Source organism: Actinopolymorpha alba DSM 45243 (genome assembly GCF_000373925.1).
Classification (GTDB): domain Bacteria; phylum Actinomycetota; class Actinomycetes; order Propionibacteriales; family Actinopolymorphaceae; genus Actinopolymorpha; species Actinopolymorpha alba.
In genome coordinates, this window is the sequence record NZ_KB892742.1 from 1 (window position 1) to 115,343 (window position 115,343).

General features: G+C 68.9%; 103 protein-coding genes, 2 tRNA genes, 1 other RNA gene and 2 pseudogenes. 56 read left to right on the plus strand and 52 right to left on the minus strand.

What is annotated here, in order from left to right:
- On the plus strand, positions 1-356 hold a 356-nt coding region (locus B141_RS0108975; protein WP_040420804.1), incomplete at its 5' end, for an HNH endonuclease.
- A 224-nt stretch (positions 357-580) separates the two neighbouring features.
- Here the strand turns inward: B141_RS0108975 and B141_RS0108980 are convergent.
- The gene (locus B141_RS0108980) at positions 581-1,477 is read right to left on the minus strand and encodes an NAD(P)-dependent oxidoreductase (RefSeq protein WP_020574824.1); all 897 of its coding nucleotides are present in this window, start codon (positions 1,475-1,477) and stop codon (positions 581-583) included.
- 94 nt (positions 1,478-1,571) lie between these two features.
- Here B141_RS0108980 and B141_RS0108985 point away from each other — a divergent pair, with 94 nt between their 5' ends.
- From B141_RS0108985 to B141_RS0108995, 3 genes are read left to right on the plus strand one after another with little or no spacing between them, the layout of a single operon-like run.
- Positions 1,572-2,381: an ion transporter gene (locus B141_RS0108985; RefSeq protein ID WP_020574825.1), complete on the plus strand. Its 810-nt coding sequence runs from the start codon at positions 1,572-1,574 to the stop codon at positions 2,379-2,381.
- Between the two features lie 24 nt (positions 2,382-2,405).
- Positions 2,406-2,849: a cupin domain-containing protein gene (locus tag B141_RS0108990; RefSeq protein ID WP_020574826.1), complete on the plus strand. Its 444-nt coding sequence runs from the start codon at positions 2,406-2,408 to the stop codon at positions 2,847-2,849.
- A gap of 39 nt (positions 2,850-2,888) precedes the next feature.
- Positions 2,889-4,772: a DNA polymerase gene (locus B141_RS0108995; protein WP_202805710.1), complete on the plus strand. Its 1,884-nt coding sequence runs from the start codon at positions 2,889-2,891 to the stop codon at positions 4,770-4,772.
- A gap of 312 nt (positions 4,773-5,084) precedes the next feature.
- Here the strand turns inward: B141_RS0108995 and B141_RS0109000 are convergent, their stop codons facing one another.
- The 6 genes from B141_RS0109000 to B141_RS0109025 form a co-directional block, all read right to left on the minus strand.
- Complete coding sequence (locus B141_RS0109000; protein ID WP_020574828.1) at positions 5,085-5,912, minus strand: nitroreductase/quinone reductase family protein; 828 nt, start codon at positions 5,910-5,912, stop codon at positions 5,085-5,087.
- A gap of 213 nt (positions 5,913-6,125) precedes the next feature.
- On the minus strand, positions 6,126-9,194 hold the full coding sequence (locus B141_RS0109005) for a coiled-coil domain-containing protein (RefSeq protein WP_026257039.1): 3,069 nt from the start codon (positions 9,192-9,194) through the stop codon (positions 6,126-6,128).
- Positions 9,195-9,207: 13 nt separating this feature from the next.
- Positions 9,208-9,858: a hypothetical protein gene (locus B141_RS0109010; protein ID WP_020574829.1), complete on the minus strand. Its 651-nt coding sequence runs from the start codon at positions 9,856-9,858 to the stop codon at positions 9,208-9,210.
- Complete coding sequence (locus B141_RS39690) at positions 9,855-10,496, minus strand: hypothetical protein (RefSeq protein WP_020574830.1); 642 nt, start codon at positions 10,494-10,496, stop codon at positions 9,855-9,857. The genes B141_RS0109010 and B141_RS39690 overlap by 4 nt, the downstream gene beginning before the upstream one ends.
- Positions 10,493-11,752, minus strand: coding sequence for a hypothetical protein (locus B141_RS0109020; RefSeq protein ID WP_020574831.1), 1,260 nt, complete (start codon positions 11,750-11,752; stop codon positions 10,493-10,495). The genes B141_RS39690 and B141_RS0109020 overlap by 4 nt, the downstream gene beginning before the upstream one ends.
- 68 nt (positions 11,753-11,820) lie before the next feature.
- Entirely contained in the window at positions 11,821-12,372 is a 552-nt protein-coding gene (locus tag B141_RS0109025) for a hypothetical protein (RefSeq protein WP_157180895.1), read from the minus strand.
- 591 nt (positions 12,373-12,963) lie between these two features.
- On the opposite strand from B141_RS0109025, the gene B141_RS0109030 reads away from it, so the two are divergent.
- Positions 12,964-13,818, plus strand: a complete 855-nt coding sequence (locus B141_RS0109030; RefSeq protein ID WP_020574833.1) for an LLM class flavin-dependent oxidoreductase — start codon at positions 12,964-12,966, stop codon at positions 13,816-13,818.
- A 163-nt stretch (positions 13,819-13,981) separates the two neighbouring features.
- Entirely contained in the window at positions 13,982-15,169 is a 1,188-nt protein-coding gene (hutI, locus tag B141_RS0109035; RefSeq protein ID WP_202805714.1) for an imidazolonepropionase, read from the plus strand.
- On the opposite strand, the gene B141_RS0109040 is transcribed toward hutI, so the two are convergent.
- The 7 genes from B141_RS0109040 to B141_RS0109070 all read right to left on the minus strand — a co-directional run bounded on the left by B141_RS0109040 (position 15,160) and on the right by B141_RS0109070 (position 21,506).
- Positions 15,160-15,627 (minus strand): SRPBCC domain-containing protein, encoded by a 468-nt coding sequence (locus B141_RS0109040; RefSeq protein WP_020574835.1) that lies wholly within the window; start codon positions 15,625-15,627, stop codon positions 15,160-15,162. The two genes, hutI and B141_RS0109040, sit on opposite strands and share 10 nt — an antisense overlap.
- A gap of 39 nt (positions 15,628-15,666) precedes the next feature.
- Positions 15,667-16,710 carry a glycosyltransferase gene (locus B141_RS39695; protein ID WP_084678188.1) on the minus strand — a complete coding sequence of 348 codons (1,044 nt, stop codon included), beginning with the start codon at positions 16,708-16,710 and terminating at the stop codon, positions 15,667-15,669.
- A gap of 5 nt (positions 16,711-16,715) precedes the next feature.
- The gene (locus B141_RS39700) at positions 16,716-17,513 is read right to left on the minus strand and encodes a SigB/SigF/SigG family RNA polymerase sigma factor (RefSeq protein ID WP_157180896.1); all 798 of its coding nucleotides are present in this window, start codon (positions 17,511-17,513) and stop codon (positions 16,716-16,718) included.
- 178 nt (positions 17,514-17,691) lie between these two features.
- On the minus strand, positions 17,692-18,162 hold the full coding sequence (locus tag B141_RS0109055; protein WP_020574838.1) for a Dps family protein: 471 nt from the start codon (positions 18,160-18,162) through the stop codon (positions 17,692-17,694).
- Between the two features lie 85 nt (positions 18,163-18,247).
- A complete protein-coding gene (locus B141_RS0109060; protein WP_020574839.1) occupies positions 18,248-19,156 on the minus strand; it encodes a carbohydrate ABC transporter permease in 909 nt (302 codons plus the stop codon).
- 20 nt (positions 19,157-19,176) lie between these two features.
- Positions 19,177-20,100: a carbohydrate ABC transporter permease gene (locus B141_RS0109065; RefSeq protein WP_020574840.1), complete on the minus strand. Its 924-nt coding sequence runs from the start codon at positions 20,098-20,100 to the stop codon at positions 19,177-19,179.
- Positions 20,101-20,147: 47 nt separating this feature from the next.
- A complete protein-coding gene (locus B141_RS0109070) occupies positions 20,148-21,506 on the minus strand; it encodes an extracellular solute-binding protein (protein WP_020574841.1) in 1,359 nt (452 codons plus the stop codon).
- Positions 21,507-21,933: 427 nt separating this feature from the next.
- On the opposite strand from B141_RS0109070, the gene B141_RS0109075 reads away from it, so the two are divergent.
- From B141_RS0109075 to B141_RS0109100, 6 genes are all read left to right on the plus strand, one after another.
- Positions 21,934-23,169 (plus strand): Mur ligase family protein, encoded by a 1,236-nt coding sequence (locus tag B141_RS0109075; RefSeq protein ID WP_202805715.1) that lies wholly within the window; start codon positions 21,934-21,936, stop codon positions 23,167-23,169.
- Positions 23,159-23,875, plus strand: coding sequence for a type 1 glutamine amidotransferase (locus tag B141_RS0109080; RefSeq protein WP_020574843.1), 717 nt, complete (start codon positions 23,159-23,161; stop codon positions 23,873-23,875). Before B141_RS0109075 ends, B141_RS0109080 begins: the two co-directional genes overlap by 11 nt.
- Before the next feature lie 119 nt (positions 23,876-23,994).
- Positions 23,995-24,168, plus strand: a complete 174-nt coding sequence (locus B141_RS51345; RefSeq protein ID WP_237742657.1) for a hypothetical protein — start codon at positions 23,995-23,997, stop codon at positions 24,166-24,168.
- 4 nt (positions 24,169-24,172) lie between these two features.
- Positions 24,173-25,468 (plus strand): HNH endonuclease signature motif containing protein, encoded by a 1,296-nt coding sequence (locus B141_RS0109090; RefSeq protein WP_084678199.1) that lies wholly within the window; start codon positions 24,173-24,175, stop codon positions 25,466-25,468.
- 75 nt (positions 25,469-25,543) lie between these two features.
- The gene (locus B141_RS39705) at positions 25,544-26,551 is read left to right on the plus strand and encodes a phosphotransferase (RefSeq protein WP_040420807.1); all 1,008 of its coding nucleotides are present in this window, start codon (positions 25,544-25,546) and stop codon (positions 26,549-26,551) included.
- Positions 26,552-26,599: 48 nt separating this feature from the next.
- Complete coding sequence (locus tag B141_RS0109100; RefSeq protein ID WP_020574847.1) at positions 26,600-27,352, plus strand: SDR family NAD(P)-dependent oxidoreductase; 753 nt, start codon at positions 26,600-26,602, stop codon at positions 27,350-27,352.
- Here the strand turns inward: B141_RS0109100 and hpnH are convergent.
- From hpnH to B141_RS39725, 10 genes are all read right to left on the minus strand, one after another.
- Positions 27,349-28,359, minus strand: a complete 1,011-nt coding sequence (gene hpnH / locus B141_RS0109105) for an adenosyl-hopene transferase HpnH (protein WP_020574848.1) — start codon at positions 28,357-28,359, stop codon at positions 27,349-27,351. The genes B141_RS0109100 and hpnH overlap by 4 nt on opposite strands.
- Before the next feature lie 2 nt (positions 28,360-28,361).
- On the minus strand, positions 28,362-29,876 hold the full coding sequence (gene ispH / locus B141_RS0109110) for a 4-hydroxy-3-methylbut-2-enyl diphosphate reductase (protein WP_020574849.1): 1,515 nt from the start codon (positions 29,874-29,876) through the stop codon (positions 28,362-28,364).
- Between the two features lie 2 nt (positions 29,877-29,878).
- Complete coding sequence (gene shc / locus B141_RS0109115; protein ID WP_202805711.1) at positions 29,879-31,765, minus strand: squalene--hopene cyclase; 1,887 nt, start codon at positions 31,763-31,765, stop codon at positions 29,879-29,881.
- A complete protein-coding gene (locus tag B141_RS0109120; protein WP_020574851.1) occupies positions 31,762-32,781 on the minus strand; it encodes a polyprenyl synthetase family protein in 1,020 nt (339 codons plus the stop codon). The genes shc and B141_RS0109120 overlap by 4 nt, the downstream gene beginning before the upstream one ends.
- Positions 32,778-34,184: a hydroxysqualene dehydroxylase HpnE gene (hpnE, locus tag B141_RS0109125; RefSeq protein WP_020574852.1), complete on the minus strand. Its 1,407-nt coding sequence runs from the start codon at positions 34,182-34,184 to the stop codon at positions 32,778-32,780. The genes B141_RS0109120 and hpnE overlap by 4 nt, the downstream gene beginning before the upstream one ends.
- Entirely contained in the window at positions 34,181-35,065 is an 885-nt protein-coding gene (gene hpnD, locus B141_RS0109130; protein WP_040420825.1) for a presqualene diphosphate synthase HpnD, read from the minus strand. The genes hpnE and hpnD overlap by 4 nt, the downstream gene beginning before the upstream one ends.
- A complete protein-coding gene (hpnC, locus tag B141_RS39710) occupies positions 35,062-35,901 on the minus strand; it encodes a squalene synthase HpnC (RefSeq protein WP_020574854.1) in 840 nt (279 codons plus the stop codon). The genes hpnD and hpnC overlap by 4 nt, the downstream gene beginning before the upstream one ends.
- A 74-nt stretch (positions 35,902-35,975) precedes the next feature.
- Positions 35,976-36,449 (minus strand): MarR family winged helix-turn-helix transcriptional regulator, encoded by a 474-nt coding sequence (locus B141_RS39715; protein ID WP_020574855.1) that lies wholly within the window; start codon positions 36,447-36,449, stop codon positions 35,976-35,978.
- Between the two features lie 93 nt (positions 36,450-36,542).
- Entirely contained in the window at positions 36,543-38,159 is a 1,617-nt protein-coding gene (gene murJ, locus B141_RS39720) for a murein biosynthesis integral membrane protein MurJ (protein WP_020574856.1), read from the minus strand.
- Positions 38,131-39,198 (minus strand): sensor histidine kinase, encoded by a 1,068-nt coding sequence (locus tag B141_RS39725; protein WP_020574857.1) that lies wholly within the window; start codon positions 39,196-39,198, stop codon positions 38,131-38,133. The genes murJ and B141_RS39725 overlap by 29 nt, the downstream gene beginning before the upstream one ends.
- 246 nt (positions 39,199-39,444) lie before the next feature.
- On the opposite strand from B141_RS39725, the gene B141_RS0109155 reads away from it, so the two are divergent.
- On the plus strand, positions 39,445-40,122 hold the full coding sequence (locus B141_RS0109155) for a response regulator transcription factor (protein ID WP_020574858.1): 678 nt from the start codon (positions 39,445-39,447) through the stop codon (positions 40,120-40,122).
- A gap of 93 nt (positions 40,123-40,215) precedes the next feature.
- The gene (locus B141_RS39730; protein WP_237742658.1) at positions 40,216-40,896 is read left to right on the plus strand and encodes a hypothetical protein; all 681 of its coding nucleotides are present in this window, start codon (positions 40,216-40,218) and stop codon (positions 40,894-40,896) included.
- 66 nt (positions 40,897-40,962) lie between these two features.
- Here B141_RS39730 and B141_RS39735 read toward each other — a convergent pair whose 3' ends face one another.
- Positions 40,963-41,760, minus strand: coding sequence for a GAF and ANTAR domain-containing protein (locus B141_RS39735; RefSeq protein WP_020574860.1), 798 nt, complete (start codon positions 41,758-41,760; stop codon positions 40,963-40,965).
- A 478-nt stretch (positions 41,761-42,238) separates the two neighbouring features.
- Here B141_RS39735 and B141_RS45410 point away from each other — a divergent pair, with 478 nt between their 5' ends.
- From B141_RS45410 to B141_RS0109195, 6 genes are all read left to right on the plus strand, one after another.
- On the plus strand, positions 42,239-43,336 hold the full coding sequence (locus B141_RS45410; protein ID WP_237742661.1) for a glycoside hydrolase family 25 protein: 1,098 nt from the start codon (positions 42,239-42,241) through the stop codon (positions 43,334-43,336).
- 147 nt (positions 43,337-43,483) lie between these two features.
- Positions 43,484-45,337: an ABC transporter substrate-binding protein gene (locus B141_RS0109175; protein ID WP_020574862.1), complete on the plus strand. Its 1,854-nt coding sequence runs from the start codon at positions 43,484-43,486 to the stop codon at positions 45,335-45,337.
- Positions 45,334-46,404, plus strand: a complete 1,071-nt coding sequence (locus tag B141_RS0109180) for an ABC transporter permease (protein ID WP_020574863.1) — start codon at positions 45,334-45,336, stop codon at positions 46,402-46,404. The genes B141_RS0109175 and B141_RS0109180 overlap by 4 nt, the downstream gene beginning before the upstream one ends.
- Before the next feature lie 13 nt (positions 46,405-46,417).
- Positions 46,418-47,311 carry an ABC transporter permease gene (locus B141_RS0109185; RefSeq protein WP_020574864.1) on the plus strand — a complete coding sequence of 298 codons (894 nt, stop codon included), beginning with the start codon at positions 46,418-46,420 and terminating at the stop codon, positions 47,309-47,311.
- Positions 47,304-48,146 (plus strand): ABC transporter ATP-binding protein, encoded by an 843-nt coding sequence (locus B141_RS0109190; RefSeq protein WP_020574865.1) that lies wholly within the window; start codon positions 47,304-47,306, stop codon positions 48,144-48,146. Before B141_RS0109185 ends, B141_RS0109190 begins: the two co-directional genes overlap by 8 nt.
- Entirely contained in the window at positions 48,143-49,042 is a 900-nt protein-coding gene (locus tag B141_RS0109195) for an ABC transporter ATP-binding protein (protein ID WP_020574866.1), read from the plus strand. The genes B141_RS0109190 and B141_RS0109195 overlap by 4 nt, the downstream gene beginning before the upstream one ends.
- 43 nt (positions 49,043-49,085) lie before the next feature.
- On the opposite strand, the pseudogene tnpA reads toward B141_RS0109195, so the two are convergent.
- Positions 49,086-49,528: pseudogene (gene tnpA / locus B141_RS50575) on the minus strand (IS200/IS605 family transposase); the annotation flags it as partial.
- On the opposite strand from tnpA, the gene B141_RS0109205 reads away from it, so the two are divergent.
- Positions 49,527-50,744, plus strand: a complete 1,218-nt coding sequence (locus tag B141_RS0109205; RefSeq protein WP_040420838.1) for an RNA-guided endonuclease InsQ/TnpB family protein — start codon at positions 49,527-49,529, stop codon at positions 50,742-50,744. The pseudogene tnpA and the gene B141_RS0109205 sit on opposite strands and share 2 nt — an antisense overlap.
- A 13-nt stretch (positions 50,745-50,757) precedes the next feature.
- Here B141_RS0109205 and B141_RS39745 read toward each other — a convergent pair whose 3' ends face one another.
- A complete protein-coding gene (locus B141_RS39745) occupies positions 50,758-51,522 on the minus strand; it encodes a P-loop NTPase (RefSeq protein ID WP_020574869.1) in 765 nt (254 codons plus the stop codon).
- Positions 51,519-54,722: a glycoside hydrolase family 2 TIM barrel-domain containing protein gene (locus tag B141_RS39750; protein ID WP_020574870.1), complete on the minus strand. Its 3,204-nt coding sequence runs from the start codon at positions 54,720-54,722 to the stop codon at positions 51,519-51,521. The genes B141_RS39745 and B141_RS39750 overlap by 4 nt, the downstream gene beginning before the upstream one ends.
- Before the next feature lie 201 nt (positions 54,723-54,923).
- Between B141_RS39750 and B141_RS45415 the strand changes: the two genes are divergently transcribed.
- Complete coding sequence (locus tag B141_RS45415) at positions 54,924-56,180, plus strand: hypothetical protein (RefSeq protein ID WP_020574871.1); 1,257 nt, start codon at positions 54,924-54,926, stop codon at positions 56,178-56,180.
- Between the two features lie 189 nt (positions 56,181-56,369).
- On the opposite strand, the gene B141_RS50580 is transcribed toward B141_RS45415, so the two are convergent.
- The 3 genes from B141_RS50580 to B141_RS0109235 form a co-directional block, all read right to left on the minus strand.
- Positions 56,370-57,107, minus strand: a complete 738-nt coding sequence (locus B141_RS50580) for a PIG-L deacetylase family protein (protein WP_020574872.1) — start codon at positions 57,105-57,107, stop codon at positions 56,370-56,372.
- Between the two features lie 68 nt (positions 57,108-57,175).
- Complete coding sequence (locus tag B141_RS49075) at positions 57,176-57,334, minus strand: hypothetical protein (RefSeq protein ID WP_157180897.1); 159 nt, start codon at positions 57,332-57,334, stop codon at positions 57,176-57,178.
- A gap of 56 nt (positions 57,335-57,390) precedes the next feature.
- Entirely contained in the window at positions 57,391-60,867 is a 3,477-nt protein-coding gene (locus B141_RS0109235) for an efflux RND transporter permease subunit (RefSeq protein ID WP_020574874.1), read from the minus strand.
- Between the two features lie 184 nt (positions 60,868-61,051).
- Between B141_RS0109235 and B141_RS0109240 the strand changes: the two genes are divergently transcribed.
- Positions 61,052-62,260, plus strand: a complete 1,209-nt coding sequence (locus B141_RS0109240) for a sensor histidine kinase (RefSeq protein ID WP_051114018.1) — start codon at positions 61,052-61,054, stop codon at positions 62,258-62,260.
- A pseudogene (locus tag B141_RS39760) lies at positions 62,257-63,017 on the plus strand (response regulator). The gene B141_RS0109240 and the pseudogene B141_RS39760 overlap by 4 nt, the downstream one beginning before the upstream one ends.
- On the opposite strand, the gene B141_RS0109250 reads toward B141_RS39760, so the two are convergent.
- Positions 62,998-63,750, minus strand: a complete 753-nt coding sequence (locus B141_RS0109250; RefSeq protein WP_020574877.1) for a dienelactone hydrolase family protein — start codon at positions 63,748-63,750, stop codon at positions 62,998-63,000. The pseudogene B141_RS39760 and the gene B141_RS0109250 sit on opposite strands and share 20 nt — an antisense overlap.
- Positions 63,751-63,852: 102 nt before the next feature.
- Between B141_RS0109250 and B141_RS0109255 the strand changes: the two genes are divergently transcribed.
- From B141_RS0109255 to B141_RS0109265, 3 genes are read left to right on the plus strand one after another with little or no spacing between them, the layout of a single operon-like run.
- Complete coding sequence (locus B141_RS0109255; RefSeq protein ID WP_026257046.1) at positions 63,853-64,977, plus strand: NAD(P) transhydrogenase subunit alpha; 1,125 nt, start codon at positions 63,853-63,855, stop codon at positions 64,975-64,977.
- A 1-nt stretch (position 64,978) separates the two neighbouring features.
- On the plus strand, positions 64,979-65,293 hold the full coding sequence (locus B141_RS0109260) for an NAD(P) transhydrogenase subunit alpha part 2 (RefSeq protein WP_020574879.1): 315 nt from the start codon (positions 64,979-64,981) through the stop codon (positions 65,291-65,293).
- The gene (locus tag B141_RS0109265) at positions 65,286-66,674 is read left to right on the plus strand and encodes an NAD(P)(+) transhydrogenase (Re/Si-specific) subunit beta (RefSeq protein WP_020574880.1); all 1,389 of its coding nucleotides are present in this window, start codon (positions 65,286-65,288) and stop codon (positions 66,672-66,674) included. The genes B141_RS0109260 and B141_RS0109265 overlap by 8 nt, the downstream gene beginning before the upstream one ends.
- A 52-nt stretch (positions 66,675-66,726) precedes the next feature.
- Here the strand turns inward: B141_RS0109265 and B141_RS39765 are convergent, their stop codons facing one another.
- Both B141_RS39765 and upp read right to left on the minus strand, forming a co-directional pair.
- A complete protein-coding gene (locus tag B141_RS39765; protein WP_169512916.1) occupies positions 66,727-68,280 on the minus strand; it encodes a glycosyltransferase family 2 protein in 1,554 nt (517 codons plus the stop codon).
- Between the two features lie 131 nt (positions 68,281-68,411).
- Entirely contained in the window at positions 68,412-69,053 is a 642-nt protein-coding gene (upp, locus tag B141_RS0109275; protein ID WP_020574882.1) for a uracil phosphoribosyltransferase, read from the minus strand.
- A 287-nt stretch (positions 69,054-69,340) separates the two neighbouring features.
- Here upp and B141_RS0109280 point away from each other — a divergent pair, with 287 nt between their 5' ends.
- The 6 genes from B141_RS0109280 to B141_RS0109305 all read left to right on the plus strand — a co-directional run bounded on the left by B141_RS0109280 (position 69,341) and on the right by B141_RS0109305 (position 73,097).
- On the plus strand, positions 69,341-69,550 hold the full coding sequence (locus B141_RS0109280; RefSeq protein ID WP_202805712.1) for a hypothetical protein: 210 nt from the start codon (positions 69,341-69,343) through the stop codon (positions 69,548-69,550).
- Positions 69,551-69,730: 180 nt separating this feature from the next.
- Entirely contained in the window at positions 69,731-70,222 is a 492-nt protein-coding gene (locus tag B141_RS0109285) for a tRNA adenosine deaminase-associated protein (RefSeq protein ID WP_020574884.1), read from the plus strand.
- Positions 70,223-70,326: 104 nt separating this feature from the next.
- Positions 70,327-70,836: a tRNA adenosine deaminase-associated protein gene (locus B141_RS0109290; protein WP_040420810.1), complete on the plus strand. Its 510-nt coding sequence runs from the start codon at positions 70,327-70,329 to the stop codon at positions 70,834-70,836.
- A 56-nt stretch (positions 70,837-70,892) separates the two neighbouring features.
- Positions 70,893-71,333, plus strand: coding sequence for a tRNA adenosine(34) deaminase TadA (tadA, locus tag B141_RS0109295; protein WP_020574886.1), 441 nt, complete (start codon positions 70,893-70,895; stop codon positions 71,331-71,333).
- Between the two features lie 101 nt (positions 71,334-71,434).
- Positions 71,435-71,519: transfer RNA gene (locus B141_RS0109300), tRNA-Ser, on the plus strand.
- A gap of 84 nt (positions 71,520-71,603) precedes the next feature.
- Complete coding sequence (locus B141_RS0109305) at positions 71,604-73,097, plus strand: potassium/proton antiporter (protein WP_020574887.1); 1,494 nt, start codon at positions 71,604-71,606, stop codon at positions 73,095-73,097.
- 47 nt (positions 73,098-73,144) lie between these two features.
- Here B141_RS0109305 and B141_RS39770 read toward each other — a convergent pair whose 3' ends face one another.
- Both B141_RS39770 and B141_RS0109315 read right to left on the minus strand, forming a co-directional pair.
- On the minus strand, positions 73,145-73,711 hold the full coding sequence (locus B141_RS39770) for a LytR C-terminal domain-containing protein (protein WP_020574888.1): 567 nt from the start codon (positions 73,709-73,711) through the stop codon (positions 73,145-73,147).
- Between the two features lie 28 nt (positions 73,712-73,739).
- On the minus strand, positions 73,740-74,036 hold the full coding sequence (locus tag B141_RS0109315) for a type II toxin-antitoxin system VapB family antitoxin (RefSeq protein WP_020574889.1): 297 nt from the start codon (positions 74,034-74,036) through the stop codon (positions 73,740-73,742).
- 113 nt (positions 74,037-74,149) lie between these two features.
- On the opposite strand from B141_RS0109315, the gene dhaK reads away from it, so the two are divergent.
- The 3 genes from dhaK to ptsP all read left to right on the plus strand — a co-directional run bounded on the left by dhaK (position 74,150) and on the right by ptsP (position 78,418).
- On the plus strand, positions 74,150-75,151 hold the full coding sequence (gene dhaK / locus B141_RS0109320) for a dihydroxyacetone kinase subunit DhaK (RefSeq protein ID WP_020574890.1): 1,002 nt from the start codon (positions 74,150-74,152) through the stop codon (positions 75,149-75,151).
- A 253-nt stretch (positions 75,152-75,404) separates the two neighbouring features.
- The gene (gene dhaL, locus B141_RS0109325) at positions 75,405-76,058 is read left to right on the plus strand and encodes a dihydroxyacetone kinase subunit DhaL (protein WP_020574891.1); all 654 of its coding nucleotides are present in this window, start codon (positions 75,405-75,407) and stop codon (positions 76,056-76,058) included.
- Positions 76,055-78,418, plus strand: coding sequence for a phosphoenolpyruvate--protein phosphotransferase (ptsP, locus tag B141_RS39775; RefSeq protein WP_020574892.1), 2,364 nt, complete (start codon positions 76,055-76,057; stop codon positions 78,416-78,418). Before dhaL ends, ptsP begins: the two co-directional genes overlap by 4 nt.
- Positions 78,419-78,421: 3 nt before the next feature.
- Here ptsP and B141_RS0109335 read toward each other — a convergent pair whose 3' ends face one another.
- The 4 genes from B141_RS0109335 to B141_RS0109350 form a co-directional block, all read right to left on the minus strand.
- Positions 78,422-79,768 (minus strand): PrsW family intramembrane metalloprotease, encoded by a 1,347-nt coding sequence (locus tag B141_RS0109335; RefSeq protein WP_157180898.1) that lies wholly within the window; start codon positions 79,766-79,768, stop codon positions 78,422-78,424.
- Positions 79,769-79,865: 97 nt separating this feature from the next.
- Positions 79,866-80,288, minus strand: a complete 423-nt coding sequence (locus B141_RS0109340) for a PIN domain nuclease (RefSeq protein ID WP_020574894.1) — start codon at positions 80,286-80,288, stop codon at positions 79,866-79,868.
- A complete protein-coding gene (locus B141_RS0109345; protein ID WP_020574895.1) occupies positions 80,285-80,500 on the minus strand; it encodes a type II toxin-antitoxin system VapB family antitoxin in 216 nt (71 codons plus the stop codon). The genes B141_RS0109340 and B141_RS0109345 overlap by 4 nt, the downstream gene beginning before the upstream one ends.
- A 114-nt stretch (positions 80,501-80,614) precedes the next feature.
- Complete coding sequence (locus B141_RS0109350) at positions 80,615-81,298, minus strand: ArsR/SmtB family transcription factor (protein WP_020574896.1); 684 nt, start codon at positions 81,296-81,298, stop codon at positions 80,615-80,617.
- A gap of 64 nt (positions 81,299-81,362) precedes the next feature.
- Here B141_RS0109350 and B141_RS0109355 point away from each other — a divergent pair, with 64 nt between their 5' ends.
- The 4 genes from B141_RS0109355 to B141_RS52725 all read left to right on the plus strand — a co-directional run bounded on the left by B141_RS0109355 (position 81,363) and on the right by B141_RS52725 (position 84,601).
- Positions 81,363-81,884 (plus strand): hypothetical protein, encoded by a 522-nt coding sequence (locus B141_RS0109355; protein WP_020574897.1) that lies wholly within the window; start codon positions 81,363-81,365, stop codon positions 81,882-81,884.
- Positions 81,881-82,651, plus strand: a complete 771-nt coding sequence (locus tag B141_RS0109360) for an isocitrate lyase/PEP mutase family protein (RefSeq protein WP_020574898.1) — start codon at positions 81,881-81,883, stop codon at positions 82,649-82,651. The genes B141_RS0109355 and B141_RS0109360 overlap by 4 nt, the downstream gene beginning before the upstream one ends.
- Before the next feature lie 70 nt (positions 82,652-82,721).
- Positions 82,722-84,152, plus strand: coding sequence for an MFS transporter (locus B141_RS39780; RefSeq protein ID WP_272944070.1), 1,431 nt, complete (start codon positions 82,722-82,724; stop codon positions 84,150-84,152).
- Between the two features lie 92 nt (positions 84,153-84,244).
- Complete coding sequence (locus B141_RS52725) at positions 84,245-84,601, plus strand: GNAT family N-acetyltransferase (RefSeq protein WP_420313583.1); 357 nt, start codon at positions 84,245-84,247, stop codon at positions 84,599-84,601.
- 21 nt (positions 84,602-84,622) lie between these two features.
- On the opposite strand, the gene B141_RS0109375 is transcribed toward B141_RS52725, so the two are convergent.
- Positions 84,623-84,985, minus strand: coding sequence for a DUF4267 domain-containing protein (locus B141_RS0109375; RefSeq protein WP_020574901.1), 363 nt, complete (start codon positions 84,983-84,985; stop codon positions 84,623-84,625).
- A gap of 92 nt (positions 84,986-85,077) precedes the next feature.
- On the opposite strand from B141_RS0109375, the gene B141_RS0109380 reads away from it, so the two are divergent.
- Positions 85,078-85,659: a TetR/AcrR family transcriptional regulator gene (locus tag B141_RS0109380; protein ID WP_020574902.1), complete on the plus strand. Its 582-nt coding sequence runs from the start codon at positions 85,078-85,080 to the stop codon at positions 85,657-85,659.
- Between the two features lie 13 nt (positions 85,660-85,672).
- On the opposite strand, the gene B141_RS0109385 is transcribed toward B141_RS0109380, so the two are convergent.
- Both B141_RS0109385 and B141_RS0109390 read right to left on the minus strand, forming a co-directional pair.
- On the minus strand, positions 85,673-86,302 hold the full coding sequence (locus tag B141_RS0109385) for a GNAT family N-acetyltransferase (protein ID WP_020574903.1): 630 nt from the start codon (positions 86,300-86,302) through the stop codon (positions 85,673-85,675).
- 61 nt (positions 86,303-86,363) lie between these two features.
- Entirely contained in the window at positions 86,364-86,804 is a 441-nt protein-coding gene (locus B141_RS0109390) for a winged helix-turn-helix transcriptional regulator (protein WP_026257050.1), read from the minus strand.
- A gap of 122 nt (positions 86,805-86,926) precedes the next feature.
- Here B141_RS0109390 and B141_RS0109395 point away from each other — a divergent pair, with 122 nt between their 5' ends.
- The gene (locus B141_RS0109395) at positions 86,927-87,844 is read left to right on the plus strand and encodes an NADP-dependent oxidoreductase (RefSeq protein WP_020574905.1); all 918 of its coding nucleotides are present in this window, start codon (positions 86,927-86,929) and stop codon (positions 87,842-87,844) included.
- Between the two features lie 229 nt (positions 87,845-88,073).
- On the opposite strand, the gene B141_RS0109400 is transcribed toward B141_RS0109395, so the two are convergent.
- Positions 88,074-88,159, minus strand: a tRNA-Ser gene (locus B141_RS0109400).
- Between the two features lie 129 nt (positions 88,160-88,288).
- Here B141_RS0109400 and ffs point away from each other — a divergent pair.
- Together ffs and B141_RS0109405 are read left to right on the plus strand one after the other, a co-directional pair.
- Positions 88,289-88,385: signal recognition particle sRNA small type (ffs, locus tag B141_RS46745), an RNA gene on the plus strand.
- A gap of 90 nt (positions 88,386-88,475) precedes the next feature.
- A complete protein-coding gene (locus tag B141_RS0109405) occupies positions 88,476-90,980 on the plus strand; it encodes a DNA polymerase III subunit gamma and tau (protein WP_020574906.1) in 2,505 nt (834 codons plus the stop codon).
- Between the two features lie 53 nt (positions 90,981-91,033).
- Here B141_RS0109405 and B141_RS0109410 read toward each other — a convergent pair whose 3' ends face one another.
- Positions 91,034-93,043: an alpha-L-fucosidase gene (locus B141_RS0109410; protein ID WP_020574907.1), complete on the minus strand. Its 2,010-nt coding sequence runs from the start codon at positions 93,041-93,043 to the stop codon at positions 91,034-91,036.
- 188 nt (positions 93,044-93,231) lie between these two features.
- On the opposite strand from B141_RS0109410, the gene B141_RS39785 reads away from it, so the two are divergent.
- Positions 93,232-94,503 (plus strand): MFS transporter, encoded by a 1,272-nt coding sequence (locus B141_RS39785; protein WP_020574908.1) that lies wholly within the window; start codon positions 93,232-93,234, stop codon positions 94,501-94,503.
- A gap of 46 nt (positions 94,504-94,549) precedes the next feature.
- On the opposite strand, the gene B141_RS0109420 is transcribed toward B141_RS39785, so the two are convergent.
- A complete protein-coding gene (locus tag B141_RS0109420; RefSeq protein ID WP_063828583.1) occupies positions 94,550-94,993 on the minus strand; it encodes a hypothetical protein in 444 nt (147 codons plus the stop codon).
- Positions 94,994-95,516: 523 nt separating this feature from the next.
- Between B141_RS0109420 and B141_RS0109425 the strand changes: the two genes are divergently transcribed.
- Genes B141_RS0109425 through B141_RS39790 form a run of 3 tightly spaced genes read left to right on the plus strand, consistent with a single transcriptional unit; the run spans position 95,517 to position 97,228 of the window.
- Positions 95,517-95,861, plus strand: a complete 345-nt coding sequence (locus tag B141_RS0109425; RefSeq protein ID WP_237742659.1) for a YbaB/EbfC family nucleoid-associated protein — start codon at positions 95,517-95,519, stop codon at positions 95,859-95,861.
- 37 nt (positions 95,862-95,898) lie between these two features.
- Complete coding sequence (recR, locus tag B141_RS0109430; protein ID WP_020574911.1) at positions 95,899-96,498, plus strand: recombination mediator RecR; 600 nt, start codon at positions 95,899-95,901, stop codon at positions 96,496-96,498.
- Entirely contained in the window at positions 96,491-97,228 is a 738-nt protein-coding gene (locus B141_RS39790) for a DUF5063 domain-containing protein (RefSeq protein WP_020574912.1), read from the plus strand. The genes recR and B141_RS39790 overlap by 8 nt, the downstream gene beginning before the upstream one ends.
- Positions 97,229-97,358: 130 nt before the next feature.
- On the opposite strand, the gene B141_RS0109440 is transcribed toward B141_RS39790, so the two are convergent.
- The 4 genes from B141_RS0109440 to B141_RS0109455 form a co-directional block, all read right to left on the minus strand.
- Positions 97,359-98,117, minus strand: coding sequence for a decaprenylphospho-beta-D-erythro-pentofuranosid-2-ulose 2-reductase (locus tag B141_RS0109440; protein ID WP_020574913.1), 759 nt, complete (start codon positions 98,115-98,117; stop codon positions 97,359-97,361).
- A 38-nt stretch (positions 98,118-98,155) separates the two neighbouring features.
- A complete protein-coding gene (locus B141_RS0109445; RefSeq protein ID WP_020574914.1) occupies positions 98,156-99,541 on the minus strand; it encodes a decaprenylphosphoryl-beta-D-ribose oxidase in 1,386 nt (461 codons plus the stop codon).
- Positions 99,531-100,442: a decaprenyl-phosphate phosphoribosyltransferase gene (locus B141_RS0109450; protein WP_040420814.1), complete on the minus strand. Its 912-nt coding sequence runs from the start codon at positions 100,440-100,442 to the stop codon at positions 99,531-99,533. The genes B141_RS0109445 and B141_RS0109450 overlap by 11 nt, the downstream gene beginning before the upstream one ends.
- Positions 100,443-100,582: 140 nt before the next feature.
- Positions 100,583-101,986 (minus strand): RNA-guided endonuclease InsQ/TnpB family protein, encoded by a 1,404-nt coding sequence (locus tag B141_RS0109455; RefSeq protein WP_169512917.1) that lies wholly within the window; start codon positions 101,984-101,986, stop codon positions 100,583-100,585.
- 312 nt (positions 101,987-102,298) lie between these two features.
- Here B141_RS0109455 and B141_RS0109460 point away from each other — a divergent pair, with 312 nt between their 5' ends.
- The 5 genes from B141_RS0109460 to B141_RS0109480 all read left to right on the plus strand — a co-directional run bounded on the left by B141_RS0109460 (position 102,299) and on the right by B141_RS0109480 (position 106,970).
- On the plus strand, positions 102,299-103,618 hold the full coding sequence (locus B141_RS0109460) for an aspartate kinase (RefSeq protein ID WP_020574917.1): 1,320 nt from the start codon (positions 102,299-102,301) through the stop codon (positions 103,616-103,618).
- A complete protein-coding gene (locus B141_RS0109465) occupies positions 103,615-104,682 on the plus strand; it encodes an aspartate-semialdehyde dehydrogenase (protein WP_020574918.1) in 1,068 nt (355 codons plus the stop codon). Before B141_RS0109460 ends, B141_RS0109465 begins: the two co-directional genes overlap by 4 nt.
- 284 nt (positions 104,683-104,966) lie before the next feature.
- Positions 104,967-105,449 carry an ABC transporter substrate-binding protein gene (locus tag B141_RS0109470; RefSeq protein ID WP_084678196.1) on the plus strand — a complete coding sequence of 161 codons (483 nt, stop codon included), beginning with the start codon at positions 104,967-104,969 and terminating at the stop codon, positions 105,447-105,449.
- Entirely contained in the window at positions 105,424-106,050 is a 627-nt protein-coding gene (locus B141_RS39795) for a carbohydrate ABC transporter permease (protein WP_020574920.1), read from the plus strand. The genes B141_RS0109470 and B141_RS39795 overlap by 26 nt, the downstream gene beginning before the upstream one ends.
- Positions 106,047-106,970 (plus strand): carbohydrate ABC transporter permease, encoded by a 924-nt coding sequence (locus tag B141_RS0109480; RefSeq protein WP_020574921.1) that lies wholly within the window; start codon positions 106,047-106,049, stop codon positions 106,968-106,970. Before B141_RS39795 ends, B141_RS0109480 begins: the two co-directional genes overlap by 4 nt.
- Positions 106,971-107,272: 302 nt before the next feature.
- Here B141_RS0109480 and B141_RS0109485 read toward each other — a convergent pair whose 3' ends face one another.
- A complete protein-coding gene (locus tag B141_RS0109485) occupies positions 107,273-108,466 on the minus strand; it encodes a DUF418 domain-containing protein (protein ID WP_040420870.1) in 1,194 nt (397 codons plus the stop codon).
- 205 nt (positions 108,467-108,671) lie between these two features.
- Here B141_RS0109485 and B141_RS0109490 point away from each other — a divergent pair, with 205 nt between their 5' ends.
- Positions 108,672-111,686 carry a glycine--tRNA ligase gene (locus tag B141_RS0109490; RefSeq protein WP_020574923.1) on the plus strand — a complete coding sequence of 1,005 codons (3,015 nt, stop codon included), beginning with the start codon at positions 108,672-108,674 and terminating at the stop codon, positions 111,684-111,686.
- Between the two features lie 52 nt (positions 111,687-111,738).
- Positions 111,739-112,911 (plus strand): glycosyltransferase, encoded by a 1,173-nt coding sequence (locus B141_RS0109495; protein ID WP_020574924.1) that lies wholly within the window; start codon positions 111,739-111,741, stop codon positions 112,909-112,911.
- On the opposite strand, the gene B141_RS39800 is transcribed toward B141_RS0109495, so the two are convergent.
- A complete protein-coding gene (locus B141_RS39800; RefSeq protein WP_020574925.1) occupies positions 112,876-113,778 on the minus strand; it encodes a hypothetical protein in 903 nt (300 codons plus the stop codon). The two genes, B141_RS0109495 and B141_RS39800, sit on opposite strands and share 36 nt — an antisense overlap.
- A 141-nt stretch (positions 113,779-113,919) precedes the next feature.
- Between B141_RS39800 and B141_RS39805 the strand changes: the two genes are divergently transcribed.
- Positions 113,920-115,224, plus strand: a complete 1,305-nt coding sequence (locus B141_RS39805) for a serpin family protein (protein ID WP_020574926.1) — start codon at positions 113,920-113,922, stop codon at positions 115,222-115,224.
- Positions 115,225-115,343: the final 119 nt, after the last annotated feature.

Sequence of the window (115,343 nt, forward strand, 5' to 3'; positions counted from 1 at the left end):
CCGGACAACTGTTGAGCCTGCACCCCATGGCGCAACGATTCCTCCGCGGACTCCCCGCAGAACTCGTGCAGTCACTCAACCAACGCTGCACCTGGATGCTCTGCCGCCGCCCAGCCATCAGCTGCGACCTCGACCACACCAAACCGTACGCTCAAGGCGGCGAAACCTCCGTGGACAACGTGGCACCGCTATGCCGACGCCACCATCGGGTGAAGACCGAGGGCGACTGGAAGGTCGAACAAACCAGCCCAGGCCACCTCAGGTACACCGACCCGCACGGACGGAAGTATGAGGTGACCCCACCACGCCTCACCGACCCCGTAGAACCCGACGACCCCGACCCCCCACCTTTCTAGCCAGGGCGGAAAGAAGGGGACAAGGAAACAAGACGGCAGGCTCGAAACCCTTGAAAGAAGGGGCTGTCGAGCCTGCCGGTATGCGCGTTCCGAGCTATGGACCAGGTGGCACGACTGCCCAACCCCGCCGCGTCCTGGGCTGGCGAGCCGCCACGACGATGAAGACCCAGCTCGTGCTGGACGCGCTGGAGATGGCGATCTGGATCCGCGGCACGATCCACGCCCTAGGAGGGCTGTCCATCCCGCGACTCGCGCAGGTATGCGGCGAGGGCGCTGAGATCGCGCTCGCTGTAACCGGCGTCCGCGGCCTCGTGGACGAGCCGGCGGTTGAGGGGTAGCTGTTCCAGCGGAGCTTGCACGCGACGAGCGAGCGCGTCGGCGAGGTCCAGGTCCTTGGCCAGCAGCCTGAGGCTGAAGTCCACCGGTGCGTCTTCTGGTCGTACGAAAGCGTCCCGCTTGTAGTGGACGAACGGCGCGGCGATGGCGCTCGCCTCGAGCACGTCGTAGGCGGTGGCCCGGGCGATGCCCGCGCGTTCCGCGAGGACCAGAGCCTCAGCCAGCGCGGAGTTGAGCCCGCCCAGTGCGGAGTTCACGGCGAGTTTCATGACTGAGCCGGTCTCGATCTCACCAACGTGGATCACCCGCCGTGCCAGGATGTCGAGCACCGGCCGCACGCGGTCGAGGACTTCCGGGTCGCCGCCCACCATGACGGTCAGCTCCCCGTGCTCGACCAGCTGGACGCTGCCCGACACGGGTGCGTCCAGCAGGGCCGCCGACCGTGCCTCGATGGCAGGTGTCAACTGGCGAACGGTTTCGGGTGCGACCGTGCTCGTCTCGACCAGGACGGCGCCCTCGGAGACACCCGCCGCGAGGCCGTCCTCGCCTTCGTGTACGGCGATCACGGCCTCGTCGTTGGCGAGCGACACGAGTACGACATCCGCGCGCGCCGCCGCCTCGCGAGGGGTGTTGACGGCCACCGCGCCCGTCATCGCGGCGACCTCGAGGGCGCGGGCCCGGGTGCGGTTGTACACGAAGACAGGGCGGTTCGCCCGCCGGAGGGCGCCGACCATGGCCGACCCCATGGTGCCGGCCCCGATGACGGCGACGGCGTTCTCGACCATGGCACGACCGCCCTTTCCGAACAGCTGCCCCCATGCTCGCAGGGACTGTCGGTACTCTCCCCCAGATCTGTCAAAGACACTTAGGGGGTTGTGGGTGTCCCGCGAACACGTACGCCAACTGGTCGAGCGGCGGTGGTTCCAGCGAACCATCATCGCGGTCATCGTCGGCAACGCCGTCACGCTCGGCCTGGAAACGTCGCACACCATCGTCGCGGCGTACGGCAGTGTGTTGCACGTGCTCGATCGCGCGGCACTGGCGATCTTCGTTCTCGAACTCCTGCTGCGGTTGTATGCGTACGGCACAAGGTTCTTCCGTGACCCGTGGAGCATCTTCGACCTGCTGGTTGTGGTGATCGCTCTCGTGCCGGCGTCCGGTCCGTTCTCTGTCGTGCGTGCCCTGCGGGTGTTGCGCGTCCTCCGGTTGGTCTCCCAGGTCCGGTCGATGCGCCGCGTGGTGTCAGGGTTGCTGGCCGCGATGCCTGGCATGGCGTCCACCGGCGCTCTGCTGGGGCTGGTCATCTATGTCGCCGGCGTGATCGCCACCAAGCTTTTCGGGCCGATCTCGCCGGAGTTCTTCGGCAATCTGGGCACCACGCTCTTCACGTTGTTCCAGGTGATGACCGGGGAGGCGTGGCCGGACATCGCGCGGGAGCTGATGGCCGAAGCCCCGATGGCGTGGATCTTCTTCGTGATCTACATCCTGATCTCGAGTTTCGCCGTCCTCAACCTGTTCATCGCCGTGGTGGTCAACGCGATGGAGGCCGAGGTCGCCGAGGAACGCCGCGCAGAGGACGCCGAGCAGGAGGCCGCCGCGATGGAGCGGGACCGCATCCTGCTCGAGGAACTGCGCGCCCTGCGCGCCGAGGTCGCCGAGTTGCGGAAGGTCGGGACGACCTCGGGCTAACTGGTGCTGGAAGGATCGGACGGCATGGGAGAGATCGAGGTACCTGACGACCCGTTCCACCGGATGCTGCACCACATCGGTCCGGGCCAGCTGTCCACCGACACTGCCCAATCCAGCGGCATGCTCCGGTCGGAGGCGATCAGCGGGCGATCGGTCGGGTCCCGGCACCTGTGGATGGGGCACACGCAGGTGTCGGCGCGGACCAGTTCGGCCAACCACCATCACGGTCCGTCGGAGACAGCGATCTACGTCGTGAGCGGCCACCCGGAGTTCGTGTTCTTGGACCTCGAGGGCGACGAGCCCCGGGAACGCCGGATCCGCACGCAGCCGGGTGACTATGTGTTCGTCCCGCCGTACGTTCCGCACCGGGAGGAGAACCCTCATCCCGATGAGGAAGCGTTGGTCGTCATCGCGCGTACCACCCAGGAAGCGATCGTGGTCAACCTCCCCGACCTGCGCTGGAGCTGACGCCGCGCCGTTGTCGGTCGTACCTGCGAACATGTGCGCGTGCGTCAACCGGCGTGGGTTCGTGAGGGCGAGGCGCTCCTTGAGTCGCTCGCGCGGGCCGGGGTCGATGCGGGCGGCCTGGTCGCGATCGTGGTCGTCCCCGGGCTCGGCCTGGGCGTCGCGGCGGGAGCGGAGCGGTGGGCAGTCGCGGCGAATGACCCGGCGGCCATCGTCTCGACTGTCGCCGGCGTCCTCCGCCCGCGGTGGGTGTGGTGGGACGCCCGCACGGCCGCCGGACCGATGCTGGCGTCAGGTGTCCGTGTGCGCGCGTGCTGGGATCTCGCGGCGGTGCATCTGGTGCTCCACGGCGGCCGGCGCTGCGACCCGGCGGCCGTGTGGGCGGCGGTCCGCGATCTGCCTGACCCGCCACCACCCCGCGAGGAGGTCACGCTACTCAACCTCGCCGGCGACGGTGGTGAGGAGAGTCTCGCGCCCATCCGCTCAGACGGGCAGCTGGACCCCGACTGGTCCGAACGCGACTGGGCCGAACGCGACTGGACGCTTGGCCCGGCTTTGACGCGGCCCGGCGAGGCAGCAGCCCTGCTTGCCCAGGCCGCCACGTGGGCGTCGCTCGCCCTCGACGTACAAACTCATCAGGAGCGCGGCCTGCGCGCCATCCCCGATCCGCGGCCGGCGCCGGGTCCGGTGCCGCTCGCGGTGGTGACGGCCTACGCCGAGTCCGCGGCCGCGCTGCTCGCCGCGGAGTTGGAGTACGACGGGCTCCCGCTCGACCTGTCGGCGGCCGAGTCGCTGATCGCCGAGCACATCGGACCGCGCCCCATTGACGCGGCTGAGGAGACGGCGGTGCGGGCGCGCCGGGACACTGCGGTTCTCCGGCACTTCCCGCCCGGGCGGTCCTACGACCTGCGTAATCCCGCACAGGTTCGCGAGCTGCTGGCCCGGATCGGGCTGGCACTCCCCGACACCAGGTCCTGGCGACTGGAGCCGTTCCGCGACACCCACCCGGGCGTCGCCGCGTTGCTGGAGTGGCGGAAGGCGGAGCGCATCGCGACGACGTACGGCTACGGCTGGCTCGACCGGCACGTGGGCGCGGACGGCCGGCTCCGTGGCGGATGGAGCGCCGCCGACGGTGGAGCCGGCCGGATGACGGCCGGTGCGGGCTTACACAACCTGCCGGCCGGTTTCCGGATCGCGGTCGCGGCCGAGCCCGACCAGGTGCTCGTCCGCGCCGACCTCGGGCAGATCGAGCCGCGGGTGCTGGCCGCCGTGTCGGGTGACCGGGCGCTGGCGCGGGCGGCCCGCGACGACGATCTCTACGCGCCGGTCGCAGAGCAGTTGCGGTGCGACCGGCCCACTGCGAAGGTCGCCGTTCTGGCCGCGATGTACGGCCAGACGTCAGGCACCGCGGGGGAGGCGCTCAAGCGGATGGAACGCTCCTACCCGAAGGCCATCGCCTACCTCCGGGCGGCAGAGGAAGCGGGCCAGGTCGGCGAGGACCTTCGTACCTTCGGTGGCCGGCTGCTCCGCCTCCGGCGGCGCGCCCCGGTGGAAGCCGAGCCGGATCCCGAGCCTGACCCGCAGGACGCGCTCGTGACCGCCGACGCCCCACCGGGTGCGCGGCCGGCCGGCCGTGCGTCGGGTCGCGGGAGATTCGCTCGGAACGCCGTGATCCAGGGTGCCGCGGCAGAGTTGTTCAAGGCGTGGGCCGCGAGCGTGCGGACCGGCCTGATGCCCCTGGGCGGCCGCGTCGTCCTGTGCCTGCACGACGAGCTCCTGCTCCACGTCCCCGTCGCGCACGCCGACGCCGCCGCCGACCTCCTCACCCGGTCGCTCGCGTCCACGACGGCGCTGTGGGCAGCCGGCAGCGGCGTACGCTTCGTCGCTGACGTCGCGGTGGTCCAGCGCTGGTCCGAAGCCAAGTAACACCTCATGGATGGGGTCACGGCTTCTTGATCAACCGGGCCGTCAGCGGTGACTTGGCGGAGGTGTCTCGGCATAGAAGCCGAGACACCTCCGCCAAGTCGCCTCCCGCTACCTTCACGATGCCGCGACCTGTCGGCGTGAAGGTTCTTGAACAAGCCTCGATGTGAGACAGCGGCGACCTCACGCGCCCCACCATGCAAGGCCAATTGGGCATGCCTCGAGGGTCAACGAGCAGGGGTCCCTGGTATGAAAGCTTTCTGAATAAGCTCGGCAGCCGCGCGTGGGCATGTGGGCAAAGCCCCGAGAGGGGGCCTACGCGTCGAGGATCGGGATCAGCTGCTCCTCCTCGTAGGCCAGATGGCGTTCCAGCTCGTCCGTGAGCCGTTCGACTTCGGGCAGCACCAGCAGGGGATCCGCGCCCTCGGTGGAGATCGCCTTTTGCAGGTCGTCGAGGAGGGCCGCGATCTTCTGGTGCTCCTCGCGCAGCCGGTCCAGGGTCGGGGCGAGTGCGGGGTGGCGCTCGGCAATGGCCGGGAACCACCCGCCGTCCTCACCGGTGTGGTGGTGATGCAGCCCTTGGCAGACGGTCAGGCAGTTGACCCGGAGTTGGGCGCCCAGGCTGGGGCCCGACTCGGCGAACTCCTTGCGGATCAGGGCGAGCTCTCGCCGGAACGCGTCGTGGATCAGCTTGAGGGCCGCACCCAACGACGTGGCGTTCGGGCGTAGGCCCCCGACTGACTCCAGGCCGACCACGGGGATGACGCGCCTCGTCTTGGCCTGGTAGTCGGCCCAGCCGGAGTCGGCCTCGACCGCACGGGCGAAGACGCGGTCGCGTTCGGCGCCCTCCAGGACGGTGGCCTGCGCCTCGTAGGTGAAGGCCCCGACCTCGACCGTGACGCGGGGATTGGCGACCAGGTTGTGGAACCACGCTGGATGGTTCGGTGCGCCAGCGGCGGAGGCGATGACCAGGCTTCGTTCGGCGCCGTCAGGAAGGTAGCCGAGCGGGGTCGTGTGCGGCGCACCGGACCGCGCTCCAGTGGTGGTCAACAGCAGCAACCGGGCTCCTTCGAATGGACCCCCGACCTGCCCGCCGTTGGCGCGGAACTCCTCGATGATCTGCTGGTTGAAATCGTTCGGCATTCTTGTTTTCTTCTCCAGGATTGGTGATCCCGCGAACGTTCGCGGGCATGAGGAAACAGCCCGATGGGCAAAGCGCATGGATACGTCGCGCGAAAATGCGCGGAAACGTAGAAGGGGCGGGCCTCTCACCCACCCGGCACTCACGCCCTGGCCGGGTGACTCTCTCGCTCTTGGCCCACGGCCGACCCGGCAGTCACACTGTGGACCCTACTGTCATGAATCGGCCAAGGCAACGTTGTGGCTGGAGGTGACGGCGTCGGCGAGTCGGCGAACCCGCTCGGCGTGGGCGTCGTGACCGATCACGACCGGTGGTTCGTTGTACGGCATCGCGTCCGAGCTCCGGCGCAGCTTGATGTACTCACCGCACGCGTCGATGGCGTACGGCTCCATGTCGTCCTGCAATGCTCCGACCACCGTGATGCCGTGCGACTCGCCGATCTGGCGGAACAACGCGACCGCCTCCCGCCGGTGCTCCTTGCCGAGGTTGCGGCCGAGCTCGTCGAGCACCAGGTAGAGGTTGGCCCCGCCAGCACTGGCGAGCGCGGCGGCACAGACCAGCTTGACGGCCTTCTCGTCCATGAGCGCGGTGTTGGCCCGCCGGTTGTACGACACGGGATTGTGGCCCTCGGCCCGGCGCCACCGCGGGACTGCCCGCCAGCGCCACTCCTGCTCCGGATCGGCCGGCGCCTCAGGCGTCGGGTAGTCCAGCGTCGCGCCGTACCCGCCGTACGCCCGGTCCAGCTCGTCGAAGTACTCCGCGACCCTCTGCAGCCGTGAACGGATCGCCTTCGTGACGGTCGCCCGGCCGATCTGCGCGGCGCTCGCCGCCTCAGCGACCCCCTTCTGTGCCGCTTCGAAGTCGGCCCGCCGGGCGGTGCGCTGGGACTCGATCTGCTGCCGCTGGTGACGTTCGTACTCCTCCTGCTGGCGGAGGTAGGACCCCAGCCCCTGGCTCAGCCGGTCGAACGTGCGGAGCTGGCGTTCGGCCGGGGTCCCCTCGCCGTCGCGGCGGTACGTCAGGTCGAGGCGCAGCTGTTCGGGCAGGTCGGGGTCGTTGACCCCCTGCGGGAACGCCGCGCGCAGTGCCTCAGTCAGGGCGCCCTCCGAGGCGTGCGACCAGGCGTCGGCGTCCCAGGCCTGCTGCTGGGGGTCGAGGGTGAGCAGGCGTTCCTGGGCGCTCTCCTCGGAACTGCCCCAGGCGGTGCGGCGGGCGTCGAGGTCGAGGGCGGTCCGTTGGTCGGTGAGCTCGCCGGCCCGTTTGCGGGCCTGGAACCGCAGCTCGGCGTACCGATCGCGTTCCTTCGTCAGCAGGTCGATCTGGAGCTGGCGGTTTTCGACCCGGGTGCGCAGCTCCTGGAAGACCTTGTCGGCGCTGGATCGCTGGGGTTCGAACGCCAGCTCCTCATCGGCGATCTCCTCCAGCCGCTGTCGGAGCCGGTCGACGGACTCCCGGAGCGCGGCGGCCTCCTCGACCGAGCGGGCCGCCGCCAACCGGCGCTGGGCCGCGGTGCGCAGGCCCGTCGCCCGGCGTACCTCCTCGTTGGCCGACTCGACCGCGGCCGCCGCGAACTCGGCGCGGGCCGCCCCGGCCCGCACCCGCGCCTCGCGTCCGGTCATGGGGTCGGTGAAGCCGCCGATCACGACGATGTTGGTACGCCGGTCGACCACGCGGTGCGGGTCCTGGGCGGCGGACACGTCGGCGCCGAGTGCGGCGAGCAGGTCGGGCAGCGCGAGCGGCGTGTCCTGGGCGACGGATTCGTCCGAGGGCACGAGCACCGAACCGGGATGGTCGGAAAGGGCCGCCACGGCGGCGTCGAGATCGGCCGCCGCGACCACCAGGGCGTCGCGGTAGGGCCACACGGCTGGCTCGTAGAGTGACCGCTCGGCCGGCCCCAGCGTGAGCGCGTCGAGCAGGCCGACCGCGGGGATGCCGGCGGCGGCGAGCGCGGCGAGCTGTTCCGGTGCGGCGGACCGGCCGGTCTCGGCGGCCCGCAGGTCGGCCTCGGCCGCTGTCAACTCGCTCTTGGCGCCGCCGACGGCCTCCTGGGCGCCGGCGAGGACCGCCTCGGCGTCGGCCAGCTCCCGCTCCGCGGCGTCGGCGTCCCGGCCGTCCGCGTCCCGGCCAGCTTCGGTGAGGGTGTTGATCCGGATCCGGAGTTCGTCGAGCTTGCTGGAGGTGACCGCCTGCTCCTGGCCCAGCGCGGTGATCTGCTGCTGGACGCTCGCCAGCGCCTTGCGGGCGTCGGCCAGGTCGCGGTCGAGCTGGTCGTCGCCGAGTTCTGCGATCTGGGCGTTGACCGTGGTGATGTTTCCGCTGGCTTCGGCGAGGAGCCGCTGCTGCTCGTCGAGCTCGGCCTGAAGACGCTGGTCTTCCTCGGTGCCGTCGACGAGAAGCTTGGCGGCGCGGGTACGCCAGTGCTCGACGGCGGTGGCCAGCTCCGCCCGGGCGCGGTCGCGCCGGTCAAAGGTCACCAGCAGCGCGCCCGCGTCGTACTCCCACTCGGTGAGGCGGTCGAGTGCCTCGGCGGCCTTGGTGCGTTCGGCGTGCTCGTCGGCGCGGGCCTTGCGTTCGGCCTCCAGCTCGCGGTCGAGGCCGGTGAGCGCGGCGATCGCGGCGAAGATGCGTTCGGGGCCTATCTCGTTGAGGGGCTGGGAGAGCAGGTTGGTCGCCACCCGGCTGCGTACGGACGTCGAGAGGAACGACACGCAGCGCACGCGGTTGCCGTAGAGAACCCGCCCGAGGTCCTTGGCCACGAAGTCTCGCCGGCCCGCGGACTTCGGGAGCTGCTGCCAGTGGTCGTCGGCGAGGCGGACCCGCTCGGCCTCGGACGCCGCCGTCGACATGTGGATGCCGCGGGTCCACCGCAGCTGCAGGTGCGGCGCGTCGACGTTCACCCGCAACCACACCGTCAAGGCGTCGTTGACATCCTCGTCCCGCGGGTCGGCGAAGACGCCGACGATGTAGCCATGGTCCGCGCTCGCCCAGTGGTTGTCCCCCTGGGCGGCGAGTTCGGCGTTGAACAACAGCTCGGCGACCGCCTGCGCGCCCGACGCGAACCTCCACTGCTCGTCACCGAGCAGCGCCGTGATCGAGGCGATGAACGACGACTTCCCCGCGCCGTTGGAGTCCTTGGGTCCCTGGCCCGCGACGACGAGCAGCGTGCCGGGCACGATCGGGACCGGATGCGTGGACAGCCGGGAGATGTTGACCGCCTGGACCGCGACCAGGGTGCGGTCGCCGATGATGTCGACGGCGTCGTCGCGGTGCGGCGTACTCGTCACTGCGTCACCTCTGTCACGTGGACTCCTCCCTGACCGGGCTGACCCGGCGGGCGCGGACCGCCGCCGCGAGCGGACTGTCGGGCCCGGCGGCGAGGATCAGCTCCTCCGACAACCGCCGCCGGGCGGCATCGGTGAGCCGGTGGAACTGCGGCCCGGGGATGTATCCCCCGACCGCGTCGCCAGCCGTCTTGACCTGGGTCACCAGGCCGGCCTGGCGGAGCCGGCGGAGCGCATCCTCGATCTCGCCGACGCCGAGCATGGACCGCTGCAGATCCTCAATGGGCGTGGGGTACGGCGAGAGCCAGGAATCCTCGGCCAGTTTGTTGCCGGCGCGGGGGATCGCGACGGAGTGGATCAGGACGAGGGTGAGGACCGCGCGGTCGACCTCGGCGCGCCGGCCCGCCGGGTCGGCGGCGAGGACGGCGGCCACGTCGTCGCGGTAGCCGGACGTCCAGCCGAGGCGGGACCGCACCAGGGTGCGGCCCATCCGGCGGAGGATGTCGTTGACCTTGCGGCGCAGGGGCGGCTCGCGGAGCGCGGCGAAGCGGACCTCTGGGACCGGCTCGGCGGCGTACTCGACCGCCATCAGGGCGGCGACCACCTCGGCGCGTTCGCGCTCGTCGAGGTGGCGCAGGGATCCGAAGACGGGATGGTCGTCGGTCATGGCGACTCCGTGACCGGGCTCGCGTCGGCGGTCGTCTCGCCGTCCGCCGTGGGCAGGGCGCCCTCTGCCGTGGGCAGGGGAACGCGGCGCAGCGTCTCTCGCAGCGGCGTCAGCGTGTCCTCCGGCCAGGTCGCCACCCGCGGGCCGAGCCGGACCGTCGCGGTGGTCTCGTCGAGCAGGACCCAGCCCGAGTCGTGGAGGCGCCGCAGCGCACCCAGCGCCCAGCGGGGCAGCAGGTCGGCCGGGCCGCGGGCCAGCCCGGAAAAGACCGTGGCCACGGACGACACGGAGGCCGTGACGCCGGGCCAGGGCGAGCCGTCGAGGTCGACCCAGCAGCAGCGCAGGGTCGCGGCCAGGACCCTGCGGGTCTCACCGGCCCGCTCGACCGGCACGGGCGCGACGTCGTACTCCGCCACCAGACTGGGCGTCGCGCCGTCCGGCCAGGTGCCGAGCAGCCAGCCGTCGCCGGCGGTTTCGGGGTTCTCAGCGATCCCGAGGTCTTCGGGGTGCCCGGGGTTTTCGGCGGGCCCGCCGTTCGCGACGTACGCCATCCCGGCCAGCGGCTGGCTGGCGCACTGCGGGCCACGGCTGCGCCAGCGGGCCCAGGCGAGGACGCCGGGGTCGAGGTCGTTCGTCACCGGCGCTTCCCCTTGTCCGGCTCGGTGGTCGCGGCCGGCTCCGTCTGGCGTTCGAACCAACCCCCGCAGCGCCAGGCTGGCACGGCGTCGGGGTGAACCGTCACCGGTCCGGTCCAGCGCAGGCGATAGGGCAGGTCCGGGTGGAGATCGGCCGAGGCCAAATCGGCGAGCAGGCGCCGGGCTGTCGGCCAGTCGGAACAGCCGGTGAGTACGTCCTGCACTGGAGTGCTGTCCGCGCCGCCCAGGACCTCCTCGGCCACCACCCGCAGGCGGCGTGCGGCCGCCTCGTCCTGCCGGTCGAGGTGCCCTTCGAGGCCGGCGTCGGGGAGGGGCGAACGTGGCGGCGCCGGGCGAGCCGGCTCCGCGCGGGGACTCTCGTCGACGGCGGCCACGATGTCGGCCGGCGCGTGCCAGGGTGCGGGCGCGTCGAACACGAAGCTTTCGAGCACCGCGGCCAGCCGTGCCGTCGTGGCGGTCTGGGCGAACGTCCGCCACGTCTCGGCGGGAAGCAGGCTCAGGTTGCGGGTCGTACCCGCGGAGTCCCGCAGTCGCGCGGCGGCCCGCAGCGAGACGTCGCCGTACGCGTAGATCGCGGCCCTCAACTCGGCACACAGGGGTTCGAGCCTTGGCCAGCGGTCGAGGATCGCGGCGTGCAGGGCTTCGGCGCGTTCGCGGATCTTCTCGCTGCCCCAGAGTTTGGGTGCGTGCTCGCGGAGGTCCTCGATCTTGCCCGTGGTCAGGCTGGCGAGCTCGATGGTCCAGAGCCGGAACGCCCGGATCAGGCCTTCGGCACTCGCCCGGGCGTCGTCCTCGTTGGCGTCGGGGTCGGTGAGCGAGAGTTGCTCGAGTGCCAGCAGGCGGTGCATCTCAGACTGGCCGCCGTCCGCCATCATCCGGCGGATGAACAACAACCCCACCGCGGACGTGAACGACGCGCGGTAGCGCCGCTGGTGCGGCTTGGGGAAGGTCTCCCGGATCGCGCCCATGCCGCGGAGTACGGCGAGCCGGCTTTCGAACTCATCCGTACGGAAGCGCCGGCACGCCTCCCGCATCTCCTCGTGTGTCAGACCGTCCTCACCCGCGCGGGCGAACGCACTGAGGAGCGTGTCTGCCACGTCGACGAGCCCAGGGTCGGTGACGACCGCGCCGCTGTCGCGCGCGAGTGGCGCGAACATCTGGCGGTAGATGCCGAGCACCGCCTCGTCGGCGAGCACCTCGTCGAGGCTCGGCATGGCGGCGGGACCCGGGCTGGACATGGCGCTCTACGGTAAAGGATCGCGCCGACGTCGCGTTCAGGCCGTACCTCCCGGTGGCCCGCGACCTCCTAGGCGCGGTAGTCGTCGAGTCGGTCGTTGACGGTCCGGAGCCCGTGTTCGTCGAGGGGGATCTCGGAGCCCGCGGCTCCGACCGCGACCGGCCCCACGTCGGCGACCGCGGCCCACGCATCGTTGACCGTACGAGTCCAGAAGAGGACCGGCTGGTTCTCGACGGCAATGGTCTGTGGCGTCCACTCGGGCGGGGCGAGGTGGTAGGCGAGTTCCGCGGCTCGGTGGTCCTCGTCGAGGAACCCGGCCGACCGCCGCCCGTCAGGGTCCGGCGGGAACGCGAGGTCGTTCATGTGCAGGAGGGCCGCCCGCGCCGCGTCCGTGACGTTCGACCTGGGCCGGCCGCCGCGGTGTCGGGCCTGCCACCAGTGCTTGGCGTCGGTGTGCACGATCACGTGCCCGGCGTTCGGATCACCGTGGCCGAGGCCGACGTGCCAAAGCCGGCCGCGTTCGCTGCCACGCCACCAGTTCCAGACCTTGAACCAGCGCGGTCCCGTGAACGAGTCGGCAAGACCGTACACGGGAAATGGCGGCGAAAGAGGGGATCCCATCCGTTCAGGATGAGCCAGAGCGCGGCGCCCCGTCAGCCAGTCGGGTGACCCGGGACCCCGCTGCCCCACCGCCTCCGTGCACATGGCGAATTTCCGGAGAAGGCTCATCCAAACCCGTGGCGCCGGCGACCTCAGCGAACGTCTCACATAGTGAGCGCCCGGTAAGCCGTCCACTATGTGGCCAGTCTGGGGTCCTCAACGTGGAAGCGCCGCCGTACATCACCAGGCCAGTGGTGGGTTCACCAGGCGCAGGAGCCTGGTGAACCCACTGGCAGCCTCGTGATGGCCGGTCCATCTCAGATTGTGTACAGCGTTCTTCTGGTTCCGGTCGAATGAAGTTGATCAACGGCGGCCAAACCGGACGGCCGCAGCGGCGAAACGCCCGAACCAGCACCGTTGATCAACTTCGCGGATGCGCGGGCCACGGCGAGGAGCAGTTCTCGTCGCTAGGTGGTGAATCGGGCGAGGCAGTGGAGCATTTCCTCATGCGGAGCACCGGCAAAGCTCCGCTGCTCCACGCCCGCGCCCCGCGGCGGCCAGTTGTCTCACGAACCAGACGACTGGCGGCGGATCAATGGGTAGGAGGGTGCTGTGGACATCGGTATTGGGCTCCCGAACACCCTGGACATCGGCGGGCCGGCGATCGTGGAGTGGGCGCTGCGGGCAGAGGAGCGCGGTTTCAGCGTGCTCGCGACGATCGACCGCATCGTCTATCCGTCGTACGACTCATTGACCGCACTCGCAGTGGCAGCCGGAGCGACGTCGAGGATTTCCCTACTGTCAGACATTCTGTTGACGCCGCTGTATCCGCCGGTGTGGTTGGCAAAGGCGGCCGCGAGCCTCGATGCGATGTCGAACGGCCGGTTGACGTTGGGCCTTGGCGTGGGTGGCAGACCCGATGACTTCGCGGCAATGGGCCGGCCGATGGAGAAGCGCGGGCGATTGATGGACGAGGCTCTCGACCTCATGCACCGTGCCTGGGCGGGCGATCCGGTCGCTGGCGGGGAGTTCGCGGTCGGGCCCGCGCCAGCGTCCGGAAACCGGGTCCGCGTGATGATCGGCGGCACCAGCGAAGCGGCGGTACGCCGGACGGTGAAGTACGCAGAGGGGTGGACCGCGGGTGGCGGTGGACCCGAGATGGCGGCGCCCGTGATCGAGAGGGTGCGACAAGCCTGGCAGGAGGCCGGCCGAGCCGGTACGCCACGGATCTCCGCGCTCGTCTACTTCGGTTTGGGTGACCCGGACGCCTCGCGCGCGTCGCTGCGCAGCTACTACGGCTTCCTCGGCGACTGGGTGGGAGCGATCGTCGAAGGCGCGATTCGTACGCCGCAGGCCGCGCAGGACGCCATCCGCGCCTTTGCGGGCGTTGGTGTCACGGAGGTCGTCTTCATGCCGAGCGTTGCCTCGATCGAGGAGGTTGACCGGCTCGCCGGCGCTGTTCTGTGACTGGCGGAGGCGTGCATGTCAGCGTCCGGCGAGAGCGGAGCACATGCGCCGGGAAGAATGCCGGCATGAGCGAGACTCGCACGTCGCCGGCAGGGGCGCGGCCGGCAGGGGCGCCGCCGGCGGGGTGGATCCGGCTGGCGGAGTACACCCACGGCGGTGGATGGTGACGTTGTTGCTCGACGAGATCGGGCTCCTGGTGACGAACGACCCGGGCCAGGGCGACGGTGGGCCGCTCGGCGAGATCCCGGACGCGGCACTGGTCCTCGACGGCGAGCGGATCGCCTGGGTCGGGTCCCGCGCCACCGCGCCGGCCGCGGATACCGGGATCGGAATGGGTGGGCGCACGGTGCTCCCGGGCTTCGTCGACAGCCACGCCCACCTGGTCTTCGCGGGCGAGCGGGCGGGGGAGTTCGCCGCCCGGATGGGCGGGCAGCCCTATACCGCTGGCGGGATTCGCTCCACGGTGGAGGCGACCCGGGCCGCGAGCGACGAGATGCTGCGCGCCGGCGTTGCCCGCCTGGTGGGGGAGATGCGTGCCAGCGGCACCACGACGGTGGAGATCAAGAGCGGGTACGGCCTGACCGTACGCGACGAGGCCCGCTCGTTGGCGATCGCGCAGGAGTTCACCAGCGAGACCACCTATCTCGGGGCGCATGTGGTTCCGCCGGAGTACGCCGACCGCCGCGATGACTACGTGACGCTGGTCTGTCAGGAGATGCTTGACGCGGGTGCGGCGTACGCGCGCTGGGTCGACGTCTTCTGTGACCGGGGCGCCTTCGATGCCGACGAGACGCGGGCGATTCTCCAAGCGGGCAAGGCGCGCGGCCTGCATCCGCGCCTGCACGCAAACCAGCTCGCGCCCGGTCCCGGTGTGCGGCTCGGCGTGGAGCTGGGTGCGGCGTCGGTGGATCACTGCACGTACCTGACCGACGCCGACATCGCTGCGCTCGCGGACTCTGAGACGGTCGCGACGTTGCTGCCGGGGGCGGAGTTCTCCACCCGTTCGCCGTATCCCGATGCGCGCCGGCTGCTCGACGCCGGAGTGACGGTCGCGCTGGCGACGGACTGCAACCCTGGATCGTCGTACACCTCGAGCCTGCCGTTCTGCGTCGCCGTTGCCGTGCGCGACCTGGGAATGACGCCAGCGGAGGCGGTGTGGTCGGCTACCGCGGGTGGTGCGCGAGCCCTGCGCCGCGACGACGTCGGTGTGCTGCGGGTGGGTGCGCGCGCGGACCTCGCGGTGCTTGAGGCGCCGTCGTACGTCCACCTGTCTTACCGCCCGGGTGTCCAGCTCGTGGTCGACGTGTGGAAGGACGGCGAAAGGTTGGTTCCCGGTATCGCTTATAAATAAGGGCTCGCCTCGACGAGCGCGGCCAGGTTCGCCAGCGCCATCCGCGTGCCCGTCTCGTTGTCGGCGGCGGGGACGGCGTCGGGGATTCCGTCGTGCACGATCACGACATCGGTGCCGCCATCGGCGTCGGTGAGCGTCGTCGTCATCGTCATCGTCCCGCGCAGCGCGGGATCCGCGGTCTCGAACTCGAACACCTCGACCACCCGCTCGTTCGGAACGAGCTCCGCGAAGTGGCCATGGTAGGTATCGGTGTGCGTCGCCGACTTGCCGGTTGGTCCCGGCGCGTCGTAGGTGAGCGAGATCCGGAACGAGCCGCCTTCGCGAGCGTCGAACTCGTGGACCTGGCTGCTCATGTCCGCCGGCACCCGCCATTTGGCGATCATGTCCGCATTCACGAGTGCCTGGTAGACGGCCGAAGGCGGCGCGTTCACGTGCTGAGAGACCTGCGTCGAGTACATGCCACCGACCTTACGGCGAACTCCGGGAACCTCAGCGACTCACGCGGCAGTGACCGTGCGGTAGACCTGGGCCGTCTCGTCGGCGATCCGGGACCACCGGTGGCGGATCCGCACCCGCTCGTAGGCCGCGACGCCGAAGCCTTCGAGATGGAGCGGGTCCGCCAGCAGGTCGCGTACGGCCCGGGCCAGCGCCGCCGGGTTACGCGGTGGCACGAGGACACCTGTCGTCCCTTCGATGACCGTGTCGCGGAGCGCGCCGACGTCGGAGGCGATGACGGGGGTGCCGCAGGCGGCCGCCTGGAGCGCCACCAGGCCGGTCGCGTCGTACGACGGAGCACACACGACGAGGCAGGCGGACCTCAGCAGGTCGGGCAAACGCTCCTCGGACACCTGACCGAGAAACCGGACCCGATCGCGCACCCGAAGCCGTTCGGCGAACGTACGCAGGCGATCGGTGACTGCCGGCGAAGGGCCTTCGGCCAGGAGAAGCTCGGCGTCAGGTATGCCGCGCAGTGCGGCGATCGCGGTGTCGAAGCCGGCCCACTCGACCGGCGGGCCCACAACCAGGAGGCGCGCGCGGTCCCCCGCGGGGACAGGTCCAGCTTCTGGCCGGAACGCCTCAGTGTCGACGCCGTACGGGACCACCGTGACCTTCGCGCGGGGAGTGCCGAGCCGGCGGAGCTCCTCCACGGCGTACTCGCAGTGGGCGACGACGTGGTCGGCGTCGTGGCAAACGGCTCGCTCCAGGCGGATGCGGTGATCCGTGTTTTCCCAGTGTTCCCGGTTTTCGCTGCCAGGGCGTGGCCTCGGACCGAGGCCCTCGAAGCTGTGGACCATCGGCGTACCAGTGCCACGCCGGCCGAGAAGACCAGCGATGGCCGCCGGCCAGCTCAGGGTGTGTACGACGTCGGGCGGAACGGCCCGCCAGGCGTCCGCGAGTTCCGCGCCGAACTCCGGGAGGCCGGCCAGCAGCGCATCACCGTCATGGCGCGGGTTGTGGAAGGTGACCTCAAGACCCGCGTCAGCGAGGGCGTCCACAAGATCGGTGTCATGGGCATGCTCGGATACGACAGCGACTCTCATGAATCTCAGCTGGCCTTACGGCGCTGCCGCTGGGTCGGCCACTGAATGGGTTGACCGCTCGGGTCGAAGACGGCTGCCCTGATCAGGCTGAGCGTGCTGGCGATGAGGCGGGACACGTGCATCTGCGACATCTCGAGCTCCTCGGCGATCTGTCTCTGCGTATGCTCGCCGAAGAACCACAGGACGAGGATGTGCCGCTCCCGGGGCGGGACCTCCGCGAGGATCCGGCGGACGGTCTCGCGTTCCTCGACCTGGACAAGCGCTTCGTCCTCCGCACCGATCAGCTCGGCCAACGACCGGCTCTCGCCGTCGGAGGAGTCGGACGCCGGACTGTCCAGAGAGGTCGCCGAATAGGCGCTGCCGGATTCCTGCGCCTTGATGATCTCCTCATCGCGGACGTCGAGTTCGGTCGCCAGTTCCCTGACGGTGGGCGGCCGTTTCAGCTCCGCCGACAGGCGTTCGTTCGCACGGAGCACAGCGTGGTAGAGGTCGTGCAACGGGCGCGGAATGTGGACGGCCCAGCAGTAGTCCCGGAAATGCCGGCGGATCTCGCCGAGGATCGTGGGTACGGCGAAGGACGCGAAGTGGGAGCCGCGTTCCGGGTCGAAACGGTTGGCTGCCTGGACCAGACCGAGCATGGCGACCTGGACAAGTTCGTCCATCGGCTCACCGCGACCGGCGTACCTCGCGGCGAGCTTGCGGGCCAGGCCAAGGTGATCGAGAACCAACCGTGCGGAGCCGTCCGAATCGTGCTCGCTGGCGACCTCCGCGCCGGGCATGTCGACTGCGGATGGCATGGTCATCTGCTTCATCCCCTTGATCGCTTACCTTGATCGCTTTCCAGGGGACTCCGCGATCAAACGTCGGCGGACACAGATGGCCCTATGCCGGACATCAACGCAGGAGCAGACTGCCGCATACCAGGACGAGCCCGACGATCTGGTGCCCGTTCTCAGCGAGCACCACACGCATGGTTTCCCCTCAGGACGTGGTCTGTGCCGCGAACATCCAGCGGTGTTTCTCGAGCTTGCGCAGGAGCTCGATCACCACGTCCTGACTTACCTGGTCGATCTCGTCGAGCGGGCCGAGTGCCTGCCGGCCCCGGCTGATGGTGGCGTCGATCTGGTCGACGATGGCGCTCACCACTTTGTCGTCGCCGAGGAATCCCTGGTCGAACTCCGGCAGGTTCGTGGTGGTGGCCACGGCGGCAGGCCGGCCGTCGACCGGGACGTCCAGCGCGATCAGGCGTTCGGCCACGTCGTCGGCGCAGTCGCGTACGTCGTCGACCAGGGTGTCCAGTTGCTCATGCACCTGGGTGAAATGCCGGCCCTGCACGTGCCAGTGTGCCTGCTTGGCGTTGAGGGAGAGGGCGATCAGGTCGACGAGTACCGGTTGGAGAAGCCGGCCGACGTCCTTACCGGGTACGGGGATCGGCGGCGTGTGGGCGTTCACTCAAGACCCCTCCTCTCGGGGTTCGGGGGTGAGGGTCCAACCAGGAACCCCTACCCCCGAAGCCCGCAGGCATTCCTCCCAAGGGTCACTGGCCGCCGAGGCCGGTGGTGGCAACACCGCGGACGATCTGCCGCTGGAAGAAGACGAAGACGACAAGCAGGGGCAGAGCGGCGAGCACCGCGGCCGCGGAGTTCTGGGCGTACTGCAGGCCGTATCCGCTGCGTACGTTGGCGAGACCGACCGGCAGCGTCATGAGGTCGGGGTTGTTGGTCACGATGAACGGCCAGAGGAAGTTGTTCCAGGCGCCGATGAAGAGGAAGATCGACACCGCCGCGAGCACTGGGCGGGACAACGGCAGGATGATCGACCAGAAGATCCGCAGTGGTCCGGCGCCGTCCATCCGGGCGGATTCCTCCAGTTCACGAGGAATTCCGTCGAAGAACTTCTTGAGGATATAGACGATCACCGGGTGGACCAGCTGGGGGAGGATCACGCCCCAATAGGTGTCCACCAGATCGAATGACGCCATCTGGCGAAAGAGTGGGACGATCAGCAGTTGCCCCGGAACCATGATGGACGCCAGAGTGATGGCGAGCAGTAGCTTGCGTCCCCTGAAGGCCATCCGTGAGAAGCCGTACGCCGCCAGCGCGCAGATCAGGACGCTGAGCACGGTCACGGCGACCGCTACCACCACGCTGTTGGTGAACCACACAACGAGATTTCCCTGCCCGAGTACGCGGCGGTAGGCCTCGAGGGTGAAACCGCCCTCGGGCATGATCTGCACGGGCACCCGTACCGCGTCCTGCTCGGACTTGAACGACGTGAGGATGTTCCACAGGAACGGCACGAGCCACGCCGCGGCGAGCAGGACCAGCGATATCAGGCCGAGCACGCGCCAGGGAGTCAGGCGGCGGGGCGAACTCCCCGCCCAGGTCTGGGACGAGCTCCGCGCGCGGGAATTCGAGGAAACCTGCGGCAGCGTTTCTGCGGTCATGAAGTCTCTCTCCTTTTGCCTCAGTCGCTACCGCGTGAGAACAGTTTGAGCTGGCCCAGGGACAGGATGACGATGACGGCGAACACCAGGTAGGAGATCGCGGCCGCGTACCCCAGGCGGAATCCGGAGAAGCCCACGTCGTAGACGTACAACAGCACTGGTCGCGTGCTGCCGTTCGGCCCGCCACGGGTCAGGAGGTAGATCTGGTCGAACACCTTGAGCGACGCGATGAGCTGGAGCACCGCGATCAGGCCGGTGATCCGGCCGAGCATGGGCAGGGTGATCGACCACATCGACCGCCACGCGCCCGCACCGTCGATGGCGGCCGCTTCGTACAGATGCTGGGGGATGTCCTGCAGTGCGGCGAGGTAGAGCAGGTAGTTGAAGCCGAGCGTCCACCACACCGTGGTGACCGCCACCGAGAGCATCGCGTACCGCTCGTCCTGCAACCACGGAACGCGATCCAGGCCGATCGCCTCCATCGCGGCGTTCAACAGCCCGAAGTCGGCGTGGTACATCCAGCCCCAGAAGATCGTCACCACCGTGACCGGCAGGAGGAACGGCGCGAAGAACGACATGCGGTAAAGCCATTGCCCGGGAAATCCGAGGTTGGTGAGCAGGGCGGCACCGAGCGGGATCACGACCATCGGCAGGGTCGTAATCAAGGTGAAGAGCACGGTGTGCCACAGGGTCCGCCAGACCTCGGGGTCCCCGAACGCCTCGACGTAGTTGCCGAAACCGACGAAGCTCGCCGGCCGGCCGTTGAGGCTCGCGTCCGTGAAACCCATAACGAAGCCGGAGATGATCGGCCAGACGAGGAATATCGCGAACACCAGGAGGAACGGCACCACGAACAACACGCCTGAATGCCACAGGCGGGTGGTCCAGGGGGCGCGGCCGCCTCCTGCCGCCGGGATTTCCTGCTCGAGAGCAGCGCTTGTCATGCTGGATCCTTCACGCGTCGAGTCCCGGGTGGGCCGGAAGCGGGGTTCTACAGCGGGCTGGGAGATTCGATCTGTTGCCGGGTTTGGCTGATCACCTCGTCGACCGCCTGTTCTGAGGTCATCTGCTTCAATAGCGCGGACTGGAATATCTGGCTGATCCGGTCGTCATAAGGGGTTCCGGCGCCGGCGAACCACGCATTTGGTCCGAGGAAGAGATTGTTCGCCGCGTCCTGGTAATGCGACTGCGGCACAAGCTTGCGGTATCCCTCGGAATCGCGTACCGGCTTGTAGGCGGGCACGTGACCGGCGGTGGCCCAGATGTTCCCGGCCTTCACCATGTGCGCGACGAACCTGTACGCGGCCTGACGTCCGGCCTCGTTGACGTTCTTCTGGTACGGCAGGACGAAGCAGTGGGAGTCGGAGAACGCGCCGGGAAGGTCGAAGATCTTGGGGAACGCCGCCGCGTCCAAGGGAATGTCGGTGTCGCGCAGGGTGGCAAGACTCCAGGTGCCCCCGAAGAGAATGCCGGATCGCTTGGAAACGAAGGTGGCGTACTGATCGGAGCCGTCCACGGTCGGTGAGACGGTGCCGTCGTGGACCTTCTTCATGAACTCCAGCGTCGAAACCGCGATGTCCCGGTCGAACTTCAGACCCGAGCTGTCGCGACTTCGTGGGATGTCGATGGTCCCGCCGGCCTGGCCGTAGAAAGTCCAGAACGTGCGGAGCGTTCCCCCTTGGGAATAGCCGAAGCCGTTGCTGACCTTCGCAAGCTCGCGCCCGGCCTCGAGATAGCGGTCGGGGGTGTCGAGCCCGGTGAGACGGCCGTTGCTGTCGAGCAGGCCGACCTTGCCGCAGTAGTCAGTGTTGTAGAACGCGAGCAGGGGATGGCTGTCCAGGGGAATGGCGACGACCCCGGCGTCAAGTGAAGCGCGGTCCCACAGGTCGGGGTTGAAGTCGGCCTCGTTGAGACCGAGGTCGCTGAGCGCGTCGAGGTCGAACGGCGCGAGCAGGTTGCCTTCGCCAAGCGCGGGCACCCTCGACATGTGGGCGATCGCGACCTCGGGAGCCCGCCCACCAGCGGACGACATCGCGAGCTTCGTGTAATAGGGCTGTCCCCATGACAGGGTGACCGGCCGGAAGTCGACGTCAGGATTGTCGCGTCTGTAGCCGCTGTACATCTCCTGCAGGATGGGGTATTCGCCGCCCTCGAAGAGGTTCCAGAACCTCACCAGGGTGCCGCTTCCGGTCACCAGCGGCTGTGCACACGAACTCAGCACGCCAGCGGCGAGGAGTGCGCTCCCACCTGTCAGAGCGCCCTTCAGAAAGGCCCGCCGGCTGTGGCCGGTGCCCTGCGCGGCCATGGACGCGCGGTCGGCGGCGGCGTGGCGGGACGGGTTCGGCGGCATTCGTTGCCCTCTCTTTGGTGCACACAGCGGGGGTGGTGACTAAGGAGTGGACCGCGCGTTCGAAATACCGAACGACGTCTGTGATGTCGTAGGGGGAAACCGTAGGGGTGGGCGGTTTCGGCGTCAACATCGACGTAACGAACATGGTTGGTCGGGGCCTCGAGAACGTTCCCGATGGCCGGTAGTGGTCAGGGCCGCGAGCGGTCCCGGAGTCGGCCCATCGACGAATTCCAGCTCCCCGGCGGAGTCGCGGGACATGTCGAGGATGCGGTATTTCGTCCGTCCAGAATGGACGAGTGAAGTGCATTAACCGAGCCTTCAGTCCGTTAGCCCGTGAATGGCAAGGGAATCCGCTGACCGGGTTTTTCGGGTGCCGAAAAGCCGGCTCGATAATGTCAGGCGGCGACTAGTCTCGCTGGTTGTGACCATGCAGTTGCCGGCCCGGGCACGACTTGCCAGGTCGGTTTCCCGTGGGGTCGCGGCACTTTCGCGCGCGACCGGCCGCGGCGACGGCTCGGTGATCGGTGGGCGGATTGGAATGGTGATCGATCCGGATCTGCTCGCTCACCTGGCGGCGCGGCGGCAGATCGCGCTGATCTCCGGCACCAACGGCAAGACCACAACCACGCGGTTGACCGCGGTCGCCGTCGGGGTTCTCGGGCCAGTCGCCAGCAATTCTCTTGGTGCGAACCTTCCGACCGGACACGCCTCCGCACTGGCCAAGGCGGGTGCCACGGCGCACGCCATCCTGGAGGTCGACGAGCACTACCTGCCGCATGTACTCGCCGCGACCCAGCCCCGAGTTGTCGCGCTCCTCAACCTCACGCGCGACCAGCTTGACCGCGCGAAGGAGGTGGCGATGCTCGCCAGGCTGTGGCGGGACACATTGCGCGGTCAGCCCATCCACGTGGTTGCCAATGCCGATGACCCGATGGTGGTGTGGGCCGCGTCCAGCACCGAACGGGTCAGTTGGGTCGCCGCCGGGCAACGGTGGTTCGACGATTCGTGGGTGTGCCCTGAATGCGGCGGCTCGATCCGCCGGGAGCGCCGGAACGGCTCGGTCGACTGGTGCTGCACCACGTGCGCGTTGCGCCGGCCAACGCCGCACTGGACGCTGCACGGTAACGCTGTCGTGGATCCGCGCGGTATGTGCCACGACGTCAAGCTGAGCTTGCCAGGTGAGATCAACGTCGCCAACGCGGCCATGGCACTCGCGGTGGCCGCGGAGTTTGGCGTACGCCCGGAGGACGCGGTGCCCCGAATCGCTGAGATCACCTCTGTGGCCGGGAGATACACCATCGTGGAACGCGCCGGCCGGGCGATCCGGCTTTTCCTTGCCAAGAACCCCGCCGGGTGGCTGGAAGCGTTCGACATGGTGGACCCCGCGCCGATCCTGCTGGTCATCAATGCCCGCCAGCCCGATGGCTTTGACACGTCCTGGTTGTTCGACGTGGATTTCGCTCCGCTGCGCGGTCGACCCGTGCTGATCACCGGCGAGCGGGCGTACGACCTGGGCGTCCGCCTCAAGGTCAACGGGGTGGCGTTCACACATGTCCCGTCGTTTGCCGAAGCCGTCATGGCAACCCCACCCGGACGGCTGGAAGTGATTGCCAACTACAGCGCCTTCCAGAAGATCAGAGTGGAGTTGGACCGTGCGGAATGAAAGTGCCCTGCGGATCGTCTGGGTCTATCCGGACCTGCTCTCGACGTACGGCGACCGGGGAAACCTGCTGATCCTGGCCCATCGGGCGAGCCTGCGAGGGCTGGCCGTGGAGAGTGTGGAAGTCCGCTCCGACCAGAACCTCCCAGCAGAGGCTGACATCTATCTACTCGCCGGCGGTGAGGACGCGCCGCAGGTCCTTGCGGCACAGCGCCTGGCCGCCGACGGAGGGCTCCGGCTTGCGGCTGAACGTGGTGCGGTGATCCTCGCGGTCTGCGCGGGATACCAACTGGTCGGGGGATCGTTCGTGGCGAACGCGCGCATGTACGCCGGGCTTTCCCTTCTCGACATACGGTCGGACCGTGGGCTGACCCGAGCCGTCGGGGAACTCGCTGGTGAGGTGGATGTCAACCTCGGCTTGCCGATGCTGACCGGGTTTGAGAACCACGGCGGACGCAGCATCCTGGGGCCGGAGGCCAGGCCCCTCGCGCGGGTGGTGGTCGGTGTCGGAAACGACGGACGTACGGAAGGCGCATGGGCGGGCCACCTCATTGGTACGTACGCCCACGGGCCGGTGTTGTCGCGCAACCCTGCCTTGGCGGACCTCCTGCTGAGATGGGCGACCGGCATCGAGTTCCTCGCCCCCGTGGACGACACCTGGCATGAACGGCTACGCGCCGAACGCCTCGCCGCTGTCAAGGCCGCTTAGGTAGCAGTTCGGGACCGCGATGCCCCGTGCCGCCCGCGCCGGATCGCCGGACTGATCGCCTTGTGGATAAGAGGTTCTGGGCCCTGCGAGGTGAGCGGTTCGTCGTTATACTGGCACACATGTTCGATCACGGGGTTGTTGATGTGTCGGCGTTGGCTGAGGCTGCGCCGGGTCCTGAGCTTGCCGCCACGCTGGCGGCGATCGATTTGAATGCTGTGAATGGCTATGCGCGGGTTGTGGTGATGCGGGCGTGGCAGCGTCAGGGTGTCGTGGGCGTCGTGCCGCATGTATGAGGCGATGTCCTACGTGGCGCGGTCACCGATGGGTGGCGAGGACGCGCCACCAGAGTTGATGGATACCTGCAGCGAGTTCGCCTCTGTCGAGATCGGTGCGGCGTTGACGTTGGCGCCGGGTTCGGCCGATCGTGAGCTGTGTTTGGCGCTTGACCTCACCGCCCGCCTCCCAGGGACGCGGGCGGCGCTTGAGGCGGGCTGGATTGATGTGGCCAAGGCGCGGGAGATTGCCTCCGAGACGAGTTGCCTGTCCGATGAGCTTGCCCGCGAGGCCGAGGAGTGGATCCTCCCCAAAGCTTCGGGGTTGACCAGGCAGCAGATCGAGCGCCGGTTGAAGGCGAAGGTGGTGTCGCTGGATCCGGTGGGTGCGGAAGAACGCCGGAAGGCAGCCAAACGCGAACGCCGCATCAAGTTCAGCGCCGGTGTGAACGGGGTCGCGAGTATCTTCGGCTATGACCTACCGCTGGAGAGAGTCGTCCAAGCGAAGGCATTCATCAAGGAGATGAGTGAGCATCTCAAGGCCGGTGGGGATGACCGCTGGCTCGACGAAATCGAAGTCGACGTCTTCCTCGACCTGCTGTGCGGTCGGCATCTGGACACGGGCGGCATGGCAGTCAAGGTCGAACTTGTCGCCCCACTCGACACCTGGCTCAACGCCGCCGGACAGGTCGGCCGGACGGATGAGGGCACTGCCGGCGGTCAGGCTGACGAGGATGCTGGCGATGCCGGGTTTGAGCCGGGTGATCTGAAGGACTTCGGACCTGTCTCGCCTGAGGTGATTGCGGACATCATGAGGGCGGCCGAGGCGGGGTTCGAGTACTGCTGGACAGTCACCGCTGATGGGGTGGTCGTCTACCACCAGCGCAGCGCCTACCGGCCAACGAAGAAGCAGCGGGAGTTCGTGCAGGCGAGGGACCGCACCTGCCGCCACCCCGGCTGCGAGCGGGTAGCGGAGAAGTGCGAAGCAGACCACACCTTCGAACACCGCAATGGCGGGACCACCTGCGCCTGCAACCTGACGATGCTGTGCAAGCGCCACCACCGCGCCAAGCATGAGGGCGGCTGGTGGTGGACCCGCCAAGAGCCAGGAACCATGCGAGCACAAAGCCCACTCGGACACGCCTACGACGTGGACCCCGACCCCCTGCCAGGCGGCCGAATCCCACAACAGGCAAACCCCGACCAGCGGCCGGGTCGCCGCACCGTCGCGGCGTACATCACCGGAGTCGCGAAGAATGCTGGCGCCCACCCGGGCAAAGCTGCGTGCCCCGCGCAGGAAGACGAGCCCATACCTTTCTGAAGCATGGCGGCCGCACGAATTCTGGGCAGACGTCCTGAGTTGAACCAACCTGTTTCCTGTGGTGAGGTTGCGGTCATGTCTGTGACGAGGCCACCGGGCGCGGAGATGCCCACACTGACGATGCTCTGGGAGAGCGAAGACCCGCAGGCGGCCCTGACTCGGCGGTTCGGGTTTACGGGCGTCGACCAGGCGACTGAATGGCTCGCCACCATCCTGGCTCGTCACTGGGACCTCGAGCTGAAATCCTGCGACCGCCTGGTGATCAGCGCCGGCAACGCGCTCGCATGGGTGACCACTGACCGGTGTCAGATGGTCGTCAAGTGGTCGGTCGTGGCGAGGTTCTATCCACGGTTGGCTGAGCACGCACGACTCACCGCCTGGCTCGGCGAGCGTGGCCTGCCGGTGTCGTCGCCGGTCCCGTCACGGGACGGTCACCCGCAAGTCGAGGTTGACGGGGTGTCGATCGGTCTGCAGGAAGTGGTCGACGGCGTCCACCTTGACGTTGACGACGCGGAGCAGGTCCGCATGGCCGGCAAGGTCCTCGCCCACCTGCACACGGCGATGGTCGACTATCCGGACGCCGACCGCATCGCCGCGCTGTCGGGACGACCGAGCCCAGAATCCTTGAACGGCAGGATCGCCCAGAGCCTCGAATCTTTCACCCACGAGCGGCTCCAGGAAGCCACGAAGGTTCTCCGTGAAGCTCTCCACGCGTTGAGATCGGCACCGCCCCTGACCGCACAGCTCATCCACAATGACTTCCGATCGGCCAACATTCTCTGCAGAGACGGAAGGATCGCCGCGGTGCTGGACTTCGAGGAGGTCGCCGTCGACCACCGCGTCTTCGACCTGGCCCGCAGCGCCGTCCTGCTCGGAACGCGGTTCAGAAACTGGGGACCGGTAGCTCCAGAGACTCATGAGACCCTCGTGGCCGGCTACCAGTCGATCCGTCCCCTATCGCCCACCGAGGAAGCCTGGTTGAGAGTCCTCATCCTGTGGCGGACCATGCAGGCCGTCCCGGGTGGGGATGACCCAGCCGGTTGGATCGGGTCCGTCGAACGGCTTGCTGAGGCTAGCCTGTGACGAAACGTACGTCGTGCAGACGTACGTAGGTCGTGACGGAGGTGACGCGTGCGGCTTTCCGGTACGTTCGCGGTGGTCACCGGAGCGTCCAGCGGGATCGGCCAGGCAGTGGCCGAACGCCTTGCCAGCATGGGCTGCCAGCTCCTCCTCGTCGGTCGTAATCCCGACCGGCTCCACGAGGTTGCCCGGAGGACCGGAGGCGAGCCGGTCGTTGCGGACCTGGAAAACCCCGACGCACTCGCCGACTTGGCGGCCAGGCTCGCCAAGCTCCAGCCAGCTCCCGACCTGCTGATCAACAACGCCGGCATCGGTCGGGTGGGATCGGTGTCAGAGCCGGACGGTCACCACTTCGAACGGCTGCTTGCCGTCAATCTCCGGGCGCCGGTGACGCTCACGCAGGCGGTGCTTCCGGCCATGCTCGAACGCGGTCGCGGACATCTGGTCTTCGTCAGCTCCATCGCCGCCATGCTGGGCGTCGCGCGGGAGGCGGGCTATGCGGCCGGCAAGGCGGGCTTGCACGTCTTCGCCGCGAGCGTCCACGCCGAGGTGGCTCAAGCCGGCATCGGTGTGACCACCGTGGTGCCGGGCATCGTCGACACCGACTTCTTCGCAAGGCGAGGAACGCCTTATCCCCGGCGATTTCCGCGCCCGCTGCCGCCGGCCAGGATCGCGGACGCACTGATCAAGGCGGTCGAACGCGAACGCGTCGAGGTGATCGTTCCGCGCTGGCTCCGCGTTCCGGTTGCCCTTCGCGCGCTCGCCCCCACGACGTACGCACGCCTGGCCGGCCGCTGGGGTTAGTGCCCGCCGATCGCCCGGAGTGACTGGCGGAGGGAGCCGAGCGTCGCGAACACTGCGGTGGGCTCATAGCCGCAGTGCGCCATGCAGTTGGCACACCGCGGATCCTTGCCACGGCCGTACGCCGACCAGTCGGTTTCCTCGATGAGCTCCCGGTAGGTCTGGGCGTACCCATCGCTCATGAGGTAGCACGGCCGCTGCCACCCGAAGAGCGAGTAGCTCGGGATTCCCCAAGCGGTACAGGCGAAATCGGCCTTTCCTTCGAGGAAGTCGAGGAACAGCGGCGAATGGTTGAGTCGCCAGCGCTTGCGGTTGCCGCCCGCGAACGCCTTACGGAACAGCTCCCGGGTTTCGGTGACGCCGAGGAAGTGTTCCTGGTCGGGTGCCTTCTCGTAGGCGTACGCGGGCGAGATCATCATCTGGTCGACGCCCAGGTCGTCGTTGAGGAAGTTGAGGACGTCGATGACGTTCTGCGCGCTGTCGTTGGTGAAGAACGTCGTGTTCGTCGTCACCCGGAAGCCACGCTCCTTGAGGAAGTGGACGGCGGCGACCGCCTCGTCGAAGACGCCTTCCTTGTCGACGGATTCGTCGTGGCGCTCGCGAAGGCCGTCGATGTGCACGGCGAACGCGAAGAACCTCGACGGCTTGAAGTCGAACCTGTCCCACCACTTACGGAGCAGGACCGCGTTGGTGCACAAGAAAACGTACTTCTTGCGGGCCACGAGTTCGTTGACCAGCTTGTCGATCTCGGGGTGCATCAAGGGCTCGCCACCGGCGATGGACACCATCGGCGCACCGCACTCCTCCATTGCCGCGACGGCCTGATCCACCGGCATCCGCCGCCGGAGCTCGTCGGCCGGGTGCTGGATCTTGCCGCACCCCACGCAGGCGAGGTTGCAGGCGAAGAGGGGTTCGAGTTCGACCAGCAACGGAAACTTCTCGCGGCCACGAAGGCGTTGAGTGACCAGATAACGGGCGATACGCAGGCTCTGCCGTAAGGGCATGCTCATGACTACCGCACCTCCTTCGGCAGGGTGAAACGGATGTCCTCGCGGGTGACCTCACGTTCGTAAAGGTCAACCGGGCCAAGGCCACGAAGCGCCTGGACCACCTCGTCGACGAGCGAGGTCGGTGCGGAGGCCCCTGCGGTCACCGCGACGGTGGCCGCGCCGGCGAGCCAGTCCAGGTCGATTTCGGACGCGTCGTCGATCAGGTGGGCGGGGGTGCCCATCCGGGTGGCGGTTTCGACGAGACGGTTGGAGTTGGAGGAGTTGCGGGAGCCGACCACCAGCACCACGTCGGCCTCATGGGCGACCGACCGGAGGGCGTGCTGGCGGTTCGTGGTGGCGTAGCAGATGTCGTCGGATCCAGGCGCCTGGAGGTTCGGGAACCGCTCATGGAGCGCGTGGAGGATCTCGTCGACCTCGTCAACGGCGAGCGTGGTCTGGACGAGGTAGGAAACGTGGTTCGCGTCTGGTACGTCGACGCTGCGGGCCGCCTCCAGATCCTCGACCAGAACCATGCTCTCGGCGCGTTCGCCCATCGTGCCTTCGGTTTCCTCATGCCCGGCGTGGCCGATGAAGAGCACGGTGTCGCCCCGGTCTGCGAACCGTCGCGCCTCGCTGTGCACCTTCGCGACCAGCGGGCAGGTGGCGTCGACGACCGCCAACCCCCGGTCGTCTGCCTCGGCCCGCACCGAGGGCGCGACTCCGTGCGCGGAGAAGACGACGGTGGCCCCGTCGGGTACCTGATCGAGCTCGTCCACGAACACCGCCCCACGCGCCTCGAGCCCCCGGACGACGTGGGCGTTGTGCACGATCTGCTTGCGGACGTAGACCGGCGCGCCCCGCTGGTCGAGCACCCGCTCCACGATGTCGATGGCCCGCTCGACGCCGGCACAGAACGACCGGGGCGAGGCGAGCAGCACCCGGCGGGGCCGGACCGCGCCGCCCCAGTAGGCGAGTGCCGGGCTGATCGTCGCGAGGGTGCGAAGGGCGGTGCGCAGGTGCCCGACGGTGGCAGGACGCAGTATCGGCCGGGTCGCCGGATCCGCGATCACGCGTACGCAGGCCGGGGTACCACCGTCAGCGGACGGGCCCAGCAGCCAGGCCGACTCCATGTCGACCGCCAGCGCACCGGTCCGGTGAAGCTCCGCGCGTTCCTGACCCGTGACGAGATGGTCCGTGCTCACCACCGGGCCGGTGACGACCCGCTGGCCCGACCGCCGGAGCGCCGCGGCCAGCAGGGGAGCGCTCGGGCACGGGATCACCCGGTCGGTGCCACGTTCGCCGTGCCGGCGTACCTCGGTGGCCACGACGACGTCGCCTGGCGCGAGCTCCGGATCCAGCGCCCCCGCGATCCCGGCGACGGCCACGGCTCCCGCGGCAAGCAGTTCGGTCGACGTGGCAGCGGCCTCCGATCGTCGCCGGCCGGCACCGGTACGCCGGACAACCGCCGGCCCGAGCCCACGGCGAAGGCTCCTCGCCTCCAGGTGGGTCGGCGCACACACGAGGTACGAAAGCGGCATCGCTACCTCCCCAGCAGGCGACCGACGGCGCTGATCGGAAACACCAGGCGATAGAGGTGGTAGTTGATGTAGAAGTCGCCGGGAAAGCCGGTGCCGGTGAACTCCGGCTCGTCCCATCCACCGTCCGCGCGTTGCGACTCCACGAGCCACGAGACCGCCCGCCACGCCGCCTCGGAGTCCGCTTCGCCGGCCGCGTGCAGGGCGAGCAGTGCCCAGGCGGTCTGCGACGCGGTGGAGGTGCCGACCCCGACGTGGGCCGGATCGTCGTACGACCGGAGGTCCTCACCCCATCCGCCGTCGGCGTTCTGGTGTTTGTCCAGCCACGCCACCGCCCGGCGGATCGCCCGGTGCTGGGGACCAAGACCCGCCGCGACCAGGGCGGGCACCACAGCGCCGGTGCCGTACACGTGGTTGGCGCCCCACCGACCGAACCACGACCCGTCCGGCTCCTGCTCGGTGAGCAGCCACCGCACCGCGCGCCGGATCGCCGGCTCCTCGGCCAGTCCCTCGTGCGCGAACATCTCCACGATGTGGGCGGTGACGTCGGCGCTGGGTGGGTCGATCACCGCGCCGAAGTCGCAGAACGGCAGCTGGTAGGCGAGTTCGCGGGTGTTGTCGGCATCGAACGCACCCCAGCCGCCGTTCCTGGACTGCATTCCCCGCACCCAAGCGAGCGCCCGGCCCACCGCGTCGTCCACCTCGGGTTTGGCGGCGGTGCGGCGCAACCCGAGGACCACCTCGGCGGTGTCGTCGGTGTCGGGGTAGCCGTCGTTGTCGAACTCGAACGCCCACCCGCCGGGCGGGGTGTCCGGCCGCCGGACCGCCCAGTCGCCGCGTACCCGGATCTCCTCGTCGAGCAGCCAGTCGCGGGCCCGCACCATCACGGGATCGTCGGGTGCGACGCCCGCGTCCCCCAACGCCACCAGCGCAAGCGCGGTGTCCCAGACCGGGGACTGGCAGGCCTCGATCCGGCGCGACCCGTCCTCCCGGAGGGTGAAGCGTTCCCAGCCGCGCAGCCCGGTCGCGAGGACCGGATGGTCGAGCGGGTATCCGAGCGCGTGCAGAGCCATCAGCGAGTAGACCCAGGGTGGTTGGATGCCGCCCCAGGACCCGTCGGCCTCCTGCCGGGCGATGATCCACTCGGCGGCCCGGCGCAGCGCGGCGCGGCGTAGCGGCCGGAAGGCGATGCGTTCGTACCCGTGCAACAGCGTGTCGAGCCGCTGGAACGCGCCCTTCCACGTGGTGGCGGGCGCCTGTGGTGGCGTCGCCGCACCGGTCCGGAGCTCCACTGTGCTCACGCCGAGCGGGCGGCGTGGCCGGAGCGCGCCGAGGATAGTGAGGGGAACGACGGTCTGCCGCGCCCAGCAGGCCCAGTCGTACACGTTGAACGGCACCCAGGACGGCAGGAAGATCAGCTCGGGCGGCATCGCGGGGACGTCGTTCCAGCTCCACTCCCCGAACAACGCCAGCCAGAGCCGGGTGAAGACCCGGGTGCGTTCCAACCCGCCGCCCGCAAGGATGAATTGACGCGCCTCCTCCAGGTGGGGGGAGTCGGGGTCGTCGCCGGCCAGCCGCAAGGCGATGTACGCCTCCACCGTCGTCGACAGGTCGCCCGGCCCGAACGCGAAGTTCGCCCACGACCCGTCGTCGCGTTGCTGGCTACGGATCCAGCGGGCAGTCTCCTGGGTCTCGGCGTCTGTGCGGATCCCGAGGAACTGCCGCATCAGCAGGTCCTCGGCGTCCATCGTGACGTTCGTCTGGAGTTCGCCCTTCCACCACCCGTCGGGGTTCTGCAGGTCGCGCAGGTGGTCGATGGCGAGGTCGAGGGTGGCGTTGGCGAGGTCACGGAGTTCTTCGCGAGTGCTGTGGTCGGCTGTCGTCGTCATCATCGATCCCGTCCGCGTACCTGATAGGCGGTGGAGGTGAGGCCGGCGCGGACCTCGGCCGGCAGCGGGAGTGGGGCGAGCGCGGCGACGCCGGCGGCGATCTGCCGGTCGACTTCCGCCTCGGTCCACCCGCGACCGCCCGACTCCTCGACCAGGGCAGCGGCCTCGGCGAGTTCGGTGTCGGCCAGGGGTTCGGCCTGGACGTAGAGCGCGCGCAGCCGTTCACCCGCGGCCGACCTCGACGTCAGCGCCACCACCACGGGGGCGGTCTTCTTGCGGGCCCGGACGTCTGACAACACCGGCTTGCCGGTGACCGCCGGATCGCCCCAGATCCCCAGGAGGTCGTCGGTGAGCTGGAACGCCATCCCGAGGTGGTGGCCGAACGTCGCCAGCCCGCTCGTCAATGTCGCCGGGGCGCCCGCGAGCACCGAGCCCAGGGAGGCCGAGCACGCCAGCAGCGCCGCCGTCTTGTCGGCCGCCATCGTGAGGCACTCCTCGAGCGTCACGTCGTCGCGTTTCTCGAACGACACGTCCGCGCTCTGGCCCGCGATCAGTCGACGCACTGTGGCGCTGAGCCGGGCGACGGCGGGAGCCACGGTCACGGTGCCCACCTCGCCGAGCACCTCGTTGGCGAGCGCGAGCAGGGCGTCACCGGCGAGGATCGCGTCCGCGACACCGAACCGCGCCCAGACCGTCGCCCGGTGCCGGCGTTCGGTGTCCTTGTCGATCACGTCGTCGTGCAGGAGCGAGAAGTTGTGGACGAGTTCGCAGGCGACTGCCGCGGGGACGCCCTCCTCAGCGGGTACGCCGGCGGCGAGCGCCGACAGTACGGCCAGCGTCGGCCGGAGGCCCTTGCCGCTCGCACTCGCCTCGGGCCGGCCGTTGGCATCCCAGAAGCCGAGGTGGTAGCCGCAGGCCCGGCGGGTACCAGCGTCGAGGCGGTCGATGGCCGCGCGCATGGCGGGCCTGACCAGGCGGCGGATGTCGGTACTCGGGTTCTGCGTCGGGGTCAACGTCATGGCGTGGCCTCTTCGATAGGTCGCGACACCCGGGTGAAGGAGTCGATGTCGATCGCGTCCGCCGCCAGGAGGCCACTGCGCACAGCGCCCTCCATCGTGTCCGGCCAGCCGGTGCCGGTCCACGCTCCGGCGAGGGCCAGGCCGGGCAGGCGGGTCCGGGCGGGTGGCCGGAGCGCTGCCGTTCCCGGGACCTGTCGGAAGGTCGCATGGGGTTCGCGGGTCACGAACGACTGCAGCAGCCGCGCTTGCCGAGCCTTCGGGAACAGCGTGGCGAGGGCGCCGGCGTAGGCGTGGCGGATCTCGTCCGCCGGTCGGTCGGCGAGCCCGTCCGCGGCCGAGATCGACACCACGAGGTACTGCCCGTGCTCGACCGAGGCGGCCCGGGTCCGGTCGAAGATCCACTGCACGGGGGTGTCCAGCCCGGCGGCGTACGGCAGGTCCGTCACCGGGCGGTCGTACACCACGTGGACATTGACGATGGGCGAGGAGCCGAGCCCCGCCCAGCGGTCGCGGTCGGGTGCGGCCGTGGCGGGGACCAGTTGCGTGGCGGCCTGGTGGGGTACGGCGACGACCACCGCGTCGGCGGTGAGCTCGCCGGTCCTGGTGTGGAGGACGAAGCCCGGTCCGGCCGGCCCGGACCCGCCGGATGGTTCGGCCTGCTCGACCTGCTCGGTCGGCTCGATGCTGAGCACCTTTGCCTTGGTGTGGACGCGCACGCCGAGCCGGGCCAGCAGCCGCGCGGCGGGCTCCGCGTGCAGCTCGCGAAGGGGTACGCCGGGGATCCCGATGTCGGCGGCGTCGGGTCGCTCCAGCAGAGCGGTCCGGAAGACCCGGGCGGCCAGGGCCAGCGACGCCTGGTCGGGCGGGAGGTTGAGGGCCGCCACCGTGATGAGACCCCAGAGACGTTCGACGGCCCGATCGGACTGGCCCTGGGCACGGAGCCAGGCACCGAACGTCGTCCGGTCGGACACCGGGTCGTCGGGATCCACGGAACGCAACGCCAGCGCCGCGGTCCCTGCCCGGAGCCGATGGCTGAGGCCCAGCGGCCGGTAGCCGGCGAGGGCTCCCGCGAGATGCAGCGGCGCGGGTCCGCGGCGGCCGCGTCGTAGCCGGGCCTGCCGCCCACCGGCGTACAGCACGGGGATCTCGAACCGCTCCTGGATCGGGGCGAGCGCGCTCACGCCCATCCGGTCCAGCAGGTCGCGGTAGGACTCGTAGCAGCGCAGGAAGACATGCTGCCCGGTGTCGGCGAGGAGACCGCCCCGGGGAAAGGAGTACGTCGCCCCGCCCAGGTGAGGTCGGGCCTCGACCAGAGTCACCCGCGCGCCACGATCCGCGAGGCGTACGGCGGCCGCGATACCGGCGAGGCCGCCACCGACCACGACGACGGCCGGGCCCCTCACGCGACGCCCCGGGTGAGAGCGCGGGCGGCGACGGCGAGTTTCTGCTTGCCCGGCAGGGAGAGCCGCTGGTGGCGGACCGCGTCGGGGTCGGCCCGGATCTGTCCGAGGAGGCGGTGGTAGATCCCGGCCATCGCGGCGGTGCAGGCCCGGCTGCGCCGGTCGAGCAGAGGTAGCAGCGTGAGCCCCCGGGCGTACCAGGTTTCCGCGCGCTCGGCTTCGAACCGCACCAGGTCGGCGAACCGTTCCGACTCGGCGAGGTCCCCGTCGGGTGCGAGCTCGATCCGGCAGCCGAACCGGTCAAGGTCCTCCTGCGGAAGGTAGGTCCGGCCGCGCTGCCGGTCCTCCCGGAGGTCGCGCAGGATGTTGGTGAGCTGCAGGGCGATGCCGAGCGTGTCGGCGAGCGGCGCCGCGGTGGCCTGGTCGGGCGGGTTGAAGACCCCCAGGGACAGCCGGCCGACCGAACCAGCGACGCAGCGGCAGTACCACACGAGGTCGTCGAAGGTCTTGTAGCGGCGGCCCACAACGTCGGCCTCGCACCCGTCGATGAGTTCGTCGAAAGCCGGGAGCGGGATGGGGAATCTCTGCGCGGCGTCCGCGAGCGCGGTGAGGACGAAATCGTCCTCGAGGTCGGCAGCCGGATGGCCGGCCTCGACGCACGCCCTGAGCCGGTGGAGTTGGCGGCGTACGCCGGCGAGCCGGGTCAGCTTGTCGGACGCGGGCAGGTCGCCGTCGCCGAGGTCGTCGATCCGGCGGGCCATCGCGTACACCGCTGACAGCGCCCGCCGTTTGGGTGGCGGCAGCAGCCGGATGCCGTAGGAGAAGTTGCGCGCCTCCCGGCGGGTGATCTCCTCGCACGCGCGGTACGCCTGTCCGGCGATCATCCCCACCCCCTGAGCGCACTCCAGAACCACGCGCCGGCAATGTGGCGCGATGTGGGCTTCGGTACCCGTTGCAGCGGGTCGTAGTCCCCCCGCCTGATCGCGGCGAGGGCCGCCCGGCCGCCCGCGACGTATCCCGACACGGCGAGCCGCGCCCAACCGGACAGCGTGGGGAGCAGGGGTACGCCGGAGTCGAGCCAGGCCTCGGCCCGCTGGCACTCGAACGCGATCAGTGCGCGCAGGGCCGGCGTCGCGCGGGTCCGACCGAGGTCCTCCTCCGCCACCCCGAAGCTGTGGAGGTCCGCCTGCGGCAGGTAGATGCGACCGCGCTGGTAGTCCTCGGCGACGTCCTGCCAGTGCTCGACCAGCTGGAGTGCCGTACAGATCCGGTTGGACAGGGCCAACCGCTCGGTGGTCGCCCGGCCGAAGACGTGCAGGACGAGCTCGCCCACCGGGTCGGCGGACAGGCCGCAGTATCCGACCAATGCGTCGAACGTCGGGTAGCGGGTGACCCGCTGGTCCTGGCGGTTGGCCTCGATCAGGCGCAGCAGGGGACCGGCCGGTATCCGGCGCCGGGCGACCGTGGACGCGAGGCCCGCGACCACGGGATCCCGCACCGACCGCGGGTCGCCGTCGTAGAGGGTGCGGACCTCGCGCTCGAACTCCTCGAGTGCGCCGAGCCGGTCGCCGCTCGCTTCATCACCAAGATCGTCGACGTGACGGGCGTACCTGTAAATCGCGTGCAGGTCCTCGCGGGTGCGAGCGGGCAACACTCGCAGCGCGACCGGAAAGTTCTCACCGCTGGCCTTGATGAGCGGGTCGTCTTCCAGGACACCCACGGCTCGCCTCCAGTGTGCGATCCCATGGCGCCCGCGAAACCCTATCGGGTCACGAGCTATTTGCGACCTTCAGCTTAGATCTGATCGCGGTCCTGAGTGTTGGTAATGTCGCGAGAAACCTGGTCAAGAAATCGTTCCGAAATCTCTCGAAGAAGGCCCTCGGAGACGTTTAGCGCGGTCGCGACCTCGCGTAGCTCCTCCAGGTGGGTCGGCGCCATCTCCTCGATGCACTGGCGACCACGCGGAGTGAGTTGAAGCCGGACTATCCGATGATCGGCGGGATCGGGATATCTGCTGACCAGACCCATCGCCTCCACCCGGGCGACCAGCTCGACCGCGCTGTGATGGCGGACCAGGAGGTATTCGGCCACCTCGCGGATACTCGGCGGCGTGGGATTCGGATAGCCGCGAAGGATCAGCAGAAGTTGATGTTGCTGGGACGTCAGTCCGACCCGGGACGCGCTTTCGGCACTGCGCAGCAGGAAGCGCCGCAGCGCATAACGGAAAACGAATAAGCTGCGAAACTGCTCGTCGGTGAGGCGATCCATGGCGTCAGGTCCGGTAGCCGGCCGCTCCAAAGCACCGGTGCGGTGGCCTTCATGGTAGGCGTGCGGCGTCCCCTTTACACGAGGTGCGGGACACTAGCCGTCTGGTTTCGTACGCCGGAATCGAAGGTCGCGCAGGCTTTCCCGGAGTTCGGCGAGTGCGGGCACCCGCAGGAGCAGCAGCACCCCGAGATAGGACGCGAGGCAGGCCGTCCCGATCGCCCCGAGCGCCAGCAATGCATCGCCGGCGTGGTGGACCGGAAGTTCCTTGAGCAGCACCCAGCCGCAGCCGGCGGACACGGCGGCGGCGATGCCGACGGCAAGGGTCGTGCGGAGCATTGGAAGCAGCCCGACCGCCTGGTGCCGCCGGGCGGTGAGCAGGCTCAGCACGACCGCGGCGAGGACGACCGAGAGGGACGTCGACAACGCCAGGCCGCCCACACCCCACCACCGCCCGAGCGTGAGGTCGCCGACCACGTTGACCACCATCGCGGCGAGCGCGGTGAGGACCGGTGTACGGCTGTCGCCCACCGCGAGGCAGGTGCGGGCCGCCACTTCGCGGACGGCGAGGGCGACGAGCGAGATGGAGTACATCGCCACCGCCAACGAGGTCAGCTCCACGTCCCGGCTGTCGAAGTTTCCGCGCGCGAAAAGGAGGACGACGATCGGCCGGGCCGCGACCGCCAGCACGATGACGACGGGGCTGATGAGGACGAGCACCACGCCCAGGACGCGATCTGTCGCCTGCCGTAGCTCCGCCCGGCGTTCTGGCGTACCCAGCGCACTGAACGCGGGAAACAGCGCGGTGGTGAACGCGGTCACCACCACGACCTCGGCGAGCGTGACGACCCGCCAGCCGTAGCTGAGCGACGAAATGGTGCCCGGGCCCTGCGACGACCCGACGGCCCGGTCCACCATGGTGTTGACGTTGAGGATGGCGCTGCCGACGAGCAGTGGCGGCACCATCGCCACGACTTCCCGGAAGCCCGGATCCCGCACCCGGAACGACGGGCGCAGCCGGAGCCCGATCTGGCGGACCGCCGGCAGCTGCGCGAGGAGCCTGACGGCGGAGCCGACCACGAACCCCACGGCCAGCGTGATCACACCGAACTGACCGCCGAGCGTCACGGTCACGACGATCATGACCACGTTGAACGGGATGCCCTGCACACCCGACCAGAAGAACCGGCCGTGCGCCTGCGCCGCGCCGGCGAGGAGGTTCGTCCCCGCGATGAACACCGTGGCGACCAGGACGATCCGGGTCATGGTGACCGCCAGCCGTTGGGTCGCCGGGTCGAAGCCCGGAGCCAGGATGTCCGCCACCGTGTCGGCGGCGACGAACATCACGACCGACGCGACCACCAGCACCGCGGTGGTGACGGTCAGGGCGACCCGCACGGTGCGGTGCCCCTCGTCAACCCGCCCGGAGTCCACCGCTCGCGAGACCGGAGGCACCAGCGAGCGCGCCATCGCGCCGGTGATCAGGCCGAGGACGACGTTCATCAGGCCCTGCGCGACCAGGAAGGCGTCCACGTCCGAGCCGGCACCGAAGACGGCTGCCATGGACGCGTCCCGGGCGAACCCCAGCACCTGACTGAACGCGGTGAGCCCCACGAGCAGGGCGGACGAACGGACGATGGCCGCCCGCCGGCCGCCGCGTACGTTCGGGGCGGGTGATTTCGGGCTAGCGGGCGGGCCGGACGCGGTGCGCAAGGACGATCCCCTTCTTAGTGGGTCGGTCTGCCGGGAGGGCGGGCGCGAGCGGGATGACGATGGTGAACCTGGCGCCCTGGTCGGGCACCGAATCGAGTACGACGGTGCCGCCGTGGGCCTCGGCGATGGCGGCCACGATCGCGAGGCCGAGCCCTGACCCCTCGCCGTTGGCCGCGCCGCGTTCGAACCGCCCGAAGATGCGCCGGCTGTCCTGGGGGTGGACACCCGGGCCGCGGTCGCGCACCCACAGCCGGACCGTGCCGGCGGACCGGTCGACGCTCGAACCGAGCCAGATGGTGTCGGCGGGGTCGGTGACCTTCACGGCGTTGTGGGCCAGCTGGAGCAGCGCCTGCGTCAGCCGCTGGGCGTCGGCCATCACCACGATGTCGGTGCGCGCCTCGACCTTCCAGCTCCGGGCGCCGAGCATCCGCGCCTTGCGGGTCACCTCGTCGACGAGCTGTCCGACACCGACCGGTGCGGGGCGCAGGAAGTTCGGGGCGTCGGCTCGGGCGAGCATGGTGAGGTCGTCGACGAGCCGGCTCATCCGGTCGAGCTCACCAAGAATCAACACCCGCGTTTCGGCCACCTCGGCGCGGCTGCTCGCGTCGAGGAGTTCGAGGTGCCCCCGCATGACGGTGATGGGAGTCCGCAGCTCGTGCCCGGTGTCGTCGAGGAACTGGCGCTGGAGGGTGCCGGATCGTCCAGTTGTCTGGGCGGCAAGCGCGGGTTCGATCACCCGGCCGGCCACGAACCACCCGATGGTGGCGACTGGGAGGAGTCCGGTGAGGGCGACCAGGCCGTAGATGACAACGATGTCGTCGATCTCTCTGCGAGCGTGCCGGAGTATGGCGGGCACGAGACGTTCCAGCGTGATGACCCGTTCGCCGGTCCGCGGATCGACTTCGTGCACCTCCAGTTCGCGGAACTCCGCGATCTCCTGGCTGATCGACTCACCCGGGTCGAAGATGAACCGAACTCGCTCGATCAGGTACGCGGTGGTTCCGGCGAAGGTCATTCCCACCAGGGCGAGCAGGACCATGCATCCGAGGATTCGTGCTCGCGCGGAGCGTTGGGTACCTGACACGGCGCGAGCCCGACGCGTCGCAGTCGTCGGAGTCACCCCCCGTCCACCCGACTCACGATGTGAGTAGCCGCCCTCATTATCTGGGGAATCTCGCGATGACGCGTACGAATCGCGATTATCGTCGGCTCAACGTCCAGTCGAAAATGTGCGACACATGAGGACGCTAATAAATCTTGGTCGCGGCCAGTAGGAGGTGTGGGGATGGCGCATATTCTCATCGCCGAGGATGATCCCGGGATCTCCGCCCTGATCGAGAAAGGCCTGCGTCTGAATGGCCTCACGAGCACCGCGGTGTCAGATGGCGCGGCAGCCCTGGAGCAGGCCGCGAAGGGCGAGTTCGATCTCCTCCTGCTCGATGTCGGACTCCCGGGCCTCGATGGGTTCACTGTGCTACGCCGGCTGCGGGAGTCGGGCCATCCAATTCCGGTGATCATGGTGACCGCGAGGCATTCGGTGGCCGACACGGTGGCCGGCCTTGACGGCGGGGCGGACGACTACCTGAGCAAACCGTTCCGCGTCGAGGAGTTGCTGGCGAGGGTACGCCGGCGGCTTCGAGCTGGGCACGCCGCGGCCGAGGTGGCCTTCGTACGCCATGATGATCTGTGCCTCGACCTGCGGGCCCGCCAAATTACTGTCAATGGTCGGGTCGCCGATCTCACCGCCCGGGAATTCCGGCTCGTCGAGATATTTCTGCGCTATCCCGGTGAGGTGCTTTCCCGGGAATGGCTTCTCGCCCAGGTCTGGGGCTACGACTTTGACCCCGGGTCAAATGTGGTCGACGTTTATGTGCGCTATCTGCGTCGCAAAATTGGGTCCAGGCGTATCGAGACTGTCCGGGGACATGGCTACCGGCTCGTCTCCGGCTTTTCCTGCGATTAGGAAGCTCTCATTCCGCAGGCGTGTTGTCTGGCCCTATCCAATATGGAGACGGTAACTCGATTCGGTCGTAGGTGAAGCCGGGGGTGTCGTCCCATGTCAATTGTTGCTCCTCGTCAATGGACGAAAATCGTTATTGACGGACACTCATATCTGCGGCTCCCGCTGCACACCCGATGGCTTGAGGATGGCGACGATCTGGCCGCGGTGCTGCTGGATTTCGCCACCGGCCGGGAGACCGGCGACACGGTGGTAATCAGCGAGAAGGTCGCTCTGCTGCTGGAGGGCCACAGCGTCCCCATGGACTCGATCCACACCGGCTGGCAGGCCCGGCTCCTGGCCCGCTTCGTCCGGCCGCGGACGGAGTCGCGTGGGCTGTCGATTCCGGAGAAGATGCAGTACGTCCTTGACACGGTGGGGCGTCCGCGGGTCTGGCTCGCGGCGGCGGTCACCGCGGCGACCCGGCCGTTCCGGGTGCGCGGGCTCTTCTACCGGATCGCGGGCAGCCTGGCCCGCGACATCGACGGAGGCCGACCGCCGTACGAAGACCGGCTCTTCCCGCCGTTCGAGGTGGGCGATGCCACCAGGCTCTGCGACCGGCTCGAACGCCTCCTCGACACGGGCGTCGCGATCGTCGACATCAATGACTTCGGTGGTTCGATCCGGGCGGTCTCCACCAGGTCTCTTCCGGCGGCGACGTTGTCGGCGGTGCTCGCCGACAACCCCCTTCGTCAGCGGCTGACTGGCACGCCGTTCGCGATCATCCGGCCGACCTGAGCACGGCGCGGCCTTGTTGGTGGGTGGGCCCGCCCGGGCCCACCCACCAGGTGCGTCCCGGTCTGCCTACGAGAGCCGGGACGTGTCAGGGCGCGCGGCCGCGGCGTTCGGTTGCGGCCGGAGGCGCGGGCGGGGTGCCGCTCGGCCTTCGGCTGCCGGCGCCAGGTCGATACTGCCGTCGATCACCTGCTTGGCGAGGGTGGCAAGCCGCATCTGGTGCCGCCGGGCGTGCCCGCGGAGCACCGTGAAGGCCTCCTCGAGCCCGAGGTTGCGGCGTACCGAAAGGATGCCCTTCGCCTGCTCGATGACCAGCCGGCTGTCGAGTGCCCGCTGGAGCTGGTGGGCAAGGATGTCGGCCTGCTGCTGCCGGCGTTCTCGGAGAACGCTGATCGTCGCGACCTTGACAAGCGTGTCGGCCCGGCGGGCGTCGGCCTCGTCCAGCTGACCGGGCTGGGAGAGGTAGACCTCCGCGGCACCGATCGTCTGGTCGTGGTGGCGCAGCGGCCACGCGTGCACCGAACGCACGTCGGCGGCCCGCGCCCGCGCTGCGAATCGCTGCCAGGAGTCCGGCGCGGACTCGAGGTCCGGGCATGACACCGGAAGGCTGGAGCGATAGCAGTCTGGTGCGGGACCGCTGCCGTCCACCAGGTCGAGGGGTTCGGCCGGGCGGATATCCGGTGACGTTGCCGCGACCAGCGAGAGCTGGCCGTGGTCGTCAGCCATCAGGACGCTGGCGCCCGCGGCGCCGAGGATGTCGACACAGTGATGTGCGAACGTACGCAGGAAATCCGCGACGTCGAACGGTGTGGTGAGTGTGTCCGCCAGTTCGACGATCGCCTTTGTCAGGCGTTCGTCGCGTGACATCGCAACTCCCATGTTCCAACCCCCATAGTGATCCTCACAGAGCTCCCCACTCCGGATAACGCAGACCGGTAGGGACTCTCGACGACATTCGCGCGAACGCGTGATCGCAGATAGCCGCCTCCATACCCAGCGGTCCGACGTTTCATCCATTGGTCCAATTTCTTGACCCTGTGGCCGGCTTTACACCGTGCCCCTCCCCGGCCGACGAACACTACCGGAATGAACAGCCTGTGTGGAACGAATGTGGAACAACTCGCTCGTTCGGCAAAGATCCGCTAGGGACTTCGTTGACTCCGCAATGGTCGAAGGGAGGGCTGGCCATGACCGAAGGCGGTACCGCACGCCTGGTCTGTCCCGAAATGTGTCGGTCCTCTGGCCGGCGGGGGTGATGAGACGCCAGACTCTGCCGTGCCCGCGGGGCGTGCACGACCTCCGCGGGCACGGCACACAAACCTGGAGAGGAGTCGCCTTGGCGCTGGTGAGAGGGATCGACGTGTCGCGGTACCAGACCGTGACGTCGTGGCGGTCGGTGAAGAACGCTGGTTATGGCTTCGCCCTCATCAAGGCGACCGAGCGGGACAACTACCTCTCACCCACCTTTCGTGGCTATTCCCGCGATGCGAGATCGGCCGGGCTGCTGGCCGGCTCCTATCACTTCGCCAGGCCGGCCCGCTCCACCGCCGCCGCGCAGGCGAGGTGGTACGTGCGGCAGCTGCGGGCCGCCGGATTTCGTTCTGGTACCGACCTGCCGCCCGTACTCGACATCGAGGACGCCGGCGGCCGGAGCAGATCCGCACTGACGCAGTGGTGCCTGGCCTTCTGTCGCGAGGTCGACCAACTGCTCGGGCTCGCGAGCCAGTGGTCGCGGTGCGGTATCTACTGCAACCGCGACTTCTACCGCAACCGCCTCGACGGGCCGCGGGTCCACGACGGCCGCTGGTGGTGGCTCGCCTACTGGCCGGAGCGGCAGGAGCAACCCCGCGACGAGGACGAGCTGCCGGCCGGTGCGGCGATCTGGCAGTGGACCGACCGGGGCCGCGTGCCCGGCGTACGGGAGAACACCGACCTCAACGTCACGCGCGCCGCCGACGTACGCAGCCTCGCACCCGCCTTCTTTGGAGAGGACGACATGCCGACTTTCCGCCACTACGGGCTTGGCCAAGATTTTCCTATCCCGCCGGTGAACGCGGAGGGCGTGCCGTCCCCCAGGGCCCTGAACTTCCACGTCGAATGGGCCGACCCCGCGCCCACGGCCCACGGTGTCGGCGGGTCTTCCTACGTACGCAAGTCCAGCGACGGCTGGACCAGCCACGAGTTGTCGGGTGTCCGTATCGAGGGCATGAAGCCCGGCGACCAGTACCAACTGCAGTTGGTGATTGTCGACCCCGGCGGTGAGGAAATCCTCTGGAGCGCCGTCCTTCACGAGGCCCGGGCGACGGCAGGAGATGAGCACGCCTCGGTGGTTCGTACGCTGCGGAGCAGGGTTGGCCAGCGAGTTCGTTGGCGATTCATCTACTTCGGACACCAAACTTCCGTCAAAGTCGCCCGCGCGGAGTGGGTTATCAAGGAGTACTGACCGGTGGCCTGAACCGGGCATCACAACATGTTGACTTGGTAGGACGCCGGGAATTTACTTGGCCCACCACGTTGGGCAGGCGACGTCTGCCCACCCCATGCTGCTGCGTTTCGGTGCGCTACGCACGACATCTGGAGGGCCGGCGCGATGGAGCCGACAGGGAAGAAGTACGAGAACACCGAAGATGTCCTTCGCTATCAGCTCATGAATCGGCGCCGCGCGCTCAAGGCCGGTTTCGGCGCCAGTGCCGCGCTCGCCTTTGGCGGTGGGATTCTTGGTGCGTGCTCCTCTGATGGTGGCAGTTATTCGGGCACCGGAAAGAAGCCGCCAGCAGGCGCCGAGGAGCCGCCGCCGGCGAGTAAGGCCAATATCCCGACGCCGAGAGAAAAGACGTTGGTCGTCGGCCAGGTCGATTTCCAGGTCTTCGACAGCTTCAACCTCCGGATCCCGAACGGCAACCAGTCGGGCAACGGCTTCGACGTCGTCTGCCGGGAGTATCTCTTCTATCTCAACCTGCCGACGGGCGAGTTGATGCCGTGGCTGGCCACCGGCTACGAATACAACGCCGACTTCACCGCGCTGACCTTCAAGTTCGACCCCAAGGCGAAGTGGAACGACGGCGAGGCGTTCACCTCCAAGGACTTCAAGTTCACGGTCGAGCTGATGCGCGACCACCCCGACCTGCTCGGTGGCGGCGGCGACCTGAAGGACTTCGTCAAGAACGTCCTGACACCAGACGACCAGACCGCGACGCTCGAGCTCAGCAAGCCGAACCCGCGGCTGCACTACGGATTCATCTGCACGATCGTCAGCGGCTTCGACGTACTCCCGGAGCACATCTGGGCCGACCAGGACCCCACGAAGTTCCGTGACAACCCGCCGGTGCGCACCGGGGCCTACCAGCTCGACAAGGCGATCGCCAGCCAGAAGATGTTCGTCTGGAAGAAGAACCCCAACTACTGGAACAAGGAGAAATTCGACCCGGCGCCGGAGTTCGTCATCTACCAGACGACGGCGAAGTCGCAGGACGCGGCGAGCCAGGCCTTCAAGCGCGCGGAGTTCGACGTCGGCTCCCTTGACGAGGAACACGCGAAGGTCCTGCGGGGTGAGGGCTACCAGAATCTCGTCACGACGCCGTTCCACGACCCTTGCCCACGGGCGCTCTGGCTCAACTCCGACTCCTCGCGCGGCATCATGAGTGACCCCCGTATGCACTGGGTGATCTCCTACGTGATCGACCGGGGAAAGGTCGGCACCACCGTCTGGCCGGTCAAGACGCCCGCCGCGCAGTATCCCTGGGCCGACTACGACGGCAACGACAAGTGGGAGATCTCGTCGATCGCCGACAAGTACAAGCTCGAGTACAACCCGGAGAAGGCCGCGCAGCTGCTCGACGAGATGGGCGCGAAGAAGGGGCCCGACGGCACCCGCATGTGGAAGGGCAAGCCGGCCGCCGTCGAGATCATCACCCCGTCAGGCGTTGACGGTGCGGAGTTCATCATCGGCCAGCTGGTTGTCCAGGAGCTGAAGAAGCTGGGCCTCAAGGGATCCTCGATCCGCAGCTACAGCGGATCCGTGCACAGCGAGAAGTGGGAGCGGGGACAGTTCGACGTCTCCTCCCAGTGGGTGTGCAACGTCTCCTGGGATCCCAACCAGCTCTACAACTCGATGCAGAGCCGCTGGGCCAAGAATGTCGGCACCAACGCGGTCGGCCGTAACCAGGTGCGCCTGCGCGACCCCGAGCTGGACAAGCTGTCGCGACAGCTCGACGGCATGAATCCGGAGAGCGCAGAGGCGAAGGCGCTGCTGGAGAAGGCCCTCGAGGAGTACTACCGCAATCTGCCGGTGATTCCGGTCATCCAGACCGCCTATCCCGCCTACTACAACACGACCTACTGGACCGGCTGGCCCACACAGGATGATCTCTACCAGGTCCCGAACAACTGGTGGGGGCAGTTCGTGTTCGTCATCGGCAAACTCAAGCCGACGGGCAAGAAGTGACGGCCGTCGCGACGCCGGAGCGGGCGTCCGGGCGAGGTCTGCGGGCCTGGCTCGGCGCCCACCCGCTCGCGGGTTACGCCATTCGCAGGTTCGGGTTGTATCTCCTCGAACTCTGGGGTGCGGTGACCGTCGCGTTCTTCTTCTTCCGGATGATTCCTGGCGATCCGATCCAGACCTTCATCCAGACTCTGCAGCAGAACTACGTCTACAACGCGCAGGCCAGCGCCGAAGTCATCGCGCGCTATCGGCAGGAGTTCGGGCTCGACGGGAACCTCTTCTCGCAGTACCTGCACTATATGTACAAGGTGCTGGTCCAACAGGATCTCGGCCCCTCCCTGCTCAACTATCCGACGCCCGCCCAGGACGTCATCATGCGGGCGATGCCCTGGACGATGGGCCTGCTGGGGATCGCCGCCGTGCTGGCCTGGATCCTCGGCCTGCTCGCGGGTGCGCTCGCTGGTTGGCGTCGTGGCAAGTTCGGTGCCGATCTGGTGACGAACCTCTCCATCGCGCTCTCGCACGTGCCGTACTACTTCCTGGCCCTGATCCTGACGTTCGTCTTCGCCTACCAGCTGAACTGGCTGCCGGCGAGATCGGCGTACGACGCGAGACTCCAACCAGGCTTCAGCCTGGAGTTCATCGCAAGCCTGCTGCGATATGGCCTGTTGCCCGGTCTATCGATCGTGGTGATCGGCGTCTTCTCCTGGCTGCTGTCGACCAGGATGTTGATGGTGCCGGTGCTTGGTGAGGACTATCTGACGTACGCACAGGCGAAGGGCCTGCGGCCGCGTAGGATCCTCACGAGGTACGCCCTGCGCAACTGCTACCTGCCGCAGGTGACGGCGTTCGGAATCTCGCTCGGCTTCATCTTCAACGGCAACGTGCTGGTCGAACAGCTCTTCAGCTATCCCGGCCTCGGCGCGACCCTGGTGCAGGCCATCGGCATTCTTGATTTCAACACCATCATGGGGATCACCAACCTGGCCATCTTCTCGGTACTCACCGCCAACCTCATCCTCGATCTCCTGCTCCCGCTGCTCGATCCGCGGGTGAAGTACTGGCGCTAACGAAGGTGGTGCGATGACCCTGCAGTCCACTCTGAGACCCCTGCGTGGCGTGGCGCGAAGATTGCGGGAGAACTGGAAACTCTCGACCGGGCTGGTGCTGCTCATCGGCCTGATCCTGCTCGCCCTGCTCAGCCCGCTCATCTCGGCCGCGGTCGGTCAGGGTACCGATCCGGTTGCCATCGCGGCGTACCAGAAATGGCTCCGGCCCTCGCCGGACCATTGGTTCGGTACGGATCAGTTCGGTCGGGATCTCTTCGCGATGACGATCGGCGCCCTCCGTGTGTCGCTCGAGGTCGGCGCGATCGCGGGTGTGCTGTCGACGGTGGTCGGCGTGATCATGGCGTTCGTCGCGGGCTACAAGGGCGGCGCGGTGGACGGCACGCTCTCGACCATCACCGACATGGTGCTCGTGGTGCCGAGCTTCCCGCTGCTGATCGCGCTGTCGGCCTACACCAAGAACGTCGGCATCGTCGAGCTCGGTCTGATGCTCGCGGCGTTCAGCTGGCCGTTCGCGGCGCGCACGATCCGCTCGCAGGTGTTGAGCCTGCGGGCCCGGCCCTATGTCGAGCTCGCCAAGGTGAGCAAGCTTCGCGACCTCGAAATCATCGCCTACGAGCTGCTCCCGAACATGCTGCCCTATATCGGGGTCGGTTTCGCCTCGTCGGCGTTGGGCGCGATCTTCGCCCTGGTCGGCCTGGAGGTGATCGGCCTCGGGCCCGGTGAGACCATCGACCTCGGGAAGATCATCTTCAGTGCCATCGGCACCGGTGCGATGACGCTGGGCGCCTGGCCGATGTTCGTCGCGCCGATCTTCCTGCTCACCCTGCTGTTCGCGGCACTCAATCTCATCAACATCGGGTTGGAAGAGGTCTACAACCCGCGCCTGCGAGGAGTTGCCGGTGCCTGACGATGCGCTCGTCGAGATCAAGGACCTCAGGGTTCACTACCGCACGACGCAGGGCGACGTACCAGCCGTGGACGGCGTCGATCTCACCGTTCGGCGTGGTGAGATCCTCGGTATCGCGGGGGAGTCCGGCAGTGGCAAGAGCACCTTGGCAGTCGCTCTCCTTCGCCTGCTGAGAGCACCGGGCTACGTCGCGGGCGGCTCGATCGACTTCCATCCGTCGGGCCAGCCGTCGGTCGATCTCCTGGCGATGGACGAACGCCGGCTCCGTTCGCTGCGCTGGCGGTCGCTGTCGTACCTCCCGCAGGGGTCGATGAACTCCATGAATCCGGTCATGCGGGTGGGCGAGCAGTTCCGCGACGTCATCCTCGAACACGCACCCGAGCGTCGAAACCAACTCGCCACGATGGTCCCCCGGCTCCTCCGTCAAGTTGGCCTTGACGAAGGTGTCGTCCGGATGTATCCCCACGAGCTGTCCGGTGGCATGAAACAGCGCGTGCTGATGGCGATGTCGATCGCGCTCGAGCCCGACCTGGTGGTCGCCGACGAGCCCACCACCGCGCTCGACGTCACGATTCAGCGGGTGATCCTGCAGAGTCTTGGTGACCTACGCGACGAGTTCGGCGTCACCCTCGTGGTGATCTCGCACGACATGGGCGTGCACGCGCAACTCGTGGACCGGGTCGCGGTGATGTACGAGGGCAAGGTGGTGGAGGTCGGCGATGTCCGGCAGGTCTTCAAACAACCACGCCATCCCTACACCCGAAGCCTGATCGAGTCCATTCCACGCATCGGCGAGGCGCCGTGGCGGGACGAGAAGCGGAGTCCGGTGGCATGAGCGCGAGAACGAAGGACATCGAGCTCCACGACGTCGAGCAGCGGTTCCACGCTCGCGGCAGCGCGACGGGGTTCCTCACCGCGGTGCATGAGACGTCGTTCACGCTGCGCTCCGACCCACCGCACATCGTCAGCCTGGTGGGCCAGAGCGGCAGCGGCAAGAGCACCATCGCTCGGATCATTCTCGGCCTGCAGCGACCGACGTCGGGCACCGTGACCTACGGCGGCAAGGACATCTTCAAGCTGTCACGGGCGGAGTACGACGACTACCGGCGCAACGTCCAGCCGGTTTTCCAGGACCCGTACGCGATCTTCAACCCCGTCTACCGCGTCGACCGGGTGCTGCGGACGGCGATCAAGAAGTTCGGCCTCACGAAGTCGAAGGCACGCGCCCAGGAGTTGATGGAGGAGTCGCTTCGCGCGGTGAAGCTGGATCCGGCACAGGTGCTCGGGCGCTACCCGCACCAGCTTTCGGGAGGGCAGCGCCAGCGCATCATGCTGGCCCGGGTGCACATGCTGCGGCCGGCGTTCATCATCGCCGACGAGCCGGTCTCGATGCTCGACGCGCAGGTCCGCAAACTCTTCCTTGACATCCTTGTGGACTTCCAGCGTGCGTACGGCATGACGACGCTCTTCATCACCCACGACCTGTCGACGGTCTACTACGTCGGTGGGGACGTCATGGTCATCACCAAGGGCCGCGTCGTGGAGCGGGGCCCGGTCGCGCAGGTGATGCACACGCCGAGCCACTCCTACACCAAGATGTTGCTGGCATCGGTTCCACAACCCGACCCGGACAAGCGCTGGACGGACCGCATCGACATCGAGGAGGCCGACCGCGAGGAGGCCGCGCCGGAAGTCCCTACCTCTGATCCTGCGAGAGTGCCCCGGCCTTGAGGTCGGGGGATCGTATCCCTCCGTTGCCAGCCGGACGTCGGTCCGGCCGTTTCTGCTGAGCGATGTACTCCTTCACGACAGACAGCGGTGCGCCGCCGCACGATCCGGCGAAGTACGAAGGGGACCAGAATCGGCCGTCCATGGTCGCGTGGATCACGCGGTCGGTGAAGTCCCGTCGGAGGATGCGGGACGAGACACCCTTGAGGCTGTTCACGAGCGAAGCCAACGCGACCTTGGGCGGGTAGTGCACCAGCAGGTGTACGTGATCGGCGTCGCAGTTGAACTCTTTCAGCTCCGCGTCGAAGCCCTCGCACACTTTGCGCATGACCTCTTCGCAGCGCGTCAGTATCTCGTAATTGAGGACACTGCGCTGGTGACGAACACCAAATGTGCGTGAAGGTTGTAAGCAATCGTTCGGCCCTTACGAATAACGGGATTCAGGTTTTCCACCTTGGTGACATAGACCAACGGTAGAGTGATCGTCATGCAGCTTCGGTACGGCTTCCGCCCGTACCCGAACGGGCGTCAGTGTGCTGCGCTGGCACGGGCGTTCGGGTGCGCCCGGGTCGTCTTCAACGACGCGCTCCGCGTCCGCGAGGACGCCCGCGCGGCCGGACTGCCGTACGTCCCGACGGCGGAGCTGTCCAAGCAGCTCACCGCCGCGAAGAAGACCGCCGAGCGGGCCTGGCTCGGCGAGGTATCCGCTGTCGTGCTGCAGCAGTCCCTGCGTGACCTGGACACCGCCTATCGAAACTTCTTCGACGGGCTGAAGGGCAAGCGTCCGAAGATGGGTGCGCCCCGGTTCAAGTCCCGCAAGGACACCCGCCAGTCGATCCGGTTCACCGCGAACGCCGGATGGAAGATCACACCGGGCGGCAAGCTCCGGCTTCCGAAGATCGGCGACGTATCGGTGAAGTGGTCGCGCACGCTGCCGTCCACGCCGTCCACGGTGACGGTGGTCAAGGACAGCGCGGGCCGGTACTTCGCCTCGTTCGTCGTGGAGACCGGCCCGTGCGAGGTGCTGCCCGAGACCACGCCCGAGATCGGCATCGATCTCGGGCTGGGGCACTTCGCAGTTCTATCGGACGGCGAAAAGATCAACTCTCCGCGCTTTCTGCGCCGCGCGGAGAGGAAACTCAAGAAGGCTCAGCGTGCCCTGTCCCGAAAGGCGAAGGGGAGCAAGAACAGGGACAAGGCCAGGCACCGGGTTGCCCGTGCTCATGCGCGGGTGGCCGACGCGCGGCGGGAGTTCCACCACCAGCTCTCAACCAAGCTGATCCGCGAGAACCAAGCGATCGCCGTTGAGGACCTGGCGGTAAAGGGACTCGCCCGCACGCGCCTGGCCAAGTCCGTCCACGACGCCGGATGGTCCGCCTTCACGGCGATGCTGGAGTACAAGGCCACCCGGTACGGGCGTGCCTTTGTCCGCATCGGCCGATTCGAGCCCACTTCTCAGGTGTGTTCCGTGTGTTGCGTGAAGGACGGCCCCAAACCCCTGCACATCCGAGAGTGGACCTGCGGGGCGTGCGGAACCGTCCTGGACCGAGACATCAACGCGGCGGTCAACGTCGCCAAGGCCGCCGGACTGGCGGTGACAGCCTGTGGAGCGCAGGTAAGCCCGGGACTCGTCCCGGCACAGCGCGGTGAAGCAGGAACCCACCGAGACGGTCAGCCGACCGTGGTAGGAATCCCGGTCCTTTAGATCCGGGAGGAAGTCAAAGGAGGACCGATCTGATCTTCCGAGCAACTTCGAGCAGTTGCCAGCTCGCGGGAGCGTCGGGCGCGGCCAGGACGAGCGGCGTGTGTGCGTTGCTCGCCACGTCGGCGGGCGTGAACGGCACCTCCGCCAATCGTCCGACACCCTGGCTCCAGATGGCGTACTCCTCACTCACCTGCTCGAAGAGTCGCATCTGGGCGCCGCACGACGGGCAGTCGAGCCCGGTCATGTTCTCCACGCCACCGAAGATCCTGATGTTCCTGCGTTGCAGCATGGACACCAGCTTGCGGCCGTCGAGATGGGCGGAATACTGCGGCGTGACGACGAGCACGACCCAGGGATCTGCTAGCAGCGTGAAGAGTTCCTGCTGCAGGTCGCCCGTGCCTGGCGGCACATCAACCAGCAGGAGATCGAGCTCACCCCACGTGACGTCATGGACGAGGCGGCGCATGAGCAGACCGACCAGCGGCATCTGCCAGTCCAGGGGTTGGTCTTCGGCGATCAGGAACTGCGCCGACATGATCTTGACACCCAGGTGTTCGACCGGCTCGACGGCCGGCACCTGGGCCTGCCACAGCGTGATCGAGGTCGCCGGTGTCCGGCGGGTGATGCCCACCATCGCGGGGATGTCCGGGCCGTAGATGTCGGCGTCGATCAGCCCGACCCGGATCCCTTCCTGGGCAAGAGCGACCGCGACGTTGAGTGCCACGGTGCTCTTGCCCACACCACCCTTGCCACTGGCGAAGACGACGTTGACCGTCATGAGAAACGCCGGTGCCGGGTCGCGGGGTCGTCGCTGGCGCCCAACGGGAGCAGGCGGTAGCGCAGCTCGTACGTCGTACCCGACGGCAGTTGGTACCGCTCCAGCGTGTCCGGGCCGCAGCTGGCACCGCCAAGGCCACGTTGACGGACGTCGATCGTGAGGTGGGTGACGTCGTCGCGCACGAGGTCGACGGTGTGTGCGGCCGAGCCCAGCGTCGCGTCTGAATAGTGCGAAACCTTTGCCTCGACCGGCATGGGAGCGCTCACCAGCAGACCCACGCCATCCTCGCGGCGCAGGGCGAGCCAGCGGACGTCGGTCTTGTTGCCGTTTTCCTGAGGCAGGATGTACGGCACGTACTGGTCGTCAACCGTGCCTTGCCACCGGCCGAGTGCGGCGCCGACCTTGCGGTCGACGTAGCTCTCGTGCGGTCCGCGACCAAACCACTCCAGTTGCTCGAAGCCGGCCGGCACCGTGGCCGCGACACCGACGCGGGGCAGGTCGGGCAGGGCCGCGTCCACGTCGAACTCGTGCTCGGCGCTCAGGGAGCCATCGGGTGCGATGGTGACCCTCGCGCGGTGGGCGATGCCGTGCGCGTGGCCGTCGGCGATCAGGCGTTCCGAGCGAAGGGCCACCACTCGGCCGTCCTTGTCGGGCTCGACGCTCACCGACTCCACGTGCGCGACCAACCGGTCGAGTCCGGCGTCGAGCCAGCGGAAGTACGCCTGATGGTCCTTGTGCCACGGCTCGTCGGAGTCGCGGATGCCGTCGTTGTCGGTGGGCGCCCGCCAGGCGTTGAGGATCGGACCGCTGGCAAGGAGATCCGTGCCGTCGACCCGCCACGCCGTCAGCGCGCCATCGTGGCGGCGTACGACGACCTCGGTACGGTCACCCCGGATCGTCCAGCCGGCTTCGGATTCCTCGACTGTCAGGGGCGCGGCGGTCTGGGCCGAGGGTGCGGACTCCGCCGACGGTGCGGTCAGGGGTTCGGTCACGGGCTCGGTCACCGCCCCGATCGCGAGCGGCAGCTGGACCCAGCCGAGCTCGTGCCCGGCACCGATCAGCGGAATTTCGTGCGGGTCGACGAAACGCAACAGCACATGGGCTTCCTGGCCCGGCTCCAGCGTCGGGGCCGTCCACGGGGCCGGGAGGTCCTCGCTGGCGCCAGCCGGCGTTGACCGCTGGTCTAGGGTGCCCGACTCGACGACGGAGCCGTCCACCGTGACCTCCCAGGAGATCCGCAGGTGTGACAGGTCACGGAAGTCGTACTTGTTGCGGATGCGGAGCAGGCCATCCTGGAGGAGACCGGCGTCGAACGGCTGGAACAACCGCTTCGCTTCCCACATCGCCGGGTGGGGCGTCCGGTCGGGCCAGAAGAGCCCGTCGCAGACGAAGTTGCCGTCGTTCGGCTCGTCCCCGAAGTCACCGCCGTACGCCCAGAAGGTCCGGCCGTCCTCGGTCGTCTTGCGGATCCCGTGATCGAGCATCTCCCAGATGAAACCGCCCTGGAGCCCGTGGTGGGACTCGATCGCCTCCCAGTAGTCGGCGAGGTTGCCGCAGCTGTTGCCCATGGCGTGGGCGTACTCACACATGATCAGCGGCCGGTGGTCGTCGGTCGTGGTGGCCCATTCGACGATCCGGTCGATCGAGGGATACATCGGGCAGACGAGGTCGGAGGAGGGATGACCGTCCGACCAGTCACGGGCGATCGCGCCTTCGTAGTGGACCAGCCGGGACGGATCGACCCGCCGTACCCATCCGGCGGCGGCGTCGTGGTTGGCGCCGTACCCCGACTCGTTGCCCAGCGACCACGCGATGATCGAGGGGTGGTTGCGGTCGCGCAGCACCATCCGGCTCACCCGGTCGACGAAGGCTGCCTGATAACGCGGATCGTCGCACAAGGTGTCGTAGTTGGCGTGCGACTCGATGTTGGCCTCATCGATGACGTAGAAGCCGTAGGTGTCGGCAAGCTCAAGGAAATAAGGGTCGGGCGGGTAGTGGGACGTGCGGACCGCGTTGACGTTGAACGCCTTGAGAACGCGGACGTCGTTCACCACCGTCTCGCGCGGCACCGCGCTGCCGAACTCGTCGTGGTGCTCGTGCCGGTTGACGCCGCGGATGTAGACGGCCTTGCCGTTGACGAGGAGCTGTCGGTCACGAATCTCGATCGTACGGAACCCCGTGTGGGTGCGGGTGGCCTCGATCTCCTGCCCGTCCGGGTCGACCAGACTCACGATGACCGTGTAGAGCGTGGGAATCTCCGCCGACCAGGGCTGGACGCTCGGCAAGGTGGCGTTGACAGTGGCCACGGCGAGCCCCGGGAGGTCGCCGGCACGCGGTCGTGGCTCGGCCGTCAACGGCTCGTCAAGGACGCCTTGCCCGTCGGGACCGTCCAGGGTCACGACGACGCGCCAGCCGAAGGCGGGCAACTCGCCCACACCGACCTGGACGTCGAGTGAGCCGGCACCGGTCTCGTGGTCGTACCCCGCGGTGACCGCGACGTCGGCGAGGTAGGTGGGCGCCGTCGCGTAGAGATAGACCGAGCGGTGGATGCCGGCCTGCCACCACTGGTCCTGGTCCTCGATGTAGCTCGCGTCTGACCACTGGATCACCTGGACGGCGAGGACGTTGGTGCCAGGACGCAGCGCCGCGGTCACGTCGTACTCACTCGGCAGCCGGGAGTCCTTGCCGATCCCGACAGGTGTGCCGTTCAGCCAGATCGAGGACACCGAGATCGCTCCACCGAGATGCAGGACGATCCGGCTGCCGGCCCAGTCCTCGGGCACCGTGAACGTCGTGCGGTAGAGACCGGTCGGGTTGTGGTCGGGGACGTACGGCGGTCGGTTCGGTGCGAACGGCATCTGCACGTTGGTGTACTGCGGCCGGCCGTGACCCTGCATGGTCCAGTTGCCCGGCACCGCGACGGTGGCCCAGGAGGAGACGTCAAGCTCGGGGTCCGGGAAGTCGGCTGGAGTGTCCTCGGGCCGATCGACCACCCTGAGCGACCACTCGCCGTCGAGCGGTAGCGTCCGGGCTTTCGCCTGCGCCCGAGCATCGTCCGCGCTGGCATAGGGGAGGAGGCTCGCCCGGCCGGGCAGGCGGTTGGCGCCGGTGAACTCGGGGTTCTCCCACGGGCGGAGCGCCGCCACCGCGGTCGTCGCCGGAACGGATGCCTGCTCGGGGTGGTCGGCTGCTGCTGGCATTGGTGCCCCTCCTTGGTGCCTGCGATGGGCTCAACGGTAGAGCCCGCTCCGGGGTGGGAGCGATCTGGGAGTGATATGGGAGCGCACCGCCCTAGCCTCGCTCGCGGCTCGCGCTGCCCGGTTCTGGTCACGGGTGGTTCGGGCGACCGTGTTGGCCGCGGCACGGTCTCGATATCGGATCCCACCAAGGAAGATCACACCATGATGAAGAAGTCGCATGCCGTCCTCGGGGTGGGCGCGTTACTTGCTGCCGGGCTCATCACGGGTTGTGCCGGCGACGCGGCGAGTGGGGAGGTCACGCTCAACCCCGTCTCGTGGTTCAACGATGCGGAAGCTGATCGCGGGGCCCAGGACGAGACGAGCCCCAATGCCTCCGCGAAGGGGAGTGGCCACACACGCGACAGGGCCTCAGACCCGTCGGTGACGCCGGGCGTGGAAGCGGGCGCCGGGGACGCTGGTGACGCCGATGGCAAGACCTCCGATCAGTCGGCGGCCGACCGGCGCGCGAAGGTTGAGTCGGGCGAGGCTGAGGCCGCCGCCCGGCGTTCCGAGCGCGAGTCGGCTGAGGTCAAGGGTCTGGTCGAGCCGGGCACCAGGTTCGCGCCGGGCGACGCGGTGAAGTCGCCCAACGGTAAGTACACGCTCGGCCAGCAGCCCGATGGCAACTTCGTCCTGCTCGACAGCTCTGACAAGGCAGTGTGGAGTACGCAGACCCACGGCAATCCGGGCGCTTACACGCGGTTCAACCATGACGGCAACCTCGTGACGTACACCGCTAAAGGAGAGCCGCTCTTCGAGAGCGTCACCAAGAACGTCGGCACGGCACTCGCCGTACAAGACGATGGCAACGCGGTCGTCTACGGTGCCAAGGCGGTCTGGGCCAGCAAGACGCAGGTGTCCCGGATCTACCCCGGCCAGCGCCTGCGGCCGAACCAATCTCGTACCTCTCCCGACGGGAGGTACCGACTTCAGCAGTTGGGCGACGGCAACCTGGTCGTCCTGAACGGCTCGAACAAGGCGATCTGGAGTTCCCAGACCCACGGAAATCCGGGCGCCTACACCGTTATGCAGACCAACGGCAACCTTGTGGTCTTCAGCGCTGCCGGCAAGAGCCTGTGGTGGTCAGCGTCGAGCGACCCGAACGCCTTCGCCCACATGAACGTCGACGGCAATCTCGTCGTCGTGCGGCCCGATGGCAAGGGCGTGTGGGGGTCGTCGACCACCAGGCATCAACTGCTGCGTGGCCAACAACTCCGCGCTGGCCAGGATCGTTGGTCCGTGAACCGCGCGTACCGCCTCGATCAGTACTCCGACGGCAACCTCGTCATCCAGGACGCGGCGCAGAAGGTCATCTGGGCGACGGGGACGCACGGCAATCCCGGCGCTTACACCGTTTTCCAGGGCGACGGCAACGTCGTCGTGGCCAGCGCCAGCGGCCGTCCCCTGTGGTCGACATAGACGGCCGGCAAGAGTGGTAGGGCGTTCACCATCGGGCCTGACGGCAATCTCGTTCTCAGGAACGCCGCGAACCAACCCCTCTGGGCGAGCAACACCGCCCGCTGAGAAACCGCGGACATCCGCCCGCCTGCTTCCGGCCGTGGCTTCACGGTCGGCAGCAGTCGGCTGCGGGCGGTGCGGGTCGGCGCGTCAGGGGGTCAGCCGGTCGACGAGGAAGCTGCCCTCCCGGCGGTACGCCTCGCCCAGCACCGCTCCGGAGTGCGACGCCAGACCGTTGGACAGGGCGAGGGCGGTGAACAGCTGCCGCTGCCCTTCGCGGCCGAGGGTCTCGAGGCTGCCGTCGTTCCAGGCGGGGATGATCGACTGGAGGACCTCGTCGCTGGCCTGCGCGCGCCAGTGCTGGGCGCTGAAGGTGTTCTGGGACGAGAGCACGGCGAGCGCCTCCTGCTTGAGTGCGAAGACCTCGCTGATCTCGACGACGACGTTGGGGTGTTCGGGCGTCATGTAATAGATCGTCGGGATCCTGATCGGCGGGTGGCCGCCGCACTCCTCGATCCGCCAGTCGCGGGAGGACACCGCGAGGGCCTCGGCGTAGAGCAGCGCGATGATCCGGCGGTCGGGGTCGAGGTCGTGCTGTGCGTGCTGAGGATCCTGCATGATCACCAGATCGGGGCGGACCCTGCGAAGCAGTTCGACAATACGTACCTTGCTGGCCGGCGACAGGTCGACCTCGCCGGCGTTGACGCCGAGGAACTCCACGTCCGCGATGCCGAGGATGCTCGCCGCCTTGATGACCTGCGGCCGGCTCTCCTCCCGCGACATCAGGACCGCCGCGTGTACCTCATCGCCGGCGGCCAGCGCACGCGCCAGCGCGCCACCGCATTCGACGATCTCCAGCCCGTAGCTCGCCAGCATGAGGACCTTCATCGGTCAGGATCCCTCCGTCGCCTCAGGTTCGGTGGCGTATAGGTATACCCCCTTTATGTATGTGGTNGCTAGATCGTGATGCCCTCGAGGCCGGTCTCCTCGGTGCCGGCGACACGACCGGTCATGCCCCGCCCCACGGCCGATCCAGTCGTGTCCGTGGCGCCGACGCGCAGCACGACCTGGGTGCCCGTCGGTAGCTGAGGGGCACGCGCGTCCGGCCTGATCATGCGAACCATCGTGCCGGATCTCCTCGCGTGCCCCGTCGCTGGCGGCCATCCGCCGGTCAGGTGGCCTTACTGTCGTCGGTGCCGGCGGTACGCACGACCACCTCGACCTGCAGGACGCCGACCCGCACCGTCGAACTCGCGGGGGCGCCGTTCGCCTGCTCGGCAGGCGCGAGCGTCATCGTGGCCAGGTGGCGGGCTCCACCGTTGCCCGCGGCGGCGTGCCCTGCTGCCGCCGCCTCTGGCGCGGTCACCACCGCGGGCGCCGCGACCTCCGTCGACGCGGGCGCTGCCGCCACACCTGACGTCGGTGCCGGCGCGGTGTCCGCGGTGGCTGCGCTTGGCTCGACGGCGTTCGTCGGCGCGTCGGCGCCCGATCCGATCGGGCGACGGGCTTCCCTGCGCTGGCGACGGCGTTCCTTGCGACCCTCGACCATCGTGTAGAGCGTGGGCACGAGGACCAGCGTCAGCAGGGTCGACGTAACCAGGCCTCCGATCACGACGATCGCCAGGGGCTGGGAGATGAACACACCTCCGCCGGTAAGCCCCAGCGCCATCGGGATCAGGGCGCAGATCGTCGCGATCGCCGTCATGAGGATGGGACGCAGCCGGCGCCGGCCGCCCTCGATCACCGCGTCGCGGACGCTCATGCCCTGCTCGCGATACTGGTTGATCAGGTCGATGAGCACGATCGCGTTCGTCACCACGATGCCGACCAGCATGAGCATGCCGATCAGGCCGGGCACGCCCAGAGGAGTGTCCGTGACCAGCAGGAGGCCCAGCGCTCCCGTCGCCGCGAACGGGATCGACACCAGCAGGATCAGTGGCTGCACGATGCTGCGGAACGTCGCGACCAGCACCATGAACACCACGGCGATGGCGGCCAGCATCGCGAGGAGAAGTTGACGGAACGCGTCGCCCTGCTCCTGGCTCACGCCACCGAGGGAGTACGTCGCACCGGCTGGAAGCTCAACGTCGGCGAGCCTGTCCTGAAGCGTGGTGCTCACGCCGCCGGTGTCGGAGCCGGTCGGGGTCGCGGTGATGGAGGCGGTGCGCTCACCGTCGATCCGGGTGATCTGCGCGGCGCGCTCGACCTCGGAGACCGTCGCGACGTCGCCGATCCGGACGCTACTACCGGCGGGTGTGGGGAGTCGCAGGTCGCGGACGGCGGCAAGCGTCGCGGGTGAGCTGCCCTCGCGTAGCACGACGTCCTGTTGTCCGGACGCCAACGCCACGCTCGCCACCTGCTGTCCTTCGAACGCCTGGCGGACGGCCTGCCCGATCTGGCCCTCCGAGAGTCCGGCCCGGGCCGCCTTCGCCCGGTCGACGTTCACCCGCATGGTCGGCATGTCCGCGGCGAGGTTGTTGCGGACGTCGGTTGTCCCGGGCGTGTCACGGACCGCCTGCTCGACCCGGCGGGCGGCCTCCCTGAGCGTGCTGGAGTCGGGGGCGTGGACGATCACCTCGAGATCGCTGGAGCCGAATCCCTCGGCCGTGCTGACGGTGAGCTCGCCGGCTCCGGTCAGTGCGTCGAGCCCGTCCCGGAGCCGCTTCTCGATCGCCGCCTGGTCGGCGTTCTCGTCGGTGGTCACCGAGAAGGTCGCCTCGTTGGAGCCGCTGACGCCCCCGCCGGGTCCGAAGTTGAAACCGCCGCCACCGACGGTCACCTGATACGAGGTCACGCCGTCGAGGTCCGCCAGCACGCGCTCGACCTTTTGGGCGGCCTCGTCGGTGCTTTCGAGCGACGTCGCGACCGGCAGCGTCTGCGTGACGGAGAAGGTGTTCTGCCCGGAGCCGCTGAGGAAGTTGGTCTGCAGCATCGGGACGAGCGCGATCGTCCCGGCGAAGACCGCGATGCCGGCGAGGATGGTGGTCACCCGATGCCGGGTGGCCCACCTGATCACGGGGACATAGGTCCGCTGGAGTGGGCTGCGCCGCTCCTTGTCAAGAGCCGCTTGACGCACTCGCTCCCGCTCGGAGGGGCTGGCGGCGCTGGGCTTGAGGAACCAGTAGGCCAGCACGGGCATGAGCGTGAGGGAGACCAGCAACGATGCGAGGAGCGCGATCGAGACCGTGACGGCGAACGGCTGGAACAGCTGCCCGACCTGCCCGCCGACGAACGCGATCGGTAGGAACACCCCCACCGTCGTGAGAGTGGACGCGGTGACGGCGCCGGCCACCTCGCGTACGCCCTCAAGGATGGCCCGGCGCTTGTCCTCGCCGTACCCGAGATGGCGTTTGATGTTCTCCAGCACCACGATCGAGTCATCGACGACGCGGCCGATGGCGACGGTGAGCGCGCCCAGCGTGAGGATGTTGAACGAATAGCCGCCGGCGTAGAGCCCGATGATCGCGACCAGCAGGGAGAACGGGATCGAGAGCGCGGTCACCAGCGTCGAGCGTATGGACAGCAGGAAGACGAGGATCACGACCACGGCGAAGAGCAGGCCGATCCCGCCTTCGGTGGTGAGTCCCTCGACGGAGCTTTCGATGAAGGGCGCCTGGTCGAAGATGACCGTGAGCTTCGCGTTGCCGCCGAGGGCGGTCTGCAGGTCGCTGATCTTGTCCTTGACGTCATTGGAAACCGTGACCGTGTTGCCGTCACCGGTCTTGGTCACCATGATGCCGAGCGTCGGCTTCCCGTTGGTGCGGGTGAGGGTCGTCGAAGGCGCCAACTCGCTCTTGACAGTCCCGACGTCCGAGAGCTTCACCGGCGCGGCTGATCGGGCGGCTGATCCCGCGGGCGGACGCGTGGACGAACCCGCGGACGAACTCGCGGACGGACTCGCGGACGGACCCGGGACAAGCTCGAGGTCGACGACATCCTTCACGGAGTCGAACGGCGCACCGATCTCGACCGCGAGGGTCCGGTCGCCGCGGGTGAACTGACCGCCGGGCACACTGACGCCGTTGGCCTGCAGGGCCTGACCGACCATCGCGGACGTCAGTCCCCGGTCGGCCAGCTTGTCGGGGTCGAGATCGACCATGACTCGCTGAGTGCGGGCGCCGGTGACCTGGACGTCCTGGACGCCCGGAATCGCGCTGATCTCGGGCACCACGCGGGTGTCGAGTCTTTGCGCGAGGGTGCGCTCGTCGAGGTCGGAACCGGCCGCGAGCATGATCACCGGGAAGCTGTCGGTGCTGCCGGCCCGCACCTGCGGGTCCACGTCGTCGGGAAGCTGACCCGAGACCCGGTTGATCGCCTGCTGGAGGTCCTGGACCGCCTGCCTGCTGTCTGTGCCGTAGTCGAACTCCGCCTGGATCATCGCGATGCCGCTGGCCGAGGTCGACGTGCGGGCCTCCAACCCGTCGACGCCGGCGATCGCCGCCTCGATCGGCTCGGTGACCTCGCGCTCGACGATCTCCGGCGAGGCGCCGGGGTAGGCCGCGGTGATCGTGGCCTGGGGCAGCGTGAGAGACGGGAAGAGCTCCAGCTTGGTGGACAGCATCGAGACCACACCGAACGCCACGATGGCGAACGACGCGAGCGCGATGAGGCTCCGGTTGGCGAGGCTCAGCCTGGCTAATCTGGACATTCCGCTCTTCCTGTCGGCCGTTCCACTGGTTATCACGGAGGGTATTGAGGAACGCCGGGCCGCCACGTCCGCGTGAGGGATCAACCTGAAGGCGGTCCGATTACACCCGCAGGAGTACACCGGCCGGCGGCGGATACTCACCGGCGAGGATGTCCGCCGCGAGAACCCGCCTTACCCTGTCGGGGTGCTCGCTCGATGCCGGCGGATCCTAGGCGTACGCGGGCCGGCGCGAGACGTTCTGGTGGCGCTGGTCATCGCGCTGCTGGTCGCGGTCCCCTACCTCGCCAAGGATGCGAACGGGCCGTTCTCGAGGGCTAATCCTGACCGCGTCCTCAACGCCGGCTGGACTGCCCTCCTGGCCTGGTCGGCCGCGCTCGCGTTGGTGATGCGCAGGCGTTGGCCGGTCCCCACCCTGATCTTGGCGGTGACCATGGGCGTCAGCACGATCGCCGTCGCGGGAGAACCAGGCCCGACGACCCTGCCGATCATGGTGGCGCTGGGCAGCCTGGTCCTGACCACCAACCCCAAAGTGGCCAGGGTGGGAATCCTGTGTACGGCGGTCGTCCTGACCGGCGCCGTCCTCGTCGCCGACCCGGCCCGGTGGTATCACGCGGTCAGCACCCCGGTCTGGGTCGCCCTCCCGATCGCCATCGCGGCGGCGATCCGGAACCGCCGCGACTACCTTGCCGAGGTCGAGGAACGCGCCCGCCGGGCCGAGGCCTCGAAAGAGGAGGAAGCCAGGCGCCAGGTCGCCGAGGAACGCATCCGGATCGCCCGGGAGTTGCACGACGTTCTCGCCCACAACATCGCGGTGATCAACATCCAGTCAGGGGTGGCAGCCCATCTGATCGACCAGGACCCCGGCCAGGCCAAGCAGGCCCTCTGGCATATCAACGACGCGAGCCACGCGGTCCTCTCAGAGCTCCGCGTGACTCTCGACATCCTCCGCCAGGACGGCGAGCAGGTTGCCCCCACCACCGCGATCCCGGGCCTTGACCAGGTGGACGAGCTCACCGAGGCGGTCCGCGCGGCGGGTCTTGAGCTACGCACCTCGATCACCGGCGATGTCAGCGTGGTCCCGCCCGAGGCCGGCCTGGTCACCTATCGAGTTCTCCAGGAGGCACTGACCAACGTGCTCAAACATGCCAGGGCCCGCACCGTCGACGTGTGTCTGTACGTCGGTGAGGGCGAGTTGAAGGTGGAGGTGCACGACGACGGCGTCGGCTCAGCGGGCGGCCCGCCCCACCTCGGCCACGGGCGGATCGGGATGCGCGAACGCGTGCACGCGCTCGGCGGCGTGATCCAGGACGGTCCCGCGGAGTCCGGCTACCGCGTCCTCGCCACGGTGCCGATCGGCCGGCGCTCCGACTCCTGGGCGGAGGAGGCCCGATGACCAGTGGAGCCGGTCAGACGACCATTCGGGTGCTGATCGTCGACGACCAGGTACTCGTCCGGGCAGGCTTCCGGATCCTCGTCGACTCCGCCGATGACCTTGAGGTGGTGGGGGAGGCGAGCAACGGCGCCGAAGCCCTCGGGCTGGCACGTGCGCTGCGGGCCGACGTCGTCCTGATGGACATCAGGATGCCCGTCATGAACGGCCTCGAGGCGACCCAACTGATCGCCGCCGACGAGACCCTCGCCGGTGTCCGGGTCCTGATCCTCACGACGTTCGAGATCGACGAGTACGTCGTGTCCGCGCTGCGGGCGGGCGCCAGCGGCTTTCTGGTCAAGGACGCCAAACCGCACGTGTTGCTGGACGCTATCCGCACCGTCGCGGCCGGCGAAGCCCTCCTCTCACCCGGCGCGACCAGGGCGGTGATCAGCCGTTTCCTGAGCCAGCCCGAGACCGACGAGGCCGCGGCGACCCACCTCAGCGTGCTCACTGATCGGGAACGTGAGGTGCTCACCCAGGTAGGGCTCGGAAAGTCGAACGACGAGATCGCCGAGGGCTCGTGCTGAGCCCTCTCACCGTCAAGACCCACCTCAGCCGCATTCTCACCAAGACCGACGCCCGCGACCGCGCCCAACTCGTGGTGCTGGCCTACGAGACCGGGCTCGTCCGCCCTGGCGGGCAGGGAACGCCACCAGGTGGCCGGAGGCCGCCGCCCGGCACCGGCCTCCCGCCGCCGGTTACCCGTGCGCCTCGATAAACGCCAGGACCCGCCGCCACGCGTCCGCGCACTGGTCGGTGTAGTCGTCGTAGCTCCGGTCGAAGAAACTGTGCGGCGCCCCCGGATAGACGTGCAGGGTGTGCTCGACCCCAGCGGTGGACAGCCCCGCACCAAACGCCTCGATCTGCTCGGCCGGGATGCCCGTGTCAGCCCCACCGAACAACCCGAGCACCGGCACCGCGGACCTCGGCGCCTCGCTGATCGGCGTCGGACCACCCTCCACCCGCGGGCGCATCCCGCCGTAGAAGCCGACGACGCCGGCAAGGTCGGTGTTGGACGCCTGCAGGAAGGCGTTCGAGCCCCCGAAACAGAAGCCGACCACAAAGATCTTCTCCACCCGCCTGCGCTCGCGCAGGTGCGCCACCGCGGCGGCGGTGTCGGCCGCCACCCCCGCGGGCGTCGTCTGGCTGACGTGTGGCCTGAAGTCGAAGTCGTCCCCGCGTGGGCTCACCCCGGCGGTGCGGCCGAAGTAGTCGATCGCGACCGCGTCGATCCCCACGCTGGCGAAGCGTTCGGCCAGACGCTCGTAGAACGCGAACAACCCACGTATGTCCGGCAGGATCACGACACCAGCCCCAGAAGGCGGAGCGGCCTCGGCACGGAACGCCGCGAACTCCGTGCCGTCGGCGGAGGTCAACGTGAGTGGCGTGCCCGGGACCACATCTGCGGCTCCGGGCGGCTCGGGTGGTTGGGCGTCGTACGCGAAGCACATGGCAGCTCCCTGCGGGACGTCACCGAGAATGTGTGAAGCTCGTGGTGTGAGCTTGATCCGAACCTATCCCGCGCCCCCCGCAGTGCCGTAGGGTGGCCGCCCGTGAGGATCGCGGTCCTCAGGGAGCGACGCCCAGGCGAGCGCCGGGTTGCCTTGCTGCCTGAGCAACTACCCCGACTATTGCAGGCCGGCCTTGACGTCTCTGTCGAGCCCGAAGCCGGCGCCGAGGTCGGCGTGCCCGATGAGGCTTACCGGGCCGCCGGCGCCTACGTCGGCGACGACGTGCTCGAGGGCGCCGACATCGTGCTCTCGGTGCAACCGATCAACCTGGCCACGGCCCGCGCGCTCGGCGAGGACACCGTCACCATCTCCTTCCTGCCGACCGTGCAGGAGATGCCGCTTGTCCGGCGGTTCCGTGACCGCCGGATCACGGCGTTCTCGATGGATCTGGTGCCACGGACGTCCCGCGCCCAGACGATGGACGCGCTGTCGTCCATGGCGATGATCTCCGGCTACCGCGCGGCGATCGTCGCGGCCGAACGCCTGCCCCGCTTCTTCCCGCTCTTCATGACCGCGGCGGGCACGGTCCGGCCGGCGACGGTTCTGGTGTTGGGCGCCGGGGTCGCCGGTCTGCAGGCGATCGCCACCGCGCGCCGGCTCGGTGCCGTGGTGGAGGCCTACGACGTCCGCAAGAGCTCCGCTGAGGAGGTCGCGAGCCTGGGCGCGAAGTTCGTGGAGATCGACCTTCCGCCGCTGGAGGGCGAGGGTGGGTACGCGCGGGAGATGACGGAGGAGCGGTCCGTCAGGCAGCGGGAGCTCCTCATGCCGTACGTCGCGAACGCTGACGTCCTGATCACGACGGCGGCGGTCCCCGGACGGCCGGCTCCGCTGCTCGTAACCCCCGAGATGATCGGGCGGATGCGGCCGGGTTCGGTGGTCGTCGACCTGGTGGCCGACGTGGGCGGCAACGTCGCCGGCAGCGTGCCCGGGCAGGAGTTGTCGGTGAACGGCGTCCTCATCTGGGGCGGGCTGAACGTGCCGAGCCAGATGCCGGTGCCGGCGAGCCAACTCTACGGCCAGAACGTCGCCAACCTGCTCCTGCTCATGGTGCGCAACGGCCAGCTCCACCTCGACTTCGACGACGAGGTCCTGGCCGGCTGCTGCGTGACGCACGCGGGTGACGTCAAGCATCGATTGACACAGGATCTGCTCGGGGAGGTGGGCTGACGTGATTCAGGGCATCGCCCTGCTGACAATCTTCGTCCTCAGTGCCTTCACGGGGTACGAAGTCATCTCCAAGGTGTCGACGATCCTCCATACGCCGTTGATGTCCGGCGCCAACGCGATCCACGGCGTCATCCTGGTGGGAGCCGTGCTGGTCGCCGGCCAGGCCCGCACCTCACTCGAACTCTGGGTGGGCCTGATCGCCGTTTTCCTCGCGACCCTCAACATGGTGGGCGGTTTTGTGGTGACCGATCGGATGCTCGAGATGTTCCGCAGCCGGACGCCCGAGCGTCCTGAGAAGGCGGACCGTCATGGGTGAGGCCGCGGCGACGACGCCGGCCTGGATCCAGCTGGGATACCTCGTCGCGGCGGTCTGTTTCATCCTTGCGCTCAAGGCGTTGTCGTCTCCCCGGACAGCGCGGGTGGGCAACCTGATCGGCGCGGCCGGCGCGACGCTCGCGGTCCTGTTGACCTTCGTCGCCGCGCGTCCGCAGCATCTCTGGGCGATCCTCGGCGCGATCGCGCTGGGTGCCGTTGCCGGCGTGGTCGCCGCCCGGCGGGTGGTCATGACCGCGATGCCGCAGCTGGTCGCGATCTTCAACGGCGTCGGCGGTGCCGCCGCGGCCCTGGTCGCGCTGATCGAGGTGGGCGAACTCGGTAGCACGGGTACGGCGGCGCGGATCGCGACGGCGTTCACCGTGCTTGTCGGTGCGGTGAGCTTCTCTGGATCGGCCGTGACGTTCGGCAAGCTGCAGGCGCTCCTACCCGGCCGGCCGATCGTCGTACCCCAGGTTCGCTACGTCTACGGCGGCGCTCTGGTCGTCACGCTGGCGGCCGCGGTCGTGTTGATCCTCACCGGCTCGACGATCGTCGGGGTCATCCTCGCCGTCCTCGCGCTCGGGGTCGGCGTCCTGCTCGTGCTGCCGGTCGGCGGCGCCGACGTCCCCATCGTCATCTCGCTTCTGAACGCCTTCACCGGACTGTCGGTGGCGGCCAGCGGTTACCTCCTCGGCAACACGCTCCTGCTGGTGGCGGGCACCCTGGTCGGTGCGGCCGGCTCGCTCCTGACCCGGCTGATGGCGCAGGCGATGGGGCGCCGGGTCACCACGATCCTGTTCGGCGCGCTGCTCGGCACGTCCACGCAGGGCCGGACCGTCGAGAGCACCCGTCCGGTGAAGTCGGCGGGACCTGACGACATCGCGGTCCTGCTGGGGTACGCCCGCCGGGTGGTCGTCGTACCCGGATACGGCCTGGCCGTCGCGCAGGCTCAGCACGCGCTGAAGGAGTTGGCGGACGCGCTCGCCGCGCGCGGCATCGAGGTCGTGTACGCCATCCATCCGGTCGCCGGGCGGATGCCGGGCCACATGAACGTCCTGCTCGCCGAGGCCAACGTGCCTTATGAGCAGCTGGCGGAAATGGACGCGGTCAATCCGGAGTTCCCGGCTACCGACGTCGCCCTGGTCGTGGGTGCCAACGACGTGGTCAACCCGGCGGCCCGCAAGCCGTTCGGATCACCGATCGCGGGCATGCCGATCCTCGACGTCGATCAGGCCAAGGCGGTCGTGTTCCTGAAGCGGTCGATGCGGCCGGGCTTCGCGGGCATCGAGAACGACCTTCTCTACAACCCCAAGACGACGCTGCTCTTCGGTGATGCCAAGGAGTCCTTGACGAAGCTGGTGGCCGCGCTCAAAGCCGTCTGACCCCGCGCTCAAAGCCGTCTGACCCCGCGCTCAAAGCCGTCTGACCCCGCGCTCAAAGCCGTCTGGCCTCGGTGGGTGCGGATCTTTTGACCCGGATGCTGAGGTTGCCGGCGTTCGTCCAGTACGGCTCCACCAGGAGCTCGCCGGCTGTCCCGAGGGTGCGGCTGGCACACGGCGCCGCCGTTTCGTACAGGCTCGGGCGCCCGAGCCGGCGTTGCACGCCCCAGCCGCAGCTCTCGAGCCGCACGAAGCAGTCCCACGTACCAGCTTCGAGCGGCCGGCCGAGCTTGGCGGTCCGGGCGTCCAGCCTGGCGGTGGACTGCAGGACGATGCGTTCGGTGTCGCCCACCGTCTCCGGCACCAGGTGCGAGTTGGTCGGGAGGCGGTAGTCGCCCGCGTCGTCGCGGTTCTGGACGTAGAGATCCAGCCGGCTGTCGGCGATCAGCTCCGTCGCGTCGAGCGTTTCGCGCGGCAGCTTCGTCCGCAGCTGGACGGGGGGCTCCCAACGCAGGCGCGCCCCTACCCGCCGGAAGGCCACCGGCCGACCGTCGGCATAGCAGAGCCGGGCGCTCACCCGGACGACGAGCGCGTCCTCGTCCCAGTCGACGCGTTCCAGCGTGGGGACCACGGTGATTCGCTGTTCGGCGCGGGCCAGCCGGGTGATGTCGGCGTACGCACCAGACCGTAGGAGCTGCGCGCGGACCCGCATCGACAGCGGGAGCCAACGGTCGACGGCCGGCGCGAACCGTTCCCGGGCCAGCCGGCGTACCTCGCGGTACATCTGGTACCTGCTGCGGCGCACGGGCACGCCAAGGAACGACCGGCCACCGAGCAGGCGGATCATCTTGCCGTGGTACCAGTGGGCGTAGATCTGGTCCCGCTCCTCGCCGGGTTCGGTGTGCGCGTCGACGATGTCGAGGACGGCCCGCAGGGATCGGTAGTAGTCGCGGGCGTCGAACTTCCGGGCCGAATAGTGCGCGCGGCTCTCCCGCTTCACCCAGTGGCAGCACACCTCGTCCGCCAGCACACAGATGACCTTGGCGCGGAAGTACGCCTCGACCACGAGCCTGTGGTCCTCCAGCCAGACCGGCCCTTCGGCGAACCTCAGCTGGTGTCGCAGGAGAAACGCGGTACGAAACAGCTTGTGCGGCGTCAGGAAACTGAACAGGTTGTCCTTCAGGAGGTCCGCCGGCTCGCGGGACTCCCGGAAGAGACTCTTGGGTACGCCCCGGCCGCCGTGGCCCACAAGCTTGCCGATCACGATGTCGGCGCTGTTGCGGATCGCCATCGCGTACATGCGTTCCAGGGCCAACGGCGCGAGCCAGTCGTCGGGGTCGAGGAAGTAGACGTACTCGCCGTTGGAGACCTCGACGCCGATGTTGCGGGGCCGTCCCGGCCCGCCCGTGCGGGCCGCGTGGATCACCCGAATGTGGGAGTGCTGCTCGGCGAGGCGGTCGAGCCGCACGGGCGTCCCGTCGTCTGACCCGTCGTCGACGAAGAGCACTTCGTACTCGCCCGGCGACATCGACTGCCCGAGCAGCGATTCCAGGCAACTGTCCAGGCATGGTCCGGGGTTGTACACCGGAATGATGACGCTGACTTTCACACCCACAGGCGTGCCCCCATGGCTCCAGCATCGGCAGGTTGTCGCCTCGACAAACCTCTGATGACGAGGTTGCTGGAGTTTCGTGGTGGGGACGCCGAGGGGTCAACCCCTCCGAGGGGGTGTACGACCGGTCAGTCGACGACGCCGTACAGGCGGTCTCCCGCGTCGCCGAGCCCCGGAACGATGAACCCCTGGTCGTTCAGGTGCTCGTCCAGGCCGGCGGTGACGATGGTGACGGGTATGTCGATGGCGTTGAGGTGGGTCTCCAGGTGGGCGAGCCCTTCGGGCGCCGCGAGGAGGCAGACGGCGGTGATGTGGTCGGCGCCGCGCTCCACGAGGAAGTGGATGGCGTCGGCCAGGGTGCCGCCGGTGGCGAGCATGGGGTCGAGGACGAAGCACTGCCGCCCGGACAGGTCCTCGGGGATCCGTTGGGCGTACGTCGACGCCTTCAGCGTGTGCTCGTCGCGGATCATGCCGAGGAATCCGACCTCCGCGGTCGGCAGCAGCCGCACCATGCCCTCGAGCATGCCGAGGCCGGCACGCAGGATCGGGACGACCAGCGGCTTGGGCGTGGCCAGCTTCACGCCCTGCGTGGTGGCGACAGGGGTGCGCACCGTGACGGTCTCGACGCGCACGTCCCGGGTCGCTTCGTAGGCAAGCAGGGTGACGAGTTCGTCGGTCAGCCGGCGGAACGTCGGGGAGTCGGTGTCGGCGTTGCGCAGTGCCGTGAGCTTGTGTGCCACCAGTGGATGGTCGGCCACGTGAATCCGCATGGGCGAGACCTTAGTGAGTGAGCGGGACGGGAGCTGCGGGTCTGGCACCGCGCCGGCATCTTCCCACCCGCGTGTGACGTTCAAGTGTCACAGAGCGACCGAAAGTGGTCCGCCGTGGGGTTGATCATGAAGTGCGAGGAGCGCCACCTTAGGAGGTATACGGGGGATTGGTCTGGAAACTACCAGGATTCGTCCCGGCAGGAGTCGAGCTCATGGCGAAGCGGCGGCACCACAGTAAGCGGACCCAACCCTCACCGGCGCCGTCGTCGGGCGCGCCGTCGTCACGTGTGACCGACGCGTCTGCGCTGTCGTCGCGGGCCGCTGACCCGCCGGTGCCCGAGCCGGTCGAGTCCCAGGCCGAACGCCTCCGGCGGCGGCGGGACTTCCTCCGCGATCTCGCCGAGGCGAAGGAACTGCGGGCCCGCGTGCAGCCCCGGCGCACCCGCCTCGCCCGCATCCGCGACGCCGTCCGCCGGTCCACCTACCGAGCGTGCTAGCGCCCGCCCGGAATGACCACGTATACGTGGCGAGTACCCGCCTCACGTGGCATCGGCACCGTGCAAGGCATGCAATGACCACGTATACGTGATCATTCCAAGCCGGAACGGCCAGGTCAGGCCGAGGAAAGGCGGTCAAAAATGCGGTGCTGAGCGGGTCTTGTCTGTCACCATTCCTCCATGGCCGAGGAGAGCAGCGCGGTCGACTTCGCCGTCGTCGCCTACCTCGAAGAGGGTTGCTGGCGAGTCGAGTCGCTCGCGAGCACTGCCGCGCGCGATCTCGACACGTTGATCCAGACCCTGCGCAGACAGCCCGGCGACCGGGGAGCCATCGGGTTCGTCTCCGTGGACGACGACTTCTTCGTACTCGTCCGCGTCGAAGGCATCGACGTCCGGTACCTTCTGTCCGACGTGACGGCCGCGACCGAATGGCCGCTCGCTCGCGAGGTCCTCGATGAGCTCGCTCTTCCTGTGCCCGACGAAGAGGATGAGGACCGTGCGCAGCCGGCTGGTGACCTGACGATCGTCGCCGACCTCGGAATGGCCGCGATGGACATGGGTGCCCTCTGCGATGACCTCGAGCTGTACCCCGACGAGATGCTCACCAAGATCGCTCAGCGGCTCGGTTGTGGCGCCGCGTTCCAGCATGCGGTCGAGGCGGCGTTCAACTGACTCCGATCGGGTACACCGCTGCGATCGTGGGCACAGGGCTGGGGTGACCCGACGAGCAAGACGAGGTCCCGCGGCGTCCCCGCGCGTGACCTCCCAACCCACTGATGTCGAAGGAATGGTGTGCGGTGTCCTACTTCGCGGCGGCGTTCGCCCGCAGTGGTGGCGACTGGCTGGGAAGCGAGATCGATCTCGATGACGTCGAGACCGTCGAGGAGGTGGCCGGCGCGGCCTCCCAGGTCGAGTCCGATGGCGGGCTCGTGATCGTTCTGGTGGAGGAGGAGGACTGGTTCGGCGTAATCCGTGTCGAGCCGGACGACGAGCCCAGGGTGTACGTCTCGGACGCCGCTGAGACGGTGCGGTCGGTGATCGGTACGGCGCTGCTCAGCGAGCTCGCCGAGGAGTACGCCCAGGTGGGCGAAGAGGACGAGGACGAGGCGGCACCGCCGGTCCTGCCCGCGGAGCCACTCGGCGAGCCGGGTGTTCTCGACGACCTCGGTGTGTCGGCGGACGAGCTCAACCGGCTGGCGGCGGCGATCGGTACGTCCCCGGCCGACGCCGTGACCGCGATCGCCGAGCGGCTCGGGTGCGTCGACGCCCTCGAGGCGGTCCGCTGAACGCCGCCGGCGGGGCCCCGGGCGGGTCGGAGTCCGCCGGCCGGTGGGAAGGGCCGATGCGGGACGCCCTCGACGAGGCCACCCTCGCCACCCGCACCAGCGACGTACCCGTCGGCTGCGTCCTCCTCGACGCCGACGGCGAGGTCCTCAGCCGGGGCCGCAACGCCCGGGAGGCCACCGCGGACCCGACCGCCCACGCGGAGGTCCTCGCGATCCGTGCGGCGGCCGCGGCTCGCGGGACGTGGCGGCTGGACGGCTGCACGCTGGTCGTGACGCTCGAACCCTGCACCATGTGCGCGGGCGCGCTCGTCCTCGCCCGGGTCGCGCGGGTGGTCTTCGGTGCGTACGACGACAAGGCTGGCGCCGTCGGCTCGCTCTGGGACGTCGTACGCGACCGGCGGCTCAACCACCGTCCTGAGGTGGTGGGCGGTGTGCTCGCGGAGGAGTGCGGGGCGTTGCTGCGCGAGTTCTTCGCCGCGCAGCGCCGATCCGGCTGACCTTCGGGCGACCGCTGACCGGGGCGCTGGCGCGGGCGTACGCCGGATCTTTGGGCATAGCGGGTGTGGGCCGCCGGCACGGCTCCGGTAACCTACCCGGCGGTGGCGTGTCCGAGCGGCCTAAGGAGCACGCCTCGAAAGCGTGTGAGGGGCAACCCTCCGAGGGTTCAAATCCCTCCGCCACCGCGTCACACGTAGGGCCCGGGCACGACTACCTGTCGTGCCCGGGCCCTGCTTTTGATGATCGCCCGGCGTGGTAGGGATCTAAGCGTGACGATCGCGCAGCTCGATCAGTTCCTGCTTTTCGGAGCGATAGTGCTGCTGCTCGCCGTCCTCGCGGTCCGCGCGTCCGTCCGCTTCGGCCTGCCCAGCCTGTTGATCTACCTCGCGATGGGCATCGCCCTCGGTGAGAACGGCCTCGGCGTTCGCTTCGAGAACGCCGAACTCGCCCACGGGTTGGGGTTCGCCGCGCTGGTCATCATCCTCGCCGAAGGCGGTCTCACCACCCGATGGTCGGAGGTACGCGGGTCGGTGCTGCCCGGCCTGGTCCTCGCGACCGTAGGCGTCCTGGTGAGCATCACCGTCGTCGCGGTGATCGTGCACGCGGTGCTGGGCTTTGACTGGCGGCTGGCGTTCCTGCTCGGTGCCGTCACCTCACCCACCGACGCGGCCGCGGTGTTCTCCGTCCTGCGCAAGGTACCCCTGCCGCGCCGCCTGTCCGGTCTGCTCGAGGCGGAGTCCGGTCTGAACGACGCACCCACGGTGCTGCTGGTCACCGTGCTCAGCTCGTCGGCGTTCGGTAAGGAGAGCGCCGCGGTGATCGCCGGAATGATCGTGTTCCAGCTCGTACTGGGCACCGTCCTGGGCTTCGTGATCGGCTGGGGAGGCGCGTGGCTGCTCCGCCGGGTCGCGCTGCCGGCGTCCGGCCTCTACCCGCTCGCGATCGTGGCGTTCGCGGTGCTGGCGTACGCCGCCTCGGCCACCGCGCACGCGAGTGGGTTCGCCGCCGTCTACGTCGCGTCGCTCCTGCTCGGCAACGCCGAACTCCCGCACCGACCGACAGTCCGGTCGTTCATCGAAGGGCTGGCCTGGCTCGCACAGATCGGGCTGTTCGTGATGCTCGGGTTGCTGGCCTGGCCGGCCCCGCTCGGGCCGTACGACATCCTGGCCGGCCTCGTGGCGGGGGTCGCGCTGACCTTCTTCGCCCGGCCGGTCTCGGTGTTCGTGTCGATGCTGCCGTTCCGGATGCCGGTGCTGGAGCAACTGTTCCTTGCCTGGGCGGGGCTGCGTGGTGCGGTGCCGATCGTGCTCGCCACCGTCCCGCTGGCGGCCGGCCTGCGCGGTGCCGGCCAGCTCTTCAACATCGTCTTCGTCCTCGTGTCCGTTTTCACCCTGGTCCAGGGGCCAACGCTGCCGTGGGTGGCGAAGCTACTCAGGGTGGGAGGCGGCGATGAGGTCCGCGACCTGGAGATCGAGACGGCACCGCTGGGGCGGCTCGAGGCGGACCTGCTCGAGATCAGGATCCTGCCGACCTCAAGGCTCGCGGGGGTTGAGGTGGGGGAGCTGAGGTTGCCGCCGGGAGCCTCGGTCGCGCTGGTGGTCAGGGACGGCCGCAGCCTCGTGCCGGGAAGCACCACCGTCCTTCGGGTCGACGACGACCTGCTGGTGGTCGCGCCGCGCCGGATCCGGGACGCCACCGAACGCCGGTTGCGGGCGGTCAGCAGGTTCGGGCGGCTGGCCAGCTGGCTCGAACGGCGGTCGTGAGGCGGGCCTGTCCGCGGCGGCGCGCCGCCGCGGACAGGCCCGACCGCTCAGCCGCGGACCGGCGTCGGTGTGGCGGTCACGCAGATGGGAACCGGCGTGTCGACGTCCATCGCCGAGGGTGCCTTGTCGACCAGGCCGTGGAAGTCGGCGCCGATGATCAGGTCCACGCTCACGTCGCTGCGGCCGTCGGCCTCGATCTTCTCGCCGCTGAACTGCCGGGCGAGCAGGATGACCTCGGGAGCGTTCTTGGCCCGGCCGCGGATCTCGACGACGGCGACCTTGGCGCCCTTGGGTGCGTTGCCGACCTTGCGGACGGTGAACCCGCGCTGGCGCAGCTCGGCCGCGGTGCGGTCGGCGAGGCCGGCGACCCGGCCGGCGTTGTAGACGTTGATGGCGACTGTCTGGGCGGTGATTCGCTGCTTGGCGTTCGGGCCCGGCGTCGAGCAGACCTGGGTCGGCCCAGGTGCGGGCGCGACGTTGAGCACGGAGTCCCAGCCGTACCACGCCGCGCCCGAGACGATGCCGACCAGGACGAGGAGGGTGAGCGGACCGCGGATGCGTCGTCGCCGCCGGCGGAGGTACCGCTCCCCAGTGTCCTCATCCCATGTCGCCATGGGTACCCCTTCCCCGCGCGTCCTTCTGTCAGCCCTTGAGACGGAGCACCCGTGCGTGCAGCACCATGCGCTGGTGCAGGGCCGCACGGAGCGCTCGATGCAGGCCGTCCTCGAGATACAACTCGTCTTGATATTCGACCACGTGGGCAAACAAATCGCCGTAATACGTGGAGTCCTCAGCAAGCAACGTGTCGAGGTCGAGGTTGCGTTTGGTGGTGACCAATTGGTCGAGCCGGATGGGGCGCGGGGGCAGCTTGGCCCACTCACGCTGGGTCGTTCCGTGGTCGGGATACGGGCGTCCGTCACCGACTCGCTTGAAGATCACGCTTCGGCAGTGTAGTCGGGACTGCGTACTGTGGTCGGCCGTAAGCGGAGAGCAGGCCTGAATCGGATGGCCTGATCTTGTGCCGGGGTAAAGGGCCGGTGGAGGGTGGGGACGTGAAGAAGATCATCAATGATCCGGCGAATGTCGTCGAGGAGGCGCTCGCCGGCATGGCCGCCGCGCACGCCGACCTGATCAACGTTCACGTCGACCCGCACTACATCGTTCGCAAGGACGCGCCGCGCCCCGGCAAGGTCGGCATCGTGTCCGGTGGGGGCAGCGGTCACGAGCCCCTGCACGGGGGGTTCGTGGGAATGGGGATGCTGGACGCGGCCTGCCCGGGTGCGGTGTTCACGTCGCCGACGCCGGACCCCGTCTACGAGGCCACGAAGGCCGTCGACGGCGGTGCCGGCGTTCTCTACATCGTGAAGAACTACACCGGCGACGTCCTCAACTTCGAGACCGCCGCCGAGCTGGCGATGGCCGACGGTATCGAGGTGGAGTCGGTGATCATCGACGACGACGTGGCGGTGAGGGACAGCCTCTACACCGCCGGCCGTCGCGGGGTGGGCGGGACGGTCCTCGCCGAGAAGATCGTCGGTGCCGCCGCCGAACGCGGTGACGGACTCGCCGAGGTCAAGGCCCTGTGCGAGCGGGTCAACGCCAACGTCCGCAGCATGGGCATGGCACTCAACCCCTGCACCGTGCCGCACGCTGGCCGGCCGACGTTCGAGCTGGGCGAGAACGAGATGGAGATCGGCATCGGCATCCACGGCGAGCCTGGCCGGGAACGCCTCCCGCTCGAACCCGCGAACGCGATCGTCGAGCGCCTGCTGGCGCCTGTCGTCGAGGACCTGCCGTTCGACGCGGGCGACCGGACGCTGCTGTTCGTCAACGGCATGGGTGGTACGCCGCTGATCGAGCTCTACCTCGCGTATGCCCACGCCGAGAAGGTCCTCACCCAGCGCGGCATCACCGTCGAGCGCCGGCTGGTCGGCAACTTCATCACCTCCCTGGAGATGCAGGGCATGTCGATCACCCTTCTCCGGGTCGACGACGAGCTGATCGAGCTGTGGGACGCGCCCGTCCACACCCCCGCGCTGCGCTGGCGGGCCTGAGCCATCCCTTCGGCTACGGCGGCCACCCAAATGATCACGTATACGTGGTCACTACCTGCCTCGCGTGGCATGGACACCATGTGAGGCATGCAATGACCACGTATACGTGGTCATTGCCGCCGGCTCTACCGAACGTGGTCCGTGGGACGTCGCTCTCGCCGGACCGTAACAACGCCCAGCGGTCGCAGCCACAGCAACGCGAACAACGCCAGCCACCTGGGCGCATCCAGCCGCGCGGGGGCAGGATGGGCGCATGCCGGTGACGACACAGGACCTGGTCGCGATGGTGGAGAGGTACGCCGAGGTGGTGGCCGCCAACCGCACCTACCTCATCGACCTCGACGCGGCGATCGGTGACGCCGACCATGGCGAGAACCTCAACCGCGGGATGAAGGCCGCGACCGCGAACCTCGCCGACGGTGCGGCCCGCACACCGTCGGAGGTTCTGCGTACCGTCGCCACCGCGCTGATCTCCAAGGTGGGCGGCGCGGCTGGCCCGTTGTACGGCACGGCGTTCCTGCGCGCCAGCACCGCGGTCAAGGACAAGCCGGAGCTGGCGGTCGCCGACGTCGCGGCGGCGATCCGGGCCGGGCTGGAAGGCGTGGTTGCCCGCGGCAAGGCCGAGCCCGGCGACAAGACGATGGTCGACGCCTGGGGTCCGGCGGCCGATGCGGCCGAAGCCGCGCTCGCCAACGGTGGCGGGGTGACCCAGAGCCTCGTCGCGGCCGCGGAGGCGGCGGAGAACGGCATGCGCGCCACCATCCCCCTCGTCGCACGCAAGGGCCGGGCCAGCTACCTCGGTGAACGCAGCGCGGGGCACCAGGACCCCGGCGCGACGTCGACCGCGCTGCTGTTCCGGGCGATGGCCGACCTCGCGACCGGCAAGGCGGCGCCTGACCAGCCATGACCGTCGGACTTGTCCTCGTCTCGCACGTCGCGGAACTCGCGGACGGTGTACGCGCCCTCGCGGCCCAGATGGCGCCGGACGTCGCGATCGTCGCCGCCGGAGGCGCCGACGACGGCGAGATCGGGACCAGCTTCGAGAAGGTGCTGGCGGGGGTCCTGGCCATCGACGACGGTGCCGGCGTCGCGGTGTTGTACGACCTCGGCAGCGCCCAGATGACGGCCGAGCTCGTGCTGGAGACGCTCGATCCCGAGCAGGCGCAGCGGATCAGGATCGCCGACGCCCCGTTGGTCGAGGGGGCACTGGCCGCCGCGACCACCGCTGCCGGCGGTGCCGATCTGACCGCCGTCGTCGCCGCCGCGGAAGGTGCCCTCGCGTCGGTGCCGGCACCTGTACCCGCTGAGCCATCTGGCGGGGGCCGGGTCACGGTGACCGCCGTCCTGCTTAACCCGGCTGGCCTGCACGCCCGCCCCGCCGCGCGGCTCGCGCAGCTGGTCAACGGCTTCGACGCGCGGGTCATGGTCGGCCGGCCCGGCCACCCGGGCGTCAGCGCGGAGAGCGTCCTGGGGGTCGTCGCGCAGGGGATCCGGGTCCACGGCGAGGTCGAGATCACGGCGACCGGCCCGGAGGCTCGGCCAGCGATCGACGCCGTACTCGAGCTCGTCCAGAAGGGCTTCGACGAACTCGATCAGCCGCCGGAAGAAGCGTGGGTTCCGCCCGCGGAGCTGGCCAGCACGACCTCTGAACCCGGCGTACTCCGTGGGTTCGCGGCAGCCCCAGGCATCGCCGTCGGGAGGGTACGCCGGCTGCGGCGGACCGAGCCAGCGCTCCCGGACCGCTCGGGTGTCGAACCAGCGGTCGAGCGGAGGCGTCTGGACACCGCGCTCGGTCAGGTCAGCAGGGAACTCGGGGCACAGGCCGCGGTCGGAGGGCCGGGTGCTGCGATCGCCGGTGCGCATCAAGCGATGCTGGACGACCCGGACCTGCGGCGGAGGGCGGAGGCGCGGATCGATGCCGGCTCCGCGGCGGAGGCCGCCTGGTGGCAGAGCGTCCAGGAGGCGCGGGAGCTGCTGGCCGGTGGGGAGGGTTACGTCGCAGAACGCGGCATCGACGTCGAGGATGTCGGCCGGGCGGTCCTCGGAGCTCTCGGCGTGGACGTCCGGGCCGCGGTGCGACCAGAGGACCTACCGGACGCGGTGGTCGTCGCGGAAGAGCTGTTGCCGTCCGACGTGACGGCGTTGTTCGAAGCGGGCGTACGCGGGGTCGCGCTCGCCCGTGGTGGCCGGACCGCGCACGCGGCCATCATCGCTCGTGGGCTGGAACTCCCGCTGGTGGTGCGCCTTGGCCGGTCCGTTCTCGACGTCGACGAGGGGACCCACGTGATCCTGGACGCGGATGCGGGCGTACTCCAGATCGATCCGCCCGGCTCGGTGCGGTTCGCGGCGAAGCGGCATGCCCAGCAGCTCGCCGCCGAACGCGAGCGCGCCCGGGCGGCCGCCGCGGACACCGTGATCATCACCGACAGTCGGCAGGTGCTGATCGCCGCGAACGTCGGAAGCCTGGCGGAGGCCCGCCGCGCCGTGTCGGTAGGCGCCGACGGCGTGGGTTTGCTGCGGACCGAGTTGCTGTACGTCGACCGGCCGAAGCTGCCGGGCGAGGAGGAGCAGGTCGCCGAGTTGAGCGCGATCCTGGACGTTCTCGGAGAGCGGCCGGTGACGATCAGGACACTGGACGTGGGTGGCGACAAGCTCCTGCCTGGGTTACGGCTCGATCCGTGGCGGAACGGTCCGCTCGGTGAACGCGGGCTGCGGTACGCGTTGGCTCACCCGGAGGTGTTGCGTACCCAACTCCGGGCGATCCTGCGCGCGGCGCACGGGCGGCCCGGCGAAGTCTGGGTGATGGCGCCGATGGTGACGGTGGCCGCCGAGGCGCGGGAGTTCCGGACGGCGGTGGAGGCCGCCGCGGCTGAGCTGGAGCGGGAGAGCGTGCCGTACGCCCGGCCGGACCGGATCGGGGTCATGGTCGAGGTACCCGCGGCCGCGCTGGCTGCCGACGAGATCTGTGCCGCCGTCGACTTCGTGAGCGTTGGGAGCAACGACCTGGCGCAGTACGTCATGGCCGCCGAACGCACCAACGACAGCGTGGCGCATCTCTACCAGCCCGACCATCCGGCTCTGTGGCGGGTGTTCGAGCTGCTCATGCGGGCAGCCAGGGAGGCGGGATGCGAGGTCGCGGTGTGCGGCGAGATCGCGGGCGACCCGTCAGCCGCCGTACGCCTGGTGGAGCTGGGCGCCGCCGAGCTGTCGATGACCCCCGCCTCCATCCCGGCTGTCAAGGCAGCCTTGCGTCAGGCGTCCCGCTAGCCGCTAGCCGTTGTAGGGCGGGGGAGGTCCGGCCGCCGAGCCCGCCGTCTGGAGTGCCTGCGGGTGCCGCATCGTCTGCGCCCGGGTGAACCGCACGGTGTCCACCAGTTCGGTGTGCCACTGGCCGGTGTCCGGTGAAGATGCGCCACGGGCCAGCCGGTCGTTGAGGAACGCGAGTTCGGTGACCGCGGCGTGGTAGGCCGAGAGTGCCTTCGCGGCGTCCGGTCCCCACTGCCGTTTGACCGCGCTCCGCCAGCCGCGCCGGCCGGGCAGGCTCGCCAGCAGGCGTACCTCCTCGGGCGCGATGAGGCCGTACGCGACGAACGACGGCAGCTGCGTGGCCACGATCCGCTGCTCGCGCCGCCGCTGCCAGACGACGACCAGCGCCATGGCGACGAAGAGCGGCACCATCACCAGCAGGTAGACGATGAAGAAGCCGGTGCCGCCGAGCAGGGCGGCCGAGCCGTTCCAGAGCCCGTGCAGGAAAACCGCCCCCAGGTAGCCGGCCACGGGAAGGAGGAACCTCGCCGGGCTCTTGCTGCGGACCATCGCGCCGACCGCCAGCCCGGTCATCGAGGTGAAGAGCGGATGGGCGAACGGCGAGAGCACGCAGCGCAGGCCGAAGAGCACGATGCCGCCGTGCAGGCCACCCTCGGAGATCGCGGTGCCCAGATAAAGGATGTTCTCGGTGAAGGCGAAGCCGATGCCGACGATTCCCGCGTAGACGATGCCGTCGACGATCCCGTCAAGCTCCCGTCGCCGGATCGCGAGCAGCACCAGAAGGAACGCTCCCTTGAACGCCTCCTCGACGAAGGGCGCTGTCACCACCGTGCCGAGCAGGTCGCCGACGTGGGTGCCGACCACCGCGGTCCAGGCATGGTTGAGCACCAGACTGCCGACCGCTGCGGCCAGTGTCGCGACCCCGGCGCCCCACAGGAACGCCATGAGCAGAAGCCGGCCGGGCTCGGGTTCCCAACGATCGATCCACAGGAAGACCGCGACGACCGGCACAACCGGGACGAACGCGAAGAACGTCGCGAGCACGGCGGGGGCCGGCCCGGCGCCGAGCACGGTGAGCCCGAACAGCGGGAGGATCAGGGCGGCCATGAGTACGAGGACGCCGACGGGGACGAGTACGCGGCGGCGGTGGCGGGCGGCCCACGGCTGGTGCGGCGCTGGCGGGACGGCGCCTGGGGGGTACGCCGCCGGCTGTCCCGCTGGGCCGGGCTGTCCCGCTGGGCCGGGTTGTCCCGCCCAGCCCGGCTGGCCAGTCCAGCTCGGCTGGCCCGGCTGACCGTGCGGTGGCCCGGATGGGCCGCCGGGGGCGGGCGGCGGCGGAAACGCACTCATGCGGAGACAGCCTAGGAGGTCCCGCTGACAGGGCCGATCCGGACCTGGAGCCGTCGCGAAGATCCGCGAAGCACGACGCCCGGCATAGCTGCTGGCTTCACTTGCCGACCTCTGGTCCGTACCACTGTAGAGACTGTCCAGTGACGGCCGCGATGCACTCGAAGTCACGGTCACGGTGCAGCAGTGTCAGGCCCTGGAGTTCGGCCGTCGCCGCAACTACCAAGTCCACGACGCCAGCGCTCCGATGCTGCCCGCGCTTGGTGAGGACTTCCTGCACATGCCAGGCGCGGGTGTAGGCCCTGTCATCAACAGGTATCCATCCGAACAGCAGTTGCAGGTCCTCGATACCTTGCGCACGATCCGCTGCGGAGCGGGCGCTGTAGAAGAACTCAAGCTCTGTGATCGGACATGTCGCGATCAGCCCGGCCGCTGCGGCCTGGTCCCAGCCGAACTGCTCAGCATCACGACGCATGAATCGCGCGAGCGCACTTGTGTCGATCAGGAACTGGGCCGCATTCACCGACGGTAGTTTCTCTTGTCTTCGAAGATTTCCAGGTCGAAGGCGCCTTCAGCGGCCGCTGTTCGCAGCCGAGTGAGCGCCAAAGCGCGCCGCCGACCCGCTAGGACTTCGCGGAGAGCGGTGTTGACCGTCTCCTTCTTTGTGGTGGTCCCCAGTGCTTTGGCGACATCGGCGACGAGGTCGTCGTCCAGGTCGATTACCGTTCGAGTCACCGTATGCCTCCTGCGATATCAAGCGACGTGACGAATATACATCGCAAGATGTCTTCGAGGATGGGGAGCGCAAGGCCGCGTGCAACGAACCAATATCTGGCGGTTTGGCGATGATCAGATGATCGAGTGGATGTCGAGTGCGAGGAGCTCCCGGAACGCTCGGTCTCCGCTCGGCGTGATCCGGAGTGCCCGCCCAGAGCCGATGCGCTCCACCCACTGCCGTTCGAAGGCGGTCCGGCACAGCGCCGCTCCGGCGGCCCCGCCCAGGTGCGTACGGCGTTCCGTCCAGTCCAGGCAGCTGCGGACCACCGGTCGCGACCTCCTCCGGGCGGGCAGGGAGACACCCAGGTCGGCGAACCATTCCAGGCCGCGTTCGCTGACCGAGAGTCCGTTGCGGTCGACGACGAGCCCGAGGTTCAGCAGAGCGTCGCTGACGACCACACCCAGGTGGCCCGCGAGGTGGTCGTAGCAGGTTCGGGCCCGCGCCTCGGCGCTCATCCTGGTCGACTCGCGCAGGGTCTGAGGGCTCGGTGTGGACGGAGAGAACGACGCCAGATCCTCGAGCAGGTCAGCCACGGCCGGCCCGGCCAGCCGGACATAGCGGTGCCGGCCCTGGCGTACCTCTGTCAGGAGGCCACCGGCGGTCAGGCGGGACAGATGCTCACTCGCGGTGGACTGCGAGACGCCCGCATGCCGGGCGAGTTCGCCCGCGGTCCAGGCGCGACCGTCGAGCAGGGCCAGGCAGAACGCGGCCCTGGTCTGGTCGGCGAGCAGCCCGGCGATCTGGACCAGCGACATGCCGCCATCATGCCGCCCACATAGTTCGGCGAGGGCCGAAGTGTTTCGTTCCTAGGGTGCCGGCATGACGAACCCGCAGCCGAACGACGTCCAGACTGCCCGCGATGCCCCGACGACAGACGACCGTGACCCCGCCACGCTCGTCCCGACCATGGTCGACCACGTGCTGGCCCTCGCGGCGACCTGGACGAACTGGAACGGCGTACCAGCCCCGATCGAGGACCGGATCTACACCCCGCACAAGGCGATCCGCCGCGTCGCCGACCATCTTGTCGATCACCTCGCCGAGCTCGAGGCGCGTCTCGTCGGGGAGCTTCCGCAGCCAGACCACTGGCACGCGTCGGCGATCACCACTGAGGCGGACCTCGCGCCGTTCACGCAGGTTGATCTTGACGAGGCGCGCAGCCGGCTCACCCGACTCGCCCGGACCTGGACGAACCGCCTCAACGCCCTGACGCCCCAACAACTCGACCAGTCGCCCGGGCCGGGGTGGACGTTCCGCCAGCTCGCCTTCCACCTGTCGGGGTCGGTCTACTACGCGGACGCGATCGGCACCCTCGACGCCAGCGGGACGCGGACGCCATGACGAGGTTCTCTGCCCTGCACCGTGCGGGTGCTCCGCTGTTGCTCCCGAACGCCTGGGACCACGCGTCGGCAGCCGCCCTGGCCGCGCGGGGGTTCGAAGCGATCGGAACGACGAGCCTGGGAGTGGCCGCGGCGGTCGGCCTGCCCGACGGGGCAGCCGCGACGAGAGCCGAGACGCTCCTTCTCGCGCGCCGGCTCGGAAGGGGGCCGTTCCTTCTGTCCGTGGACGCCGAGGGCGGCTTCAGCGACGACCCGTCAGAGGTGGCGACCCTCGCCCGGAAACTCGCCGCCGCCGGCGCGGTGGGGATCAACCTGGAGGACGGCCGGCCCGACGGCAGGCTCGCTCCCGTGGACCTGCACACGGCGAAGATCGCAGCGGTGAAGGCAGCCGTTCCCGATCTCTTTGTCAACGCTCGTACCGACACGTACTGGCTGGGAGTCGGGACCGACGAGACCTGGCGGCGGCTCGACGCCTACCAGCGGGCTGGCGCCGATGGGGTGTTCGTCCCAGGTCTGTCCGACCCGGCAGGGATCGCGGCGCTGGTGAAGCGTCTCGACGTACCGCTGAACATCCTGTACACCCCCTCCGGCCCGAGCGTCGCCCACCTTGGTGAGCTGGGCGTCGCACGGGTCAGCCTGGGGTCGCTGCTGTTCCGCACTGCTCTCGGGGCGGTGGTGGAGGTTGCGGTGGGGATCCGCGCGGGCCGGCCGGTGGGCGAAGGAGCGCCGACGTACGCCGATGTGCAGAGCCTGGTGTCGCGTCCATGAGGTGTTGAAGCGGTGCGGCTTTTCGAAGCACCTCCGTTACTTGGCCGCGAGCGGCGGACACGTGTCGGACATGACGGGTTTCTGTAGCGTGCGATCTCCAAGCCGCCACGGGGGTGTGTTCGGAGCTAACCCCGGGGCCGGTTCAAGCGAGCGGGAGGATCAAGGTGCGCGGGTTCGCTGTGTTCATACCGCCTGGGGCGGTGTCCTGGCCGTGCCTGGACTGAGCCCTGCCGCGCCGCGAGGCATCTGGTCAAACCGAGGCTTTCGGAGGTATTGGGCGGCCCAGGCGGTCTCGATGGCCGGCGACCACATCACGGCAATTGCTATCCCGGTCCTCGCCGTGACCGTGCTGCACGCGGGTGCGGAAGAAATGGGAGTTCTCACCGCGGCGGGCCAGTTACCGCTTCTGCTATTCGGACTGCTGGCCGGAGCCTGGGTGGATCGAGTACGTCGACGCCGACTCCTCATTGGCTGCGACCTGGCGCGGGCGGCCCTTATCGTGCTGATCCCCGTTATCTACATCGCCGACGCGTTGACGATGCCGCTGCTCATCAGCGTCGCGTTCGCCGCGGCAGCCCTGGGCGTCGCGTTCAACATGGCAGCCGTGGCGTTCCTACCCAGCCTTGTCGCACGTGACAATCTGATCGAGGCAAACACCCGGATCACTCAAACCCGCGCGGTCGGGCAGATCGCTGGCCCTGGTCTCGCGGGCGTTGTCGTTCAGACTCTCACGGCACCCATCGCGATCCTGCTCGACGCCGGCTCGTACGTTCTCTCCGCCGTCCTGCTACGCCGGACCGGACTCAACGACCCCAAGACAACGGAGCAGCACCATCCAAAGCTCGCAACCGCTGTCATCGAGGGTTTGAAGTACGTCTGGGCCAACGGCCTGTTACGCCCAAGCGCCGCCTGCGCGGCGACGTACAACCTGTTCAACGCAGCGTTCGTCGCCCTACAGATTCTTTATCTGTCTCGACATCTTCAACTCAATGCGACAGAGATCGGCTTGGTCCTGGCAGCGATCGGTCCGGGCGCACTCGTTGGTTCCGCACTCGCCATTACAGCGAGTCGGCGGCTCGGCATCGGCTTCACGATGATCGCCGGCCTTCTGATTACCAGCCTGGCCAATGTCGCTGTGCCACTTGCTGCTGGGCCGCACGTCCTCATGCTGGCCATGCTCATGGCCGCGATGTTCCTCAACGGATTTGGCCAACCGCTCTACAACATCAACCAAGGCAGCCTTCGCCAAGCCATCGTGCCGCTGCCGATGCAAGGACGAGTCCAGGCCACTCTCGCAGTCCTCGCCAGCGGGGCGGCCCCACTCGGCGCCCTCGCCGGAGGTTTCCTCGGAGCCAGACTCGGCGAGCAGTCGGCGCTCCTCATCGCCGCCGCCGGAACCACCCTCGCCTGCGGATGGCTGATCTGCTCTCCCATTCGGACACAGAAAGAACTACCAAGCACCGAAACAACCACCGCCCCTGACCAGCCCACGGCAGCGTGAGGGCTACCCCGACCAGGTACGCTCGCGTGGTGTCGCTCGGTGGCGTTGAGTTCCGTGTGGCGGATAGTCAGGTTGCGCCCGAGATCGCCCTAGTGGCCTGCTGCTTCGGGTCTCCACTTCGTTTGGCGGATGGCCGGATGTCGAATACCGAGGCACATCTGAGCCTGGTTGCGGTCGCGCCCTCGTATTGGGGACTGGGATACGGCGCCGCGGTGCTGAGATATGCCGAGCAGTCACTCGCGGCCATCGGGTACAAGAGAGCGCGGCTACACGTGCTTCGGGACAACAGCAGAGCGCGAAAGCTGTATGAGCGTTGTGGCTGGACATTCCTCGGTGACGGTGAACCTCACGACGAAGGCCCGCAGGTGGTCTACGAAAAGCGATTGTGGTTGGGCCGGCCACGTGAAGTCGGGGACGATCAGCGACGTCGAAGGCATTCCTCTCGATGAGTTCTCGATGAGTGGGTTACGTCAGACGGCGAACAGCAGGGCGGCGCTGATGAGGACGACGACGGCCGTGGCGAAGTGGATGCCGAAGGCGACCGCCTTGGGTCCGCCGTTGCGCAGCACGATCAGGGTGTCGCCCAGCGGGTTCAGCGCCACGACGAGCATGAACCAAGCTGCCGCCTGGGTTCCGACGAAGGCGATCAGGGCCAGGCCGAGGATGCCGTAGCTGAAGTCGCGCAGGCCCTTGATGGTCAGGTAGGCGCTGGGCTTGGCCGGGACGCCGTAGCCGGTGGCCGCGGCCTCTGGCCGCAGCAGGAACCCCGCCCCGATGAAGAGGACGAACAGATCGAGAACGATGGCCAGGCCGTACGCGGTGGTGGTGAGCATGGGTCTTGGTCTCCAGTATCTAGCGCCGCTAGAGATTGAGTCGACGCTAGCATACGGGCGACAGGAGATGTAGCGGCGCTAGGATCGCTGTCATGTCGATACAGGCGCGCCGAGAGCGCGAGCGGGTCGGCCGGGAGCGGTTGATCATCCGGGCGGCCAGGGAACTCGCCGAGGCCGAGGGTTGGGAGGCGGTGACGACCCGGCGGCTGGCCGAACGCGTCGAGTACAGCCAGCCGGTGCTCTACAGCCACTTCAAGGGCAAGGACGCGATCATGGCGGCGGTTGCGGTGGAGGGGTTCGCCGATCTCGCCGCCGAGATGCGGGCCGCCCGTACGTCGGCGAGCGATCCGGAGCAGGCCCTCGCCGACGTCGCCGCCGCGTACGCCATGTTCGCCGAGCGGCGGCCGGCGCTCTACGACGCGATGTTCAACCAGGCGGTCAGCCTGCCGTTCGCCACACCCGAGGCGCCGGCCGCCCTGCACGCCGGCTTCGACGAGCTGCGCCAAGTGCTGCGACCCATCGCCGGAAACGACAACGAGGATGTCCTCGCCGAGGTGCTGTGGAGCGGGCTGCACGGGCTCGTGACGCTCATGCGCGGCGGGCGGCTCCCGCGCGAACAGCATGAGCAGCGGCTGGCGCTGCTCCTTCGACGCTTCGCGGGGCCAACGGGCTAGGACCGGGCGGCGCTCAGCGTTCGGGCAGGGTCGGGTGAGGATCTGTGGGGGCGATGTCGATCATGGAGCTGGTGATCGCCCAGCGTTCGTGGTCTCGCCAGGCACCGTCGATGAACAGAAGCTCCGGCGAGTAGCCCTCGTGGCGGAAGCCGACTCGCCGGATCAGCCTGAGGGACGCCTGGTTGTCAGGCTGGATCTGGGCTTCCAACCGGTGGAGGCGCAACCGCTCGAAGGCATGGCGTACCACCAGTTCGAGTCCTTCGGTCATGTAGCCCTGGCCCGCGGTGGGGGCGAAGGCAGCGTAGCCGACAGAGCCACATTGGAAGCGTCCGCGGATGATGTTGTTGATGTTGACCATGCCGGCGATGGCTCCTGTGCTCCGCACGCAGATCAGCAACGCCTCTTCGTTGGGCTGCTCATACCGCGTGAGATAGGCCTGGAACGCCTCTGGAGTGGAGGGCAAGGACATCCACGGGTGGTGCAGGTCGATGCTGGCGTCCACCAGCTCCAGAAACTCGCTCTGATCACGGCTGGTGAGCGGGCGCAGGGTCACCCTGCTCGAACCATCCTGTCGGTCGGCCAGGAAAGCCTCGATGGTCGAGTCAGCCTGCCCCGCGACCTGGGCTTCGTCGTTCTCAGTCACGGATCGCACGGTAGCGGCGCCTGGGACGGGACCTTCGACCGCGGCCGTGATCGTGGCGCGTTCAGGTGGAACGGGTGTCGTACTCCTCGCGATTGCCGAGCACCTCGTCCATGTGCGCCTCGGCCCACTCCTTGATGGCGCGCATCAGGTGGTGGAGTGAGAGGCCGAGGTCGGTCAGCTCGTAGGTGACGGTGACCGGCACGGTCGGCGTCACGGTGCGGGTGACCAGGCCGTCGCGTTCGAGAGAGCGCAGGGTCTGGGTGAGCATCTTCTGGCTGACCCCGGCCAGCCGGCGGGACAGCTCGGAGTAGCGCATCGACTGCGGCTCGCCGGTGCAGTCGCCTGCGGGGTGGGGTCCGTCGCTACCGAGTGCGGCCAGGATCAGCGCGACCCACTTGTCGGAGATCCGGTCGAGCAGCTGGCGGCTGGGGCAACCCGCCAGGAACGCGTCGTAGTCCGCCTTCACCTGTGACCTCTTCTGGGCCGCCGTCATTGTTGGCATCGACCGCTCCTCCCTACCGGCGGGTGACCTACGCACTTCGAAGTGCCTACTTCCCGTTGGAGAGTAACCCAACCATCGTGATGTAGCACAACCATCGAACACAGGCCATGAGGAGCGAAACCATGAGCACCTCCACCTTCCGCACCGCCGTCGTCCGTGCACCGGGCGAACCCGACTCGATCGAGATCATCGACGTTCCCGTCGTGGAGCCCGGGCCCGGCGAGGTCCGGGTCGAGATCGCCGCCGCGCCGGTCAATCCTGTCGATCTCGGGGTCGCGGGCGGCTTCTTCCACGCCCTGGGCCTGATCAACCAGCCCGAACACACCGGCTTGGGCTGGGACTTCGCCGGCACCGTCGTCGCCACTGGCCCCGGCGTGGACTTGCCCGTCGGCACCCGGGTCGCCGGCCTGGTGGTCGGCTTCGACCGCGACTTCGGCACCTACGCCGAGCAACTCGTCGCGTCGGCCTCCGACCTCGCTGTCGTGCCCGACGGGCTGGACCTGATAGCGGCGTCGACGGTACCGCTCAACGGGCTGGCCGCTGCCCAGATCGTCGACCTGCTCGGCGACCCGCGGGCCGACGGCAACCGGCTGCTGGTGACCGGAGCGGCCGGCGCGGTTGGTGGGTACGTCGTCTCGCTCGGGCAGGAGCGCGGCTGGGAGGTGACCGGCCTGGCCCGAGCCGCGGACGAGGAGTTCGTCCGCGGCCTCGGTGCCGACTTCACCACGCACGCAGAGCCGGGATGGGACGCGGTCGCCGACGGCGCGGCGTTGCAGGAACGGGGTCTCGCCCTGGTCCGCGACGGTGGGGCCTTCGTCGGCGTCCGGCCGAACGCCGCGCCGGCCGCGGAGCGGAGGATCACCGTAGCCACCGTGGTAGCGCACCCCGACGGCCCTCGACTCGGCGACCTGCTCGACCGCACCGCGTCCGGCGAGCTGCCAGCCCGGGTGCACGCGGTCGTGTCGCTGGACCAGGTTGCCGACGCCCACCGAACCGTGGCCAAGGGTGGAGTACGCGGTCGCTACGTGCTCACGCCCTGACCAACTCGGTTCCCCAGGTGCTCGCGCGCCCTCACCGGCCCAAGGGCCTGGCCCAGGTCAAGCGCCTCCCCGGGGTAAGAACTCGCCAACACAACAATCGCGAACCAGTCGGTGCTGCCTGAATGGACCTCGGCAGTTCGTCCCACATGAGACGGCGATTGGGGCCAGACCGCACGCGGGACCGGTGGCTGGTAGCTACCGGTCCCGCGTTTCGCCTGGTCAGGCGCTGCGGAGGATAGGGGATTCGAACCCCTGAGAGGTTTCCCTCAACACGCTTTCCAAGCGTGCGCCCTAGGCCAACTAGGCGAATCCTCCGCGCGAGAGAGTACCCGTTCGCCGCCGCGTACGACGAACCGCCCCTGGTACGTGGCCGAGGTAGAAGCGCGGACACGGACTCACCGGCTGCCGGGCCCACACCACGCGGCGGCCTCGCGTAGACTGCTCCGCGGCTCCCCGCGCGGCGGCATCTTGCCCAACCCCCCCAGGGCCGGAAGGCAGCAAGGGTAAGCAAGCTCTACCGGGTGCGCGGGGAGTCCTTTCGTCTCCTCGCCATTGTCGCTTTCGCGCGATCTGGGCAGGACCCGCCCGCGGGCTGCCCGTTCGTCGGTGGGGCGGGCTAGGGTTCCCTATCGTGGAAGCGCCGCTCGCTCTTTACCGTCGATACCGGCCGGAGACCTACGCCGAGGTGATCGGTCAGTCTCATGTCACCGAGCCGTTGCAGCAGGCGCTGCGTAACAACCGCGTGCACCACGCGTACCTCTTCTCCGGTCCGCGCGGTTGCGGCAAAACGACGAGCGCCCGGATCCTCGCCCGCTGTCTCAATTGCGAGAAGGGCCCGACGCCAGAGCCGTGCGGCACCTGCCAGAGCTGCCTTGACCTGGCCCGCGGTGGACCCGGCAGCATCGACGTGATCGAGATCGATGCGGCCAGCCACGGTGGCGTCGACGACGCGCGCGACCTGCGCGAGCGGGCGTTCTTCGCTCCGGTCTACGCGCGCTACAAGATCTACATCGTCGACGAGGCGCACATGGTGACCACGCAGGGATTCAACGCCCTGCTCAAGCTCGTCGAGGAGCCACCCGAGCACCTGAAGTTCATCTTCGCGACAACCGAGCCTGACAAGGTCATCGGCACGATTCGTTCGCGCACCCACCACTACCCGTTCCGGCTGGTGCCGCCGAAGATCCTGCAGGACTACCTCGCGCAGCTCTGCGAGCGGGAAGGCGTCCCGGTCGATCCGGCGGCGCTGCCGCTCGTCGTCCGTGCGGGTGGCGGGTCGGTCCGTGACACCCTCTCGGTCCTCGACCAGCTGATGGGTGGTTCCGGTGACGACGGGGTGACCTATGCACGTGCGGTGGACCTGCTCGGGTACACCCACGACGCCCTGCTCGACGAGGTCATCGACGCGTTCGCGGCCGGCGACGGTGGAAGTGTGTTCGCGGTCGTCGACAAGGTGATCGAGTCGGGGCAGGATCCGCGTCGCTTCGCCGAAGACCTGCTACGCCGGCTCCGGGACCTCGTGATCATGTCGGCCGTGCCAGACGCCGCGTCGCGCGGATTGCTCGAAGGTCCACCCGATCAGGCGGAGCGGCTTTCGGGGCAGGCCGCGCGGTTCGGGACGGCCGAGCTCACCCGCGCCGCTGACATCGTGAACGCCGGACTCACCGAGATGCGGGGCGCGACCGCGCCGCGGCTGCACCTGGAACTCATCTGTGCCCGGGTCATGCTTCCCGGCGTCGACGAGTCCGAGCACGGCCTGCACGCCCGGCTGGACCGGCTCGAGCGCCGGCTCTCCATCGCCGGCAGCGGCGGCGTGGCAGCCGCCGGAGAGCCTGCACCCGCCAGCACCCCGGTCGCACCGCGGTCACCAGGCCAGGCTTCGGCCCCGCCGCCCCCGATGCCGGAGCGGCCGACACCTCCAGCGGCGCCCAGTGCGCCAGCTCCTTTACCTACGCCATCGCCGGCCCCTTCACCTGCGCCATCGTCGGCCCCGTCGCCGGGCTCGGGGGAGGACGCCGACGCGCCGGCTGGCACACCGTCGGCCGTCGAGCGTTCGCGGAGTTCATGGGACACCTCTGCGCCCGGCCACACACCCGCGCCGCGCGACACCACCCCGGCCGCGGCGCCGCCACCCCGGCCGCATCCCGCCGCCGAGCCCTCCGGCCCCTCGCCCGCACAGGCAACGCCGGCGTCCTCGACCGAGCCGGGCGGCATGGGTCTTGCGGACGTACGCCGGCTGTGGCCGGACGTGCTCGACGCGGTCAAACGGCGGCGCCGGTTCACCTGGGTGATGCTCAGTCAGAACGCCCAGGTCAGCGACCTCCACGCCGGGATCCTCACCGTGGCGCTCGTCAACGCCGGGGCCCGCGACTCCTTCGCCCGCAGCGGAAGCGACGAGATCCTGCGCGAAGCCCTTCGCGACGTGCTGGGAGTCGACTGGCGGGTCGAGCCCATCATCGATCCGTCCGCCGGTGGCGGAGGTCAGAGCGGCGGAGGCGCCGGAGGTGGGGGCGGCGGTTCGTCCCACGGCGGTGGTTCGTCCCACAGCGGTGGTGCCGGTGGCCGGGGCGGTGCGAGCGGCCCGGCCGGGGCCAGCCCGGCCAGCGGTGGAGGCAGCGGCGGCAGCGCTATCACTGGTCGACCAGATCAGCGCCCGCCTGGTCCGGATCCGGGGCCAGCCCCAGCCGGGTCGGCGGCTCCGGCGAGCAGCGGCTGGGATGACGTCCGCACGGTACGCCCGCCCAACTCATCCCCGCCTGATGCGGGTGCTCCGCCATCATCGACGTCAAACGCGACCAACTCGGCCGCACCCGCACCGGCATCACCTGGGGCCGCGTCCACGACGACCTCCGCGCCGCGGGTCAGCCGACCCAGCGCGCCTTCCCCGCAGGACACCGCAACGGTGCGGTCCGCACCGCCGCCGGCCCAGAGCGCCGCGCCGGCATCGAACGCACGTGCCCGCGCGGCCGCCGCGGCCGCGGCGTACCAACCCAGTACGCCGGCCCACGACCCCGACGAAGACGTCGACCCCGACACCGACGACGCCCTCGCCGAGTCGCCGACCTCGCACACCGACCTGATCATGCGGGAGTTCGGTGCCGAGATCATCGAGGAACTCCCGGCCGACGCGCCCTAGAAGCAGGTCCAGGAAACCTGCGCCAGGAGCGCGCCGGCGGGTGACTCAATCACTCAGGTGATCACCAGGAGGGCGTGCCCGTCGAGCACTGTTACCCGGGTGTGGACGTACCCGTCCCGGTAGGCATGGTCGAGGGGCGTGCCGTCCGGCTGCAGGGTCACGGACGTCGGCGCGGCGTCACGGCGAACCGCGACCGGCACGTCCACCAGGGGGAACGGGTCGGTGACAAGGTCGAGCGTTCCCTGCCGCGACGGCAGGTAGCTCAGCAGGTGAACCACGGTCGTGCCATCTCGACCTTCCTGCACGGAGGTCTCCAGGTGAGTAGGCCCGCCGGCCCGCAGGAGCGGGTCGGGAAGCAGCCGGGCCAGGACCGCGCCGAAGATCTCGCGGTAGGGGACGTTGGCGTGCCGCCCGAACGCCTCGAACCACGGCAACGCGATCGTGACGACCGAGCCGTTCTGGGTGATCGCCGCATAGTCGGAGACCCGGTCTGGCGGGGTGTAGCTGTGACCGCTGAAGTGCTCCCAGGTGCGTTCGAAGTAGGGCTCCACGACGTGGGCGAGGACGTCGGCACCGGCTGGCTTGATGCGGAGGCCGCGCTCGTAGACCACGGTGTCGAAGTCGGGTGTGCACCCGCGTAGCTTGTCGCCCAGCCGCACGCACGTGTGGGTGTACGGCGAGTCACCCTCCACCGTGATGGCCTGCTCCGGCAGCAGCGGCTCCCCGTCGGCGCCGACGGCGGAGGACCCCACCAGCACCAGACCTCCGCCACCGTCGACGTAGGTAGCCAGTCGTCCCCGCAGCTCCTCGTCGACGACGGTGGACTCCGGCACGATCACGACCCGGTAGGCCGTCAGGTCCATCTGAGGGCTCACCACGTCGAACTGCTGCCGGCATTGCTGCAGCGTCCGGATAGCTCCGACCGCGCTGTCGTCGATCTCGCGGTGCGGAGTGTGGCCAGGTCGGCGGTCGGGGTTGACGAGGAGCGCGACCTCGCTGACGACGCGGGTGCCGTCCGTGAAGGGCTCGCAGGCGGCGAGGTGGCGGTAGACGTCACCGATCAGTTGGTAGGTGGTCTGGTTGGTCGCACCGCGCGGATGCAGGAGGTCACCCGTGCTGACACCCATGCCGAGGCTCAGCAACTGGCAGCATTCGTACTTCAGGGCGGCCGCCGGCTTGAGGGCGGCGTTGTCGCCCCAGGACTTGTGGAACCTGCCGGTCATGCCGAAGACGGGTTGTCCGTGGGCGCGGACGAAGCGCGCGATGTACGGCGTGTAGGAGTAGCCCCAGCCACCGGTGGGCAGCGCCTCGACCTCCTGGTGGGTGACCAGATGGCCTTCGTCGCCGACGAGGATCCGCGGCCGGGAGTTGAAGAAGATGCTCGCCGGCTGGCTCCGACCCTGCGCGGCGCGGATCATGTCGCGGTAACGGGTCATGTACTCCCGGGCGACGAGCCGGGCATAGCGAGCCCGGTCCAGCTCGTCCTGGGGATCGAAGCCGCGGGTCCGCATCCCTCGCAGGGCCCACTGACTGGCGCTGGGCTGGTCCCAGCACATGTCGAGGAAGATCCCGTCGACCGGCGCGTAGCGGCGAAGCACCTGGTCGAGTTGGTCAGCCAGGTAGTCCTGATAGGGGCTGGACATGTCGAGGATCTGCCAACCCGGCTCGAGGGCCGAGTCTGACCTCTTGACCTGGCGGAGGTCGGGATGGAGCGCGATCCACTCCGGATGGGTGTCCGCGGCGTACTCGTCGCACTGGACGCTCAGGTAGATCGGCGCCTTGATGCCGACAGCGCGCAACGCGTTGATCTGCTCACCCAACAGGTCGAGGTCGGGGGAGAGACCAGGGTGGCGCGCCGGGTGATCCGTGTCGAAATAGAGGTGGCCGTGGTGGCACTTCCCGAACACGGTCACGCTGTCGACGCCCGCCTCCTGGAACGTCTTGGCGAAGGTGACCGGATCGAAGTCGCGCCCGACGTCCGGGACGTGTGGTCCGGTGTGGAAGTCGAGGTGGACGTGCCGCTTGGGGATGTACGGGGTCTCCGTGGCGGCCGGCAGGGTCATGCGGTCCTCCAGAGCCGGTGGGCGGGCGGATCGTATGGCGGTCACCGTCGTTGGCGGCCATGAACATGATCGATGGAACGGGCGGGCATCTGACCCTCCTGGCCGGTCATGGACGCCCCACTCAGGTGGTCCATACCGGTATGGGACTATGGACACTCGTGCGGAGACCCTCAAATCCATTTGCCGGTATGCCACGCGAGGTCTTCGTCCTCGCCACCATCGCTTTCTCAGTCGCCATTGGGTTCGGGGTCGTCGCTCCCGCCATTCCCGTGTTCGCTCGCGACTTCGGTGTCGGCCACACCGCGGCCGCGGCGGTGATCTCCGCGTTCGCGTTCATGAGGTTCGTGTCCGCGCTCGGCGGCGGCCGGCTGGTCGACCGGCTGGGCGAACGCACCGTGCTGTCGGCGGGCACCTTCTTCGTCGCCATCTCGACGAGTCTCGCGGGAGCGGCACAGAGCTACCTCCAACTTCTCCTGCTGCGTGCGGTGGGCGGGATCGGCAGCGCGATGTTCACGGTGGCGGCGGTGTCGCTGCTGCTTCGGGTCGTCGACGCCGAACACCGCGGCCGGGCCAACGGGCTCTTCCAGGGCGGATTCCTCGCCGGCGGTCTGATGGGACCGGTGGTCGGCGGGGTCCTCACCGAGGTGTCGCCCCGGGTGCCCTTCTTCGTGTACGGCGCGTCCCTGGCGGTGGCCAGCGTGATCGGCACGGTCTTCCTGGCCAAGGTGAACCTGCATGACCGGGCCGCGGGCAAGGAAGAGGCCGAGGAGCGGACCACGCTCCGCGAGGCGTTCGGCAACCGCGCCTACCGGGCCGCACTCGTCACCAACCTCGGCACTGGTTGGGCGCTCTTCGGGGTGCGCTCCAGCCTGGTGCCGTTGTTCGTCGTCGAAGGGATGAAGGTCGGGGCGATCTGGACCGGCATCGGATTCCTCGTGAGTTCGTTGGTGCAGGCGGTCCTGCTCATGCCCGTCGGGCGCTTCGTCGACACCGTCGGGCGCCGACCCGCGATGATCCTCGGCGGCCTCATGTCGATGGCCGCGATGCTCCTCGTGACGTTCTCGTCGGCGTTGCCGGCGTACCTGCTCGCGATGGGATTGTTCGGCGTCGGCTCGGCGTACCTCGGCGTCGCACCGGGGGCGGTCGTCGGCGACGTCGTACGAGGCCGGGGTGGCCAGGTCGTGGCGGTCTTCCAGATGTCGGCTGACCTCGGCTCGATCGTGGGCCCGCTGGTGGCTGGGATGCTGGCGGACAACCTGTCCTTCGGCGCGGCGTTCGGCGCCACCGCGGGCATCCTCGTCTTCGGGCCGTTGCTCGCGGTGCGGATGCCCGAGACGAGGTATGCCCCGCGGCCGGTGGCCACCGCGGCCATGCAGCCGCCGGCTTCACTGCCGGCGGCCGGAGGCGACGACGGGCCATGCCGATCAGACGCGACCGCCAAGGACTCCGCCTCGCGCTGACGCCTGGGGCTAGAGGTCGCGCGACCTCTGGGTCAGGAAGAGCGGCCTAGCTTCGCACGGCCCGGAGGCCCTTCGCGGTGCGTACGAGGTCGCGCTCGGCGTAGCGCTCGCCGTTGATGGTCACCGACACCGCGACGCCGGGCGCCTCCCACCAGAAGGCCTCGTCGGCGGTGCGGTAGCCCGGTCGGCCGTTGTTGTCGAACGCCTTCAGCTTCCACTCGGCGGGGTCGCGCTCGTGGTAGTCGGCGAGGTAGTCGCGAAGTGCCTCGAGGCTGGTGAGTGAGGCTCCCCGCATCACCTTGACCGTGAGGTCGACGCGGTAGGCGCCGTCCTTGTCAGGTCCGGTCTCCCAGACCCTGCTCCGATGGGTGACGCCTTCCCATTCGTACTCGAAATCCGTCACGAGCGAACCAAGCCCTCGTGGCAGGACGCAGATCGCGAAGCCGTCGAGGACGGGTGCGACCGCGCACGGGTCGCTGTGGCCGGTCACAGCAGGAGGATAGGGGGCCGGTGCGGCGAGTGCTGGTGTGCTGGTCGCACTGGCTCCAACGCATGCGGCGCCGACCATGAGGCCGACCGTGAGCGCGATTCGTGCCGCCCTGCGAGGTGTCGCCATTGACATCGATTCCTCCAAAGGTTGCTGACGAAGGTGGGTGAAGTGGACGGGTCATGAGGGGGATGAAGGTGGTGAGGGTGCCGGCGTGCTCGCGGCCGGCGCCGTCCATGCTCGTGGCCGCGGGGGGCCCGGCGAGGCGGTCGCGTCGCGGCTGTGGACAACGCAGCCGATCGGGAAGCTGTGGACAAAACGTGCACACGCTGGCCCACACGCCACGCCGGAGCACTGGAGGACCTGGTCCCATCAGCGGGCCATGTGAACAACTCGTCAGGATTCCCGTCGCGGCAGGGGTCCGGCCGCGCGCTGGGGGTGGGGCATCGTAGGCTCGACGTACGCCGGTCACCCCGCCCGTGACGCGGTCGAGCAGCCGCTTGCGGCCGAGACGAGGGAGATCATCGTGTTCCCTGGCGGAACGCCCGATATGCAGCAGCTACTTCAGCAGGCGCAGCAGATGCAGCAGAACCTCCTGTCCGCGCAGGAGGAGCTCGCCCAGGCCGAGGTCAAGGGCACCTCTGGCGGTGGTCTCGTGACCGCGGTCGTCAACGGCGTCGGCGAGCTGCAGCGCCTGGAGATCAAGCCCGAAGCCTGCGACCCCGACGACACCGAGACCCTTGGTGACCTGGTGGTCGCCGCGGTCCGCGACGCGGCGGGCAACGCGCAGGCACTCGCGGCACAGAAGCTTGGCCCGCTCGCCCAAGGCCTCGGCGGCCTTCCTGGTGGGTTGGGTCTCCCGGGCAGCTAGCCCGGGCATCGGCGGGTGAAGAGAGCAGAGGCGCACTGTGTACGAGGGCGTCGTTCAGGACCTCATTGACGAGCTCGGCCGCCTGCCCGGCATCGGGCCGAAGGGTGCCCAGCGGATAGCGTTCCATCTCCTCGCCGCTGACCCCGTCGACGTACGCCGCCTGGCCGAGGTGCTGTTGCAGGTCAAGGAAAAGATGCGGTTCTGCGAGGTATGCGGCAACGTCGCGGAGGAGGAGCGCTGCCGCATCTGCCGCGACACCCGCCGGGACCCGTCCGTGCTCTGCGTCGTCGAGGAGCCGAAGGACGTCGTGGCGATCGAGCGCACCCGGGAGTTCCGCGGCCGTTATCACGTACTCGGCGGTGCGATCAGCCCCATCGAAGGGATCGGCCCCGATGACCTTCGGGTGCGTGAGCTCATGGAACGGCTCGCCGACGGAGCCGTGCAGGAGGTCATCCTGGCGACCGATCCCAACCTCGAAGGCGAGGCAACGGCCACCTACCTGGCCCGCATGCTGAGCCCGCTGGGCTTGCGCGTCACGAGGCTCGCGAGTGGACTGCCGGTAGGCGGCGATCTGGAGTACGCCGATGAGGTCACGCTGGGCCGTGCGTTCGAAGGAAGGAGGCTGCTCGATGCCTGAAAGCAGCGACCACCCCGCCCAGGCGCGGCTTGGTGCCGATGTCCCAGCCGCATCCGGGGATGGGTCGGCGGACCGGCCGGTGAGCGGTGTCGCCGACGGAGCGGATGAAGCTCTTCACGAAGACACGGGGGTCGAACACGTGCCAGCTAGTGATGTCGAGGATTTCGCTCAGGAGATCGCTGACCAGGTCGAGAGCTTTCTCATCGCGCTGCGCGAGATCGCGCGGGCGGAGAATCACGCGACCGCCGTTCCGATGCTCCTGCTCGAGGTGAGCCAGTTGATGCTGGCCGGTGGCCGGCTCGGCGCGATCACCGACGTCGTGCCCGTGGAGCGCTTCGAGCCTGACACCGGACCAGACCCCGACCTCGACGAGTTGCGCGAGCGGCTGGGTTACCTACTCGCCGATGTCGACGTCTACACCGAGGTCTTCGATCCCTACAGCCAGCAGCAACCCGAACTCCTCCACGGCCGGCTCTCCGACGACCTCGCCGGGATCGCGGCCGCGCTCGTGCACGGGCTCAAGCACCACCGTGCCGGGCGGATCGACGAAGCGTTGTGGTGGTGGCAGTTCTCCTACCTCTCGAGCTGGGGTTCGGAGGCCGGTGCCGTCCTGCGGGCTCTGCACTCGGTGGTGGCGCACGCCCGACTCGACTCCGGCGCGGACGACCGGGTGCGTGCCGAGGACGCCGCGGCGGCGGAGGTCCTTGGCGACGTCGTTCGTCATCCCTGAGCGGCGTTGAGCGTCCTGTGCCAGAACGCTAGCGGCCGCCGGCGTTGTCGGGGACCTGCCGCCGACCGGCGCCGAACGCACCACCCACCGCTCCTTCGGGGATCAGGTTCGCCCCCACCGACTGGCCGCGTCAGCGCGGGAGCCGCCGCCAGATCGCGCGGGGAAGCAGCCGGAGCACCGCGAACACCGGCCTGAGCTGGGCCGGAGCCCAGACCGTCTCACGGCCGAGGGCGAGGCCGGCGGTCACCGCCCGCGCTACTTCGTCAGGTCCGGTGGCGAACGGCCCGTCGGGCATCCCGGCAGTCATCTGCGTACGCACGAACCCGGGCCGCACCACCATGACCTTCGCGCCCGACCCGGCGAGCGCGTCACCGAGCCCCTGGGCGAAGCCGTCGAGTCCGGCCTTGGCTGCGCCGTACACGTAGTTGGCCTTGCGGACCCGCACCCCCGCCACGGACGACAGTACGATGAGGGTGCCGTGTCCCTGCTGGCGAAGGATCTCGGCGACCGCGAGCCCGATCGAGACGTGGCCGGCGAAGTTGGTAACGGCCGACTCGGCCGCTGTCACCGGCGACCGCTCGTACTCGGGCGTCGAGCCGAGCACCCCGACCGCGTCGATCACCACGTCGAGGTCGCCCACCTGCTCGACCACGCCGGCGAGGAACGCCTCGTGCGTGGCCGGCGCGCTGATGTCGAAGTCGGTTGTGTGGACGGTAGCCCCGGCCTGCTCGAGTCCGCGTACGGTCTCGTCGTCGGCCTTGCCACCCCGGACGGCGAGCACCACCGACCGGGCACCGCCGTCGACGAGCCGGCGCAGGATCGCGAGGCCGATCTCGCTGCGCCCGCCCAGCAGGAGGACGGACGACACGGCGCCGACGGCGTTCTTCACAGCGGCTCCTTCTCGCGGGGTACGTCGGAGGATCGGGGTCAAAGGTCGAGCCGGCGGGCCAGGTCTGACCGGAGTACGCCGTCGGGATCGACCCGGGACCGCACTGCCCGCCAGTCGGCGAGCCGGGGGTACATCTGGGGGAGCAGGTCCGGTCGCAGTGTCGCATCCTTCGCGAGATAGACCCGCCCACCCGCCGCCGCGACTCGCTCGTCGAAGTCGCGCAGCATCCCCGCAAGCCGCCGGTCACCGACGGGAATGTCGAGCGCGAGGGTCCATCCGGGCGCGGGAAACGACAGCGGGGCCGGGTTGCCCGCACCGAACCTCTTCAGCACCGCGAGGAACGACGCGACTCCCGCGCTCGAGAGGTCCCGCACCACCGAGCGCAGCGCGTCCTCGGCGCCGAACGGCACGACGAACTGGTACTGCACGAACCCGCGCCCGCCGTACAGGCGGTTCCATCCAGTAACCCCGTCGAGGGGGTGGAAGAACGCCGCCAGCGACTGGATCTCGCCCCGGCGTTCGCGCGGCGCCTTGCGGTACCAGAGTTCGTTGAACGCCCGGACCGTCAGCGGGTTGAGTAGCCCCGGCGGCGCCCAGGGCGGGGCGGACAGCCGCGGCCTCGGGTCGAACGCCAACGGGTCCCGCCGCCCGCGGGCCGGAAGCTCGTGGATCCGCGCGTGGTGGCCCCGGGTGAGCACGCTCCGCCCCATCGCCGGGCCACGAGCGAGCAGGTCGATCCAGGCGACGGTGTACTGGTAGCGGTCGTCGGTCGACGCCATGATCGCCAGCGCCTCGTCGAGGTTGGCGGCGCGTTCGGTGTCGACCCGGATCCGTGACGTCTCGACGGGAACGCACCGGAATGTCGCCTCGGTCACGACCCCGGTGAGCCCCATGCCTCCGACGGTGGCCCAGAAGAGCTCCGGGTCGGTCTCGGGCGAGACGTCCCTGACGTCGCCGCCGGGCAGCGCGAGCGTGAACGAGTGGAGCGCCGCCCCGAAGGAGCCGTCGACGTGGTGGTTCTTGCCGTGGACGTCGGCGGCGATCGCGCCCCCGACCGTCACCTGGCGGGTTCCGGGCGTGACCGGGACGAACCACCCGAGCGGCAGCAGGTCGCGCATCAGCCGGTCGAGGCTGACGCCGGCGGACGCGGTGACGGTGCCGAGCTGGGGATCGACGCGGAGGTTCGGGGCCAGGGCGGTGCAGTCGAGGACGAGCCCGCCGGCGTCCTGTGCGGCGTCGCCGTACGACCGGCCGAGTCCACGTGCGATGACACCGCGCGGCGGCGGGTCGGCGAGCAGGGCCGCGACGTCCTCGGTCGACCGGGGTTTGGCAACCCGCGCCGCGGTCGGGGCGGTGCGGCCCCACCCGGACAGCATGACGGTGGCAGCGTCGGGAGTGTCGCCGTCCCGGCGTTCAGACGACATACACGCCCACCGTGAGGCAGCAGGCGAGCAGCAGCCCTGACATCAGCAGCATCCGGTCCTTGACGACGATCTCCTCCGGCGCCTCGCCGGCGCCCGCGTCGATGAGCATGGCATAGCGGAGGATGCCCACCGCGAACGGCACGATGGACAGGCCGAACGCCAGCCGCGACAGCCCCTCGTGCAGCTCGAACGCCCACAGGCAGTACGACACGAGGAGCGCGCCCGAGGTGGTCGCCCGGACGTAGGACAGGAACTCCCGGGTGTAGAGCCGCAGGGTGGCCCGGGAGTCACCCCGCTCGCCATTGCGAAGCTCCGCCTCCCGCTTGCCGGCGACCACGAACAACGACCCCAGCGTCGCCACGATGAGGAACCAGCTCGACACAGACACGCCAACCGCGGCGGCGCCGGCGACGGCCCGCAGGACGAAGCCGCCGGCCACGCTCACCAGGTCGAGGATCGCGACGTGTTTAAGCCACAGAGAGTAGGCGGTCGTGAGGAGGACGTACGCCGCGATCACGACGGCGAGGTATCCGCTGCCGGTGAGGAACGACAGGGCGACGCTGGCGAGCAGACCGGCCACGCCCCACGCGTAGGCGAGCGGCACGGGCACGACCCCGGCCGCCACCGGGCGGTGCTTCTTGCGCGGATGCGCCCGGTCGGCCGCGGCGTCGCGGGCGTCATTGATGAGGTAGGTGCCGCTGGCAGCCAGGCAGAACGCCACAAATGCCAACGTGACGTCGAGGACCGCGGCACCCTGCGTGAGCACTCCGGCCGAGGCGGGCGCGGCGAGGACGAGGACGTTCTTGATCCACTGCCGGGGACGGCAGGTCCGCACGAGTCCGACCGCCCGCGCCATGGCTGGCCGGTGCGCCGTCGCTGGCCTCGTTGCGGTGGTCGTCACGTCGCGAACTCCTCCCGGTCGCCGCGGCCTCAGCGTCGTCGCATCCTAAGGGTCTGTGCCGGAGTGGCTTGGTCATTCCTGCGTTCGACCACCAGATGGTGGCCTCGGAGCCGACCCGGCCCCGGTCGTGCTGTATCGGTTCAAGCGGGCGCCAGCCGGGGTCGCGCTGTTTCGGTTCGCCTTCGTCGCCGTAGACGTGGGCTAGGTCGTGGTAGCGGTGGTGAGCCAGCTTGGTGCCAGGCGGTTTCGCAGGCTCGGCCTCGGTCGGCGATGTTGGCTGCGGCGTTGAGGTCCGCATGCGCGGTATGCCCGCAGCGCTGGCACACGAACACGTCACGGGCAGGCCGGTTGTTCGGGTCGATGTGGCCGCAGCGGGCGCATCGCTGGGAGGTGTGCGCGAGGTCGACCAGCCAGGCGCGGCGTCCAGCTTCTTCCGCTTTGACGCACACCCATGTCGCCAGCCGTCCCAGCGCCACATCCTGCAACGCGCGGTTCAACCCGGACTTCGCGGCCACGTTGCGGCCCGGGTTGTCGATCGTTCCCTTCGCCGAACGAGTCATCGACGCCAGGTCAAGGTTCTCCAACGCCACAACCTCAGCCTGTGCGACCAGCTGCCGGGCGGTCTCGCGGGCCCAGTTGTCGGTGCGCTGGGCGACCTTGCGGTACTCCCGAGCGATCCTTCTCGCCAGCGCACGCCAGGACCGCGAAAACTTCACCTTCCGGGCCTGGCGTCGCTGCAACGCGGCGATAGTCTCCCTGGCCTGGCCCATCCAACCCGGCATCACATGCAGCTGCCCCTCAGAGGTCGCCAACGCCACCGCCACACCACGATCGGCCCCCACCACCCGCCCAGCACCCGATTCCCGCCCGTTACCCAGATCCGAAGGGGAAGCGGCGCGGAGCGGTGTGACGTCTTTGAATCCGACGCTGGCCCGCCACACCCACTTCGGATGCTCGCTGGTGCCGCCGGCACGGCGGCGGGTCACGCTCAATGTCACCGGAACCCCACCACGGTCGGCGAGGCGAGCGAGTTGCCGCCCGGCGGATTTGGGTAGTCGGATCGTGCCGACACCCTGAATGCGTAGCAGGCGGCGATCGATGTTGACCTTCCAGGATGTGGGTTCGTCCCAGCTGGCGGTGTGGAACCTCCGGCGGGACCTGAACCGCGGATAGCCTGGCGCGCGACCGGCTTTGACACGGCGGTAGAAGCCGGCGAACGCCTGCATCCAACCGCCGCAACGCCCCACGGATCGCTGGATCCCCCACGCGAGCACGTCATCGCGCAGCCCACGCAACCCTTTGATCTGGGTGAACTGATCGAACAGCGACACGCTCTTGTTGGCGCGTCGCCAGGCCTCACGGCGTTCCTGCAACCCAGCGTTGTACACCTCACAACACGCGGCCAGCAGCGCCAACAACCCCCGCTCCTGCCCAGGCGAAGGGTCGAAAGCGAACCTCGCCTTCCGACACACAGCTGCGTCCAGGCCGTCGACCACCAGACGGCCAAGGCCATACCGCGGCGCACGCTCCCTCGACAAGATCACGATGCCCAGCATTTCACCGGGCACCGACAACATTGGATGACGCAGCCTAGCCATCCGAAGGCAGCGAGATCTTGAACTACTACCTAATTTCCGAACACCCCTAACTTGTCACGGATGGCCCGGGTTCCGCGTTCCTCCGGCCAGTTCACGCTCTCGTCATATGGACGGCCGGGCTGCGCCGGGTCGCGCTCGGTAGACTGTGGCGCGGCAACGGTGCCGACCAGATGCCGGTGCGCCGCCGGCCTCTCGATACTTCCTTAACCGACACCTCTTTCAATCGAGACTTCCTAACCGCCGAGCAGGAGCGTTTCCGTGGGCCTTGTCGTGCAGAAGTACGGCGGCTCGTCGGTGGCCGATGCCCTGGGCATCACGCGTGTCGCGCAGCGGATCGTCGCGACCAAGAAGGCCGGCCACGACGTCGTCGTGGTCGTCTCGGCCATGGGCGACACCACCGACGAACTCACCGATCTCGCGCAGCAGGTGACCCCGCTGCCGCCGCCGCGGGAGCTCGACATGCTGCTCACGGCCGGTGAGCGGATCTCGATGGCCCTGCTGGCGATGGCGATCCAGAACCTCGGCCAGGTCGCGAAGTCCTACACCGGTAGCCAGGCCGGCGTACTCACGACGTCCCACCACGGCCGCGCCAAGATCATCGACGTGACTCCGGGCCGGATCCGGCAGGCCCTGGAGGAGGGCGCGGTCGCGATCGTCGCGGGATTCCAGGGCGTCTCCCAGGACACCAAGGAGATCACCACGCTCGGCCGGGGCGGGTCTGACACGACCGCGGTCGCGCTGGCCGCGGCTCTGGGTGCCGACGTGTGCGAGATCTACACCGACGTCGATGGGGTCTTCACCGCCGACCCGCGGATCGTGCCGAGCGCCCGCCGGATCCCGCGGATCAGCTACTCCGAGATGCTCGAGATGGCGGCGTGTGGCAGCAAGATCCTGCATCTGCGCTGTGTGGAATACGCCCGGCGCTACCAGATTCCGATCCACGTGCGGTCGTCGTTCAGCGCCAAGATCGGCACCTGGGTCGCCGATCTGAAGGTCCTACAGGCGGCGCGGCAGGCCCGCGTCGTCGACACTCCCAGTGCGTCAGAGGAGGGTGAGATGGAGCAGCCGATCATTTCCGGGGTTTCACATGACCGGAGCGAGGCCAAGATCACGGTCGTGGCGGTGCCCGACAAGGTTGGCGAGGCTGCCCGCATCTTCAAGACGCTCGCCGACGCCGAGATCAACATCGACATGATCGTGCAGAACGTCTCCGGCATCGCCACCGGTCGCACCGACATCTCGTTCAGCCTTCCCCGCGCCGACGGTCAAGTGGCGATGACGGCCCTGTCCCGGATCAAGGACGAGGTCGGTTACGAACAGTTGCTGTACGACGACCGGATCGGCAAGGTCTCCCTGATCGGTGCCGGGATGCGCACCAACCCGGGCGTCGCCGCGCGGTTCTTCGCCGCGGTCGCTGAGGCCGGGGTCAACATCGAGATGATCTCCACTTCCGAGATTCGGGTCTCCGTCGTGGTCGACGAAGATGACGTCGACAATGCGGTCGCCGCCGCGCACCGCGCCTTCGACCTCGACTCTGACGAGGTTGAGGCCGTGGTCTACGGCGGGACCGGCCGGTGAGGGCAGCCGGGCGGCCGACGCTCGCCGTCGTGGGAGCGACCGGCGCCGTCGGCACCGTCATGCTGCAGTTGCTCTCCACCCGGCACGACGTCTGGGGAGAGATCCGGCTCATCGCATCCCCGCGCTCGGCCGGCCGCCGGCTCACCGTCCGGGGCGAGGAGGTCGAGGTCGTCCCGCTGTCCGCCGAGTGCTTCGATGGCGTGGACGTCGCGCTGTTCGACGTGCCTGACGACGTCTCCGCGGTATGGGCGCCGCTCGCCGCGTCCAAGGGTGCGGTCGTGGTCGACAACTCCGGCGCCTTCCGGATGGACCCCGACGTTCCGCTCGTCGTTCCCGAGGTCAATCCCGAACTCGCCCGCAAGCGCCCGAAGGGCATCATTTCCAACCCCAACTGCACGACCCTGTCGATGATCGTCGCGGTCGGGGCTCTGCATCGTTCGTACGTCCTGGAGTCGCTGGTCGTGGCGTCCTACCAGGCCGCCTCGGGCGCCGGGCAGGCCGGCATCGACACGTTGTACGACCAGGTGGCGAAGGTCGCGGGCCACCGCGAGATCGGCACCCGGGCCGGCGACGTCCGCCGGATTGTGGGGGACGACCTCGGACCCTTCCCGGCGCCGCTGGCCTACAACGTCGTCCCGTGGGCGGGATCGCTGCGTGACAATGGCTGGACCAGCGAGGAGCTGAAGGTCCGCAACGAGTCCCGCAAGATCCTCGGGCTCCCCAACCTGGCGGTGTCGGCGACCTGCGTCCGCGTGCCGGTCGTGACGACCCACTCCCTCGCGGTCCACGCGAGGTTCGCCCGGCCGTTCCAGCTCGATGCCGTTCGCGAGTTGCTGCGCGACTCGCCCGGACTTCTGCTCTTCGACGAGCCGGAGGAGCTGGAGTTCCCGACACCGGCCGACGTCGTGGGCACCGACCCGACCTGGGTGGGCCGGCTGCGGCAGTCGCTGGACGACCCGCAGGCGCTGGACCTGTTCGTGTGCGGCGACAACCTCCGTAAGGGCGCGGCCCTCAACACCGCGCAGATCGCCGAACTCGTCGCCGAAGAGCTGACTCACGCCTGAGGGGCCCGCGGACGCGGGGATGCCGAGCGAGCCCTCGGATGGCGGCCTGAATGACCACGTATACGTGGTCATTCAGCGAGCACCCCGTGTCTGCCGGGTGCCGCCGTGACTGGCGACGGGCCAGGCGCAGCGGGTCTTAACGAGCAGTCAACCCGGGTGTCACGGATCCTCACCAAGATCGATGAGGCAGTGCGTTTCCGGCCAATCATGCCTAATCTGGATGGACGGAGCCGATACGTCACTTCACCGCGAAACCGCCCTGACGCTACGCATGGGAGGTCCGTATGACGCTCGACCGTCGTCGTTTCCTTCACTTCGGCGCCCTTGCTCTGGGCGCACCGGCCCTGGGCGCTCTCGCAGGGTGCGGCAGACCTGGCGCCCGCGGCGGCGGCGGTGGAGGCTCAGGCACCGTGCGTTTCCAGGGCTGGGACTTCGAGTCCGCGCTGGTGCAGCAGAACATCGACCGGTTCATGAAGCTCAACTCCGGCATCAAGGTCGATTACACGCCGATCACCAGTGCGCAGTACGTCCAGAAGATCGTCGCCGAATACACCGGCGGAACGGACCCGGACGCGTTGTACGTCTATGACGACTCACTGGCGGCCTGGATCGGCGCGGGATACCTCCAACCGCTCGAGGGGATGCCGGACCTCGACAAGGTCTACGACACCATCTATCCCGGCAACGCCGAGACGATGACGTACGACGGAAAGCGCTACGGCCTGCCCTATTACACCGACTGTGACGCTGGCGCTGATGCTCAATGAGGTCTTCGTCGGGCGCGGAGTGCTGCGGAGCCTGATGCTGTTGCCGTGGGCGATGCCGGGCGTGGTGAACGGCCTCATGTGGCGGTCGATCTTCGACGCCAAGACGGGCGCGCTCAACGGCGTTCTCACCAGTCTCGGTCTGATCGACAGTTACCAAGCCTGGTTGACGTCTCCGGTGACGGCGTTCTTCGTGGCGGTACTCGCCGAGGTGTGGAATCTCCTTCCCCTGGCAGTGATCATCCTGCTGGCCGGGCTGCAAACCATCCCGACGGAGTTGTACGACGCCGCCAGGGTCGACCGGGCGGGAATCCTGCAGCGATTCCGGCACGTGACGCTTCCCTGGATCACGCATCCCCTGTTGATCGTGCTCATCCTCGAGACGATGAACGCGTTCCGGGCGTTCGACGTGATCTATGTGCTCACCGGTGGTGGACCCGGTGACGCCACGAACGTCATCGCTCTGCTCACGGTCAGGACGGCGTTCACGTACACCAACTTCGGCCTCGGGAACGCCTATGCGTACGTCATCACCGGGATCACGTTGGTGACCTCGTTGATCTACCTGTCGGTGCTCTACCGGAAAGGAAAGGTCGAGGTATGAGCGCGACCGTGGCGCCTCCCCGGTCCGTGACGGCGACGCCGGTGCGGCGACCGATCCTGCGTCGGATCCGGTGGCGACGGATCACGCTCTATGCCCTGGCGGTCTTCTTCGCGCTCTACATCATCGTGCCGTTCTACTGGATCATCGTGACCAGCTTCATGCACGAAGGCGACGCGGTCTCGGGTTCGTTCCAGTGGATCCCACGCGATCCGACGCTCGACAACTACCGGGCGTTCGTCGATCCGTCCGGGGCGCAGGCGCTGGTCGGCTCCCGGGCCGCCGAGGCGATCATGCCGGCGTTGTTCAACAGCGCGGTCGTCGCGGTGAGCACCGCACTACTCAATCTCGGGCTCGCCATTTCGGCGGCCTACGCGTTCGCGCGGGTGAAGTTCAGGGCAAGTCAGGTGCTTCTCGTGGTCTATCTCGCGACCCGGATGGTGCCGGGGGTCGCGATCATCATTCCGTTCTATCTGGTGATGCGCGAGCTCGACCTGCTCGACACCTATGGTGCGCTGGTGCTGTCGTACACCACATTCTCGCTGCCGTTCACCATCTGGATCCTCAAGGACTACTTCCGCACAATTCCGTCCGACATCGAGGACGCCGCCAAGGTCGACGGGTGCGGATGGTTCCGGATGATGTGGTCGGTCTTCCTGCCGATCGCCACGCCGGGGTTGGTGGCGGCGGCGATCTTTTCGTTCATGACAGCGTGGAACGAATTCCTGTTCGCGTTGTTCCTGACGAGCACCACCTACTCACAGACGATTCCGGTGATCGCCGCGAACTTCGCCACCGACCTCAACATTTCCTATACCTCGATGGCGGCAGCGGGTGTGGTCGCGGTGATCCCGCCGTTGATCCTCGTCCTGGTCTTCCAGCGCCTGATCGTGAACGGCCTGGCCTCCGGCGCCGTTCGCTAGACCGCACCTATTGCTGGACCTCGCGCGGCAATTGCCCACCTCACGTGGCGTATTTGCCGTGCGGCGTGGGAACTTGGCGCGTGAGGTCTCGCCCGTCTCAAATGGCGTACACCCAACTGTTTCGGATGCTGAGAAACCAGAGGTCGCCCCCGAGTTGTCATAGGTTTCTCGGCTAAGAGACCGAGAAACCTATGACAACTCGGCAGTTCGGCGAGTATGAGCGAGGTTCGCGAGGAGGAGTGGAGGCTTTTCCGTGTCAGAGCACGGGAAAGCCTCCACTCCCCGCAACGGCGCTTGCGGGGTCACGCCCGCGCGACCCCGCGATAGGTCAGCCGGCGCAGGAGCACCTCGGCGGGTCCGCGACGACCCCAGCGGCGCAGGAGGTCGGCGCCAGCGACCGTCACGGCCCAGGTGGCCACCGCGAACACCGCGACCTCCGCACCGCCGAGTTCGGCGCCGAGCCCACCCGCGTACGGCGCCAACGCGGCGACGAAGACCACCGACTGCGCGAGGTAGCACGACAGCGAGCGTTCGCCGCAGGCGGCGAGTGCGGTGACGACCGGTCCGTACGGCGCGCGGAGCCGCACCGCGACGAGGCCGATCAGCGCGGCGTACCCGAGTCCGCCGGCCGTTCCACTGATCGTGTGCAGCGCGCCGATCAGCAGATCGACCGGCAGGGCGCCCGGCCGCCAGAGTTGCGCGGCGGCGAGGGCGAGGGGGAGTCCGCCGGCCGCGGCGACTCCGATGCCGACCAGGGCCGCCCGTCGAAGGAACCCGCGGTGCTGCTCGGGAGCGTCCAGCAGGCGGCGCCGAGCCGCCCAGACACCGAGCAGCATCGGGGTGAGGACCAGAACGACCTGGATGAGCGCGTTGATCGCCCACTCGCTGAGCCGCATCGTGGTGGCGAGGGTGGGGTTCGGCTCGGCGAGCGAGGGAATGATCAGGCGTTCGCGCGGGTCCTCCGGCGGAAGCCCCATCCCCGATCCGAGCAGGAACGCCGGGACCGCGAGGCCCACCGCGACCCGCAGCAGCTTGGCGTCGCTGCACCGCAGCAGCGACAGGACGAGCAGACCACTGACGGCGTACGTCGCGAGGATGTCGCCCGGGAAGAGTACGAGTGCGTGCACGAAGCCGAACGCCAGCAGCCACCAACTGCGCCGGCGCAGCAGGAGCCGGGCGTCGTCCCAGGTCGCTCCGGCGGCGAGTTGGCGGGCGAGGATGGTGGCTATGCCGTACCCGAACAACGCCGCGAACATCGGATAAGCCCGCCCGTCGACGAATGTCATCTGCACGAGCGTCCAGGCGTGGTCGAGGGCCGAGCCTTCGGCGAGACGCTGACGCGGGCCGTACTCCCGGCCGTACAGATAGATCGCGGAGTTCGCGAGCGCGATGAAGAGCAGCATCAGGCCGCGGGCGAGGTCGGGTGCGAGGGAGCGTTCCTTGGCGCTGATCGGGCCTCGCGGTAATGAGGAGGGGACACCGGTTGACTCGAGCACGAGTACCCCCGTCCGCGTCACTGAGAGCTTGTCGCTGAACCCCGGGCGATTACCGACCGCATTTCATGGTGAAATCCGCAAACCGTACGCCGCAATAGTACGTGGCGGGGTGGGCAGCGGGCGGAGCCCGCGAGGGGCCGGGTAGGCATGGCGCCTGCGCCCCGCCCCGGCAGTTGTCGCGGGGCGCTCCTCTAGGGTGGTCGCCGTGGCAACTGTGGTGACGATGCAGGACGCGCTGCTCGCGTTGACGAAGTACTGGACCGAGCGGGGCTGCATGATCGTGCAGCCGTTCAACACGGAGGTCGGCGCGGGTACGTATAACCCCGCGACCATCCTGCGGGTGCTTGGTCCCGAGCCGTGGCGGGTGGCGTACGTCGAGCCCAGTGTTCGCCCCGACGACGCGCGCTACGGCGAGAATCCCAACCGCCTGCAGACCCACACGCAGTTCCAGGTGATCCTCAAACCCGACCCGGGTGACCCGCAGGAGATCTACCTCGGCAGCCTGGAGGCGCTCGGCATCGACGTCCACGCCCACGACATCAGGTTCGTGGAGGACAACTGGGCCTCGCCCGCGCTCGGCGCGTGGGGCCTTGGTTGGGAGGTCTGGCTCGACGGGCTGGAGATCACGCAGTTCACCTACTTCCAGCAGGCCGGTGGCCGCAACCTCGACCCCGTGAGCGTCGAGATCACCTACGGCATTGAGCGCATCCTGATGGCGCTGCAGAAGGTCGACCATTTCAAGAACATCGCCTACGCGCCGGGTATCTCCTACGGCGAGGCGTTCGGTCAGGCCGAGTACGAAATGAGCCGCTACTACCTCGACGACGCCGATGTCGCGACCAACTGGCGGCTCTTCGAGGACTACGAATCCGAGGCGCGGCGCTGTATCGACGAGCGGCTGCCGGTGCCCGCACACACGTACGTGCTGAAGTGTTCGCACGTCTTCAACGTGCTCGACTCTCGCGGCGCGATCAGTACGACTGAGCGGGCGAACGCGTTCGGGCGGATGCGGGCACTGGCCCGCCAGGTCTCCACCCTGTGGTCCGAACGCCGGGAGGAACTCGACTATCCCCTCGGCCGGGTCGAGCCGTTGCCGGCTGTGCCCGCGCCCGCGGAGTTCCCCGAGATCGGCGCACCGGCGACGCTGCTGTTCGAGATCGGTACGGAGGAGCTGCCGCACTCGGAGGTCAGTCGTACCTCCGAGGCGGTCCGCGAGGCGCTCCTGGCCAAGCTCGCCGAGACCCGCCTCGAGCACGGGGAAGTCCGGACGTACGCCACGCCGCGCCGGGTGATCGCCCTCGTCGAGGCGGTCGCGCCGCGCGAGCCCGACGCCGAGCGCACGGTGCGCGGCCCGCGGGTGAGCGCGGCCTATGACGCCGACCGGCAGCCGACCAAGGCGGCGCAGGGGTTCGCGCGGGGGCAGGGCGTTGATCCCGCCGAGCTGACCCGCGTGGAGCAGGGTGGCACGGAGTACGTCGCGGCCGTCCGCACTGACGTCGGTCGGTCCGCCGCCGAGGTGCTGAGCGGCGTTCTGGCTTCGATCGTCAGTGAGCTGCGGGCCGACAAGAACATGCGGTGGAACGACCCGCGCCTGTCGTTCACCCGGCCGATCCGTTGGCTGGTCGCCCTGCTAGGCGAGGTCGAGGTGCCGGTCGCCGTGTCGACGTTGCGCTCGGGCCGCACGACCCGCGTCCACCGGCTCGCCGCGCAACCCGTGGTTGACATCCCGTCGGCCGAGGGATACCTGGACTTCCTGCGCGGCCACGACATCGTCGCCGATCCGGCCGAGCGGCGCGCCGCGATCATCGCGGGGGCCACCGAGCTCGCGGCGAGTGTAGGCGGCCAGATCGACTTCGACGGCGAGGCAGCCCTGCTCGACGAGATCACCAACCTCGTAGAGAAGCCGGCGGCGATCCTCGGCTCGTTCGCCCCGCGCTACCTCGACCTGCCGAGCGAGATCCTCACCACCGTCATGCGCAAGCACCAGCGCTACCTCCCGGTCCGCGCGGTCGACGGCGAGGCTGAGGCCGGAGCGAATGGCACCCTGCTGCCGCACTTCGTCGCGGTCGCGAACGGCGCCTGCGACCACGACGTCGCCCGCGCGGGATACGAGGCCGTGCTGCGCGCCCGTTACGAGGACGCCGCCTTCTTCTGGCGGGCAGACCTCGAGGTCCATCCCGAGGAGCACAAGGCTGGGCTGGGCAAGCTGGCGTTCGAGAACCGTCTCGGATCGATGGCCGAGCGCGCCCAACGGATCGCCCGGGTCGCTGCGGCGATCGCCTCCCGCGTGCCCCTGTCGGACGACCAGCGGGTGACGCTGCGCCGGGCCGGTGAGCTGGCGAAGTTCGACCTGGCCGCGCAGATGGTGGTCGAGCTGACCTCGCTGGCCGGGACGATGGGACGCGAGTACGCCCGCCGGGCCGGCGAGACCGAGGCCGTGGCGCAGGCGTTGTACGACATGGAGCTGCCCCGCACCGCCGGTGGCCCGCTGCCGGCCACGACGCCGGGCGCGCTGCTCGCCCTCGCCGACCGGCTCGACCTGCTGGCCGGGTTGTTCGCCGTCGGTGCCACCCCGACCGGGAGTTCCGACCCGTTCGCCTTGCGGCGGGCGGCCCTCGGCGTGGTGAGCATCCTGCGCGCCCGTCCGGAGCTGGCGGTGGTGACGCTGGAAGCCGGGCTCGCCGCCGCGGCCGACGAGGTCAGGTCACACGGTGTCGAGTTGGCGGAGGGGGCGATCGCCGACGCGCGGGAGTTCGTCGTACGCCGCTACGAGCAGCAGCTCCTCGATGCGGGCAACAACTACGACCACGTGCAGGCGGTGCTCGTCCTGGCAGGCACGCCGGGGCTGGCCGACGAGACCCTGCGCGAGCTGGGCCGCCGTACGCCTGAGCCGGCGTTCGGTGAGCTGGTGACGGCGCTCCAGCGGGTACGCCGGATCGTCCCGGCCGAGGTGACCGGCGACTACAACCCCGCCGCGCTGGAGGAGCCGGAGGAGCTCGGGCTGCACCAGGAGCTGGGCAAGGTCCGCGAGGCGCTCGGTGGCGACTACGCGCTGGCGGAGTTCGCGGACGCGGCGGCTGCTCTGGTGGGGCCGATCAACGCCTTCTTCGACGCGGTGCTGGTGATGGCGGAGGAGCCGGCGGTGCGGGCGGCCCGGCTTGGCCTGTTGGCCTCGATCCGGGACCTGGCCGCACCGGTCCTCAACTGGGACGCGCTGTAGGGACGGACGAGGGGGGACACGCCCTGGATCGACTCCCAGGGGATCACCGGCCGTGCGTGTACTCGTTGCCTCGACCGGGGGAGCCGGTCACTTCAATCCGCTGCTGCCGTTCGTTGAGGCGTTCACCCGGCGCGGCGACCAGGTACTTCTGGTGGTCCCGCCCGAGCTCTGGTCGACGGTCGAGACGACGGGCCATCCTTTCCGGATCGGCGCGGCGCCTCCGGAGGACGAGCTGGCGCCGATCTGGGAACGCTTCCCGACGGCTCCTCCCGAAGAGGCCGCGATTCTCGCCAATCGCGAGATCTTCGGCCGGCTCAGCACGGCCGCCATGCTGCCGGCGCTCGAGGACGCGTGCCGCGAGTGGCAGCCTGACCTCGTCCTGCGCGAGCCGTGCGAGTACGCCTCGGCGGTCGCCGCCAGCCGCGCCGGCATCCCGCATGCTCAGGTCGCCATCTCACTGGCGGACATCGAGGCGTCGTCGCTCGCCCTTGCGGCACCGGCGCTCGAGGCGTACGGCAACCAGATCGTGGAACAGCTGTCCGCGTCGCCGTACCTCACCCGGTTTCCCGCCTCGCTCGACCCGTCGCCGATCGGCGCGACTCGGCGGTTCCGCGAAGCCGCAGCCCCACGGCGTGAGCCACTGCCGGACTGGTGGGACGGGGACGCCGCACCGCTGGTCTACGTCACGTTCGGAAGCGTCACGGGTGGGCTGTCGATCGCCACGCAGGCGTACCGCGCCGCGCTCGACGCGGTGGACGGGCTCCCGGCACGCGTCCTCCTCACCGTCGGCCGGGACACTGACGCCTCCGCGCTCGGGCGCGTGCCCGCGAATGTTCACGTCGAAGCGTGGGTGCCACAGGGTGATGTCTTGGGCGAAGCGGCCCTGGTCGTCTGCCACGGCGGCTCCGGAACGACCTTCGGCACCCTGGCCGCTGGCGTTCCGCTCGTGGTCGTACCCATGTTCGCCGACCAGCCCGCCAACGCCCGCCAGATCAGCGCGGCGGGCGCTGGGGTCGTCGTCGATCCCGCGCCTGGTTCGGACGCGGCGAGCAGGATCGGGCCCGGCGACGCACCCCGCATCCGCGCGGCAATCGAGTCGGTGCTGGCCGACCACTCCTACCGGCGGGCCGCGCAGCGGATAGCGGACGAGATGCGCGCCCTGCCTGACATCGACGAGCTGATCCCCGACCTACTCCCGGACGAGCACGCAGCGGACCGGCGGTAGGTCGTCGGCCAGGAGCTCCCAGGTGCGGCCGGCGTCCTGTGAGGCGTAGACCGTGCCGTCGGAGGTGCCGAACGCCGCGGTGTCCCCGTCACCAGCGAGGCAGAAGGTGTCGATGTTGTCCGCGAACTGCTGCGGCAGGCCCCGCCGGCAGCGCTCCAACCGGACGCCTTCGAGGCTGCCGCGGTAGATCCCGGCGTCCCCGCCGTCGGGGCCCTGCGAGGTGCTGATGAGGACCGTGTCCTTGCACAGGGCGAGCGCCCGGCTGTAGGTGCCGGGCAGGCCGAGGTTGCGGTAGGTCCAGCTCGCTCCGTGGTCCCAGCTGGTGGCGAGGCCGCGCGCGGTCGCCGCGAGGACCGGCCCGTTGTCGGGCGCCGCGAGCACCTGGTGGACGTCGCTGTCGATGTCGATCGTCGCGTCCCAGGTCATGCCGTTGTCAGTCGAGCGTGGGACGCCGCCGACGTGGACGTTGACGTACGTCGTACCGTCCTCGTCCGCGCTCATCGACCGGACTGACGGCGGGTCGCCCCACGGCGTGTGCCACTTCTCGCGCCCCTCGACGAAGTCGAACCCCTCGACCGGCTCGGTCTGGCGGCCCTCGAGCCGATACAGGCGCGCGCCCTCCGTGCCGATGAGAACGCCGCTGGACGTGGGATACAGGCAGGTCGTGCGGACATTGCGAAGCCTCGCGACATGCCGCCAGATCCCCCCGGCACCCGCGGTGAAGATCTCCGACTCGCCGACGATCGCCCAGATCGCGTCACCGGCGCCCGCGAGCGCCCGGAGACGGCGTCCCGGTAGTGCCTGGCGCCTCTCCGTGCCCAGGATGTAAAGACCGTCGTCGGTTCCCACGTAGATCCCAGTGGGCACAAGCCCTCCCTTCGCCGTCGGTGATTCTTTCGTGGATGGGTGCTCGGGCGAAAGGCCCCCGGCCCACTCGGTTGCCGCTGCCGGGCAACCGAGCGCGGCCGGGCAGGCGTCACTCCTACGAACGGGAGGTTTTTCATGCGTATGAGTCCCACGGTCGCCCGCCGGGCGTTCCTTCTCGGCGGTCTGGCAATTCCGCTCCTCGCCTCGTGCGGCGGTCGGATCAGTTTCGGGGGTGACGGCGGTATGCGGCTGGTGGCCGCGGAAGGCGTCAACCGGATCGTGCCCGCGACGGACACACCGGTCGCGGGCACGGTCGACGGCATGACGGCGTTCGGGTACGCCCTGGCAAAGGTGGCCGCCGAGCCGACCGCCAACTTCGTCGCCTCACCGGCGAGCATCGCCTACGCGTTCGGCATGGCCCGAGCGGGCGCCCGTGGCGACTCGGCGGCCCAGATCGACCGGGTGCTCGGGTTTCCCTCCGGCGGGCCGCACGCCGCCCTCAACTCCCTCACCCAGCAGATCGTCACGCTCGACGAGGCGCCGCCGCGCACGTCCGGTAAGACCCGGAAACCGGGGGAGAAGCCCAAGCTCCCGGTGCTCGCGATCGCCAATGGCCTCTTCGCCCAGCAGGGCTTCGCGATCAAGGACGCGTACCTCCGGATCCTCGCCGAGCAGTACGCCACGGGCGTCCAGACCCTCGACCTGCGAAGCCCGGACGCCGTGCGCGTCATCAACGACTGGGTACGCGAGCAGACCGCGGAGCGGATCGACAAGCTCTTCGAGTCGCTCACCCCGGACACGGTGATGGTCCTGGCGAACGCCGTCTACCTGAAGGCCGACTGGGTGCACGCGTTCGAGCGGTCCGCGACCCGGGACGAGGAGTTCACCCGCGGCGACGGCACACCCGTCACGGTGCCGATGATGACGCAGACCGGGCGCCTGCGGTTCGCGCGCGGCAGTGGCTGGCAGGCGGTCGAACTCCCGTACGCGGGCGAGGAGCTGGCGATGCTGGTCGTCGTACCTTCCGGAAAGTCCCTGGCCACGGATCTACTGGCGCCGGAGGTGCTGCGGGCAGTCGCGACGGCCCTGCGCCCTGGGCCGGTGACGTTCAGCATGCCCCGGTGGGACTTCGCCACCAAGCTCGACCTCAAACCGTCGTTGGAACGCCTCGGCCTGACCGTGCCGTTCACCGATCGGGCCGACTTCTCCGGCATTGCCGAGGATCTGTACATCGGCGAGGCGATCCACCGGGCCACCATCACCGTCGACGAGTGGGGTACGGAGGCGGCCGCGGTGACCGGCCTGGAGATGCGGATCACCGCGGCACTGCCTCCCGACCCGGCGGCGGTGATCCGCGCGGACCGGGCGTTCGCGTTCGCGATCCTGCACCAGCCGACCCGGACGCCGTTGTTCGTCGGCCAGGTGAGCGATCCGGTGCGCGGCTGAAGCCTTCTGGCTGCAACGGCGCCCGCAGGGACCCAAATGACCACGTTTACGTGATCATTTGGGTCCCCACACAGCGGTGCGGCGACCAGGTCGCATCAGCCGTACTTCAGTAAGACTGT

Bases quoted from the DNA above. Each gene is read 5' to 3' on its own strand.
- B141_RS0108980 (WP_020574824.1), bottom strand. From the start codon at position 1,477: ATGGTCGAGAACGCCGTCGCCGTCATCGGGGCCGGCACCATGGGGTCG.
- B141_RS0108990 (WP_020574826.1), top strand. From the start codon at position 2,406: ATGGGAGAGATCGAGGTACCTGACGACCCGTTCCACCGGATGCTGCAC.
- B141_RS0109000 (WP_020574828.1), bottom strand. From the start codon at position 5,912: ATGCCGAACGATTTCAACCAGCAGATCATCGAGGAGTTCCGCGCCAAC.
- B141_RS0109010 (WP_020574829.1), bottom strand. From the start codon at position 9,858: ATGACCGACGACCATCCCGTCTTCGGATCCCTGCGCCACCTCGACGAG.
- B141_RS0109020 (WP_020574831.1), bottom strand. From the start codon at position 11,752: ATGTCCAGCCCGGGTCCCGCCGCCATGCCGAGCCTCGACGAGGTGCTC.
- B141_RS0109025 (WP_157180895.1), bottom strand. From the start codon at position 12,372: ATGGGATCCCCTCTTTCGCCGCCATTTCCCGTGTACGGTCTTGCCGAC.
- B141_RS0109040 (WP_020574835.1), bottom strand. From the start codon at position 15,627: ATGTACTCGACGCAGGTCTCTCAGCACGTGAACGCGCCGCCTTCGGCC.
- B141_RS39695 (WP_084678188.1), bottom strand. From the start codon at position 16,710: ATGAGAGTCGCTGTCGTATCCGAGCATGCCCATGACACCGATCTTGTG.
- B141_RS39700 (WP_157180896.1), bottom strand. From the start codon at position 17,513: ATGACCATGCCATCCGCAGTCGACATGCCCGGCGCGGAGGTCGCCAGC.
- B141_RS0109060 (WP_020574839.1), bottom strand. From the start codon at position 19,156: ATGACCGCAGAAACGCTGCCGCAGGTTTCCTCGAATTCCCGCGCGCGG.
- B141_RS0109065 (WP_020574840.1), bottom strand. From the start codon at position 20,100: ATGACAAGCGCTGCTCTCGAGCAGGAAATCCCGGCGGCAGGAGGCGGC.
- B141_RS0109070 (WP_020574841.1), bottom strand. From the start codon at position 21,506: ATGCCGCCGAACCCGTCCCGCCACGCCGCCGCCGACCGCGCGTCCATG.
- B141_RS0109075 (WP_202805715.1), top strand. From the start codon at position 21,934: ATGCAGTTGCCGGCCCGGGCACGACTTGCCAGGTCGGTTTCCCGTGGG.
- B141_RS51345 (WP_237742657.1), top strand. From the start codon at position 23,995: ATGTTCGATCACGGGGTTGTTGATGTGTCGGCGTTGGCTGAGGCTGCG.
- B141_RS0109090 (WP_084678199.1), top strand. From the start codon at position 24,173: ATGTCCTACGTGGCGCGGTCACCGATGGGTGGCGAGGACGCGCCACCA.
- B141_RS39705 (WP_040420807.1), top strand. From the start codon at position 25,544: ATGTCTGTGACGAGGCCACCGGGCGCGGAGATGCCCACACTGACGATG.
- hpnH (WP_020574848.1), bottom strand. From the start codon at position 28,359: ATGAGCATGCCCTTACGGCAGAGCCTGCGTATCGCCCGTTATCTGGTC.
- ispH (WP_020574849.1), bottom strand. From the start codon at position 29,876: ATGCCGCTTTCGTACCTCGTGTGTGCGCCGACCCACCTGGAGGCGAGG.
- shc (WP_202805711.1), bottom strand. From the start codon at position 31,765: ATGATGACGACGACAGCCGACCACAGCACTCGCGAAGAACTCCGTGAC.
- B141_RS0109120 (WP_020574851.1), bottom strand. From the start codon at position 32,781: ATGACGTTGACCCCGACGCAGAACCCGAGTACCGACATCCGCCGCCTG.
- hpnD (WP_040420825.1), bottom strand. From the start codon at position 35,065: ATGATCGCCGGACAGGCGTACCGCGCGTGCGAGGAGATCACCCGCCGG.
- B141_RS39715 (WP_020574855.1), bottom strand. From the start codon at position 36,449: ATGGATCGCCTCACCGACGAGCAGTTTCGCAGCTTATTCGTTTTCCGT.
- B141_RS39725 (WP_020574857.1), bottom strand. From the start codon at position 39,198: ATGGTCCTGCTCGCCCTGGTGGGAATGACCTTCGCCGGAACCACCGCG.
- B141_RS0109155 (WP_020574858.1), top strand. From the start codon at position 39,445: ATGGCGCATATTCTCATCGCCGAGGATGATCCCGGGATCTCCGCCCTG.
- B141_RS39730 (WP_237742658.1), top strand. From the start codon at position 40,216: ATGTCAATTGTTGCTCCTCGTCAATGGACGAAAATCGTTATTGACGGA.
- B141_RS39735 (WP_020574860.1), bottom strand. From the start codon at position 41,760: ATGTCACGCGACGAACGCCTGACAAAGGCGATCGTCGAACTGGCGGAC.
- B141_RS0109175 (WP_020574862.1), top strand. From the start codon at position 43,484: ATGGAGCCGACAGGGAAGAAGTACGAGAACACCGAAGATGTCCTTCGC.
- B141_RS0109185 (WP_020574864.1), top strand. From the start codon at position 46,418: ATGACCCTGCAGTCCACTCTGAGACCCCTGCGTGGCGTGGCGCGAAGA.
- B141_RS0109195 (WP_020574866.1), top strand. From the start codon at position 48,143: ATGAGCGCGAGAACGAAGGACATCGAGCTCCACGACGTCGAGCAGCGG.
- B141_RS0109205 (WP_040420838.1), top strand. From the start codon at position 49,527: ATGCAGCTTCGGTACGGCTTCCGCCCGTACCCGAACGGGCGTCAGTGT.
- B141_RS39745 (WP_020574869.1), bottom strand. From the start codon at position 51,522: ATGACGGTCAACGTCGTCTTCGCCAGTGGCAAGGGTGGTGTGGGCAAG.
- B141_RS39750 (WP_020574870.1), bottom strand. From the start codon at position 54,722: ATGCCAGCAGCAGCCGACCACCCCGAGCAGGCATCCGTTCCGGCGACG.
- B141_RS45415 (WP_020574871.1), top strand. From the start codon at position 54,924: ATGATGAAGAAGTCGCATGCCGTCCTCGGGGTGGGCGCGTTACTTGCT.
- B141_RS50580 (WP_020574872.1), bottom strand. From the start codon at position 57,107: ATGAAGGTCCTCATGCTGGCGAGCTACGGGCTGGAGATCGTCGAATGC.
- B141_RS49075 (WP_157180897.1), bottom strand. From the start codon at position 57,334: ATGATCAGGCCGGACGCGCGTGCCCCTCAGCTACCGACGGGCACCCAG.
- B141_RS0109235 (WP_020574874.1), bottom strand. From the start codon at position 60,867: ATGTCCAGATTAGCCAGGCTGAGCCTCGCCAACCGGAGCCTCATCGCG.
- B141_RS0109250 (WP_020574877.1), bottom strand. From the start codon at position 63,750: ATGTGCTTCGCGTACGACGCCCAACCACCCGAGCCGCCCGGAGCCGCA.
- B141_RS0109265 (WP_020574880.1), top strand. From the start codon at position 65,286: ATGGGTGAGGCCGCGGCGACGACGCCGGCCTGGATCCAGCTGGGATAC.
- upp (WP_020574882.1), bottom strand. From the start codon at position 69,053: ATGCGGATTCACGTGGCCGACCATCCACTGGTGGCACACAAGCTCACG.
- B141_RS0109285 (WP_020574884.1), top strand. From the start codon at position 69,731: ATGGCCGAGGAGAGCAGCGCGGTCGACTTCGCCGTCGTCGCCTACCTC.
- B141_RS0109290 (WP_040420810.1), top strand. From the start codon at position 70,327: ATGTCGAAGGAATGGTGTGCGGTGTCCTACTTCGCGGCGGCGTTCGCC.
- tadA (WP_020574886.1), top strand. From the start codon at position 70,893: ATGCGGGACGCCCTCGACGAGGCCACCCTCGCCACCCGCACCAGCGAC.
- B141_RS39770 (WP_020574888.1), bottom strand. From the start codon at position 73,711: ATGGCGACATGGGATGAGGACACTGGGGAGCGGTACCTCCGCCGGCGG.
- dhaL (WP_020574891.1), top strand. From the start codon at position 75,405: ATGCCGGTGACGACACAGGACCTGGTCGCGATGGTGGAGAGGTACGCC.
- ptsP (WP_020574892.1), top strand. From the start codon at position 76,055: ATGACCGTCGGACTTGTCCTCGTCTCGCACGTCGCGGAACTCGCGGAC.
- B141_RS0109335 (WP_157180898.1), bottom strand. From the start codon at position 79,768: ATGAGTGCGTTTCCGCCGCCGCCCGCCCCCGGCGGCCCATCCGGGCCA.
- B141_RS0109350 (WP_020574896.1), bottom strand. From the start codon at position 81,298: ATGTCGCTGGTCCAGATCGCCGGGCTGCTCGCCGACCAGACCAGGGCC.
- B141_RS0109355 (WP_020574897.1), top strand. From the start codon at position 81,363: ATGACGAACCCGCAGCCGAACGACGTCCAGACTGCCCGCGATGCCCCG.
- B141_RS0109360 (WP_020574898.1), top strand. From the start codon at position 81,881: ATGACGAGGTTCTCTGCCCTGCACCGTGCGGGTGCTCCGCTGTTGCTC.
- B141_RS39780 (WP_272944070.1), top strand. From the start codon at position 82,722: ATGACGGGTTTCTGTAGCGTGCGATCTCCAAGCCGCCACGGGGGTGTG.
- B141_RS0109375 (WP_020574901.1), bottom strand. From the start codon at position 84,985: ATGCTCACCACCACCGCGTACGGCCTGGCCATCGTTCTCGATCTGTTC.
- B141_RS0109380 (WP_020574902.1), top strand. From the start codon at position 85,078: ATGTCGATACAGGCGCGCCGAGAGCGCGAGCGGGTCGGCCGGGAGCGG.
- B141_RS0109390 (WP_026257050.1), bottom strand. From the start codon at position 86,804: ATGCCAACAATGACGGCGGCCCAGAAGAGGTCACAGGTGAAGGCGGAC.
- B141_RS0109395 (WP_020574905.1), top strand. From the start codon at position 86,927: ATGAGCACCTCCACCTTCCGCACCGCCGTCGTCCGTGCACCGGGCGAA.
- B141_RS0109410 (WP_020574907.1), bottom strand. From the start codon at position 93,043: ATGACCCTGCCGGCCGCCACGGAGACCCCGTACATCCCCAAGCGGCAC.
- B141_RS39785 (WP_020574908.1), top strand. From the start codon at position 93,232: ATGCCACGCGAGGTCTTCGTCCTCGCCACCATCGCTTTCTCAGTCGCC.
- B141_RS39790 (WP_020574912.1), top strand. From the start codon at position 96,491: ATGCCTGAAAGCAGCGACCACCCCGCCCAGGCGCGGCTTGGTGCCGAT.
- B141_RS0109445 (WP_020574914.1), bottom strand. From the start codon at position 99,541: ATGTCGTCTGAACGCCGGGACGGCGACACTCCCGACGCTGCCACCGTC.
- B141_RS0109470 (WP_084678196.1), top strand. From the start codon at position 104,967: ATGACGCTCGACCGTCGTCGTTTCCTTCACTTCGGCGCCCTTGCTCTG.
- B141_RS0109480 (WP_020574921.1), top strand. From the start codon at position 106,047: ATGAGCGCGACCGTGGCGCCTCCCCGGTCCGTGACGGCGACGCCGGTG.
- B141_RS39805 (WP_020574926.1), top strand. From the start codon at position 113,920: ATGAGTCCCACGGTCGCCCGCCGGGCGTTCCTTCTCGGCGGTCTGGCA.